The sequence below is a fragment of the Pseudoalteromonas sp. OOF1S-7 genome (assembly GCF_022347765.1).
In the GTDB taxonomy this organism is placed as follows: domain Bacteria; phylum Pseudomonadota; class Gammaproteobacteria; order Enterobacterales; family Alteromonadaceae; genus Pseudoalteromonas.
Genome location: NZ_JAKRFZ010000005.1, coordinates 229,290 through 333,246, shown reverse-complemented (window position 1 = coordinate 333,246; position 103,957 = coordinate 229,290). Strand labels below are relative to the sequence as shown.

The window sequence follows — 103,957 nt, the reverse complement described above, 5'->3', positions numbered from 1 at the left end:
ACTAGTTGTTTATACTCTTACTATACGAGTTTTGTACTTACAAAAGTAAGTGGCGTCCCCTAGGGGATTCGAACCCCTGTTACCGCCGTGAAAGGGCGGTGTCCTAGGCCTCTAGACGAAGGGGACAAAAAATTTGCTTATTGAAGCACCGCTTCAATAATTTTTTGTTAGCGTGAAAGTCGAGCCAGCGAGACCGAACTTCCTTTAACAAAATCTTTTGTCACTAGGACTGGTTATTTATACTCTTACCATACGAGCTTGGTACTTACTAAAAGTAAGTGGCGTCCCCTAGGGGATTCGAACCCCTGTTACCGCCGTGAAAGGGCGGTGTCCTAGGCCTCTAGACGAAGGGGACACTGAATGTGTCACTAGGACTAGTTGTTTATACTCTTACTATACGAGTTTTGTACTTACAAAAGTAAGTGGCGTCCCCTAGGGGATTCGAACCCCTGTTACCGCCGTGAAAGGGCGGTGTCCTAGGCCTCTAGACGAAGGGGACACTGAATGTGTCACTAGGACTAGTTGTTTATACTCTTACTATACGAGTTTGGTACTTACAAAAGTAAGTGGCGTCCCCTAGGGGATTCGAACCCCTGTTACCGCCGTGAAAGGGCGGTGTCCTAGGCCTCTAGACGAAGGGGACACAATCATTTAGAAACAGCATTCGAAGCCAGTTCCAAATATTATATCACTAGGACATTTATGCACTGAATTTGGTGGAGCTAGGCGGGATCGAACCGCCGACCTCTTGCATGCCATGCAAGCGCTCTCCCAGCTGAGCTATAGCCCCTCACCAGTAGCAATGAAACTGTAACGCTGCATCGCTGAGTGCGGGGCGCATTCTATGCATCACAGAAAACAAAGTCAACACCTTTTCTGCAAGTTTTTTCTAACTGCTGTAAAAACACCCCAAGAGCACAGAATATAAGCGAATTGAGCGGTTCAATCAATAGAAGTGCCTGTTTTTGCTTAATTTAAAACCAGCTATTCTAGATTAGGTATGTCCTTCTACTTGATCTCTCAGTATTTTGAACAAGGAGACACAAACTGCTACTCAATTGGACACAGATAAAAGGCCAGGACATCCATTGGGCAACTCATTTCATTTGCAAGCGGATTTCCATCTCGAAACAAATGCTGTTAACTCCCCCCGCCCAACCTTCCTGCCTAAAAACAGCACTCAACATCTTCACCACCCCGCCAGCCATGTTACCTGGCGGACAATATATTGCTTAGACATATAATGAAGAGAAATACCTAAAAAACGAACACCTGAACACAAAAGAAGCATACAGATAAAAAATCAGGATTTTGTGTTGACTCCTTTGAAAGGAAACATATAATAGCGCCCCACAACGACACGGCAATGTGTCGTATGTTTCGAATGTGGGTTGTTAGCTCAGTTGGGAGAGCATCGCCCTTACAAGGCGAGGGTCACTGGTTCAAGTCCAGTACAACCCACCATAATTTTGGTGACTTGGTCGATGCAGTATCGCTTTAGTTCTTTCCAAGATTTGGAGGAAAGTCGTATAGACATTCACATTTGAAACAGCGTATTGGGTTGTTAGCTCAGTTGGGAGAGCATCGCCCTTACAAGGCGAGGGTCACTGGTTCAAGTCCAGTACAACCCACCATAATTTGGTAAACTTGGTCGATGCAGCATCGCGCTCATTCTTACCAAGGCAAGGGTTCTGAATTAAAGTCAGTACAACCCACCATAATTCCATTGTCTATACAAAAGATTATGGCTCAATACGCAAAAGTCAGAATAGTTATGGGTTGTTAGCTCAGTTGGGAGAGCATCGCCCTTACAAGGCGAGGGTCACTGGTTCAAGTCCAGTACAACCCACCATAATTTGGTGAACTTGGTCGATGCAGCATCGCGCTCATTCTTACCAAGGCAAGGGATACTGAATTAAAGTCAGTACAGCCCACCATAACTAAAACTAAACTCTGACAGAATTTTAAGATGGGTTGTTAGCTCAGTTGGGAGAGCATCGCCCTTACAAGGCGAGGGTCACTGGTTCAAGTCCAGTACAACCCACCATAATTTGGTGGACTTGGTCGATGCAGCATCGCGCTCATTCTTACCAAGGCAAGGGATACTGAATTAAAGTCAGTACAACCCACCATTAATTTGGTGAACTTGGTCGATGCAGCATCGCGCTCATTCTTACCAAGGCAAGGGTTCTGAATTAAAGTCAGTACAACCCACCATCTTAAAAACTAATTGTCAAAAAATAATACTCTGGGTTGTTAGCTCAGTTGGGAGAGCATCGCCCTTACAAGGCGAGGGTCACTGGTTCAAGTCCAGTACAACCCACCATTAATTTGGTGAACAACTTGGTCGATGCAGCATCGCGCTCATTCTTACCAAGGCAAGGGTTCTGAATCAAAGTCAGTACAACCCACCATTTCTTCGGAAATACAGAGTATGTACCTGCATCTATGCATGGGTTGTTAGCTCAGTTGGGAGAGCATCGCCCTTACAAGGCGAGGGTCACTGGTTCAAGTCCAGTACAACCCACCATCATTTCAAAGATATAATTATTGGTCGATGCGGCATCGCGCTCATTCCTAATCAAGGCGAAGATTAATAGTTCAAGTCCAGTACAACCCACCATCACTTCAAAAAATAACTTTCTTTAATTTATTATCCATAATTTGGTCGATGCGGCATCTCGCTCATCCAAAATAATCCCTGGCCCCCTACTTTCTCTGTATTCTTACCAAGCTTTTTAATCCTTATGTTTCAAAAGAAAAGATAAACGACTAGACTAAAAGCATTCCGAGTTTATTCCTTTAGCTTTCACTTTATGCCTGTTCAACCCTTTGTTAATGCAAAAATTTTGATCGTGGAAGAACAGCAACTGGCGCTGAGTTATATTAAACAGTCGCTGGACCAGCTGGCTTATAAAAACGTCCAGTTTGCCGAAAATGCCCAACTGGCAAAGGAAAGCTGTATCCATCATAAATTCGATCTGATTATCTGCTCGTTTGACCTGAGCAAACGCCAGAATGGGTATCAGCTTTACGAAGAACTACTCAAAAAGCGTCTGATCCGCCAAAGCACCGGGTTTATTTTCACCTCAGCTGAAACCAGCCCCGAACTGGTGCACAGTATTGTTGAATTACAGCCTGATGACTTCCTGGTAAAACCTTTTAGTATTAAAGAACTCAAAGCACGCATTGAGCGCGTCTTAAAGCGTAAACGCAGCCTTAAAGCGCTCTACAACCTGATTGACGACGAAAACTACTCCAAGGCACTCAAACTAATTAACTCAGAGCTTGAGAGCGGTGAGCACGCTTACAGCCCGATATTGCTCAAGCTTAAAGGCGAGACCCTCTTTCAGCTCAAGCACTATGATGAAGCGAAACAGTTCTACCGTTCCATGCTTGAGCTGCAAAAATTTACCTGGGCCAAGCTCGGCCTGGTTGAAACCTTGATCGCCAATAACGAAGACATGATCGCGCAGAAGATGCTCAAATCCTTGATCGAAAAAAGCGAAACTCGCCTGGCTGCTTTGGATTTATTGTCTCGCCTGGCGCTAAAGCTGAATCAATTTGAAGAAGCACAGGTATCATTAGTGCAGGCTTCACAGATTGCGCCACGGAACATCGAAAGGCAGAAATCCCTGAGTACAGTGGCGCGTATTAACCATGATTATGAGTGCAGTTACAACGCACAAAAAGAAATCGCCAATTTTGCCCGTTTTTCGATGCACGACAGCCCTGAGGTCTACTTAAACGCCGCCCGTGCCGGGATTGATTTTGCACTGAGTACAGATCAACACGATCAAATCACCCGCCTCACCCGGCAAACTCAGCAATACCTGAGCGATCTCAAAAAACAATTTCCCAATGCGAATAACCAGACTCAAATTGATGTGCTGAACGCGCGGCTGCATTATCTTAAAGATGAGCACAGCAAAGCACGGCAACTGATGGAGCAACTGGAAGATGAACCTCAGATCCGCTCGGTTGATGCAGCGTTAGACAAAGCTAAGGCATTTCATGAATTAGGGTTTCAGCACAAGGCGGAAGCGCTATTTGGCCAGATAATCACCCACTGTGAACGTCATCAGCAACAAGATGATCCCGCCTTCATGCATCTGTTACAGCAACAGCAGGATGAACGCCGCCATATCACCATGGGGCCCAAAGAGCTTAATAACCATGCAGTGAAACAATTTCAAAAAGGGCAACTGGACGTCGCACTGGAAGCTTTCACACAGGCATTCAGAGTCATGCCAAAAAATGCCAGTATCGCACTCAATTTACTGCAGTGCCTTGCCGATGCAACAGGAAAGAAAGCCACCACATTTAATTCCAATCTGGCGGCCAAATGCTATAAAACACTCAGTGCTGCACAGCTAGAGCCAGAGCAGCTAGAGCGCTTTGATAAACTGCAGGCGCAGCTTGCAGAAATGAAGCTGGATTTTAAACCTTAGTCAGACAGAAAGCCCTGTATGGCCAACTTAATGGGTACCTTCTTCATGCTTGTTCAGCGCCAGTGCGTTCACACAATAACGCAAGCCACTCGGTTTAGGGCCATCCGGAAACACATGTCCCAGGTGGGCATCACACACATTGCAGACAATTTCAACTCTGTCCATGCCGTGGGAGCGGTCCAGGCGATAAGCGACAGAGTCTGCGCTATAAGGCTGAGTAAATGCGGGCCAACCAGATCCGCTATCAAATTTTTCCTCGGCATCAAACAGCAGTTGGTCACAGCAGGCACAGTGGTATTTACCCGGTGAAAATACACTACAGCTTTGCGAGCTGAACGGACGCTCAGTGCCCCGATTGCGTGTGATATGAAATACGGAAGGTTCAAGCAGCGCCTGCCACTGCATCAGGTTTTTTTCAACCCGCCTGGGTGGCTGTGGGTTGCCGTTGTCTGCGAACTGCAGAATATCTCGCCAAGTTAACATGTCTCTTTCTCCGGTTGATGTAAGGTTACTCCACATTGGCAAACACGAGCATCTTGTCTTATTGTTATAGCGTGTTTCAAGCCAGTCCGGATCAGACTAGCGTGATGTTTTTACGCCAATATGAAAACCACGATCGCCCTAATGTTTAGTTGTCTGTCTGTCACCGTCAAGTCAATTATTTTCAGGTTCAGGCCAATCCCCAAAAAAACACGTTAAGTATCGGCTTTTGAGCAAATACAAAATGACCCAGCAGACCAGTACAGCCTGAATGGCCAGATAGAAAGAGAATTGATAGTGTGCCTGAACAATTTGCATTCCCAGCCAGGCCAGATCCAGACAGGCGGCTATCAGCAATGGCCAGCGCATATGACGCCAGTAGCGGGCTAACTTAGGTGAGCTGGTTGGCCTGCGCAAAGAAAACAATACCGTCGGGATCAGGGCCAGACTGGCTATCATCACCGCCACAAAAAAATGCTGCTTTGAATGGAAAAACAAGGACATGAGATCAAGATCAGGACGCCAGGTCAGGGCTGAAACCAGCCACAGAAACAACGGCCTAAGCAACACCAGTAAGGTTAGGTTGAAGCCGACAGGCGTGCGGTACACCCCATATTTATCCCAATATTCGGGCCCGTATCCCGCCTGCAACTTACTCATATTACTTCTCTTAATTTAAGGACGGGCTAATCAGCCCGCCTGTTTTTTATACCAATTTGCTTAATTAAGTGTTCTATTTTGAGGCGAGAAAATAGAGTCGATAACTAGGCAAAAATTTCGTTATTTAGTTGTTCTAAATGAGAGATTTTTAACACCGTTAGCGCCCTATTTGCTCCTTCCAATTGAACAAATATTAAGTGAAATTGGTATTACCCCTGATGTGAGTCAAGCAATGCAATCAGTGCTGCTTCATCCAGGATATCGATCCCCAGCTCCTGCGCTTTGGTTAGCTTAGACCCCGCTTTTTCGCCTGCCACCAGTGCGTGTGTGTTCTTAGAGACACTGCCTGACACTTTAGCACCTAGTGCCTGTAAACGCGCTTTTGCATCGTTGCGGTTAAGCTGGCTCAGCGTACCCGTCAGCACGTAAGTCAGGCCAGCCAGAGGCTGTTCACTTTCTGCTTTTGCCTCAATTTCAGGCCAGTGCAACCCTTGCTCAAGCAAATCACTCACCACTTTTTGATTGTGTGGTTCACTGAAAAACGCGTGAATATGTTGAGCAACGATAACACCCACATCACTCACTTCCTGTAGACTCTCAATGGAGGCATTCATCACCTTTTCAAGCGTCAGATAGTGATTTGCCAGATTTTGTGCAGTGGCTTCACCCACTTCGCGGATCCCAAGGGCATATAAAAACTTGGCCAGCGTTGTTTGCTTGGCCTCTTCGAGCGCACCAACCAGATTCCTGGCCGATTTAGGGCCCATCCGTTCCAGTGACTCAAAATGACCCTGACGCAGGGTAAACAGTTCAGCAGGCGTCGTGATCAGTTCCCGCTCAACCAGTTGCTCAACAATCTTGTCGCCCAGGCCGTCGATGTCCAGCGCCTTACGCGAAGCAAAGTGCTTTATCGCTTCTTTGCGTTGTGCACGGCACACCAGACCACCGGTGCAACGCGCAACGGCTTCACCTTCAACACGCTCAACGTGGGAATCACATACCGGACAGGTATCCGGGAAAGTGATATCGCGGACATCTTCAGGCCTTTTTTCCAGCACCACCTGAGTGATCTGCGGGATCACGTCACCGGCGCGTCGGATGATCACAGTATCGCCCACTTTGACACCCAGACGGTCGATTTCGTCACGGTTGTGCAAAGTCGCATTTGAGACAGTCACGCCGCCAACAAACACTGGCTCCAGCCGCGCAACCGGCGTGATGGCGCCAGTGCGGCCCACCTGAAATTCCACATCAAGTAACTGCGTTAATTCTTCCTGAGCCGGAAATTTAAATGCAATGGCCCAGCGCGGTGCACGCGCTACAAAACCTAGCTGCTCCTGAAACGGTTTATTATCAACCTTGATGACCACGCCATCAATTTCATACGGCAGCGCGTCGCGCTCAGCCATAATGGCTTCGTAGTATTGATAAGCCGCACTCGCGCCTGTTACCCGCTTTGTTTGCGGGCACATAGGCAAGCCCCAGTCTTTTAACTGCTGTAATTGCGCATAATGGGTATCAGCCAGCTCAGCGCCCTGCACCACGCCCATTGAATAGGCGTAAAACATCAGCGGGCGTTTGGCGGTTATTTTAGGGTCCAGCTGACGCAGGCTTCCTGCCGCAGCATTGCGTGGGTTAGCAAAGGTTTTTTCATCACGCTTTGCTGCGGTTTCGTTCAGTCGTGTAAATCCGGCCTTGTCCATAAAGACTTCGCCACGTACTTCCAGCTCAGCCGGAATATTGTCACCACGCAAACGCAGCGGAATGTTACGTATGGTTTTCACGTTTTCGGTGATATTTTCACCTACCTGACCATCACCGCGGGTTGCGGCCTGAACCAGCACCCCATCACGGTAGAGAATCGACACGGCCAGACCATCCAGCTTTGGCTCACAACAAAAATCCAGCTCGTCGTTGTGTAGCAGGCGCTCTTTGATACGGCGATTAAAGGCATTGAATTCAGCCTCATCAAATGCATTGTCCAGAGACAACATAGGCACCTGATGCGTTACCTGCTCAAATTTGCTCAGCGCAGCACCACCCACTTTTTGTGAGGGGGAATCGGGGGTTAGATAGTCAGGATGCTGGGTTTCCAGCTCAATCAGAGCGCGCATTACCCGGTCATATTCGGCATCGGGTACCGTGGGCTGATCCAAGACATAATATTGGTAGTTATAACTTTCCAACTGTTGTCTTAATTCATTGATTTGTTTGCTGATAGTTTCTGACATTACAACCTCTTAATAACACAAAAAGCCACGGACCTAAATCCGTGGCTCTGTCGCGTCTATGCCCGCAGGCAGTATCAACGCTTAAACGGTATATTCGCGTACCTTTTCAACATAGGCACGGGTGGTATTCACAGTGAGTGGCTCACGACTGCTGTCCAGCACACTGGCACCAAATTCATCGGCAAGCTTTTTCGCGGCGCTGTGCAGCATATTGAACGCCGCCATGCTGTCGCCTTCGCACGGCAACGTCATAAACAGGCTGACGCCACCGGTGCTGAACTGTTCCATATTATCGATATCGAACGTGCCCGGGTTATACATATTCACTAACCGGAACAAGACCGGGCCATTGCCGGATGACTCTACATGACGGTTGAAAAAGCCTTCGTCCGAGTACTTAAAGCCGAGACTCAATACACATGGCAGCAGCTTAGAGCCTGCCATCGTCAGGCCTTCCGGCATCTCAATATGCAGAATAATAAAGTCCTGCGGCGCTGTCTCCTGTGAGGCAGTCTCCTGCGGTGCCTCTTCATGTTGCTGAGCAGAATCTGAAGGTGTTTCTGCCGCTTCGCTTTGGCTTTGGGCCAGTGCAGACTCTTTGTCTTCATCGACGGCAGAAAAGCTCATTTCATCCAGCTGTGGCTCTTCCTCGCGCTGCGGCTGAGGCGCGGCTGCGGGTTTCTTGTTGGCTGCGGGGTTATCGGTGTCCTGGTTCTCTTTTTTTCTCACCGACCATAAGCCATGTATCAATAATCCACCAATGATCAGTGCACTGATCACGATTAATGCCCATCTTAATTCTGTGGCCATTGCTCACCTTTACTTATTATGCATGCGCCATTTGCACTGCTTGTTCTATGTCTACGGCAACCATACGTGAAACCCCGGGTTCCGCCATGGTTACCCCCGTCAGCCGGCCCGCCATTTCCATTGCGACCTTGTTGTGGCTGATGTAAATAAACTGCACCGTTTGCGACATTTCTTCGACCAGCCGGCAGAAGCGTCCAACGTTCGCATCGTCCAGCGGTGCATCTACTTCATCCAGCATACAAAACGGGGCTGGATTTAGTCTAAATATTGAAAATACCAATGATAATGCGGTCAGGGCTTTTTCTCCACCACTTAACAGATGAATTGTCGAGTTTTTCTTACCCGGTGGTCTTGCCATGATGCTTACCCCACTCTCCAACAGGTCATCACTGGTCAGTTCCAGATAGGCGCTGCCGCCGCCAAATACTTTGGGAAACAGCTCTGCCAGCCCCTGATTAACCTGATCAAAGGTGCTTTTAAAGCGGCTGCGTGTTTCGCGGTCAATCTTACGAATGGCGCCTTCGAGCGTTTCCAGTGCTGCACTGAGGTCATCCAGCTGCTCATCAAGGTAACGCTTGCGCTGCTGCGCCTCATCAAATTCTTCAATCGCCGCCAGGTTAACTGCACCGAGCAAACTCAGCTGCTGTCCAATACGGGTCAGCTTGCCCTGATGACTGCTGGCCTGCGCATCTTCCGGTAACTGCGCTAATACGTCTTTAAGTGTCTGACGTAGCTCAACTAAAGGTTCAAGTGCGGCCTGCGCCTTCACCATCAGACTTTGCTCCTGAAGTGCGAGCTGCTGGCGTTGCTCTTTAAGCTGAGTGCTTTTTGCCTGGGCATCTTTGAGTGCCAGCTGTTTGTCGGCGAGCTGCTGTTTTGCGTCACTCAGCTTTGCAGCCGTTTCCTTTGCAGCCTGCTCCAGTTCAGTATGACGGATCAGTAGCTCGGTTTGCTGTTGTTCCAGCTCGACTCCGGGCTCATCGCAGCTGTTTAGTTGCTGCTGCACCTGAGCCTGCGCTTCAGTGCCCTGCTTCAAACTTTGCGCCAGATGGCTGAGTTTGGTCTGACCCAGCTGTGCATCGCTTTGCACCTGCTGGAGTTTCATTTTGGCCTGATGGTGCTGTTGCTGAATATCACGCTGCTGCTGTTGCTGCTGCTGATGTGCCCGCTTGAGTGCTTCAAGCGCCTCGCCCGCCTGGTTCATTTGCTGTTGCAACTGCTCTTGTGCTTCTTCTGCCTGCCAAAGGGCCTGCTCGCTTTCTTCAAGCTGCGCCACCAGCAATTCGCCCTGCTCGTCCAGCTCGTGCTGGCTGCGCTCAAGCTGGCTGCTTTGTTGCTGCCAGCTGGCTTGCTGAGCGAGCAACATATCGACCCGGGTCTGGCTGCTGGCCACCTGCTTGGCCGCCTCATGGATTGCTTGCTTATTCGCTTCGAGCTGTTGTGAGCACGTTGTCACAGCGCTCTCCAGAGGCGTCAGTGATGCTTCCAGCTCACTCAGCTGCGCTTCAATTTCCGGCAATGCAGCCTTGTGAGCCCGAAGCTCACTGTAATGGGCAAGCAGGCTCCCCGACTGTGTATCTTCCTCCTGCGCCTGCCAGTTGCCGCCATACAGGGTGCCTTCGTCGTCGATTGCTGCAAAAAACGCACCACGGGCGCTAAAATGGCGAGCCTGTCCCAGCCATTCAATCTGATTGAGAAAGTCCGGATAAATTTCGGACTGCACAAGCGTTGCCACGCTGCCCGGCGTTTTTTCGCCCTCAGGCGCTGGCCAGATACGGCTGGCGCAGTCTTGTTCAGTGATCCGCAATGACCCCAGCCCGAACATGGCACGCTCTACAATCGCTTCAAGCCCCGGTTCAGCTCTCAGTACACTAAGCAGTGGCTCGCCTGGCGCATCCTGGCTGTCTCCTTGCTGGGCACGGGTAAGTTTTTCCAGCGCCTGAACCTGAGCCTGCGCCTGCCCGAGCCTGACTTGTTGCGCCTGACGTTGATTCTGTAGTGCCGTTCTGGCTTCGTTCAGGCGTTGCAGTTCTGCGCCCAGTCGCTGGTTTTCTTGTTGTGAGATGGCCATTGCATGCACCAGCTCCTGGTGCGCCTTTTGTTGCTCGGCGAGCGTCTCAGCCGGGTTTTGCGCACTGTGCTGGGCTTGTTGCTGTACCAGTTGCGCCTGCCGCTGGCGCTGATGCTGTTGTTGTTGAGTCAGGCGCTGCAGCGCCAGCTGGCACTGCTGAGTATGCTGGCGTGCTTTCTCCAACGCCTGTTGCGCCGCCTGGCAGCTTGCTTCATGTGCTTGTAGCTGCTGCATTTTTTCATCTATGAGTAACTCAGCTTCAGCGAGCTTTTCAGCACTGATCTCAGAGGCCTCCTGATGCGCTTCACACTGCTCATCGAGCTCTGCACAATGCTGCTGTTGTTGTTCATAAAGCGCCTGAGCCTGCGCAATTTCTTCATTCAACTGGGTGTGTTTATCTGCCAGTTCACGACGTTTTTCACTCAGGTGGATCTTTTGTTGTTCAATGCGGGTTAACTGGGTTTGTGTACTGTGTAGCTGCTGTTGTAATGCTGCCTGCGCATCACTGAAGTGGGTCACCTGCTGCTCAAAGCTCGCCAGCACATCGTCGTGTCCGCCGTGCGCCTGCTCTAAAAAGGTCAGCTGCTCGTTCAGCTTAGTGATCTGAGTGGTTTTTTCCTGTTGTTTGGCATGTAATTCCTGCCACTTTAACACCGCCAGCTGGCCTTTCAGGGTACGCTCCTGCGCCTTGAGGTCTCGGTACTGGCGCGCGGCGTCGGCCTGTTTGGCCAGCCTGTCGAGCTGGTTTTGCAGCTCCTGACGCATATCCAGCAATCGTTCCAGGTTCTCCCGGGTGCTTTTGATCCGCGTCTGGGTTTCCCGGCGACGCTCTTTATACTTGGACACCCCCGCGGCTTCTTCCAAAAAAATACGCAGCTCCTGCGGTTTGCTCTCAATCAGTCGCGAGATCATCCCCTGCTCTATGATGGCATAACTGCGTGGGCCAAGACCGGTGCCAAGAAAAATATCGGTGATGTCACGTTTGCGGCATTTACTGCCGTTGAGAAAGTACAGCGACTGGCCATCCCGAGTCACCAGACGCTTAATTGCGACCTGGGTACGGTCGGCCATAGAGCCTGGCAAACGCCCCTCGGTGTTATCGAACAGCAGCTCAACGGAAGCCTGAGAGACAGGTTTACGGTGGGTTGACCCATTGAAGATCACGTCGGTCATGGCATCGCCACGGAGGTTTTTGGCGGAGCTTTCACCCAATACCCAGCGCACCGCATCAATCACGTTAGATTTGCCACACCCGTTGGGACCGACAACACAGGTCATCGGCTCCGGGAAAGGAATTTTGGTGGGCTCGACAAAAGATTTAAAGCCGGCCAGTTTAATGCTACTCAGGCGCATAGAAACAAAAGCTTAAGTGCAATCACACAGATTCAAAGCCACCACCTTAACCGTGGCGCTTGATGTTATCGAGGATGATCCCCGTGGCCATCGCCACATTCAGCGACTCCGCGCCACCAAATGCCGGAATGGTGACAGGCTGGTTGATATGCTGTGCCACCGCATCACTGATCCCATGCGATTCGCTGCCCATCACCAAAATACCTTGCGCTGTAAACGACGTAGTATGCACGCTTTGACCTTCCAGGAAAGCCCCATAAATCGGCCCATCATAGGTTTTTAGCAGCGCGCATAGATCGGTTCTGATCACATCAACCCGGGCAAAAGAGCCCATAGTTGCACTGATCACTTTGGGATTAAGGTGGTCGGCACAGTGTTCGCTAAGCACAATCTGGCGCAAACCATACCAATCCGCAACGCGAATAATGGTGCCCAGGTTGCCAGGATCGGATACGCCGTCCAGCGCCAGGACCAGCCCTTGTGTATTCAGCTCAGCTTGCGGCTCTGTCTCAGCAATGGCAATGGCCGCATTGTTGCTTACCAGAGTACTGACTTTACTCAGCTCGGCCTCATCACACGTCACTACTTCATGAGTATTCAACAGCAACTGATGGTCGGCAATAAACTCGGCAGTGGCAAAGATCTGTTTCACCGGCTTGCCCGCACTCAGCAGCTCCTGCACATTTTTGGCACCCTGTACCAGGTATTGGCCATATTGTTTACGATATTTTTTTTGCGCCAGCGCACGGAGCAGCTTTTGTTGATTTTTCGACAGCATACCTACCTCATTGGTTTACCTGCAAAGTATAACCGCAATGGCAGGGAAAAGGCAGCGCCAACCCCCCGCTTGCTTGCCAAAGTCCCTGTGCGGGCCGTAAAATAGCCACTCATTCGTATCTATAAGCTGTATTTATGTCCATTGAACTTAAGGTTACCCTGCTCAACGTCATTATTTTATGTTTGGCCTATTTTGTCATTTACCCGCGTTACGCTGGCAGTGACCTGAAAAAAGTATCCATTCAGGATCTGATCGCCACCTTAGTGTCACTCGCGATAGTTGGTTCGGTCTACTATGGTTCAGGATTGGCTTTTTCTTTGATCTTGTTTGAGGTTAACTGGGCCTGGTTTACGATCATTACCTTTACACTGATTGAGCTGCCCTTATGCTACTGGTATGCCAAGCGCCATGGCGTAAAATTTCCTGAATAATAGAGCGAGCCAGCTATAAAAAAGGCACCCTCAGGTGCCTTGGCGTTAATTTACATTAACTTTAGGAAATAAATTGGTTGGGCAGTACGCTCCCAATGGAGATCAGCGCTCTGCGTGGTGCAATACAGACACCACAATGTCGTTAAAATGCTCGGCGGGGCGCAGCTGATTTACCGGACGACCGCCTACTTTAATCAGCTCGACCAAATCAAAATACCCGCAGATCTGGTTGGTTTCCGGCTCAGTCACCAGCAGATAGTCCAGACCATGCGATTCCATGGTCACCAGCACATCCCCGGCGCTTGCATCACGTAATTTGTTCAGATTGACCTGCTTGAGGGTTTGCAACGGCAACATCACATCGCTCACCACCAGCTCATTACGCTGACATCCACGTAACTGTGCTTCTTTTAATATATGTCGGCTGCCAAGCCGGGCCTGAGAGATGATCCCCTGTAACTGCCCTTTTTGTGCCACAAACATAGACGCTACATGGGTTTTATTTAGCACCAGCGTGGCGTCGTCAATGCTGGTGTCCGGGTCCAGGTAAATGGCAGTCTGACCATCCAGATTATGCATATACTTTTGTGCTGAAACCGTCAGGCGATCAAGCCCGTCGTTATCACCAGTGATGGACAAGGGATTAGCCTGCACGGCCAGCTCGGTGGTTACATCCAGCGTATTCAGTCGGTTAAACGTATTCATATTGCACCTCTACTTCAGAGTCGCGTCAGTGGTTAGCCTGTATCAAGACTCGCCATGACTTTAAGCACACAACGCGCGCCGCCTTAAAATGACAGGCACACAAAAATATAGATTTAAGTTTTAAAGTGGACTTAAGACAAAGCAGGCGGGGCACGGATCCCCTGCTGGTAATAGGTAAGAGTGGGATAATGGATACAAGCTTCGGTGCGCAAACACAAAGGCAGCGCTGTGGCTTCATCGTGCACACTGTATAAAACAATGACCGGATCGCTGTCGAGTTTACCGTTATCATCGTCATCGTTGTCGATCAGAAATTGGCTCAATTGCGTGGTCTGTACTGACACATTGCCGCAGCTGGCGTTCACAGTCAGTGACACCATCAGGCACAATACTAAAACCCAGTAACGCGATTGCATGAACAAACTCCCGAAGTCGATATTTTCAATGTATAGGCAAGCTGGTGTGGTTTCAACCAACAAAGTGCAATAATCTGAAAATTAATTTTCCCTTGCTTTAGCCCATAACGGGTGTGTTATGCCCGCCAGTTAGGAAACCGTCGAAAACACAATAAGATGGCATGGTATGTACAATTTGTTACTGATTAGACTGCCCTTTTTGTGTTGCGCAGTTTTATAATGAGGACAGAACTTTCAGTACAGAGGTATTTCAATGCAACTGACCAAAGGTATGGAGTATTTTGTCGCTGGCTTTTCACTGTTAAGCCAGAAAGGACTAAAACGCTTTGTGTTTATTCCACTGCTTATCAATGTGTTGCTATTTGGCGGCTCGTTATTTTTCCTGTATGACTGGCTGACACAGGGCTTTGCCTACCTGAATGGCCTGCTGCCGGACTGGCTCAGCTGGCTGGAATGGTTAATGTGGCCCATTGCCATTTTAGTGATTTTATTCAGTTACAGCATGGTGTTTACGGTGATCACCAACTTTATTGCGGCACCATTCAATGGCTTGTTATCTGAAAAAGTTGAACTGCATCTGACCGGACAGCCAATTAACGACGATAGCTTTGCCGATTTGGTGAAAGATGTGCCCCGTATGCTGGGCCGCGAATGGAGCAAGCTGGTTTACTATCTGCCACGCGCCATAGGTTTTTTCATCCTGCTGTGGATGCTGCCTTTCATTGGCCAGATACTCTGGGTGTTGTTTTCATGCTGGATGTACAACGTGCAGTATAACGACTACCCCTTTGATAACCACAAAATCTCTTTTAAAGAGATGAAAGACACCTTAAAAGCACACCAGGGGCTGTCCTATGGCTTTGGATTTGCCGTCATGGTGCTGACCAGCATTCCGATTATAAATCTGATTGTGATGCCGGCGGCGGTATGTGGCGCGACCAAATTATGGGTAGAGAATTACCGCACGCAATTTCGCAGTTAAGCGCTGATGCCAGCCTGTCGGACGCAGAGGCTACCCGGCAGGCTAACTGGCTTTTTCTCCTAACGGCAGACTGACCGTGACCTCAGTGCCGCGCTGCTCGTCGGTATTAAAATCTATCTGTCCCTGCTGCGCTTCTGTGAGCAATTTGGCAGTGTAGGTACCAACACCAGCGCGCTCAGGCTTACCAAAAGTCACAAACTTATCGAAAAAACGGGTTCTGACACCGTCCGGCACCGGATCGGGGTTTTGAATGATCACCGTCAGCTGTTGCTCCGCAGGCTGCGCACTGATGGTCACCAGGGGCTTGGTCTTAACCGCTTCCAGCGCATTGCTGATAAGGTTATGGAATAAGGTGTAACACAAGGCCGGTTCACCAAAAAACAACAAATCTTTAGAGACCACAGTGCGCAGCTGAATTTTTGAGGCTTCAATCAGAGGGGCCAAATCTTCCAGCACGGCTTCTATGATTTTGTGTATCGGGTGGCTGACGGGATTTAGCTGATACTCATTCGCTTCGATTTTCGCCATGGCCGACATACTGTCCATGGCATGCTGAAGCCGCAAACAGCTGTGCTGGATAAAACTGAGATAACGCCGGGCCCGCTCCGGTTCTTTTATGTTCCGTGCCAGCAGCGCCGTTGAGCTGCGAATGTCCGACACCGGTTTTGCCAGGTTAGTCTGCGTAAGGCTGTCAAATTCGTCGCGTAATCTGGCATTGTCGATCATGGCATCTATCTGCGCACGCATCAGGCGATTCGATTCAATGTTGCGGCAATGCGCACGCACCCGCGATTTAACCACCGACGGGTTAGCAGGTTTAGTTATATAGTCGACCGCCCCAAGTTCTAACCCTCGCACTACGTGCTCCGTTTGCTCCAGCGCCGTTAAAAAAATCACCGTAATATGCTGGGTGTGGGGGTCATCTTTAAGGCGCCGGCAGACTTCCAGCCCGTCCATGCCTGGCATCATGATATCCAGCAGGACCAGATCGGGTTGCGGCTCTGCGGCGCAGATCTGCAATGCCTTGGCACCGCTTAGCGCCGCTTTCACCTTATATTCCTTGCGCAGCACATCACCGATGATCTTGATGTTGTCTGCCACATCATCGACCACCAGCACCTGAATAGGCTGCTCCACCACCGCTTCTTCTTCAGCCACTTCGCCGTGGTATGGCCTGACCGGTTTGTTGAGCGCACGGCGCAGGCGTTCCAGCATAATTTTGCTGGAAAACGGCTTAACCACATATTCAGACACACCACATTTAATGGCCTGCAGGACCTGAGATTGCTGTATGGACGTAGCGGTCATTACAAACGGGATAGCCGCCGTGCGCGGATTCTTTCGCACTTCTTTTAACAAGTCGATACCCGCCAGCTTGGGCAGCATCCAGTCGGCAATTATGAGGTGGATGTCCTGATATTGCAGCTTATCGAGGGCGTCGGCACCATTGGGGCTTTGCAACACATTAACTCGTCCAAGGCCGGTGACGATATTGGCCACCATGGAGCGTATGGTCTCGTGCGGTTCAACAACCAGGATAGTCATAGTGGTTACTGCACTGCCATTGTCCATTCTTATCTCCTAAAGCCAGCCGTCCCAAAATCGGACCTGGCACAGTTAAGGGGTTACAGCGCCGGAAAATTTATTTGCTGTTATTGTGCACAGGTTTCTAATATCTGTCTAACCTTTGTACAACGAATCAATAAACCCGCAACAGGCCAACGTTATGCCAGTTATCTCTGTCTCATGCACAACCCGACCACGGCGCCGGGGTTTAGCACTCACTGTTAGTTTAGCGGTGATATGGCTGTTATGTGCTGTATTGACACAAAAAGTGCTGGCCACCACGCTAAAAATTGAAAATATCGCCACCTATAACGGCCTGAATACCCCGCAAATCTATGCCGTCAGCAAAGATCAGCAGGGCTTTATGTGGTTTGGCAGTGCCGATGGCATAAAACGCTACGATGGCTATCAGTTTAGTAATTTCAGGCACATTCCAGGCGATCCCAGCTCGCTGTCTGCCGACAGTGTCAGTGTATTGCTGTTCGACACTCGTGGCCGGTTGTGGGCCGGTACCTGGGGCGGTGGCCTGAACCTGTTCTTGGGCGCTCAGCAAGGGTTTCAGCATTTTCGTCATGACCCGGCAAATGCGCAGTCGCTGGGGGCGGACAAAGTACAGGCGCTGTTCGAAAGCGAGGATGGCAGCCTCTGGGTTGGCACCAATGGCGGCGGGCTCAACCGTCTCAAAGCCGATGGCAGCGGATTCAAGCGTTTTACCCACGACCCGAGTAACCCCACCAGCCTGGGCAACAACCGGGTGTGGAGTATTGCCGAAGACCAAGCGGGCAATATCTGGTGTGCCACCTCAGATGGGCTCTACCGGCTTGACCGCCAAAATGGCCAGTTCAGTGCATTTAAGGTTGCGCCACAATCGCTCGACCACCCGGAAGTCCGGCAGGTCTCCGTTGCCGCCGATGGCCGACTCTGGGTGGCCACCCGCACCAGCTTTGGCCGATTTGATCCAGATACTCAGCGTTTTCATACCTATCAGCTCAATCAACAGAGCCTGCCCAGTGTATCCAGCCTGCTGCACCATCAGGGCGATATCCTGCTGTCGACCTTTGCCGGTATCTACCGCTTCTCTCCTTTGCAGGAGAAGTTTATTCCCACGGCACAGGACGGCAAGCTGGCGTTACTGCAAAACCGCGATGTTCGCCAGGTGCTGATTGATCAGACCGGGCTGATGTGGGCGGCAACGCGCTACTCCGGTGTTATTAAAGTCTTTCCCCACCCACCTGCCTTTAAAGCCTGGCACCACTTTTTAGAAGATCAGCAGCTCTCCGGGTTATTTAATCAGGTGCTGAGTATGGCAAGGGCCATTGAAGGTGGCGTGTGGCTTGGCACCGGTCGGGGCCTGGTGCATTTCGATGGTCACGGACAATTTATTCCGTTCGCTTCACCCGAGGAGCTAACCGGTGACTACCGGCTCAGAGTGCATCACCTAAACCGGGATGCCGATGGCCAGCTCTATGCAGGGACTAATTTTGGGCTGTTTAAGGTTGATGAGCTAAACCGCACTTTAACACCCTTTATGCCTGAAGGCGTGCGGGACGGCTCCCCCGTCGATTATGTTAATTTTGATGCACAGGGGTGGGTTTGGCTAATCGTTGCAGGTGAGCGCAGGGTCACACGCTGGCATCCGCCAAGCGGTGAAGTTCAGCACTTTGTGCCCAATACCGATCCGACTTTTATACTGCTCGACAGTGATAAGCAAGTCTGGATAGGCAGCGACGGGGACGGTCTGTTTCGTCTTAGCCCGGATTTAACCCAAACACAGCACTATCTGCCCGACAATACCGCCACCAGCCTGGATGGCCGTCATATCAATCAGGGTATTCAGAGCGGCCGCTACCTGTGGTTTGCCAGCAATAATGGCGTGACTCGCTATGCACTGGATGAGAAGCGCTTTGTGCGGTTTAATAACACCACCTCACAAGCCAACTTTGCCGTTAAATCCATCGTAGCCGACGAGCTGGGATTATTATGGCTGGCCACCTCGGGGGGCGTGTTTCAGCTCGACCCGCTCAGTGGTATTTTTCATCAGTTTACCACCCACGACGGACTGGGGAATAACCACTTTCTGGCACGCTCTTTTGTGACCTATGATGAACAGATTCTGTTTGGCAGCATAGATGGCATCACCGGGTTTAATCCGCTGACGGTTTACGTCAATATCTCTGCGCCGCCTCTGGTTTTCACCTATGCCGAGCGCGATGGGATGCGTATAGACAAGCTTGATAACGGCATTGAGTTTACCCACAGAGACAGAAACCTGGCAGTCTATTTTGCCGCCCTGGATTATCATGCCACGGAAGATAATCGCTATCGCTACAAGTTGCTGGGGCACGATGCCGACTGGAGTGCAATCACGGACACGCCCCGCGCCAGTTACCGCTCATTGCCACCGGGCGAGTATGTGCTGCAAGTACTGGGCAGCAATAACCATGGTGTGTGGAATGATACACCGATTGGCTTGCCGATCATTTCTCTGCCCGCCTGGTATGAAACCCTGTGGTTTAAGATTCTATTACCCGCGGCCCTTATCATTGCAATTGTTACCATTGTACATATCAGAGAGCGCAGGCTGCGTCTGGCCAGTTTAAAGCTGGAACAAAAAGTAGCGCAGCGTACTCAGGAGCTGGTGGTACTGGGCGAAGTGGGTAAAGAAGTGGCAGCCACCTACGATATGAAAGTTATTTGTGAAACCATTTATCAGCACCTCAAACAAACCCTGCCCTGCGAGTTTTGTGCGGTGGGTATTTATCATCGCGAGCAGCAGTACATAGACTACATCTATGCCGTACAGGATGATAAGCCGTTTGCAGCGCTGATCAGCAAACTGAGCACCAGCCGGGGTGCAGATGTGTACTGTGTCAAAGAAGCCACCCCCGTATATGCCGCCTGTCAGCAGGACTGGCAGAAACTGGCATTAGATGCCGCCGATAACCTGCACGGCGCGGCCACGCAAAGTGTGTTTTGTGCCCCGCTGGTGGTCGACGGCGAAGTGCTGGGCGTATTTACCCTGCAATTTAACCATGAGCACGCGCTGACCCGGGCTCAGCGCGCAATCTTACGGGTTGTCGCCAATCACTTGGCGGTGGCTTTGGCCAATACCTTGTCTTATGGTGAACTCAAGGAGGCGGAGCAACGGCTGGAGCTGGCCATGTCGGGGGCTAATGCCGGTACCTGGGAGTGGGATATCAGCAGTGGCCAGCTGATCACCAACGATGTATGGTCAGAAATGCTGGGCTATCAGTGCGACGAGCTGGAGCAAAGATACGGCCCGAGTATTGCCCGCTGGCATCAGCTCATTCACCCGGAAGACCTGAGTGCAACCGAAGATGCCTTACTGGCCCATGCGCGTGGTGACAGCGATACCTTTCGCCATGAAATGCGTATGAAATGTGCCGATGGCAGCTGGAAATGGATCCTCAGTATTGGCCGCAGCGTGGTTGCCAAACATGGTCCGGGAGGCAAGGAAGTGTTTGGTATTCATATGGATATCAGCGACGCCAAAGCGCTACAGGTGGCACTGCAAAAAGCCAAAGATAGAGCAGAAAGCGCCACCCAGGCCAAGTCCGATTTTTTATCCAATATGTCTCATGAAATTCGCACCCCCATGAACGCCATCATCGGCATGAGCTATTTGGCCCTGCAAACCGCCCTGAACCGTCAGCAGCGCAATTATGTGGAGAAAATCAATCGCAGTGCCGAGTCGCTCCTTGGGATCATCAATGACATTCTCGATTTTTCTAAAATTGAGGCGGGCCGGCTCGATATTGAAGCCATTGAGTTTGATCTGGAAGAAACCCTGACTCAGAGCATTGACCTGCTAACCATTAAAGCTCGGGAAAAAGACATAGAGCTGTGTGTGATGCTGGACCCGGGGATCCCGGCGCGCCTGACAGGCGATCCGCTGCGGATCTCACAGGTGCTACTAAACCTGGGCAGTAATGCGATTAAGTTTACGGACCAGGGCGGCGATGTGATCATTGATGTGTCACCACAGGCGGGCGACAAAGAGACGCTGGCGTTTGCGGTCATAGACACCGGCATTGGCATGACCGAGGAGCAGCAACAAAAGCTCTTTAAATCTTTCAGCCAGGCAGATACCTCAACAACCCGCAAGTACGGCGGTACCGGTCTGGGGCTGGCCATTTGCAAAAAACTGGTGGAGCTGATGGGTGGCCAGATCAGCTGCCAGAGTATTGCCGGTGAAGGCAGTACCTTTGCCTTTGATATTGTTGTGAAATTGTGTGACAACAGCGATACCTGTTTACCTGAACTATCGGTGCAACATGCGGTGATCCTCGATGACAACCAGTATGCCGCAAGCACGCTCAAACGCTACCTGCATGTTTTTGGAGTCAGCGCCGAGGTCATTGGCCGGGACGCCTTTGACCCGGATTCGCCAGCCATCAAAAGTGCCCAGTGTATTCTGGCAGACAGTCGCTGCCTGACTATCTTACCCGACTCACTGCGTGCAACGCTGCCCGTCGTGCTGCTAAACCATAGCGGCGACAGCGCAGAAGCCGATGTCAGCTATACCCTTAGTAAACCGGTTTTCCCCAAGCCACTTGCTGCCTGTCTGCTCAGCCTGTTTGGCGACCCAAATATCGGTGAACACAGCGAGACGAATACCGAGGAACCGTCTCACGCGGTCGCCGGTGCGCATTTACTGCTGGTTGAAGACAATGACCTGAACCAGGAGCTGGCCATTGCCTTACTGGAGAAAAACGGCATTCGGGTCGATGTAGCCGAACAGGGTCAGCAGGCACTGGAGATGCTGCAACAGCGCCACTACGATGGCGTACTGATGGACTGCCAGATGCCGGTGATGGACGGTTACAGCGCAACCGAAGCCATCCGCCAGCAACCCAGGTGGCAGGACCTGCCGGTCATCGCTATGACCGCCAGCGTGATGCTGGATAACCGTCAAAAAGCGCTGGAATGCGGCATGAATGACATTATTGAAAAACCCCTGAACCCGCGCAAAATGTTTGCTACGCTCGCTCGCTGGGTCGTCCCGAGTCAGCCAGCGGATCTGTCCGCCGCCAGCGAACGGCCATTGCCAGCATCAACGGATACATCAGAGGACTTAGCTGCGATAGCCGGGCTGGATATCCAGGCGGGGCTCGCCATCAGCGAAGGCGATACCGCCCTGTACAAAAAGCTGCTTAGGCGGTTTTGTGAGAAACAGGCGCAATTCGAGCAGGCCTTTGCCGAGGCCCAGGCACATACCGACACAGATCCACAGGGCCCAATGCGGTGTGCCCATACACTCAAAGGCAGCGCCGGTAATATCGGGGCTGTTTTGGTGGCCCAACAGGCTGGTGAGTTAGAATCAGCCTGTGCCAACAATGCACCGATACAGACCATAATGGACGAATTGCTAACCAGCCTGAATGCGCTGATTGATGCAATTTCGCTGGCACTGAATAAGCACGAAACCACTGAACATAGCAACGAAACAAGTCACTCAGCAAACGCACATAAGGACATTGATATAACGGCCCTACTTGCACAGCTCAAAGTCCTGATCAGTGATTCGGATATGGATGCCAGTGACCAGGCTGATACATTACTGGAGGCGCTAAGCGGTACACTCCAGCAGCCCCTCGCTGAGCAACTCTTTAACCAGATTGAGGATTTTGATTTTGATGGCGCAGGTGAGACTTTGACGACACTTGAGCAACAGCTGACATCCTCACTGGACGCCTGAGCCGCTGACGTCCGTTACCTGCACTAAAGTCAGGTTTTCACTTTCCTCAGGTGGCTCAAAATACTGGCTCACCTGATAAAAAACCGCCTCATTATCAAAGTGTGCCCGCGCAGGCTGTTCAACACGACGCTTTGCCAGCTGCGCCAGACATTGTGTATCACCGACATCCAGATAGTAAAGTTGATGTTTGGCCTGTACCGCTTCGCTCAGCTCCACAAACCAGACACGCTGTCGGCGGGTGTTAGCCGGAAAATCCATCACCACATTCAGCCCCAGCTGCAACAAGCTTTGCACATGCGCTTTAATAAAAGGTTTGATTAGCCGAGATTTCTCGATGTAATCATCGAAGGTTTGGATTTGGCCCGGGTAATGCGCTGCCAGCCAGTCATCCTCTGACAGCACCACCGCCTGATGTTCCTGAGCCAGCTTACGCGACAGAGTGGATTTGCCCGCCCCCATTTTGCCGCATAAATAATAGAGTGTGCCACGTGATGCCATCGATTCTCCCTAAAAATAAGCCTAAAACCTGAGTGTCTGTGCTTTAGCCTGCTTAGTCAATCTCTCACTGGAGCTTGCGTCAGCAGAGTCGGATTTTGCAGGTCATAGTGCCAGTCGTGCCATTTGCCATTCGGTTGCAATACGGATAGGACATAATTCCGCGTTTGTTCACCTGAGTCGTCAAGCGGACCTAACTCAAGAAGACCCAGGTTAAGGTGACCAGTCAGAAACCGCCCTTGCACGTTTGACGGTAGCAGATAATGAGAGTTCTTCCGTATAAAAGGGCGGTAACGTAGCGTAATGTAATGAAGACAGTTCAGAAGGATCGCAAGATTCCCTTTTGGCACATTCGACACTGAGCTGCTGGTCAGTTGCCAAAACTCGACGTTGTGCGCGTTGAGTGGATGAACTAACTGTTCACGACGACAATACCCGTAGTGCACATCGCCGGATAGAATGTAGCAATTATGAAGCTCGGGTAACTCAAGCAAAGTACGTCGAAACTTATTCATTTGCTCCGTATCGCTGATCCAACATTCAGCATCCGCACGCGTAGCACCCCAACACTTTAATGCCCTAGGGATACTCAATTGAAATTTTTCCACTTTTCTAAAACCATAAACCGGTGCTGGAGACACCACTATCAGCTCCCTGGGGGTAGGCTCCAGAGTGGCCAGCAGCGCCCGCATCTGCCTGAGTGCTTTGTTATTCATTAGTAAAGGAGTAAAAGTTTTTCCGGGCCGAAAGCCTCTCTGCGTGCGAGTATCGAGTAGTATTGCTGGCGGATTAGTGGCACTTAATGTCGTAAAATTCTGCCCATTCAGCTTGTCAAAAGTATCTTGGTACTGGCGAGCGTTATACACTGTCAGCCCGCCAATAAAGTTGGGCAACACGCATTTAATAAACTTAGTGTACTGCTCCGGTGCATTGCCCCAGGCCTGGCAAAGAGTAAATGCCGCCAGTGCGTTGGTTACCACCTGCTGACCCAAACTTCCCCTTTTGCTGAGCAGGGTCTGAATCTCTGCACTGAGATTCCAGTCATCGGTCACTTCATGATCGTCAAACATCATATAAGTGGGCACATGCGCCAATAAGCGCCTGATTCGCCAGCTTTGAGCTAAAAAATTTCTCGCCTTGTAATAGCTACGCCACATCGCACGGTACTTTTTGAGCTGCTTCTTACCGTTAAACCAAGTGAGCAATGGGCGCTCGGGCTTAGGCAGGTCATGGTACAGCCCGCCCCACGCCAGCAGATACATAGTCAGATACTCGCGAAAGCCGAGTAAGTGATATTCCCCTTCACTCGTGTAAAAACCACTGTACTCATTCAGCAAAGAGTGACGGTTACGCCAGCCAATCGAGTCCAGTGAGTGCCCGCTGTATGGATTGCCCGCCAACGCTTCATCTGGGAAGAGCTCGCTGGCATACTGATAGATCAGCTTTGCAACCTGCGGTTCCACATCGTCGGCGTAGATCTGATCGCCGGTAAGAAACAACACATCGGGAAGCTTATTCAAGGATCCAGACTGTTCGATTTTACGGTCATACGCCGCCAGCGCATCCTGCTTTGCGCCATGGGGCTTGCGGCAAGATGCACTCATTATTTTCGTGCTCTCCGGATAATATCGAAAGCTGGGATACGCTTCATCATGATACAGAGGTAAAGGCCCGTAAAAATAGACTGGCTGAAACAAGCTTTGCTGACCATAACACAGGTCATATCCCACGGATTTAGCCTCTGGCCAGCCGCTTGCTGGCGCTTTCAGGCACACCATCACGGCGTGTAGTGACTCTGCCAGCTTTATATCGATGCACTCGCTGTCACCAGATAGCTGTTCGCGCCCCAGCCAGGTTTGTGCACTGAGTAATGCAACGTCAAATTTCCCCTGGAATGCATCATCAAACTCCTCCTGGATCACCAGCCAGATATAAGCACAGTTAGACTCTAAACGCCTGAGCATAGGCCCGCTGAGTATCTTCATATTCCTTTTCTCCTGTCATTGGACGGATAAAGTATAGTCACGCTGTAGATAACCACACCATTTATAAACCCGACTGCAACGCTTCATACAGGTTGACTAACCGCCCCAAAGAACTCCTTTGAGTCGGTAATAGTAAGTTGAGTAAAAGGTCTTGGTTCTGACTTCTTATGGAACTAATATAGAAACACTTTTGCAGGGCACCGGTAATGGGCCTGCGTATCCAGTCAGGACTAATACGACATGTCAGTCAATATATCTGAAAACCAGTGGGATGAGGCAATTGGGCAAAGTGAAGCAGATCCTGATTTAATCTATGCCAAATCGGTGTTCTTTAACCAGTCAGAGCAAGAGATACTGAAGCGCTTTAAAATCAATTTTATTGAGCGTGCAGATGAACTCAGGTTTATGCCGGCCAATTTACTGATGGCCTGTTTTCCCTATTTTGTTCGCTTTATCGTTACGTGCAGGCACGACGAATTCGATAAATCGGCAATAGCCGATTGTTTTCTGTCCTTATTGGAAGGCAAGCTAAGTGACGAAACAGTCAACACAATAGAACTCTTACACCAAAGTAGAGAGGCGTTGCTTTTTATCTCGAACAGGCTGGACGAATTTAATACTGACCCCGATATTTACGGTGATTTACAACCACGACTGCACCATTTAATCACGCTGCTGCGATGAGGATATTCGAAATCAGTCGCCGTTTCTCTTTATTTTGAGTGGTAATCAAATTAAGGATGGAGCGAGCGGCAATCAACAAGACTGCCGCCTAATATCACTTAACTGTAGAGGTTTTGCGGCATTTTAAGTACTCAAAATAACTACAGTCACGATAGTACACAACAGGGTCAACCACTGTGACACCGAACCGCAACACGCTCGTTTTGACTACTGACGCTGATAAACCCGACCAGCCCATTCCAGGCTGACAGGTTTCCCTTCTTCATTCAGTTTAAATTCGACAGGCTGAGGTTGAGCAAACGGCACATCGTAGAGCGCAAACCGAGATTGAGTAGCTGGCTTGAGCGTAAAGCGATAGTCAAAACTGTGCCCGCTCAGGTGGTCCTTGTTTACTGTCAGTGTCAGATCCAGATAGGTATTGTCGCCGCGATAGTGCCCGGCATAGTTTGCTAGCTCTTTTTTTGAAGGCGTATAACGCCACTGCTGCCAGTGATCAGCTTGCTCGGCCTCATTCAGGCGTTGTTGACGTCGATTAAGCAGTTTGGCAACTTTGTCCTGATAGGTGCTCAGGTTTTCCCGCTCTGCGGTTTTATATTCAGGTGCATCCAGCAAATACAACAAATACTGCTTAATCGTCTGAATGGTATAACGGCCCGTCATATTGTCTGAGTTCGAAAAAGTCGCCAGCCCTATTTTTAGCTCTGGCACAATGGCCATCAAAGAACGTGAGCCGGTATAGCCACCCCCATGGATCAGCACAGAGTAACCTTTAAAGGTGCAGATATTCCATCCAAGTGAATAACCATGACAGGGGATCCGGTAAACATTACGCGCTTGTGGATCAAGCGCAACCGCCTGCTTGTGTGACAGCGCCAGATCAGCGGCAGAAATACTGCCCTGACCCGCAGACAAATTCAGTTGCAGCCATTTTGTTATGTCTGAGGTAGAAGTGACTATGCCACCTGCAGAGTGCATCATTGCATCGGTTTTTGGCGGAACCGGTGTCCACCCCGCTTCACTTCCCTGCCAGATATGGTTCCAGGCAACTTCGTCAGCCGCAAAGTCTGATGTACGGGCTGAACTGTGCGGCATGTTAAATGGCTTAAACAGTACCGTTGCGAGCCAGTCCTGCCAGCTGCGACCAGTTACCTGTTGTAAGATTGCCCCGTAAATATTGTAACCAAGGTTGTCATACTCAAATCCTTCATCGCGTTTTTTGCCATACCGTTTGACAAGCCACGGATAGTCATCGACCGCCACTTCCGTCATATAGGCTTCCATTTCAGTTACAAAATCCGCACTGACAGGTACCTGGTGAGAGAGCAAATCAATTAAACGCCACTGTTTGGCATCAACCCCTTCGGGAAAACTACTGGCAGGCCAAAACTGGCTAAGAGGTGCGTACAGGTCAAGCACCTTTTGATGATGCAGGTGAGCGGCAACCAGCCCCATATAGGCTTTTGTCTGAGAAGCGATGTAAAGCGGTGTCTGTGGCGTGACAGGCAAATTAGTACCTGCCCTGCGCTTACCCCATACTTTATTGAGCAACACCTTATTCTGATTAACCACCACCATGCCAAATCCCGGGCCAAGTTCCGGTGTACGCTCGATATAATCGGCAATATAATCTGCCGCCTGTTGCGGTGTGGATGCCAATGCAGAGAGAGGATTCAGCGTCAGTGCACAAGCCAAAGTGAGTAGTGCGTGTAATTTCATAATGATTTCCGGATGGTTATTATTGTGTGCATATCCTAGCTTGCTGATTTAGCACTGTATTGAACAGATTTAACCTGTTTTGCTGTGAAACAACCTTTGTAACTTCCCGGGCGACAGGCCTATCCGGCTCATCATGGTCCTGTTCATATGACTCTGATCGGAAAAACCGGCATGAAATGCGCAGTCACTCAGAGGCACACCTTGGGTCATCGAGCGCATTGCCTTGCTGAGCTGAAGCTGTTGCTGATAAGCACTGGCAGAGATATGAAAGTATTTTTTAAACGCACGGGAAAAATACACCGGATGGACCCCTTGCTGTGTTGCCAGCTCGCTGAGCGAAAGCGGCAGTTCGGCCTCATCCAGCAGCTTTTTAGCTCGCACCAGCCAGTCGGGCTTCTGTCGCTCCCTGACGGTATGTTGAGGGATACCACATTCGCTGAGTGTATCCCAGAAAAGATCATTCAACGTATCGCACTGACCTTGATACAACGCCTGTAAATAAGATGCCTGCCTTGCCCGGGGTCCTGCATTCAGGCGAGACTGCCACTGATACCGGGGTGCTGTCATTTTATCAAACTGGATCAACAGCTCAGGTGACAAGGTAAACGAGAAGATCAGCGCTCCCTGAGCACCGTACTGATCACTGTGTAAAATATGGCGCGGTTTAAAACATAATCCCGGCGTTGCTATATCAAAAGCCGCCTGTTCAGTTTGTTCGCGCAAACCACCACTGAGCAGCACGGATAACTGCGCATGATCATGTCGATGTGCAGGCATCATACTACCTGGCGCATAATAGCTTAGCGTTGCCTTTAGCTGAGGAGACAAAGTGTGCTGCAGTAGTCTTGTCATCAGTTACTCCTTTACTGTTGATTTTATTTAAATAACAGCAAAGTGTAAAAACAAGAGCGTAAGAAAATATTGCGGGAAATAAAACAAGGAAAGTGATGGCGGCTACCATACCAGGCAGCCGCCGGTACAAGGCTCAACTATAGAGGTTTTGTGGGACCTTTAGTACCTGAATATGCACGGTCACTTCTTCGCGGTCGTGATAGAGGTGTTTGGCCTGTAGCTCATAGCCTACGCCGTACTTTTTCAGCTCGTCGCGGATCAGCGTCAAACACTCATAGACGGTATCGAAGCGCTTTTTCATGGGCAGCTTGAGGTTGAAAATCAGCTCACGGACAAAACCGTTCACTATCCAGTCGACCATCAGCTCACTGACGCGGGTTGGTTTTTCAACCATGTCACATACCAGCCAGTCAATGTTGCGCTTTTCAGGGCGGTATTTAAAGCCATCTTCACGGAAGTGCTTTACCTGACCGGTTTCCATTAAATCGTCATTCATCGGACCGTTATCGATCGCTGCCACAAACAACCCGCGGCGCACCAGCTGATAGGTCCAGCCACCCGGGCAAGCGCCCAGATCCACGCCACGCATACCAGAGCGGACCCGCTCAGGCTCGTTCTCTTTGCCAACAAACACATTGAAGGCTTCATCCAGCTTAAGCGTTGAGCGACTCGGTGCATCGGCCGGCATTTTCAGCCTGGGGATCCCCATAAAGAACGGCGAGTTGTTATTGCTGAATGAGTAACCGACATAGGCGGTGTCGTTAGCCAGAAATAGCACATGCAGCACAGGCTTATGGGCTTTGTGGTCGCGGGTCAGCTTATTTTGCTTCTCAAGCGCTTTGGCAAGTGGCGTCGAAAATTTCTTACAGAACTTCGACAGCTCTTTGCCTTCATTGGTATCCGGGGTTTCTACCCGCAGATCGCCACACAAAGGGAAATCACCAACCACCTGTTTGATCTCAGACACCCTGTCTTCAACGGGCATTTTGCTTAACAGCACACCCGCAAACCACTGGCGGGCAAACACCAGGCTGGAAAAATCAACCTGCTTGAGTAGCAGCTCACTCTGAGCCGGGTCAAAGCACTCAAAGGTCACATAGCCCGTATTGGGCTTAGCTTTCACGTAACCGGCAACATGATGTAACGCGGCGTGATGCGTAATTTCAGCCGCCGCATCGCTTTCAAAGCCGCTTCGGCAATAAATAACCACACTAGACATAGTGATAAAAAGTCTCTAATCAATTAAAAGGGCTGGCGGGCAACCTGAAACAGCAGCCAGGCCCAGCCAAGAATAAAACACAGTCCGCCCAGTGGCGTAATCGGTCCCAGCCACTTGGCACCGGTCAGCGCCAGCAAATACAGGCTGCCACTGAACAGGACAATCCCGGTCGCAAATAAATAGCCCGAGAGCTGAACTTTCACGCCCCATTTCAGGAGCAGGGCTACGGCCAGCAGTGCCAGACCGTGGGTCATCTGATATTCAGCGCCGGTTTTAAATATGCCAATGGCATAGTCACTTAAACGGCTTTTCAGGCCATGGGCGGCAAACGCCCCCAACACGACCGACAGCATACAAAATGCCCCGCCCAGCAGTAAGAATAGCTTAGCCATTGAGTATCTCCGCAATTTTAGCAGCAATGGCCTCAGCGGCCAGCTGGCGGTTTTGCGCTTCTGTCAGGCCGCTGGCTTTGCGCGGCTTCAATGAATGGTCGCCATCTTTAAGCCATACCAGCTCTGGCCAGCTCTGCTCTTCAGCTTGCGCTGCCAAAGCCGTGACCTCGGCTTGATTACCAAACGTATCACGCTCTCCTTGCAGCACCACAAACGGGCAAGGGATATCGGCAAAGTGCTCGGTGCGCAGTTTCTCAGGTTTGCCCGGTGGATGAAACGGATAACCCAGCGCAAACACGCCTTGTACCTCAATATCGTCTTCACAGACCAGCATAGATGCCATACGCCCGCCCATAGACTTACCACCGATAAACACAGGTAGCCCGTTGAGTTGTGCCATCAACACATCACGATAATGGGCCAGCAGCTTAGGGGCTCGTTCCGGTGGGCGGCGCTTATCCAGCGCCTTTGCCATCTGCATATAACCAAAATCAAACAGCCCGACGGTGACCCCCAATGCACTCAGGCGGTTTGCCATGTCCTGCATAAAGTCGCTGTCGCGGCCCGCTCCCGCGCCATGAGCCAGGATCAGTTGCGCCTGAGGTGCGTCAGCCTGGTGCCACTCGATATCAATCTTTACTTCGCTCTGCGTCATTGTTGTTCCTGCTCTACCATTTCCAGCATCCAGTTTTTGAAGGACACAATTTTACCTAATTCAGCCTGAGATTCACGACACACCAGATAGTAAGCATTTTTACTTTCCAGGTGATGGCTGAATGGAATGATCAAACGGCCCGCATCCAGATCGGGTTTGGCCAATACGCTATTGCCCAGCGCGATCCCCTGACCATGCACCGCCGCCTGAGTCACCATAGACGAATGGCTAAAAATCGGTCCGGTATTGGCTGGCACGTTACGTACCCCGGCGGTTTTAAGCCAGGCTTTCCAGGCGCGGCGGGTGGTATCGTGCAACAGGGTGTGATTCGCCAGGTCACTGGGCTGATCCAGCGGCTTGGGTCCATTAAGCAGCAAAGGGCTACACATGGGCACCAGGTATTCAGTATGCAGCTTATGGGTTTGCACCCCGCTCCAGTTACCCCGACCATAGTAAATGGCCACATCCACATCGTCGGTTAATGAGTTCTCATCCAGATCCTGCGCCTTTATTCGCACATCAATGTCCGGATGCAATTCATTAAACAGGCTGAGCCTGGGCACCAGCCACTGAATCGCAAAACTGGGGGTCAGACTCACCGTGAGTGACCCTTTTGCCCCCCGTGCCAGCAGTTTTTCCGTGGCATCAATCAACTGAGAAAACAGCTCCTTAATATCCAGGAAATATCCCTGCCCCTCTTCCGTTAACAGCAAGGAGCGGTTTTTACGTAAAAAGAGTTTAACCCCGAGGTGCTCTTCCAGAATCTTAATCTGGTGACTTATGGCTGCCTGGGTCACAAACAGCTCTTCTGCGGCTTTGGTAAAACTCAGATGCCGGGCTGCGGCCTCAAAAGCTTTCAGTGCGTTTAATGGGGGTAATCGTCGTGACATGGCGGGAGTTCCAAACCAGGCTCATGAAAATGGCGGAGTCCCCTCCGCCAGCAAGTGTAATGTTACAGATCAGCGGCGCTGGTATCCAACGGTGCAAAACTCTTTACCAGATCGTCCACGGCTTTCATCTGGTGCAGGTAGCCTTCCAGTTTCGCCAGAGGCAAAGCACATGGACCATCGCATTTGGCTTCATTTGGATTCGGGTGAGCTTCAATAAATAAGCCCGCCAGACCCAATGCCATACCGCTGCGTGCCAGCTCTGCCGCCTGCGCACGACGACCATCGGCCGAATCACTGCGACCACCGGGACGTTGTAAAGCGTGTGTGGCATCAAAGATCACTGGCGCCATGTGCTTCATGTCATCCATGCCCAACATATCAACTACCAGGTTGTTATAACCAAAGCTGGTGCCGCGCTCACACAGGATCACTTGCTCGTTGCCCGCTTCGCTCATCTTTTTGATGATGTGACGCATCTCGTGTGGTGCCAGAAACTGAGGTTTCTTCACATTAATCACATTACCGGTCTTAGCCATGGCCACAACCAAATCAGTTTGACGCGCCAAAAAGGCTGGTAACTGGATCACATCAACCACTTCGGCAACCGGCGCCGCCTGATGAGGCTCATGAACGTCGGTGATCAGTGGAACGTTAAAGGTACTTTTGATTTCTTCAAAGATCTTAAGCCCCTCTTCCATACCCGGACCGCGGTATGAGTTGATAGAAGAGCGGTTGGCTTTATCGAACGATGCCTTAAACACATATGGGATGCCCAGTTTACTGGTCACTTCAACATAGTGCTCAGCAATGCGCATGGCCAGGTCACGTGATTCGAGCACATTCATGCCACCAAACAGCACGAAAGGTTTGTCGTTTGCAACCTCGATGTCGGCTACTTTGATAATCTGTGTATTCATTGTCTTTCCTAAAAATAGTCGCTAACTGACAGCACTAACTGCCAATCACACGTAAAAGTTGTCCGCACAGCCAGGCAGCGTAGGTGCCCAACGCATAGCCCAATACAGCTAACAGCACACCCACAGGTGCCAGCGCCGGGTGAAATGCCGACGCAACCACAGGCGCTGATGCCGCGCCACCTATGTTGGCTTTGCTGCCAACAGCCACGTAAAACACCGGCGCTTTAATGAGTTTAGCCACCAAAAATAATAATCCCACATGCACCGCCATCCAGATCAGGCCAATGACCACGTATTTAGGGGCTTCAACAATTTTAGTGATGTCCATGTGCAAGCCTATGGTTGCCACCAGGATATATAAGAAACTACTACCCACTTTGGAGGCGCCCACGGCCTCAAAGTTGCGCGCTTTTGTAAATGACAGAGCCAGGCCAATGGTAGTGACCAGTACGATGATCCAGAACAGTTTGGAATGCAGGGAGAACTTCTTCAGCTCCGGGAAATTACTGGCAAAGTAAGGCACCAACAGGTCGGCGGCGAAATGCGCCAACCCGGTTGCGCCAAAAGCAAAGGCGATCAGTAGCATTAAGTCTTTTAATTCAGGCCGTCTTGCGTGCTCGGCTTCAAAGGCCTGTACTTTGTCAATCAGTCGCTCAATAGAGGCCGTATCGGCGCCGGTGCGCGCGTCAATCTCTCGATGTCTGGCGGCCAAAAATAACAAACCCGCCATCCAGAGGTTGGCAACCACAATGTCCACCGTCACCATAATAGTAAAAATCTCGCCCCCGGCTCCGTAAATTTCTTTCATCGCTACCATGTTGGCACCACCGCCGATCCAGCTACCGGCCAGTGCCGCCATACCACGCCATACGGCTTCTGGACCGGTTACACCGAGTAATTCAGGCATAAAAGTGGCCGTGATCAACAGTGCAATCGGCCCGCCTAAGACTACGCCGACCGTACCAGTCAGAAACATAATGATGGCGCGTTTACCCAGCCCCATGATGGACTTAAGGTCGATGCTCAATGTCAGCAACACCAGACAGGCTGGCAGCAAAAAGTACTTAGCAACCGTATAAACATCGTTGCCGCTGCCATCAACAATCCCGAAGGTATTCAACAAAGAAGGCAGGAAGTAGCACATTAACAGGGCGGGTACATAGCGATAAAATTTGGCCCAGAACCCGGTCTTCAGATTGGAGGTATAGAACACAAACCCCAGAATGATGGCTAACAGACCGAGCACAACGGCGTTATTAGTAATGAGTACACTACTCTCTTGCATGGGATCTCTCTGTTTCCTTGATTATACAAAAACCGCTTGGGAAGCTCTGCTCGGTACACAGCTTAGCCGACCACCAGGACCCCCAAATGTAGTGCCTTCTGACCTTACTTAATGCAGGATATTATTGTGATCGGCCAGCTCTGCGATTTGATTTTGAATGAGCTCTATAGTCGGGTCATCCGGACATTCATCCACAAAGAACTGGAGGTCATCTTTGGCCATTTTAGGGCAGTTAAGTTGATTCAGTAGGTAGCCTCTGTCACGACGCTCATAAGGGTCGTCACCCAGTAATTCCATCAGCATCTCAACACAGCTCAGTGCGTGACCAAATTTTTCTGCAGCAATGAACGACCATTTTTGCTGGGCAAGATAAAGCTTGAAAGCCTCCTCACCAAATACCAGCTCCATAGGCTCCTGTTCTTTGTCATCACCATTTTCAGGGATCACATACCAGGACTGATGGCCAGAGCTTGGGTCAATGATGTAGCCTTCTTCGTCACTCAATGCGATATGCACCAGCACATCTCCCTGGTTAATGGCAAGGCTTGCCGTTAAGTGCGCGCGCTCCAATAAATGCACCAGGATCAGGGCCAACGCCATACTGGTACCACTGTGCATTTTAAGCACATAACACACATTATTTAGCAAATGCTCAGGCACTTTTTGATCCGTGCCGCTAAATAACCATTGAGTATAAAACGTATCGAGCAGTGCATCGACGCATTTGTGTTTGTCATCACTTTGATGACAAATGTCGTCGACAGCTTGCTCCAGCTCGGCCAGTAAACATAGCGTGTGTGAAGTATCTGCCTGAGCATCCCAATGTGGCTCAGCCCAAATACAACGTAACAAGGCAGGCGTCGAGAAATGATCCGTACTTGTGTCGTGTTCATCGAACCAGATATCAGTCATAAATAACGAACTATTTTCTACTGTCTATAGTCATAATGGGCTAGTGTAACATTTTTCAACACATTCCCAAGGGGATTTTTATGTAGGGGAACAGTGGTCGTGTTTTGCCGGGGTGAGCGGGCAGTGATACTGCCCACCTGATCATCACAATATCAGGGCATTTTTAGCAAAGGCGAGGTGGCCCACAGCCAGTAAAGTCAGCGTCGCCAGCATCAGTGCCGCGATTTGTTTTGCTTTGGTTGTCGATTTTGCGACCACAAAGCCCAGTGCAATATAGACGATAACCAAAACGATTTTTTCCATCAACCAGGGCTGCTGCGCCGGGTTGAGGCTGGCCATCACCGCCAGTGACACTGCTGAGATCAGCAGTAGTGTATCGATACTGTGACTAGCGATAAACACCCCTTTGTTGGCAGCCAGTTTGCCACTGGCCAGACGAGAAATAGCTCGGGTGTAAAACAAAATAATGCTCAAAACTGCAAACATCACATGTGTGTGTTTAAGTGCCATGTAGTCCAAAATTGCCCCTTTTTAAATAAACGATTAAATCAGTCTTCTAATTGAGTCAGGATCTGTTCCAGCTCATCAATTACATCATTAAATACATTAACCAGTTTCGGGTCAAAGTGCTTGCCTTTTTGGCTGTTAATTTCAGCTACGACTTCGTCCAGGCTGTATGCCGGACGATAGCAACGCTCATGACGCATAGAGTCATAGACATCCGCAATCGCAGCGATGCGACCAAAAATATGGATCTCTTCGCCCTTTTTACCACTTGGGTACCCACTGCCATCCCAGCGTTCATGATGGTCACGGGCGATCATAGCGCCGGCATTAACGATTTCACGGCGTGAGTCGCGCAGTATCTGGTAACCCTTTTGAGTATGGGACTTCATTACATCCCATTCTTCGGGCGCAAGCTTGTTGGGTTTATTCAAAATGGCGTCAGGAATGCCTACGTTGCCCACATCGTGCAGCGGCGAGGCCAGCCGTACCAGTTCAGCCTCACGATAACTCAGACCATAATGCTTAGCCAGCACATAACAGATATTGGCTACCCGCTTAACGTGATTGCCCGACTCGGTAGAGCGCTGCTCCAGCGCTTCACTCAGGCGATATACCAACTCCTGTTGAGTATCTTCAATTTCCGCCTGAAGCTGAACGTTTTCATAGGCCAGTTGTACGTTTTGCGAAAAGATTTTGATCAGGTGCTTTTGTGTATCGGTCAGGAACTCAGGGATCCCGGAAACAAACAACATCGATGCGTGATTATACTCACTAGAACAATATGCAAATAAATAATTGTCCTTGTAAACAATACCACGGTTTTGCAGTGCCTGACGACAGGCTTCCATTTGCTCAGGAGCCAGTACGTCCTCTATTGGCTTGCCTTCACTTCTGGCAAACTCACCCCGGCCAGTAAACACCACCAGTTTATCGCTGCTGTCACTGGGGTCGTTGCTGGCCACCAATGACGTAGCATAAATGGCTTCGTCTACAGTCCCCAGTAACGAGGTTAGCTGCTGGATCACGCCTTCAATAAACTGATCAATGGAGTGAGAGGCAAAGATGTTACGTGAGGCCGTGATGATTTTTTCCAGTCCCTGGCGAGACTGATCGATAGACAAGATGTCCCGGTAAGAACGCAGGCTTGACATCACCACAGTAAACAACTTTTGTGCTGTCAGTTCAGTCTTGGATTTATAATCATTGATATCATAATTTACGATGACCTGACGCTCTGGTGCTTGACCCGGCTGCCCTGTGCGCAAAATAATGCGAATGTTATTATTTTTTGCTGTTTCACGGATATATTGCGCAACCCGCAGACCCGCATCATCCGTTTCCATCACTACATCAAGCAGTACAATTGCGGCATCGGGGTGGTCCATGACCACCTTTTTTGCTTCCTCTCCGGAATAAGCACTGAGAAACTCCAGACGCTTTTTCTGAAACTCAAAGTCGCTGAGCGCGAGTTTGGTTACCGCATGCACTTCGGGTTCATCATCAACAATGATCACCTTCCAGGTGCCACTTTTTTCCTGTACTTCTACTTCACCCGGATCGTCTGAAAACAAAAAATCATCCATTGGAGAGTCCTTAACACTCTTATACACATATATCTCGCCAGCAACGCTCCGCTGGCGGACTTAAAGCAGGAACTGTATGCGATAACTGATCCTGAATAGGGATCCAGGCTGGCCTGCATACTGCTGCGATTTTACCAGGAGGGATTACTGCGGCTTTTGCGCCATCGTTACCCTATCACAGCCTGCCATATCTTTTATTGTAAGTATATTGCGATAGTTCATTTGTGCAAAAATCTGCTGAACGCCAGCCGCTTGCTGATAGCCATGCTCAAACATCAGGTAACCATGTGGTTCAAGATAGGTCTGTGCTTGCTCAATAATATGACGAATATCAGCATAGCCTTCATCCTGCGCCACCAAAGCGGATAAGGGTTCATAACGCACATCCCCCTGACTCAGGTGTTCATCGTTTTCACAAATATAAGGCGGATTGCTGACAATCAGATCAAAACGCTGATCCGCTAACGCTGAAAACCAGTCACTATGGCGGATTTCGACATGTTCAAACCCAAGGCGCTGACGATTTTTCTCTGCCAGTGCTACCGCATCATGTGAGAAGTCGACACCAATTAGCTGCCAGCCGGGTTGCTCCGATGCCAGTGCCAGCGCAATGGCCCCCGTCCCTGTGCCCAAATCAAGTACTTTGGCCTGCGCAGACAAAGGCAGAGCAAGCGCCTGCTCAACCAGGGTTTCGGTGTCCGGGCGTGGGATCAGTGTACTGTTATTCACGTATAAAGGCAGGCTCCAGAACTCCCGCTCTCCCGTGAGATGGGCGACCGGCTCACCCGCTTGTCGACGCGCAACCAGGGTTGCAAAACGCTGCTGTTGCCCGGCGTTTAGTTCGGCTTCGGGCCAGGCAAATAAATAGCTACGGTTCTTCTGAAGTATATGCAAAAGCAGCACTTCGGCATCGAGTTTCGCCGACTCTGAGCTGCTCTGCAGTAGCCCGCTCGCCCAGGCAATCGCCTGAGCCAGGGTTGAATGTTGCATCATTAGTCGTCGCCCATGGCTGCCAACAAGTCAGCCTGATACTCCAATACTAGCGGATCGATAACGGCGCCTAAATCACCGGCTACTACTTCATTCAGACGATAAAGCGTGAGGTTAATACGGTGGTCTGTGATACGGCCTTGTGGATAGTTGTAAGTCCGGATCCGCTCAGAGCGATCACCGCTACCTACCAGGTTGCGACGCTCACTTGCCTCTGCAGCCTGACGTTTTTCATCTTCCGCCTGCTGCAGGCGCGCACCCAATACAGACAAAGCCTTAGCACGGTTTTTATGCTGTGAACGTTCATCCTGACACTCCACCACAACACCGGTTGGAATATGGGTAATACGGATAGCAGAGTCAGTTTTGTTAACGTGCTGACCACCGGCACCCGAAGCACGGAAAGTGTCGACCTTCAGATCTGCCGGGTTAATTTCAATGGCTTCCGCTTCCGGGATCTCCGCCATCACAGCCACAGTACATGCTGAAGTGTGAACACGGCCCTGAGACTCAGTCTCTGGTACACGCTGTACACGGTGTGCGCCCGACTCAAATTTCAGCTTACCGTATACGCCGTCGCCTTTGATGTTAGCAATGATCTCTTTGTAGCCACCGTGCTCACCGTCGTTGGCACTGACAACCTCAACCTGCCACTTCTGGGTTTCGGCATAACGGCTGTACATGCGGAACAAGTCACCGGCGAAGATAGCCGCTTCGTCACCGCCCGTACCAGCACGTACTTCCAAAAATACATTGTTATCGTCTTTGGGATCTTTCGGTAGCATCAGGATCTGGAGCTGATCTTCAAGCTCACTGATTTGTTCTTTTGCTTCTTTATATTCTTCCTGCGCCATTTCGCGCATATCAGGATCTGAGTCCTTCAGCATTTCTTCAGCCGCAGCCACGTCTTCCTGCGCCTGCTGATAAGCCGTAAATGCCTTGACGACGTCTTCCAGCTCTGAATACTCTTTTGATAACGCGCGAAAACGATTTTGATCGCCAATAACTTCCGGATCCCCCAGCATGGCTTCCACTTCTTCGTGGCGCTCTACCAGCGTTTCCAACTTACGATAGACGGACTCTTTCATTTAACTTTTATTCCTGCTCAATACCTAATGCTTGTTTTAATACTGCAATGCGCTCTATATCACCCTCTTTTGCCGCCGCCTGAATGGCCCGGGTCGGTGCATGAGTGAGTCGATTGGTAAGCTTATTTGCCAGCTCTAACAAGACCTTTTCTGAATTCTTACCCGATTGTAGCTGATTTAACGCCTTTTCCACGAGCTCTAATTTAATCGTCTGGGCCGAATCACGATAGTCACGGATCACATCCACTGAGGTCAAAGAGCGCTGCCACTGTGCAAACTCGTGGGTTTTGTCATCAATGATGTGCTGGGCTTCACGTGCAGCCTGTTCCCTCGACGCCATGTTTTCATTCACGATCGCCTGCAGGTCGTCCACCGTATAAAGGTAGGCCGCATCTAAGTCATTAACCTGACTTTCGATATCACGTGGCACCGCAATATCCACGAACAGCATCGGCTTATGTTTGCGTTTTTTCAGGGCCTGCTCAACCACCCCTTTACCTATGATGGGCAGGGTGCTGGCGGTGGAACTGATCACTATGTCAGCCTGGTGCAATTGCTCGGGCAGCTGGGCCAAAGAAATAACACTGGCGTTTATTTCGTCTGCCAGCGTTTGTGCCCGTTCAATAGTGCGGTTAGCAACTGTAATGGTCTTAGGGTTATGTTGAGACAGGTGCTTGGCAACCAGCTCAATGGTTTCACCCGCACCGATTAATAACACATTGGTTTTTTCCAGCTGACCATAAATGTGCTTAGCCAGGTTAACAGCCGCATACGCCACAGAGACAGCACTGGCACCAATTTCAGTCTCGGTGCGCACCTGCTTGGCCACAGAAAACGTTTTCTGAAACAAGCGCTCAAACACCGGCTGAATGCCATTATGTGCCTTGGCACTATTATAGGCTTGCTTGATCTGACCCAAAATCTGCGGCTCACCCAGCACCAGCGAGTCTAACCCACAGGCTACGCGCATAAGATGATTGACCGCGTCCTGATTGTGGTGCACATAGACGTTTTCTGCCAGCTCTTGCTCTTCTATCTGATGAAATTCAGCCAGCCAGCCCAGAAGCGCTTGGGAATTTGAGTCCCCAAGGCTACAATAGATTTCGGTCCGATTGCAGGTAGAAACAATCACGGACTCGTTAAACTGCGGTAACTCAGACAGCTGCTGTAGCGCATCCGATAACTGTTGCGGAGAAAAAGCGACTTTTTCCCTCAATTCGACGGACGCGGTTTTGTGATTGATCCCAAGTGCGATGATGGTCATAACTGCCAGTATTGCTCAAGCCCTGCTTTAAAGCCGCTAATTTTACCAAAAATCAATCGAATATGGAAAGTAAGGAACTTAGTTTGAAACAGTTTCATTTGATTTTGCTCATGTTTTTATTGTTTCTGGGCGGGTGTGCGCAGCGTATTACGCCCCCTGACGAGCATGCACAGCAAAATCGTCCCGAAAGCTATAACAATTGGCGGGCAACAGGCAAGCTGGCGTTTATCTCTCCCGAAGAGCGTCAGTCTGCCAACTTTAACTGGCAGTATCGTGAACAAAAACAAACGCTGACGCTCAATACCTTTATCGGGACTCAGGTATTAAAATTACAAGAGTTTGACCAGCACAGCGAGCTGACGCTGGAGGATCAAACTTACACCGGCGAGGACAGCGGCGAACTGGTGTACCGTTTAAGCGGCTGGCAACTGCCCGTGTCACAGGCCCCTCAATGGTTAACCGGTAACATAGACGCCCCTGGCAATCAGTATAACGATAGACAACAATTAACTCTGGCCACCTGGCAAGACCAGCAAGGCCTGCGCTGGCAGGTGGCCTACCAAACTTACCAGCGTGTTAACGGGTTCGAGCTCCCGACCCGACTCACCCTGACACATAAAGACATCACCATTAAGATCCGTATCAGCAACTGGCACTTTGAGACCTTATGAAGACACTGACATTAACGGCTCCGGCCAAACTGAACCTGTTTTTGCACATCAATGGCCGTCGTGCGGATGGCTACCATGAACTCGAAACCCTGTTCACTATGCTGGAATACGGCGATAAACTGACTTTTTCGCTTATCGAGCAAGAGGGGCTGGAGATCGAGGGCGATGTCGCCGGCATTCCGTTGCAAGACAATTTGATTTACCGTGCCGCAGAAGCGCTCAGACCTTATAAACAATCACCATTTGGTGTCCATATTCAGCTCATTAAAAAGCTCCCTATGGGGGGCGGCGTGGGGGGCGGTTCATCAGACGCTGCAACCACATTGCTTGCCTTAAACACATTGTGGCAATGTGAATTGTCACTTGACCAGCTTGCGGATATCGGATTATCACTCGGCGCGGATGTACCCGTCTTTGTACGTGGGAAAACGGCGCTGGCGCAAGGGGTTGGAGAGAAGCTGAGCCCCTATACCTTGGCCGCAAAGCACTATCTGGTGGTGTTCCCCAATGTCCATGTTGGTACTGTGGAAGTATTCACACACCCAGAGCTGCCGCGAAATACCCCGAAATTATCTGAGGGCTGGACCATTGATCAGACACACAACGACTGTCAGGCATTAGTCAAAAAGCTCTACCCCGAGGTTGAAAAAACCCTGAGCTGGTTGCTAAAATATGCGCCGTCCAGAATGACGGGAACCGGAGGATGCTGCTTTGCAGAATTTGATTCAGCACAGGCGGCACAGCGTGTACTCGAACAACTCCCGTCTCACTGGACAGGCTTTGTTACCCAAAGCGCAAGCGAGTCAATTGCCCACCGGCAACTGGCTGCATGGCGTAAAGATGAAGTAAAATAGTTTAAGTTAGCCTGTTTTGACACTGTCACAGACGCCGTCATTGCAAAATATATATTACAGTGCCTGAGGAACCCTACCGTGCCCGACATGAAGCTCTTCGCTGGTAACGCAACACCTGAGCTAGCTCAAAAAGTTGCAAAACGTTTGTTTATCGAATTAGGTGATGCCGTTGTAGGCCGTTTTAGCGACGGCGAGATCAGCGTTCAAATCAATGAAAATGTTCGTGGTTCTGATGTATTCATCGTCCAATCCACTTGTGCACCAACCAATGACAACCTGATGGAACTCATTGTGATGGTGGATGCTTTACGTCGTGCTTCTGCAGGTCGTATTACCGCCGTTATTCCATACTTCGGCTATGCCCGTCAGGATCGTCGTGTACGTTCTGCGCGTGTGCCAATCACTGCAAAAGTTGTTGCGGACTTCTTATCAAGCGTTGGTGTTGACCGCGTTCTGACCGTAGACCTGCACGCTGAACAGATCCAGGGCTTCTTCGATGTGCCTGTAGACAATGTGTTTGGTAGCCCGGTGCTGCTTGAAGACATGAAAGAGCGCGATTTTGACGATGTTGTGGTCGTATCGCCAGATATTGGTGGTGTCGTACGTGCGCGTGCAATCGCCAAGCTCCTGGATGACAAAGACCTGGCTATCATCGACAAACGTCGCCCACAGGCTAACGTTTCTCAGGTCATGCACATCATTGGTGATGTGGAAGGCCGCGACTGTATCATCGTCGACGATATGATTGATACCGGTGGTACGCTGTGTAAAGCCGCTGCTGCACTGAAAGAGCACGGTGCTAAGCGCGTATTTGCTTATGCAACGCACCCGGTTCTGTCTGGCAATGCCGCAGAGAACCTGCGCAACTCAGTGATCGACGAAGTGATTGTCACTGACTCAATTACGCTGTCGGACGAGCTGAAGTCTGTTGATAAGATCAAAGTACTGACGCTGGCTGATATGCTGGCTGAAACCATTCGCCGCATCAGCAACGAAGAGTCTATCTCTGCGATGTTTGAACACTAATCCGTGTTCACTGGCAAAGAATAAGCACCTTAGGGTGCTTTTTTTATATCCAAAGGTTTGCAAGGCTGCTGGTTAGTGGTATATTAGCGCGCCTTTTTACTGGGCTTGCTTTGGATACAACCACGGCGAGTACAGTAATTTACCGAAGTGCTTGGTCGCGAGCCCTTCGAAGTATTAACTAAAATAATTGGAGACACTCATGTCACAATACGTATTAAACGCTGAAGTACGCGAAACTCTGGGTACTGGTGCGAGCCGCCGCCTACGTCGCGCTGATAAAGTTCCTGCTATCCTTTACGGTGCAGGCAAAGACGCTGTTTCGCTTACTCTGGACCACAACAAAGTTATCCAGATGCAAGAAGACGAAGGTTTCTACACGCACATCCTGACTCTGAACATCGGTGGTGAGTCTGTTGAAGCTATCCTGAAAGACATCCAACGTCACCCGTACAAGCCTAAGGTAACTCACCTTGACTTCCAACGCGTTGACGCTTCTCAAAAGCTTCACACTAAAGTGCCTGTTCACTTCCTGAACGAAGCAGCAGCAACTAAAGGCGGCAACACTGTTGCTCACCACGTAACTGAAATCGAAATCACGTGTCTGCCAGCTCAGCTTCCTGAGTTCGTAGAAGTTGACGTAGCAGCTATCGAAGTTGGCGCAACTGTACACCTTTCAGACATCACTCTTCCAGCTGGTGTAGTTTCTGTTGAGCTAGCTAAAGGTGCAGACCACGACCAAGCGGTTGTAACTGTAAACGCACCTAAAGGCGGCGCTGCTGAAGAAACAGCTGAAGAAGCTGCTGAATAATTTCTAAGGTGTTAGCACCTTGAATACTATTCAAATGCTAGTGGGCCTGGCTAATCCAGGCCCCGAATACGCAAACACTCGTCACAATGCCGGTGCCTGGTTTATCGAAGAACTGGCCAAGCGCTACAACGTCCCCCTCAAACCTGACTCAAAACACCATGGCCTTAGTGGCAAGCTTATCCTGAACAATCAGGAATTTAAGCTACTGATCCCAACCACCTTTATGAACCTAAGCGGTAAAGCCGTAGGTAGCCTGGCAAACTTCTATAAGATCCCGCCAGAGCAGATCCTGGTTGCGCATGATGAGATGGATATGGAACCTGGTGTCGCCAAAATCAAAAAAGGCGGCGGTCACGGTGGGCACAATGGTCTCAAAGACATAATCGCCAAGCTGGGCAATAACAAAGAGTTTATGCGCCTGCGCATTGGTATTGGCCACCCTGGACACAGAGACAAAGTAACAGGTTGGGTGCTGGGCAAAGCCCCTCAGGCAGATCAGGAAAAAATCGATGCAGTGGTAGATGAAGCCGTGCGTTGTATGGAAATTCTGGCCAAAGACGGTGTGTTAAAAGCACAAAATAGACTACATTCTTTTAAGCCGTAACACCGACTCTCCTGTCCCGTTACAGCTGTGATTGATGGCAAACTAAAGGTTTTAAACTATGGGTTTTAAATGTGGCATTGTTGGCCTGCCTAACGTAGGTAAGTCAACCCTATTCAATGCATTAACCAAAGCGGGCATCGAAGCCGCGAACTTCCCTTTTTGTACTATCGAGCCAAACACTGGTGTGGTTGCCGTTCCGGATCCGCGTCTGGACCAATTGGCTGCGATTGTTAATCCACAAAAAACCATCGCAACCACGATGGAGTTTGTTGATATCGCAGGCCTGGTAAAGGGCGCCTCTAAAGGTGAAGGTCTGGGTAACCAGTTCTTAGCAAACATTCGCGAAACAGATGCCATTGGTCATGTTGTTCGCTGCTTTGAAGATGAAAACATCGTCCACGTATCTGGTCAGGTAAACCCGGCAGACGATATTGATGTTATCAACACTGAGCTGGTTTTAGCAGATATGGAAGCGGCCGACCGCGCAGCACAACGTAACGCTAAAAAAGCCAAAGGTGGTGATAAAGACGCTAAATTCCAAAACGAAGTACTGGAAAAGGTCAAAGCACACCTGGATGAAGGGTTAACACTGCGTTCATTAGAGCTGACAAAAGAAGAGCTGGCTGCGATTAAGCCGCTTAACTTCTTAACGATTAAGCCGACCATGTACATCGCAAACGTGACTGAAGATGGTTTCGAAAATAACCCATTCTTAGACCAGGTACGTGAGATTGCCGCAGCGGAAGAAGCCGTTGTGATCCCGGTCTGTGCTGCAATTGAATCTGAACTGTCTGAACTTGAAGAAGAAGACAAGCTTGAATTCATGGCTGACCTTGGTCTGGAAGAGCCAGGGCTTAACCTGGTGATCCGTGGCGGTTACGAGCTACTGAAACTACAAACCTACTTTACAGCAGGTGTTAAAGAAGTGCGCGCATGGACTATTCCTGTTGGTGCCACTGCGCCGCAGGCAGCGGGTAAGATCCACACCGACTTTGAGCGTGGCTTTATTCGTGCACAAACCATTGGTTTTAATGACTACATTGAATACCAAGGTGAAAGCGGTGCGAAAGACGCAGGTAAAATGCGCCAGGAAGGTAAAGATTACATCGTTAAAGATGGCGATGTGATGAACTTCTTGTTCAATGTCTAAGTAAATGCATTCAATATTGACCAAGTATATTGGTCTGACAAAAAGCGCCTGATGGCGCTTTTTTTGTCTTTCTCTTACACTGTATGAAGAATTATTGGCTGAATTGCGCTAAAAACAGCCCGCTCCGCTTAATTTATCTGCAAACAAACTGTGTTAGGTATTTTTTTGCAAAAAAGGTGTTGACGACATACGGGCATATACGCATAATACGCCCCGCATCAGCGATGATGAGAAATTAAAGAGATGGCTATGTAGCTCAGCTGGTTAGAGCACATCACTCATAATGATGGGGTCCCCTGTTCAAATCAGGGCATAGCCACCATGCTTTAATTACTACCAAAACTCATCGAGCTAGCAAAACGCAGAAGTGGCGGAATTGGCCAGATGTCTAGAAATAGACGCTGGATTTAGGTTCCAATATAGAAGCAAAAGATGTGCGGAAGTGGCGGAATTGGTAGACGCGCTGGATTTAGGTTCCAGTATCTTCGGATGTGAGAGTTCAAGTCTCTCCTTCCGCACCATGTTCTCGATAAGAACTGAAATAATCGACTTTTCGTTGGAGTATCGCCAAGCGGTAAGGCAGCGGGTTTTGATCCCGCCATTCCCAGGTTCAAATCCTGGTACTCCAGCCATTGGCTATGTAGCTCAGCTGGTTAGAGCACATCACTCATAATGATGGGGTCCCCTGTTCAAATCAGGGCATAGCCACCACGTTGCGGAAGTGGCGGAATTGGTAGACGCGCTGGATTTAGGTTCCAGTATCTTCGGATGTGAGAGTTCAAGTCTCTCCTTCCGCACCATGTTCTCGATAAGAACTGAAATAATCAATTTTTCGTTGGAGTATCGCCAAGCGGTAAGGCAGCGGGTTTTGATCCCGCCATTCCCAGGTTCAAATCCTGGTACTCCAGCCATCTCTTCTGAGATAAATATGCGGAAGTGGCGGAAGTGGCCAGATGTCTTGAACTAGACGCTGGATTTAGGTTTCCAATATCAAAGCAAAAAATATGCGGAAGTGGCGGAATTGGTAGACGCGCTGGATTTAGGTTCCAGTATCTTCGGATGTGAGAGTTCAAGTCTCTCCTTCCGCACCATGTTCTTGAAGTTTGAACTGAAATAACTTTAAATACCTTTGTTGGAGTATCGCCAAGCGGTAAGGACAGAAGAGAGAGGTTTTGATCCCTCACTCGTTCACCCCCAGATTCAAATCCTGGGACCAGCATTTAGGTTTGAGTTTTCGTTGGAGTATCGCCAAGCGGTAAGGCAGCGGGTTTTGATCCCGCCATTCCCAGGTTCAAATCCTGGTACTCCAGCCATCTCTTTTTTGAGAGATACAATTTAATGCGGAAATGGCGGAATTGGCCAGATGTCTTGAACTAGACGCTGGATTTAGGTTCCAATATCAAAGCGAAAAATATGCGGAAGTGGCGGAATTGGTAGACGCGCTGGATTTAGGTTCCAGTATCTTCGGATGTGAGAGTTCAAGTCTCTCCTTCCGCACCATGTTCTTCAAGTTAGAACTAAAACTCTTGATTACGCTTTTTATTTCTGTAGTATCAAGCGTTAAGAAGAAGGATATTATCTCTTAGATTTATCTGGATTCAAGATTTGAATTATTGCTGGAGTATCGCCAAGCGGTAAGTGCAGTAGAGAGAGGTTTTGATCCCTCACTCATCCACACCCAGATTCAATTCTTGGAGAATGTATTTAGATTTGAATTATTGCTGGAGTATCGCCAAGCGGTAAGGCAGCGGGTTTTGATCCCGCCATTCCCAGGTTCAAATCCTGGTACTCCAGCCATCTCTTCACGAGATGGAAATACAGTTAAATATACGATGCGGAAGTGGCGGAATTGGTAGACGCGCAGGATTCAGGTTTCTGTAACTTCGGTTGTGAGAGTTCAAGTCTCTCTTTCCGCACCATTTAACTCTTATCTTGAAAACTTTCTTCTTTTTAAAAACTAAATACTCGATGCAAAAGTGACGGAATTGGCTGTTGTCGAATTAGACGCAGGATTCGGTTTTCTTTATCGTTGATGTACTAAATATACGATGCAAAAGTGTCAGAATTGGCTGTTGTCGAATGAGACGCAGGATTCAGGTTTCTTTTTCATTGATAAACTAAATATACGATGCGGAAGTGGCGGAATTGGTAGACGCGCAGGATTCAGGTTTCTGTAACTTCGGTTGTGAGAGTTCAAGTCTCTCCTTCCGCACCATTTAGTTCAAAGACAACTTCAACTACCTTATTACTCTTCCGATATATCTTAATTATTTTTCCATCGTCTTCGTAGTTTCCAGTTAATTTTGCTTCACTACTTTTCTATCTGTTATTCCTGTCATGAATGACGTCTAAACGACGCCACCCATTGCATGTTTCAATACTTCACGTTTAATTGGACCAGCATGATTAGCCACTTTTAACACCAAGTTGCGTAAATGCTTTAAAGGTGCAATTTCGTTAGAGAAGCCAAAGTAGCAGGCGTCCATCATGCTCATCATCATCAGATTATCGTTGCGACGGCTCTGCTCATAGCGGCGCAGCAAGGCGGCGTTACCAATGTCCTCAGCGCCTTCCAGTGCGCTTGCCAGCGCAGCTACATCTTTGAACCCTAAATTAACGCCCTGCCCTGCCAGCGGGTTAATGGTGTGTGCTGAGTCGCCAATCAGGACGACACGCCCCTGATGGTATTGATTGGCATGTTGTCTGGCCAGTGGAAATACCGCGCTTTGCAACACCTCGAACTCACCGGGTAAATCGAAGAAGTGATTTTGTATCTCCTGCTTTAACTGTGCATTCGATAACGTCTTCATCTGCGCCAGCTCATTACCATGGTGATACCAAATCAGATTGGCATACGGATATTGCATGGGCAAAAAGGCAATCGGTCCGGACGGCTTAAACTGCTGCCAGGTTTTTACCTGCTGCGGCGCATCCAGTTTGATTAGCACACCCATACAATGTTGCTGATATTGCCAACCGGTCACCCCAATGCCAGCCAGTTTGCGTACCACCGAGCGTCCGCCGTCAGCAGCTAACAGTAAATCGGCCTGATAACTTTGCTCCGGGTAAATCAACTCAACCGAATCAGTATTTTGCTTGATTGCCTGCGGCGTGCCAGAAACCTGTTCGATCTGAATACCAAGGCGTTCGAACTGTGCCCATAAACTGGCCTGAATAAGGCGGTTTTCAACAATGTGGCCTAAATGCGTTGCAGCCAGCTCCTCGCAATCAAATAGCAGGCTGTTATTTTCCTGCTCATACGCTTCGAGCTGCTGATACGGTGCCAGTCTGGCATTACGAAGCAACGGCATTGCCTGGAGTTCATCCAGCAAAGCTTCTGAAAAGCGATTAATGGCAGAGACCCGAATATCGATGCTCTCGTCCGTTAGTGCCTGCATGGCATCCAATGGATGCGTTTCGAGCACAGTGACTGTCAGGCCTTGCTGCGCGAGGTTGACGGCGGCGGCTGCACCAACCATGCCACCGCCTACTATCAGCACTTTGTTTTTCATACCCTTTTTCCTTAGTTCTGCTTGCTAAGTCATATCCTGCTATTGTAACCCAATTCGCTATGAAAGGTTCACAGCCCTGCATAGTGTAGCCGAGCAAATACAAGATGCCTTGATCTTGGTTTCTAAAGTTAAAAACTATACTTGGCTAGTGTCATTAGGTCATATAAAATACGCGTCCTTTAAACTAATTTCACGCAAGATTCTGGCAAAGATACAGGTTATGCTCTGTATTAGCACAGGTGATGAGCGGGTCGGCTTAGTGATATTAGTTGTTTTAGCGTCGCACACCGTGCTATTCACCGAGTTGAAAACGAGGCATTATTTCAATGAGTAAAAAGTTGCATATCAAAACCTGGGGCTGTCAGATGAACGAGTATGACTCCCAGAAAATGGCGGATCTGCTTGACTCCACCAACGGCTATCAGCTAACAGAAGAAGCTGAGCAAGCGGATGTGATCCTACTCAATACCTGTTCAATTCGTGAAAAAGCACAGGAAAAAGTATTCCACCAACTGGGTCGCTGGAAACTGCTCAAAGACGACAACCCGGATCTGGTCATTGGTGTCGGTGGCTGTGTGGCGTCTCAGGAAGGCGATACCATTCGTCAACGTGCACCCTTTGTTGATATCGTGTTTGGCCCGCAAACTTTGCACCGTCTGCCGGAAATGATCAAACAAGTGCAGAGCAAGCAAGGCTCTGTGGTCGATATTTCATTCCCGGAAATCGAGAAATTTGACCGCCTGCCAGAGCCAAAAGCAGAAGGTCCGAGTGCCTTTGTCTCTATTATGGAAGGCTGCTCTAAATACTGTACTTTCTGCGTTGTACCTTATACTCGTGGTGAAGAAGTAAGCCGTCCACTTGATGATGTTTTATTAGAAGTTGCCCAGCTGGCAGAGCAAGGTGTGCGTGAGGTGAACCTGTTGGGTCAGAACGTAAACGCCTATCGCGGCGAAATGCACGATGGCGAAATTTGCTATTTCTCTGATCTGTTGCGTTTTGTGGCGGCCATTGATGGCATCGACCGTATTCGTTACACCACCTCACACCCGGTTGAGTTCACACCAGACATCATCGACGCATACGCGGACGTGCCAGAGCTGGTTGATCACCTGCACTTACCGGTTCAAAGTGGCTCAGACCGCATTCTGAACCTGATGAAGCGTGGCCATACGGCGCTTGAGTACAAGTCGACTATCCGCAAGCTGCGCAAGGTCCGTCCGAACCTGAGCATGAGTTCTGACTTCATCATTGGCTTCCCGGGCGAAAGCAAAGCGGATTTCGAAGCGACTATGAATCTGATCAACGACATTGGCTTTGATATGAGTTTCAGCTTTATCTATTCAGCGCGTCCAGGCACGCCAGCGTCTGACTTGCCTGATGATGTTACCGAACAGGAAAAGAAAGAGCGTTTGTACTTGTTACAAAACCGCATTAATCAAATGGCGCAGGATATCAGCCGCAAAATGCATGGCACTGAGCAGCGTATTCTGGTCGAAGGTCCGTCGAAAAAGAACCCGATGGAATTGCGTGGCCGTACCGAGAATAACCGAGTGGTGAACTTTGAAGGTCCTCACTCAGTGATCGGTCAGTTTGTTGATGTACGTATCACAGAAGCGCTGCCAAACTCGCTACGTGGTGAGCTGATCAGGACCGAAGCTGAGATGGACTTACGCCGTGATGTGGCGCCATCTGATATCTTAAATCGTGCCCCGGCAGAACCTGAAGCCAACGAACTGGGTGTAGCGACCTTTACGCCTTAGTCTTGGAATTTCGACGCCAGCTGATGCTGGCGTCTTGTTATTAGGAAGTTGTTTTGAGTAACCAAGTCAAGAATATCGAATTTTATCTGGAACCCTCCGACAATCACCGCCTATCTTCTTTATGCGGGCCTTTTGATGACAACCTGAAGCAAATCGAACGTCGTCTGGGCATAGAGATTACCCACAGAGATAACTGGTTTAAAGTCACCGGCCAGCCAGTTGTGGCAAAAGCCGCCGTCGACATCTTGAAATCTCTGTATGTCGAAACCCAGCCCGTACGCGGCAAGTTTGCAGATATAGAACCGGATCAGGTTCATCTGGCTATCACCGAAGCGAACTGCCTGGAGCAGGAAGCCCCGGATGTGTGGGAAAAAGAAGTGTTTATCAAAACACGTCGTGGTGTGGTTAAGCCTCGCAACCCTAACCAGAGCCTGTATGTGGCGAATATTCTGACTCATGACATCTGTTTTGGTATCGGTCCGGCGGGCACAGGTAAAACTTACCTGGCGGTAGCAGCGGCGGTAGATGCCCTGGAACGTCAGGAAATTCGTCGTATTCTGCTGACTCGTCCGGCCGTTGAAGCCGGCGAAAAACTCGGTTTCTTGCCCGGCGACCTGACGCAAAAGATAGACCCATATTTGCGCCCGCTGTACGACGCCCTGTTCGAAATGCTGGGCTTTGAAAAGGTCGAGCGCCTGATCGAAAAGAACGTGATAGAAGTGGCACCTCTGGCATACATGCGAGGCCGGACACTGAACGACGCCTTTATTATTCTGGATGAAAGCCAGAACACCACCACAGAGCAGATGAAAATGTTCCTGACCCGGATTGGCTTTAATTCCAAAGCGGTGATCACCGGTGATATCACTCAGGTGGATTTACCACGCGGTGCGCGTTCTGGCTTGCGCCACGCCATTGATGTGCTGGGTGAGGTAGACGAGATTTCGTTTAACTTCTTTAAGTCGCATGATGTGGTGCGTCACCCAGTGGTGGCACGCATTGTTGAAGCCTATGAGAAAAAAGAAGAAGCCGAGCGAAAGGAAAAGTTTAACAAACAGCAGGCAAGATTACAGGCACAGGCCAATACCGCGCCAGCTGATACACAGCCGAATGCCAATGACGAGGAGCGCTCATAATGTCGCTTGAGGTAGATCTACAGATTGCCAGTGACTTCGCCAACCTGCCCTCTGCTGAACAATTTCAGTTGTGGGCCGAAAAAGCACTCCTTGCGTATAAGGAAGAGGCTGAGGTCACAATACGAATTGCAGACGAAGCGGAAAGCCAGGAACTGAACAGCCAGTACCGTGGCAAAGACAAGCCAACCAATGTGCTGTCTTTTCCTTTTGAAGCGCCGCCTGGAATTGAGCTGCCTTTAGTTGGCGACCTAATTATTTGTCCTCAGGTAGTTTTTCGTGAGGCCGAAGAACAGGAAAAAACTTTCCACGACCATTTTGCCCACATGGTGGTACACGGGTGCTTGCATTTGTTGGGCTTTGACCATATAAATGAACAGGACGCCGATGAAATGGAAAGTCTTGAAAAAGAATTCTTAGCCGATCTGGGCATTGCTGACCCATATCGAGATGACGTTTAACCGACTGGAGTAACACACCGCAATGAGCGACGAAAACTCGCAAAGTAGTCAGGGTTCTTCGAGCAAGACCTGGCTGGGACGCATCACTCAGATGCTGCAAGGGGAACCCCAAAATAAAGAAGAGTTGGTAGAAGTAATTGCCGACGCGCAGGAACGAGCCCTGATCGACCCTGAAACCAAAGACATGATGGAAGGCGTACTCAGTGTTTCTGAACTGAAAGTCCGTGACATCATGATCCCGCGCTCACAAATGGTGACGCTGGATATTGATCAGGACCTGGAGTCGCAGTTACCCGCTATGGTTGAATCCAGCCATTCGCGCTTTCCAGTCATTTGCGAAGACAAAGATCATGTCGAAGGCATTTTACTGGCCAAAGATCTGCTACCGCTGATTGTTCAGCGCGACAGTGAACTGCCAACCATCCGTGAATACTTGCGACCTGCCGTTGTGGTACCAGAAAGTAAACGTGTTGATGCGCTGCTCAATGAGTTCCGTCAAAAACGCTATCACATGGCCATTGTTATTGATGAGTATGGTGGTGTTTCGGGCCTGGTGACCATCGAAGATATTCTGGAAACCATCGTAGGTGAAATTGAAGATGAGCACGACAATGAAGACGAACAGCAGGCCATTCGCCAGCTCTCTAAACACGTGTTCAACGTTCAGGCTCTTACCCCATTAGATGAATTCAACGACTTCTTTAAAACGGAATATGACACGCAAGAAGCCGACACCATAGGCGGGATCATCTTGCATGCTTTTGGCCATATGCCAAGCCGGGGCGAAACCATTGATATTGCACCTTTGCAGTTCAAGGTTACCAACTCGGACAATCGCCGTATTTTGCAGTTACAGGTGACCATGCCAAAAGCTGAACATGTTGAAGACGTTTTCGAATAAACTCACCACCTTACTGAAAGACAAGTTTGCGTGGCTGGCACTGCTTAGCGGTGCCTCACTGACCTTTAGTTATGCCCCGTTTGGCCTCTGGCCCCTGACTTTTGTAGCGCTCGCAGTAGCGTGTTTTGTCACCGATCAGCCCACAACCCGACACGCCGCGAAATATGGCTTTTTATTTGGCTTTGGCTGGTTTGCAGCCGGAATAAGCTGGGTACATGTTTCCATCGCCCAGTTCGGGGGGCTGCCCTTACCGGCTTCATTATTGTTAATGGGCCTGCTCTGTGCCTATCTGGCGATTTACCCTGCGCTGGCGTTTGCCCTGGCAACACGTTTTTCGGATAAACCCTGGCAACGCATTGCGCTGCTGCTAAGTGGGTTCGCGATATTTGAATACCTGCGTGGCACCTTACTGACTGGGTTCCCGTGGCTGAGCTTTGGCTATAGCCAGACCGACGCACCACTTAACATGCTTGCTCCCTGGATTGGCGAGTTTGGCCTGACCCTGGTTTGTGTGTTACTTGGCGCGCTGCTGTACTACCTGCTTTGGCAAAGGCGCTATCAGCTGACCATAATTGCCCTGCTGCCTGTGCTGGCACTCACCCTGTTTACACGCCTAGCGGATAATCCGGTGCACTATAACGGCGAGCAAACCCGAACCTTGCTGGTTCAGGGCAATATTCAGCAAAGCCTGCGCTGGGAGCCTGAGCAGTTCTGGCCGACTATGTCTAAATATCAGGACATGACCCGCCCATTGTGGCAGCAGGCCGACTTAGTTGTCTGGCCGGAAGCTGCCATTCCTGAGCTGGAAGACTTAGCGTTCGACTTTTTACACAATCTGGATAAAGCCGCCGCGTTTAATCAAAGCGCACTCATTACCGGCATTCCGGATTATCAATTTGATACCCGCAATGTCTATAACACTTTGATTGTGGTTGGTAAACAGCATGCAGAGGATGAGCAAGGTCACTATCGCTATTTGCACCCTAACCGTTACCAGAAACACCAGCTATTGCCGATCGGAGAATTTGTCCCGTTCGAAACCTGGTTGCGACCCATTGCGCCGTTATTCAACCTGGCCATGTCATCCTTCTCGCGAGGCGAAGCGCAGCAGCCGAACCTGATAGCCAACGGGCTGCATATTTTACCTGCTATCTGCTACGAAATTGCCTTCAGCGAACTGGTGAGAAACAATTACACCAGTGAGTCGGATATGCTCTTTACCGTGAGCAACGACGCCTGGTTTGGTGACTCGCACGGCCCGCATCAGCATATGCAAATAGCCCGCATGCGTGCGCTGGAGCTACAACGCCCTCTGATCAGAGTAACCAATAATGGGATCAGTGGAATTTACGATCCGCTCAGCCAGACTCAGCATACGCTCCCTCAGTTTGTTGAGGAAACGATGTTACTGGACGTAAAACTGATTCATGGAGACAGCTTTTATAGTCAGCACGGGAATAAGTGGGTTTGGGTATTGTTGGTGTTTCTGGCTGGGTTCATTGTGTTAGAGAAAGGCTTGACCAGATTGAAGTGCCGGGTTGAACGAGACTACTTGTAAAAGTAGGCTCGTTTTTAATGCAGCATTTAGTTGCTGATCCTAAAGTGCTTAAAGCCATGAGTTTGATAACTCGTCCAGCCGCTTTTATACACTTCCTGAAGTTGAGCACACGTTTCTGTTGTTTCAAACCACAGTGTAATAGTTGACTGTGCCATAACCGCTGCGAGCATTTGACTGTACATCACTTTACATGTTTCTGTAGTGATATAGCCAAGTTGCTGAGACACGTTACAGACGGGCTTAGACGTGCCAAATGAGGAAGTATTAAACTGTACCTCACCATACCGGTTTATCTCAACACCCGTGGCCGTCGTCTTACATATAGACGTTCGTGCATAAGACGAAGTGGACATCAGAACCAATGCTGTTGCCGCGATCACTTTTTTCATTATTGCTCCCATAATTATGCTTTTCAAAAATAGCTCCACGGGGAGTTTATCAAAAAGGGACGAATACAAACATCCAATGTGCACCAAGATAGTCACTGTATTGCATCAATATTGTGCATATATAAGATTGTCGCCACCTTAAAATCTTCACCAACCATTTGTAATATATATCTTTTTAATTTTTGGCATGAATATTCCTTGGCAGCGTGTATTGACTAATAGGAGCGAACAACATGACCCCTGTACTTACCGACATACAGAGTCCTATCTGGCACACAGTGTGTCGAGGATGGCCACCCGGCAACGATATTTACTGTATTAGTCCGGAGCATTAACATGGCCGCCAAACTCTCTTCCACTCACCCCAGTGTGCTGCGTGCGGTGCATATGGTACAAAGCCAGCAACTGACCATTCATGAAGCAGCCAGTCAGTTTGCCTTATCACAGCGCACACTTTATGCGGCGCTGCGGCGCAAGCAGCCGCAATCTCGCTATTCGCTGCTTGTACAACAAAAACAGAGACTGGAATCTCAGCTACGCCAGATCCGTGAAGAATTAGCAGGGATGAAGGAGCCTGATTATGTCACTCATAATTGAGCCCCTTGCCGAGATCACCCCGATGTTGCAGCAAGCACTTGCCTGGCAATTGCAAGCCTGTGTCGCTCAGGGTGCTTCCTTGGGGTTCTACCACCCAATCTCAGGTTCTCAGATGGTCAACTACTGGTCTCAGGTGAACACTGAGCTGTTAGGCAACACACGAGTCTTGCTGGGCGCATTGATAGATCAACAGTTAGTTGCCTCGGTACAACTGGTACCCTGTCAGAAACAAAACGGACAGCATCGTGCAGAAGTGGAAAAGTTACTGGTACATCCGGACTATCAACGCCAGGGCATCGCCCAAATACTGATGCATCACCTTGAAGCCTATGCCAGTCAGCTGGGAATTAGACTCTTAGTGTTGGATACGCAAAGTGGTGATAAGTCGGAACAGTTTTATCAGGCCGTTGGCTTTACCAAAAGTGGAGAGATCCCCCATTTTGTGAGTGATCAACAAGGAAATCTGTATGCCACCAGCTATTATTTTAAACAGCTTCAGTAAGCTAAATCAGGCGTCATCATTCATATTAAAGTGGAAACTAAGCCAGATACGGCTTGAAGAAACATACTAAAAACGCTCAAGAATACAGCCAAGAAAAGAGTTTTAAGTGACACCCACCAGTAAATTCACACATCTATTGTGGGCAGGTTCAAAGTCACAATGCAAGGCTATAAAAGAGTTTTAAGTGACACCCACCAGTAAATTCACACATCTATTGTGGGCAGGCTCAAAGTCGCAATGCAAGGCTATTGAATGTTACGCTTTCTATAAGCTTCCGATAGTGGAACTTGTAAGTTTAACTATGAAATACTGAAGAATAATCAGATTCGGACAATACGAGTTCGCACCCAAGCCTGAGCCTGGAAAAATCGAAATGTCAGGTCTGGTCGGAACTAATTCATGTTAGCCCAGCAACCGCTCGCACTGAGTCAAGTTGGCTCGTCGCCTTTTATGAAGATGTTCACAGTAATCTGTCATCGCTTGCTTTCGCCCCACTGCACCATGAAAGACCTTTGTAAACTGCGTAGTCAGTTTGAGCCAGTTGTCTGGCTCTATTTGCAATCGTGTCAGCAGTGGCTGACTATCGCTGATATAACCCTGCTTATCTGCACGCATGCTTCGGCCTGTTAACTCAACCAGTTGAATATAATAAGTCAGCTCAAACGGCAGTCCTTTGGGCTTGTGCTGTCCTGGATTACCAGCAAAACGCAGTAAGCTTTTGGGTTGCTTACCTTGCTGTGCATGCTCAATACGCTTTTTAATGCTGGTGTAGTCTGACGTTTCCGGTGTATCTGCCATTTGGGCTCTGACTGGGTTCAGGTCAACATAAGCCAGGCATGCTGCCAGTGCCGCTTCATCCAATAAAGCCTGTGACTTGAATCTTCCTTCCCAAAATCGACCTGTGCAACCATCTTCTTTATTGGCTCTGCGAGCAATGTCTTCATTAAGCACCCGCATAAACCAGCTGATGCTCGCAAGACGGGATCTGAATTCAGCTATATCAGCTGCCAGCATACTATGCTCGGATGCGCTCAGCTCATCACCACTAATGAATTTGTGCGTCAACCAGTTGCCCTTAAACAACTTATGCCAGCGAAGAACTATTGCTCTGTCTGATATCCTTTGTGCTTTTTTATCATCCACATACAGCACAATGTGCGTATGATTGCTCATAACCGCGTAGCCACACACATCGATGCAAAACACCTTCGCAAGGGTCAGCAATTTTTCCTCAACCCAATCTCGACGATGTTCATAAGACTTGCCCGTTACACGGTCTTTGCCGCACAGAAATGCCCGGCGAACACACCGGGATATGCAGTGGTAGTACTTAGTGTCTGATAAGCTGACCTGTCTCTTCCTTGCCATTGGCATAATTTGTCACCCTCAATCCATTGAGTATTACCTAAAGGTAGACGGCGTACCTTACGTACGCCACTTTAGGTGGCTGTCCATGTAACTTGCTCAACCCAGACATAGTCCCACCAACAGCACCCGCAATCACCGTTCTTCTCACTGCATCAGCAAAAGCTCCTGTTTGCGGTTTCATAAACCCTTTCATGCTGGCTGTCACCATAGAGCTGACAAAACCATGACCAAATTTACCCCCTTGCAGAACAGAGGTGATCCCGCCAACCATGGCATGAGAAGCCACATTGGCCACATTGACCAGTGATAACCCGCTCGCCGAATCAAATGGCAATGCACCGCCAATTGCTATGGAGAAGCCTATGGTCACAGCCGAAATACTTGCGGATTTTAACGCGGCCCCAAAGCTACCTGTGACTGCGTAGGTTTTTAACCCCTGATATAAGACTAATGCCCAGGGGGCGAAAGAACCAATGGCAATACTAACGGCCGCATCCAGGATCGGGATCTTGGCAATGGCTTTAAGCAGTGAGGTCAGTCCCGTAACCTCCATTAACTTCTTCAGGAAGTAACCGCTGGGATCGTTGTAGGTCAACGGGTTATTCAGCACATAGCTGTAGCGGTTATGGCTTTGCGTTATATCCGGGAACTGAACAAACGGATCGGCCTGTAAGAAGCGACCCAAATTAGCATCATAAATGCGCCCGTTCATATGTATGATGTCGAGCTGATCTACCTGCTCGTGCCCGGTAAAGGCGCGCATCTGTGTCAGTGGTAACAGGCTGCTGCCCATTTCAGAAGCCGTATACACGCGCTGCTGTTTACCCCAGGGGTCGTAAATGTACTGTGCAATCGCACTGCCGCTGCCACTGGTTACCAGTACCGTTGAGCCCAGCATATCGCTGTGTGCTACCTGAGTTTTTTGTGCCAGCCCTTCAACCTGGCTGATAAAGTTGCGAAGACGCCCACCCCAAACTGTCCAGCCCTATCATTCAAGCGCCAATTTAGGGTGGATGTCTTCAATGTTTTTTACCTAAAGGTAGACGGCGTACCTTACGTACGCCACTTTAGGTGGCTGTCCATGTAACTTTATGTAACTTTTCACTCTGTGCGCCAGTTTTCAATGCATATCACCTTAAATTTGCTCAAGCCTAAATGTAGCTGGCGTACCAAAAGCACGCCAGATTTGGAGTGGATATTCTATTTGACTCCCTGAAAAAGCACCTAGACATCTAAATAGCTAGAAACCCAAATTAGGTGAATGTCTCACAAAAAATGCCCTTTGAATGGATGCCTCTCCAAACTCCTTACAAGCTACTGCCTCCCAAGCTCAAACCAAACATTGGCGGAGTAAGGCACAACGATATCACTCTGATTGTCGAAGCTTTCAATGTGACTTGAAGCCAGCCCTACCAAAATACCCTCTACAGTCTTAACTGACAAGCTATAACCCATTGCACATAATACACTCACTAACTCTTTAAATACCAAACCATCATTTAAAATATCTCTAACTTCAGGAATATTTTTAGGAAATGCTTTTCCCTTGCTATCTTTAATTCGTGTTAACCAAATAGGTGATTCTATTGAACTCCTTGCGAGCCTTTCTTGCAGTTCGGTAGATTGAATTGCCCCCCAAGAAATAGAATCTATCCCATTAAGTTTATTCTCAACTTTCATCTCGGAAAATACTATCGCTAACAGCCCAGATTCAATAGAAACTCCTAGATCACACCTTCTTTTAATACGTAAAGTATTTTCATTAATACCACCTTTATCAAATGCAATGACAGCCACCATGCATTGTTCAGTTTCAATACTATAATTAGTTTGCCCTAGAGCCGGATTATAAGTTTTCTTTAAAATATCATTTGCATTGACAATACTGGAACCTGACAATACACATAGAAACAAAAAAAATTTCTTTAATTTTATCAATCTAATAATACTCATAGATTTATCTCGCATTAATCAGGCAAAGTCCAAAGTAACACTCTAGAAGAACTATTAAAATAATTTGTTCCATCAACTGTGCTATTTCCATTCCACAAAGTTGCATGCCCAGAAGCATCTGACCATGTTCCCGTTGTATCAAATATTAGTATTCCTTTTTGACCTGAAAAATCAGCTGCGTTTGTACTAAGTACATCAGGGGGCCCCCAATTGTTTGTCAAGTAACGTTCTAGCGTTCTAACCCTAAACATGTGCCACTTTCCATTTGAACCGGAGCTGGTTTCACCTGACATGAACGGAATATCTGCTCCGCTGGCATTCAAACATACAGATATTCGAACAGTACATGAGTTTGCCCACCCGCCTTCCTCGACAGGAATACTGCCATTTACTGCAACTTTACCACCAACAGATTCAAAAACCTCTTGAGCCGAGCCATGGGGGTAATTTTTTTCCATCTCTGAGTAACTTGGTCGCTTTTCAACAAACTCCCCACCCTCCTCTGCATTATACCACCACTGCATGGCAGATGTGACCGCACCATTGGCAAACTTGCCACCTGTCAGTTCAGACATAGTCCCACCAACAGCACCCGCAATCACCGTTCTTCTCACTGCATCAGCAAAAGTACCCGTTTTAGGGTTCATAAACCCTTTCATGCTCGCCGTCACCATAGAGCTGACAAAACCATGACCAAATTTACCCCCTTGCAGAACGGATGTTATCCCGCCAACCATGGCATGAGAAGCCACATTGGCCACATTGACCAGTGATAACCCGCTCGCCGAATCAAATGGCAATGCACCGCCAATTGCTATGGAGAAGCCTATGGTCACAGCCGAAATACTTGCGGATTTTAACGCAGCCCCAAAGCTACCTGTGACTGCGTAGGTTTTTAACCCCTGATATAAGACTAATGCCCAGGGGGCGAAAGAACCAATGGCAATACTAACGGCCGCATCCAGGATCGGGATCTTGGCAATGGCTTTAAGCAGTGAGGTCAGTCCCGTAACCTCCATTAACTTCTTCAGGAAGTAACCGCTGGGATCGTTGTAGGTCAACGGGTTATTCAGCACATAGCTGTAGCGGTTATGGCTTTGCGTTATATCCGGGAACTGAACAAACGGATCGGCCTGTAAAAAGCGACCCAAATTAGCATCATAAATGCGCCCGTTCATATGTATGATGTCGAGCTGATCTACCTGCTCGTGCCCGGTAAAGGCGCGCATCTGTGTCAGTGGTAACAGGCTGCTGCCCATTTCAGAAGCCGCATACACGCGCTGCTGTTTACCCCAGGGGTCGTAAATGTACTGTGCAATCGCACTGCCGCTGCCACTGGTTACCAGTACCGTTGAGCCCAGCATATCGCTGTGTGCTACCTGAGTTTTTTGTGCCTGGCCTTCAATCTGGCTGATCACCACACCACCGGCATACCAGCGATGTTCAATTTGTGACGGCAAAGCACTGCCACTGCTGTCTTTGCCGCCTGACTGCTTGATCAACTCATACACCTTACCAACGTAGTACACCTGTTTCGTTTGTGAACTGCCATTCACCAGCTGTACGTCTTTGCGGTAATAGCGGCGACCAGCTTCGTCGTATCTGAACTCAGTGTAGGTGTTACTGTCTTTGGTAATCTTATAGGGCTTATCAAACTGCGTGTAATAAAAACGACGCTGGCCATCATTCGTGATATTGCCATGGTTATCATACGTCATACTATAGTTGCGCTTACCGCTTGCACCTGAGACGGATGTCAACTGATACGGATTGCTGGCATTCGTATAGTGGTATGTCCCTACATTGGTATTGGTCTTGATATTGCCATATGCATCGTAGCCAAAGGTTTGGTTTGCCAGCCGTAACGACACACCATACCGGGTGCTGGCATGGCTGACCGTACGGGTTTCCAGGCGCTGCAGGCCATTATTTTCGTAGCCAAACCCTTCTGTAAACGTGAAAGAATCATTGCCGACGCCCGGTTCATAGTATTGACTGATACGATGACGCGTTGTGCCACGGATATCATGCTTGTAATTTACGGTATACAGCGTCTGGGTGGCATTGGATATAGAAATTGAGTCAATAAAGCCACTGTCTTTTTCAAATGACTGAGTCCGGGAAACTCCGCCTGCAAAGGTCTGCTGCGTCACCCGCCCCTGTGCATCAACGCTTTCTATTTTACTCAGCAGCTTATTGGTGGCCGCATCATAGTTGCTGCGCAGCTGACCATTGGTGTAATACGACTTCACAAACATGCCATTAGGCAGCGCCATCTGACTTAACTGGCCCAGGCTGTTATAGCTGGAAACCGTCTTAAACTCTCCACCGGCATGTTTAGTCACACTGGTTTCAGGGCGACCAAGCTCATCAAAAGTGTAGTGCTTACTGATACTCGCCGTGTTATTGGCAATTAAGTGTTCGCAACGTGCCGCTGAGCCTGTCACGCGGAACTGATAAGAATCCGTCAGTTTCCCTATATTATGCGCAGATTTGCTGTTGCCATAGACATTACAACTGATCAAAGAACGGTCTGATGCTGTTTTATCCAGCTGAACCGTGCGTGCCACCTGACCAAGCGATGTATAGTCGATCTCTTTGATTTCAGAGCGACCGTTCACCTCTTTAACGACATCTCCAAAGCCGTTGTAATACAACTGCCAAGTCCCTCGACTGGGGTCCTCCACTTTGATTTTTCTGCCATAGCGGTCGTAGTGTGTTGTGGTTGTGGTGTTTGTAAACCCTCTGGTAGCAGTGTTGTAAACTGCATTTGTCGTACTAACGATATCGCCAAAAGCGTTATAGTCAAATCTGACACGGTTCACAATACCTGGATTAGAACCCGTATAAGGGTCTGTCTTATACAGCGTTCTGCCCAGCACATCCTGCACCTCATCGCGTTTGTAGCTGGTCGCGCTGTAGCCATCATTACTGCCACCAATGTCAGTAGTACGGGTTAACTGACCCAGATAACGCACGCTTGTTGCTTTGCCACTCGGCAGCGTCGTTTTTTTCAGGCGGTTGTAACCGTCATACTCAAAACGTGTCGTATACTTGGTCTCTCCGAGCTTGTACGGTAGCGTTTTAGTGATCGGGTTGTTGTGCTTATCGTAGGTGATATCTTCATACGCCACACTGCCATCGACCAGTGCTTTGGTATTGCGCACATTACGGCCATATCTATCAAATACCTGATACTGCGCAACCACGCCAGACTGAGTTGATTTAGTATAGTAGTGCCCATTCACAGATGAACACAGCGAGCTGCTGCCACAGGATAAGGTTTCACTTCTTTTATAAGTGTCATCTGCAAAGCGCGTCTCTACCGCTTCTCCCCATTGGTTCAGCAACTGTGTTTTTGATACACCATTAGGGCTTGTCTCCGTTACAGACACAATGCGTCCATCCGGGTTGCTGACGCCGTTGTACAAATATGTGACAGCCTGGTTCAGTGCATTGGCTTTTCTGATAACCAACTCGCCTGTACTGTCATACTGAGTGTAGCTGGAGCGGGTCTCTGAACCTGCTGTGATATCGGTTTGTATGACATTACCAAAGGCATCGTAATGCAAGGTTTTAGTGTACTTGTTGCTAGCATCACAGTGATTAACATCGTTGCGGCTAGTAGAGCTGCCCGAGCACTCATGTGCAACAGTTTCACTTTCCAGCATTAAGTTATCGTAGTAAGTAAACTCGGTTTGACGCGTTAATAAGGAATATGAAAGACCCTGCTTAGCAACCTGAGTTTGCCTTACAGAACTTGATTTTAAGCGTCCATATCTGAGGTAGTCGGCACCAGTGTAATAGGTATTGACTGTATGGGTAATATGGGCTGGCGTCCAGTTATCTTCACCCTGCTCTGGCATATGTGTTGTTGTAGTGCTGGCGGTCAGATTCCCCCACTTATCACTCAGTCCAACGTCATAACTGTTATATGTCACAATGCGTTTGATGGGGCGGCGGCTGCCATCAGTGCCTAGCTGCCAGCCTTTTTCTTCACTATGACCCAGATAGACAAACAACGCTCCAAGCTTATCGGTAGCGCTCCACCAACTAGAAGTGGCGTGGGTGATCAACTGATCGCCGGCATAAGATTTGGTGAACTGAGGTTTACCCGTTAATGGCCAGCTCTGATGATAGCGCGTCGTGGTTTTGATGTTGGTCTGCGGATCGGTGGTTTCTATTTCATAAAACCCTTGCGGACCCCGACCCAGCTTATCAATCTTAAACCCTGAATATTTGTAGTTAACACCCACTTGCTGAGTCGATGAACCACTGCCATTGGAATCTGAATAAACACTGCTGACCAGCCACATACCAAATTGTGGCGAAAAGAAATTCGCATTCACTTTACCTAAGGTATTAAACGCCGGTAAATGGGTGTATACCGCATCGTCGGATATTTTCTTGTAATTAATATCTGTTGCTACATCAAAGCCTGTGGAGACTTTGGTCAGCTTATGAGAGGCAACACTGGCACTCAGCATGGTATTGCGATAATGCACGAAGGTTGCATTGGCCGTCGCTCGAGAACTACTTCGCAACACGTCTGTCAAACCATCGCCGTCTATATCGCCAATTTTCAGCGTATGCGCGGTTCCTTTTAAACCGTCACCCAGTTTGGTTTCGGTATATGCAATACTGGTAGCTGCCGTTGTTTGCCCTGTCCAGACCGTTGCCTGCATACCATCGATATAAGTCGCGGGTATCCATGTATAACCTGTGTCGCAATACCCCTGGGAGGTGGTGCCGATTTCCTCTGCCAGAACCTGTGTTTTAGGCTCTGTTCCATGGGGTTCACCCTCTCCATCCCAGCGACAATATCCCTCACGGTCTACAACCCGGGTATGATTTAGCGCTATGATATCCGCAATGTTATCCTGGTTTACATCGGCAAAATGGACATTGCCCCGGTAACTCTCGGTGCCCATTTCCTCAGAGAGTATCGACAAGCTTTTTGCCGCCTGTAATGGCGCGGCTGCATTGCCGGTAACCAGGCGGTATTGCCAGCCAGTGTTTTTGGCAAAAACCAGATCAGACAGGCCATCACCATTTAAGTCAGCAAACCGTATATCTTCAACGCCACTGAAGCCGTAGTCAAACTTACTGTATTCGTTGGTGCCTGTACTCAGCAGCAGCTTGTGCTTATAGGCGGTTGTAGAGCACCCAGGTACTCCGGGATACATTGGACTATAGTCGGTTTTCAGTCTGACAATAAAGTCTGACACACCATCGGCATTAATATCCGCGCTCTTAGTGAACTTATGCTCTATTGAATGGGTAGAACTACATCCCTGATTGGTACGATCCGGCGAAAAGTCTGCACTGCTAAACTCATAAAGACGATTACCACTGCCATAGTCACGACCCAAGATATTGTTAGACTCAATGTTCTTACGATAGAACAGCTTTTTACCAGAGCTGTACAACCAGTCAGACAAACCATCACCGTTAATATCAACGAGCATACTGGAAGTTGAATACCCAGGGGCAAGTACCACAGCAGAACTGAAAGAGAGATTTTCCACGTACTCATTCGGATAACAAATACCTCTGCCGCGTGTTTGTTCGCGACTCAGGCTGTCAGGCTGCGAGAGCACTTCAGAACCTGCTGACTGCACCTCGTTATGATCAGCATGCATAATCTCTGTAGCATGAGGCTGAATACCATCGTCACAGATCATATCCGAAACGTTTTGGGTAGCAGGCTGATAGGCCTTTGCATACCACTTAGTCGTAGAGCCCGAAGATTGCGCATAGATAATATCGGTATAACCATCACCATTTACATCCGCCAGTTTAAAATCTTCAACTGATTTCAAATCCGTGGTGATCACATCCGTATCATGGCCTGTGATCCTGACACTCAGCGTTTTGCCCGTGCTATTTGTATATAAGAAGTCTGAGCGGCCATCACCGTTAAAATCGGTCAGCAGGGTCGTGGTTCTGATCCCGGAGCTCTGGCTTGCTGCCACAGCGAAACCAACACTACTGGTATCTTCTTTGTTGTAGTTAAATGTAAGCGAATGCTTACAAGACTTGTCTGCACTGAAGGAGGTACATTCCTGAATACTGTCTATGTAGTCATGCTGACTCCCATCCCCGTTGATATTGTAGTAACGAAATGCATCTCCACCACGTGTAACCTCAATACCCGAAATACGTTTTACGTTAGCAACCTTCCCCCCATAGGCGTAACCATATTGGCGGGTATTACGGTCAGTGTAATCAAAATTCACTTTTACCTTGCCATACGCGATGCGCTCTAGCAGATGATAGCCAAGACTCGTATTGCTGGTGTAATGATAGGTAATTTTGTTGCCAAAAATATCACTAACCTGCTTCAGTGCCCAGGTATGTGCGCCTCTCGCTGTGCTACCAACAGGCTTAACAAAGGCATCGCTATCGTTACTTATCGACGTATCACCATAACGTTTTGTATCACCATCTTTGGATTCGACAATAAAGCCTTTAGGACCGGTACTACTGGCATCCGTACCGACAGCTTTTATTGTCATAAAGTTGGAAAGCTCGGTGCGATAGGTGCTGTTTGCTGCGCCATAAGTGCCACTGACCAGAATAAGGCGGCTCCCATCTAAACAATAGCCATCGCTCTTTTGCATTCGGACCGCTTGCTGTTTGCCGTCTGTTGCAATGTTTTTTGTACAACGTGTGATGGCTGAACCTGCTGCAACATTCCAGCCATAGCCGGCGTTTCCAACCCCCGCAGCAGAGCTGTATGCGATAGACACAGCGGGTTTTATGCCGCCCGGTCCAGCAGGTAAAGCAACCGGCACTGTGTAAGTTGCCTGGCCGGTTTCATCAACTCTGAACTCGCCAGCCGTGGTATCCACTTTACTGGCAGGCTCAACAGCCCCCTGACCGGCATACAGGAACTGACCATTTGCTGATGCCAGAAACACGTCTGAGCCAGACTTTACATCCAGCCGGCCGTCACCATTGACATCCGTAAGCTGATAGTTGTTGGCCAGGTTTGTGCCCGACGGTAACTTGAGGGCGCGAATTGTTCCGGATCTGGTACTAACCGAGATCAGGCTTGCGTTATGGTAGGAAGAAGCATCGGTGAAAAGCACATAATCGTTGACACCATCCCCGTCTATATCGCGCCAGCGCAGGCGCTCCGTTAGCTGTGCGCTGAATTGTAGCTGAGACGCGACAGCATTAAACTGCGCTTCAGATAAGACATCACGGTACCATTGCCCGTTGCTGTAGCTCAGCTTTACCAATCCCATTGGAGGGTAGACGTGAAGAGGAATATTAATCTTGCCCGCAATCAAAACAAACTGCTTAGGTGACTGAATATAGATATTTCCCGAGCCATCCTCATAAACACTCGGCGACTGTGCAACACTCGCCTGTGCCAGTGAGGAAAACAGAAATAATAGGCTTATTATCTGTACTATTGTTTTCATATTTTCCAAAATCCCTGACTGATGTCATCTGCGTTAACGCAGTAAAAGTAGTTTCTCTGAACAAAATTCAGTCAATTATTATACCTAAACCAGGAAAGTGAACAACAACTTAACAATGATAACAAACAACCTCACAACCAAGCTTTTTGACACATAAAGCAAACACCAGTATCACTTGGGTAACAAAAACCCCACTTTTCCCCTGTCAAATCGATAAAAGTGCCGGTGGCATAGCTTGCCTGTGCGCTCAACAACCAAACGATGGCGCTGGCAACTTCTTCGGGTTTGCCACCTCTTTTTAGCGGCAGCAGGGATGCCAGCCGGGCGACTCTGCCAGGCTCCCCCCATCGGCATGAAATTCGGTGTAGATACAAGCCGGGCAAACACATTTGATCCGGATCCCCTCTGCTGCCAGATCCAGAAGCTGGCGACGCGTAAAGCTGTCGCTGGCACCTTGTGGCGCAGCACTGCATATCCCGGTGTGTTCACCGCGCATTCTTATACAGCCATGACCGTTTAAAGGTACATGATTAAAAGGCAGTTGACTTTAGATTAACCCCCTGATTCAATTCCCTTTTTACTTATAAAAAGGAGCCTGCATGAGGGCAATACTTGGAATCGTTGCAATACTCATTACCATCATAATGCACAGTGCGCACGCATTTACATTAATTGAAGATGTTGCAGTTAGCAGTGAAAAACAAACCATTACATTTAACGGTTACACTGATCCCGTTATTATTTCATCGGTGCCAACACTTAATGACAGTGAACCAGGCGTTATTTCCATTTCGAATGTAACCCCGACAAGTTTTGATGTGCAATTTAAAGAGTGGCCATATCTTGATGGCATGCATGAAGAAGAACGAGTGTCGTTTTTAGTTGTTGAAAATGGCCGCCACCAGCTTGACGATGGCAGCATATGGGAAGCCGGCAAATTTAACCTTAAAAGTGGCAATACTCAGCTATTTTTTAAAGAAAGCTTTGCACATGCACCTAGTGTACTATTGAGTGGCCAAACTCAAAACCGCAGTGATGCCTATACATTACGTGCCTCTAGCGTTTCAAAACTGACTTTAGGTGCAGACTTAGAAGTGCAGGAGATTGGCAGCGCACATGCAGAAGAAACCATCGGTTATCTTGCTATCTATAAAGAGACTAATAATGGGTTTACGAACGAAAACCTGGCTTATAACCTAACGCATCAAGCAACCAATCAAACTGGTTTTCAAACCCTAAACGGCAAGCTTTTTATACAAGAAGAGCAATCTAAAGACTCCGAGACAAGCCATGTACTGGAAGTGGTGAATATTCTAAATTTGAAAAACCAACTCTTTGCACAAGACATCACCCACTACGGTAAAGATACCATGTCGCTTCGCTTACAAACCTCCAGCACATTCACGATTGAGCCTGGTGAAAAAACAGGCCAATACGGGAACATCGCTTTAATTGGTTCAAATGGCTTAACCGAATCATCGTACACGACTAGCCAAAGTTACTCTGCGGATAGTGCCTCTGGTGCATTCGACGGCTATAACTATTCAACACTGGTAAATAATGACGCCACTGAAGGAAAGATTAAACGAGGCATATGGCTAACGACTGTGGTTCAGGAACACTGGCTTCAAGTTGCCTTTGAGAAACAGGCTTACATTACGTCATTTAGAGTTATGGTGCATACCAGTGCAGCTAGCCATGGTATGGATGTAAAAGATATCACGTTACAGGTGTCTGATGATAATACCAACTTTATTGATCATGAGTCATTTACCCTAACCAAAAGCTATGATCAAACCGTAGAACTTACACAGCCAGCAATCGGAAAATACGTCAGATTGAAGATCCACTCTACATACGGGCATAACTATCGTGTGATTTCAGAATTAGAATACTATGGCGGATTTGTAGGCAATGGCACACCTGAAGTACCAACAGAAGAGCCAAACCCAGCAAATGGCATTACCTGTGCCACCATTAAGCAGCAAAACCCGACTGCCAGCTCTGGTTTCTACGAAATTGACCCTGATGGCGACAATGGCATCGCACCGTTTAATGCATACTGTGAAATGACACAAAATGGCGGTGGCTGGGCGTTAGTTGCACATCATACCGATGGACTTGAAAGTATCGTACACACCTCTCCTGTTACCTTAGACACGGTCGGTGTACTTGCTAATGATCAATGGCAGGCCATTCGTGACACTATGACAACGGGTATGATGTTTGTTGATGAACACAGCAAGGTTTCACAAATAAGCAAAAGTAAACTCGTTAACGCTAGCTGCATTTCTGTGAAACAAAATAATGACTTAACTGAGCCTCAAGTCCCCTACGATATTGCCGTTTTATGGCATAACGAAAACACTGGGTGTAGCATGTCAGGATTAGATTACTCATTTATTGCTTTGAGCATAAAATCTACCAGCCGAGGCGATGGCTACCTGCGCGCAGGCGCGTCGTTATACCAACACAGCGTTAAATTCGATGTATGGCCTTATAGCCATGGAACTTACAGTGGCGCAGAGCAAAATACTCTGTATTACTACGTAAAATAAAAAAGGTCGCAATTGCAATACAAGGAGTTTATGAGGATCCAATGAATAGGTACTTACAACTTTTTGCAGTCGCTGGTTGTGCTTTTCTGGTGAAGTCAATATTTGTTGACTTACTCACATTAAACACAGAAAACTTATATAACTATGCACTAAGTGTCACCATAGCAGTGACAGTTCTTTTGGTTATATCCTTTCGAAATAAAGGCTAATATTAAAAGCACGTAAGCAGAAGAAAAAAGAAGTTTTGGGGACACCCATTCATGCTGGCGCACAGGAAGTGCGCCGTCTACCTTTTAGTTAATACTCAATGGACTGAGGATGGCAGACTATGCCAATGGCGAGGAAGAGTCAGATTAGCTTATAGGGTACCAAGTACCAGCACTCAACAAGGTGTCCTATCATGCCATCAGCTATTATTTCAAATTGCTTGGTCGAGTTACCTCAACAAGTAGCTCGCCTTCGCCAGGTCAATAAAAGCACCGGTTGTATACAAACCAATGGCACCTATGCCTTATTCAGGCTTCACTTAATTACAAGAGTTGTAATTAGATCGGTCATTCAGTTTCAAGGAGAGCGCTGTTATTCAAATAATATCAGTACGAGTGTACTTTGCTCTGGTAACAGTTATTTATGATCAACACGTAGCAGAGTTAATCCTCGAACCTGAAGATCGTCCCAAGTATGTTTTTCACATGATTTGTAAATACCATTCTCAAACCAAAGCGTCACTGACTTTCCTGCCATCATTGCAGATAGCAATTGGCTATGCATTGCTTTACAGGCATCGGGCTCTACACCTCGAGAGGTTCTCACTAAGTTGCACACATAGTTAGCTTCACCCAAATCACCAATCGTCGCTCTTAACTTCCCACTTGGCGAAACATCTACGTTATAAACTTTTCCGCTACAGGTAAATGCACTTGCCTGAAAGATGCTAAATGCTGCAAGCATTCCAAAGGTCAAAACTCTCTTTTTCATTTTTAAACTCCTATGCATATCGATATTTCTATCCGAACAACGTAATTATCCCCACTTTTGATACAACAGTGAAATTTTTAAACAAGTTGCACAAATCAACTTAGCATCAAGCCAAAAGAGGTCTACAAAAGCAGGGTTAATCGACCAGAGCTGTCCGCTACACACAACAGTCGAAAGCTACTTCCCACCCGCTAAATCAATAAAAGTGCCAGTGGCATAGCTTGCCTGTTCACTGAGCAACCAGGCGATGGCGCTGGCGACTTCTTCGGGTTTGCCACCTCTTTTTAGCGGTAGCAGGGATGCCAGCCGATCGACTCTGCCAGGCTCACCGCCATCGGCATGAATATCGGTGTAGATACAGCCCGGGCGAACACAATTGACCCGGATCCCTTCTGCCGCCAGCTCCAGAGACAGACCACGCGTAAAGCTGTCAATAGCCCCTTTTGCCGCAGCATAGTCAACGTATTCATTGGCACCGCCCAGATAAGACGCCGCCGATGAAACATTCACTATGGCACATTGGTCCGGCTGATGATGGGCACGGATCTGCTTCAGTACTTCTCTGGCACAGATAAAATACGGAGTCACGTTGGTACATAACATCTGATTGATGCGCTCTGCGGTCATCTCTTCCACGCGCATTTGCGTGGCCAGCACACCGGCATTATTGACCAGATGTGAAATCGGCCCCAGCTGCGTTTTGATGTCTTTGCACAGCCGGACTGCCTGCGCCTCGTCGCTAATATCCGCAGCAAAGCACTGCGCAATGCCACCTTGCGCGCGGATCTGTGCAACCACCTGCTCAGCCGCCTGATGGTTCGATTTATAGTTGATTGCCACTTCATAGCCCTGCTCGGCAAGCAAAATAGCTGTTGCTGCGCCAATCCCCCGGCTGGATCCAGTGATTAAGACTACTTTTTTCATTGTTATACTGTTCCATTTAAAAAGGGGTGCAGAGCACCCCTTTTGACTATTTTAAAGGGTCTGGACAATTGACCAGACCCGGCTTAGTGCAGCCATTACTGACCAAATTCAGTTGGCGCTGGTGGTACAGTGAGTGGCTTTTTCGGATTTGCTTTCATTTCTTTAAGCAGTTCCTCAACAGCGCGCTCGACTGACGGATCTTTACCTGCGTGAATAAGCTCCGGACGGTCAATGACTTCGATGTCCGGACTGACCCCCTCATCTTCAATGATCCAGTTGCCATCATTGTCCAGAATGCGGAAAGTCGCAGCAATCACCTGACCACCATCAACTAAGCGTGGATTGCCAGAAATGCCGATCAGACCACCCCAGGTACGGGTACCAATGAGTTTACCTAATCCTGCCTGACGGAAGTAATAAGGTAGTGCGTCGCCACCAGAGCTGGAGTAACCATTGATCAACATAGCCTTAGGACCATCGTGAGCAAACTGCGGTGTTTTCGTCGGCTCAACACCACGACGCTTCCAGTAGTTCAGTGGCTTACGTGCCAGCCAGGTGATCATGTGTTCAGGGATAAAGCCACCGCCATTGTAACGGTCGTCGATGATCAGGGCATCTTTGGTTGTTTGTGGCATAAAGTGCTTGAACATCGCACGGTTCCCTTCAAACAGGGTATTGGGCAGGTGAACGTAACCGATGCGACCGTCCGACAGCTTATCAACATACGCCATGCGGGCGTGGACCCACTCAAGATAGCGCAGACCGCCCTCACTGGCACTGGGTTTCACCGTAACCTGCCAGGCACCATCCAGACTCGGGGTGTTGTTAAGACGCAATTCAACCTGAGTGCCCTGAGTATTTTCCAGCAATTCATAGAAGTTACTCACCGTGTTTACCGCGCGGCCATTGACCGACACAATGTAATCGCCCACGCTGGCGTTCACGCCCGGCTCATCTAACGGTGAGCGGAACTCTTCATGCCAGTTCTCACCCTGGTAGATTTTTTCAATACGCACAAAGCCTGAGCTGTGTGCACTGATCTGAGCGCCCAACAGACCGTGTTTCTTGCGCTTGGCTTTGGGCTCATCACCCGACTGAACATAAATATGACCGGCATTGATTTCACCGGCAATTTCACTCAGCACATAGTCCAGATCGTTGCGGTGTGCTACGGCATCGGCCATTGGCTGATAGCGTTTTAGTATGGCATCCCAGTCCTGACCATGATGGTTTTCGTCATAGAACCAGTCTCTGAGCGTGCGCCAGCCTTCCACATACATTTGTTGCCACTCAACTTTCGGGTCGATCTTCAGCATCATGTTGCCAAGATCAAGTTGTGTTGCTTTCAGATCTTGTTTGGCCTGGGGTTTGATCACACTGTACTTGCCACCAGCACGAACAATCAGGTGCGCGCCACCTGCCGCCAGCTTGTAGGCCTGTACGCCCTTGGCGACCGTTTGCACTTTACCGTCTTGTTTATTCGGGAGCAGCTGCAACGCACCGTCGGACAATGCCAGCACACCATCTTTAACGCCACGTAAATCGCCATAGCTTCCCGCTTTCGCCGGCAATGCCACAACCCGAGACATAAAGCCCTCAACCTGGAGCTGGTTATCGGCTTTACTGTCATCGGTTTTTTCATCTTTGTCTTCACTGACAATAGCCGCTTCGTCGCTGCTAAACTGCGTCAGTGAGGCAACCTTATCATTCACTGCAACCGCGTATACGCGCGTTGCATCGTTATATAAATAAGCGAACTCATAGGCGCTGAAAGTCAGGTTAAAGTCGCGCTCTGAAGTGAAATACAGGTACTGACCGTCCGGCGAAAATGTCGGATTCTGCTCACTGGTCATGTCATCTGTCAAACGGCTCAGCTTCTTGCTCTGCGTATTGTAATGCCACAGGGAGGCGTACCGGTTGGCATTGTTTTTCACAAAGATCAGGTCTTCACTGTTTGGCGACCAGGTGTACTGGGTAATGCCATCGTCATCATACTTACCGGTATCGATTTTATGCGATTCACCTGATTTAACATCCAGCCACCACATCGTATGATTCTTATCGGCAAACAACAGCTTTGAACTGTCGGCCGACCAGACAGGGTCAAATCGCCAGATAGTCCCGTTGCTGGTGAGCTGTTTAACTGCATTGTTGTTGGCGCGGTCTTTGAGGTAGATCTCATACTCGCCCGTGGCATCGCTCATATATGCAATATAGCGACCGTTCGGTGACCAGCTGGCCGCAATTTCGCGCCCTTTTGCCGTCATACTCAGGTTACGTGTCGTGCCCTGCTCAACCGGTACTGAGAAGACCTCACCCCGTGCAGTAAATAACGCCCGCTTACCATCGTGCGAAACATCCATTGAATCGATGAATTTACTGACATTTTTTGTATAAGGCATGGCATATTTGCGCACCCCGGGTATGTTAATCGTCAGCTTGTCGGTGGCTTTGGTGGCTTCATCAAAGCGATACAGGTAGCCGCCGTTTTCATACACAATGGCGTCCGGCCCGGCTGATGGCCACAGTACGTCATAGTCACTGTGGTTGGTCATTTTTACCGGCGCTTTGCCTTCACGGTATTTGTATAAGTTCAGGGTATAATCTCTGTCAGACACAAAATAGATGCTGTCATTCACCCAGGTCGGCTGCTGATCCGTTGCTCTGTGCTCAGTCAGTTGTTTTGAGGTGTTGTTTTCCAGGTCATACACCCAGACATCCTGGGCACGACCGCCCCGGCTGCGTTTCCAGGTTCTGAATTCACGGTCTATGGGCGTATACACAAACTGTTTGCCATCAGGCGACAGCATACCGCCACCGCTTTCAGGGATCGCCAGTGGCTGCTCCAGTCCGCCATCTGCGGGGATCATGTAGGGGCGACCCATGCGCTTACCCCAGGGGGTACGGTTGGCACGAAACACAATGTGCTTACCATCCGGTGTCCAGTCAAACACCCGGTAATCATAGCCACCGCGTGGTGGCATGGGGCCCACATCATTATAATAAGTCAGCTGCTTGAGGTCAGAACCATCGGCATTGATCACATAAATCTGGCGGCTGCCATTGTACTCGGCAGCAAAGGCAATGCGCTTTCCGTCAGGAGAAAATTTAGGGAAAGTCTCAAAGCCAACATGGTCAGTCAGACGGGTGCTGTTGCCCGATTTGGTATCGGCAATGTAAATATCACCACCATATACAAAGGTGACCTTGTCCTGGTGAATATCCGGAAAACGCAGCAGGCGCGTATCCTCAGTTTGGTAAGCAGCGGCCAGCGGCGCTGCCACAGCCGCAATGGCGGCAACTAGATGCTTGAGTTTCATAAGCCTCACAAGTTTATTTTGTTATTTTATCTCATAATAACAAGTCTGTTCCTAATTACAGCTAACTTGCGGCCAAAAGCTTGTTACAAAATATGAAACCCCGATATTTTTATCTAAATTTGCTGCATCTGGGTCTGGATCACTGAAAGTTGAGCACTTCCACACCCATATCTTCTTTGATGTGTTCAATCACCATATAGGTATGATTGGTGCCAACCCCCGGTATTTCAACAATCTGCCCCAGCACCTCACGATACTGGCGCATATCCTGTACCCGGATCTTCAATAGATAGTCGAACCCGCCTGCCACCATGTCGCAGGCCACCACATTGGGGATCTCCAGCACATGCTGTTTAAACGTCTCGAATACCGACTCGGTTGAGCTTTTCAGCGTGATCTCGACATGGGCCACCAAGTGCTGACCCAGCTTTGCGGCATTTAAGCGGGCTGCGTAGCCCTCAATATAGCCTTCAGCTTCGAGCTTCTTCACCCGGTCCAGACAGGGACTGGGGCTCAGATTAACAGCTTTAGCCAGATTAACATTGGAGATACGGGCATTCTTTTGCAGGATATCCAGGATCGCCATATCAATCCTGTCGAGTACCCGCGTTTTAATTGAAGTGGTCATTCAGCATAAAATTCTGCACAGCTTCACAATTACCCGCAAATTTACCGTAATCAAAAAAAATAAGACAGCATATTCTGCTGTCTTTTCGATAGAATGTCCCCGAAATTTGACGTAACCGCCACATCGTACACTAATCCGTGGTGCTAGATTTTATTGAACGCGAGACTGGCTAAAAGTTGAACACACACAGAGGTGTGTTAAGGTTAGCATTATGACCGCATCATATTGTCGTAATTGATACTTCTTGTAGGTACTCTGTAACGTTTAAAAGTTACAACCCGCTAGCAAGCACTTACAAACCTTGCTCGCACCGCTGCATTAAGTCGTTCAATTTACAATCATTTTTGACTCTTATTTTATGAGGCTGAGTTATGCTTTATAACGGCGATTTGACAACCACTTGTCCTATCAGACAGAAGATCCGCGATTTTTACCGCATCGATGAAAACGAAGTTATTGACCATATTCTGCCGCTGGCCGAAGTGGGCGTTACCGCACGTAGCCGCGCCTGGGAAAGAGCCCGTCAGATGGTGCTAAATATTCGTCGCGATCAGGATGGTCAGAATGGGGTAGACGCGCTGCTAAACGAATTCTCTCTGTCGTCAGAAGAAGGCGTTGTATTGATGTGTCTGGCAGAAGCCCTACTTCGCGTACCAGATAAAGAGACTCAGGACCAACTTATCCGTGACAAGCTGGCCAAAGGTGACTGGAGTTCACACTTGGGCAGCAGCGACTCATTGTTCGTAAACGCCTCAAGCTGGGGCCTGCTGGTCACCGGTAAAATGGTAAATTACAGCGACAAAAATCAGGAAGAGCAATTTGGTGTACTGAAGCGCACCATTGGCCGCTTAGGTGAGCCTGTGATCCGTAAATCTGTGAACTTCGCGATGAAGATCATGGGTAAGCAGTTCGTAATGGGTGAAACCATCCAGGATGCGATCACCCGCGCCGCAGAAAAAGAACAAAAAGGCTATGTGTACTCGTACGATATGCTGGGCGAAGGCGCCCGCACCATGGCCGATGCAGAGCGCTACTATCAAAGTTATATGAATGCGATCCACGCTATCGGCAAAGCCGCAGCAGGACGTGGCCCAATTAAAAGCCCGGGCATCTCTGTTAAACTCTCTGCAATCCACCCTCGCTATGAGTTCTCGCACAGCGACCGCGTAATGGACGAGCTGGTGCCAAAGCTGAAAGAGCTGGCAATTGCTGCGAAGCAGTACGATATTGGCTTTACCGTCGATGCCGAAGAAGCGGACCGACTGGATATTTCTCTGGACGTGATTGAAGCGGTATTCTCTGATCCTGAGCTGGATGGCTGGAATGGCTTTGGCCTGGCCGTACAGGCTTATCAGAAGCGTGCTATTTTTGTTGTTGAATGGGTTGCCGATCTGGCACGCCGCGTTGGCCGCAAACTGATGGTTCGTCTGGTTAAAGGCGCTTACTGGGATACTGAAATTAAAACCACACAACAAGATGGTTTAGAGCATTTCCCGGTATTTACCCGTAAAGCAACCACGGATGTATCTTACAAAGCCTGTGCAATCAAACTTCTGGAAGCGCGTGATGTGTTGTTCCCACAGTTTGCTACACACAATGCTTATACAGCAGCAACCATCCTTGAAGTCGCTAAAGGCGACAACACCGGATTCGAATTCCAGCGCCTGCATGGCATGGGTGAATCGCTGTTTGACCAAATCGTTAACAATGAAGGCATTCAGTGTCGAGTTTACGCCCCGGTTGGCCATCACGAAGACTTGCTTGCTTATCTGGTACGTCGTCTGCTTGAAAATGGCGCAAACTCCTCTTTCGTAAATGCCATTGTAGACACCACTAAGCCTGTTGAGTCACTGTTACCAGATCCCGTAGAGTCCCTGCAGGGCTTGCGCAATAAGTATAACAAGCAGATCAGTTTACCAATTGAGTTGTATGGTGATGAGCGTGCGAATTCAAAAGGCATGGATCTGACTGATATCAATGTACTGACGCCATTCAAAGAGAACCTGGATAACTGGTTCAACGAGCACCGTATTGAACAAAGCGATGTACCAGAAGGCCGTATGGCCGTGCGTAACCCGGCCAACCACACAGAAATTGTCGGCCATGTTCCAATGCACGATGACGCCTACATGCAGAGCATTCTGAGCAATGCCGAAAATGCCTTTGCCGAGTGGTCACAAACGCCTGTAAAAGAGCGTGCGGATCTGCTGCGCCGCGTTGGCGATATTCTTGAACGTCACCACGATGAGCTGGTTGCTATCTGTATTAAAGAAGCTGGTAAAATCACTCAGGATGGTATAGATGAGGTCCGTGAAGCCGTCGACTTCTGTCGCTACTATGCTGCGCGTGCCGAAGAGCTGTCGAAAGATGAGCGTTTTGAAGCCCGTGGCGTGATTTTATGTATCAGCCCGTGGAACTTCCCGCTGGCGATTTTCCTTGGTCAAGTTGCCGCAGCCATTGTGACGGGTAATACAGTTATTGCTAAGCCAGCTGAGCAGACGAGTATGATTGCCCTGCGTTGTATCGAATTGATGCGCACTGTGGGCTTGCCAGAGCACGTTGTACAGCCGGTGATTGCCCGTGGTAGCGAAGTCGGTAAACACATAGTACCGGATGAGCGCATTCAGGCCGTGATGTTCACAGGCTCTACTGAAACCGGTACTTTGATCTCGCAAATTCTGGCTGAACGTAACGACATTCAGGTGCCGCTGATTGCTGAAACAGGTGGTCAGAACTGTATGGTGGTTGACTCTACGGCGCTGCCCGAGCAAGTGGTCGATGATGTGATTTCATCAGGTTTCCAAAGTGCCGGTCAGCGCTGTTCTGCACTGCGCGTATTGTTCCTGCAAGACGATGTGGCTGATGGTATCATCAAGATGCTGCAAGGCGCATTGCAGGAGCTGCATGTTGGCGACCCGGCCATGTTGTCGACAGACGTTGGCCCGGTGATCGACGAGAAAGCCCTGAACACACTGACCAAGCATGTTGACTATATGAAGAGCAATGGCAAGCTGTTGTTCGAAGCCAAGATCCCGGATAACAGCGAGAACGGTGCGTATTTCTTTGCGCCACGCTTGTATGAAATTGCCGATCTGTCTGTGCTGAAACGCGAAGTCTTTGGTCCGGTTGTACATATCATCCGCTTCAGGGGCGAAGATCTGGACAAGGTGATTGACCAAATCAATGGCACGGGTTACGGACTGACCATGGGGGTTCACTCACGTATTGAAGCGCGTTGTGAGTACCTGGCGAAAATGTCTCGCGCAGGCAATGTCTATGTTAACCGCAACATGATCGGTGCCATCGTGGGTGTTCAGCCATTTGGTGGTCGTGGTCTGTCTGGGACAGGTCCTAAAGCGGGTGGTCCAAACTACCTGCTGCGCCTGGTCAAAGAGAAAGCTTCTCCGGATAACGTACAGATGACCAATCTGACACCGGATGAGCTGGAAACACACCACTTCCCAGGTGCCGTTGAGCAGGTTGAAGCGTTGATGCAAAACTCACTGCGCGATGAGAAGATCTGGCGTGCGACGCCACTGAATGACCGTGTGTCTGCGGTACGTCAGCTGCTTGCTAAAGTTGCCACAGTTGAAATCATCGACGAGCTGGCGGACGACTTAGCGTTGACACTGGCAGATGCCCGTGCACAGCTTAACCGCCTTGAAAAGCGTATGCGTTCACACATCGTGTTGCCTGGACCAACGGGTGAGTCTAACACCCTGCACCTTGAGCCGCGTGGTTGTGTAGTGTGTTATGCCGACAAGAGTACCTCGTTTAACTTCTGGGCACTGTCGATTATCACCGCACTGGCGGCGGGTAACACAGTGATCACCGTTGCCTCTGAGCTGTTCTACGAGGAAGCGCAGGCGTTTCGCGATAAGTTTATCGCCACCGGCGTTGCCGAAGGGGTATTCCAGGTTGCTAAGCCAAATCAGCTACAAGCGATCCTGGCGCATCCTCACCTGGCAGGTGCCGTGGTTGCCGCGCGCTCTTCGCGCCTGGGCTACTTCAGTCAGCAGCTTGCTGCGCGTAAAGGTGCTATCCTGCCGGTGATCAGCGCAGAATACTACGACACCCTGATCAGCCGTCTGGTTACAGAGAAAACGATCAGTATCGATACCACAGCATCGGGCGGTAATACCTCCTTGATGACACTGGTCGAAGATGACGAATAACATTAGTCATTAAATCATATTCAGTCTAAGCCGGCATTCGCCGGCTTTTTTTATGTATAGTTTCCATAGCCTTAAACAGATATGTAATGCACAAATTACATACCTGTACCTTGATTTGTAGCAAAACTATTTCATTTTTTAGTTAACCGTTATATTGTGCCAGCTTCTCTCACTAAGTTAGGGGCTATGTGTGCAAAAAAACAAAACTATCGGCAGCATGTTAATCGTCGCCGGCACCACCATTGGCGCAGGTATGCTGGCATTACCCATCGCCTCTGCAGGGCTGGGATTCACTACTGCATTACTTTTGATTCTGGCAACCTGGGCCTTAATGACCTACACCGCCTTACTCATGCTTGAATTGCATCAATACGCCAATAAAGAAGCCACATTGAACACCCTGGCAAAGCGTATTTTAGGTAAGAAAGGCCAGTATGTTGCCAACTTCTCCATGGTATTTTTGTTTTATGCATTATGTGCGGCCTATATTGCGGGCGGTGGGGCCCAGCTACAGGAAAAGCTGACCACACTCACCAGCATGAATATCGCACCACAGGCAGGTTCTGTACTACTGGCCGTCATGGTTGCGACCATAGTGACTCTAGGTACCAGTGCTGTGGATAAGCTCAATCGGGTATTATTCACCATCAAGCTGGTCGTTTTAGCCAGTTTATTTTTCGTCCTGACCCCCTATGTACGCGGCCAGCACCTGCTGGATATGCCGGTAGAACAGGGGCTGATCATCTCTGCATTGCCTGTGATTTTTACCTCCTTTGGTTTTCATGGCTCCATCCCTTCTATCGTGAAATACGTCGGCTTAGATATCCGTACACTGAGAAAAGTGATGATAGTGGGTGCTTCCTTACCTCTGTTTATATACATTGGCTGGCAGTTACTCAGTCAGGGGGTCATGGCACAAAGTGCTTTATTAAACAGCGAGGGCCTGCCTGGGTTTGTCGCCAGCATCTCGAATATCGCACATAGCCCACGGGTAAGTACCTTTGTCACCCTGTTTGCTGACCTGGCACTGGCCACCTCTTTTTTGGGTGTCAGCCTGGGCTTATTTGACTTTTTTGCCGATGCGTTTAAAAAGCGCAATACCTTGTCAGAACGCATGATCACGGCACTCATAACTTTCTTACCACCACTGGGCTTTGCCCTGTTTTACCCACAAGGATTTATTATGGCACTGGGCTATGCCGCTATTGCGCTTGTGGTTTTGGCTATTTTTCTGCCCGTTACTATGGTCTGGCAACAGCGCAAAACGCACCAGACTAGTGGTGGCAATCAAGCAACTGATGGCTATCAGGTGGTCGGGGGTAACCTCGGCTTGATCTGTGCGGGTCTGTGTGGTGTTCTGATCATTTCTGCCCAGTGCCTGCAAATGCTGGGAATGATCCCGGCGCTTTAACAAATAACCACATTTTTTGTCTCGATTTAACGACGGCTGGCGATATAATGTCCCACTAAGACATGTCAGCCATAGTTAAGAAGGACCCTATGAAGCACCTTATTCCCCTCATTCTTCCAGCCGTTTTACTTGCTGCCTGTGGCGGAGAAAATAGCGAGCCATTAAAAGCCAATCCAGATCCCAGCGACTCCTCAACAAATAACAATAGTCAGGACACCACTAATCAGGTACAAAGCTGCGGTAACGATTTCAACGCACAACGCTCCCTCAATAAGTTCGAAAGCACCGCCGTATTCTGGCAGATTGAGGGAGACCGGCTGCAGTCTAAACCCCAGTTAATGATTTTAGCTGATAAGTTTTCTCTAAATGCATCTCATGAACTTAGCTCAGATGACACCTTGTGCTTACTGGCCGCGAATATATTTGGTTCCAGCAGTGCTCAAACCTGGACGGGGGATGACAATGGTTCGGTGAAACAGGGTGAACTCTACTATTACAGCCCGGCAATCACTTTTACGGGGGCTTTACCTGAATTCACTTCACTGGATAACTGGCGCAGCCAGGGTGCCCCGGCACAAACCCCGATTGCGACTCCGAGCAGTGAAATCGCAATCTGGTATCGTACCCGAGATGAAAACCGCTTTACTTTAGGATCGCCACAGAGTAATCAAAATCCGGTCATTCTGGATTGTGACCAAGGTGGGTTTGCACTGTCCTATTCCCTGTCTCAGGTCGCACAAAATCAGCGTGATACATTAAATCCCAGTTTCTGTGAAACTCAGGGCGTCGGTGATAGCGCTGTGACCCAATGCCTGAGTGTCGCACTGACCACCACGGATAAGCTGGCGTCATGCCAGTTTGGTACCACCAGCGTCGCCCTGCCGGATAGCTCTGGAAATAAAACAGCGGTTAAAGTATCTGGTGCTTTAGATATTGCGGTAAACGAAGCCGAGCTGAATATCACTCAGATAGATATTCGTTAATCATAATGGCAATGAGTGCGGGTTCTCGTGATCTTTTAACGATACGGCAACTCGCTAACTGGCATCTTGTGACGATGGCGATGACCGATTACGCTTTGTATTCCTGCCAATCAGGTAAATTAAAGGCGCAAAACATAAGAAGACGGTTGCATAATTAACCAAAGGTAATACCGTCATGTACAGGTAACCTGAATAGCTGAGATCCATCAGATGGCGATCAACGAGCCTGAAAAGTTGTAATAAGGGGGCGGGGATAACCACAAGCTGACAGACGATACTCTGCCACATGTACATTTTGTCTTTAAGTGCCCAGTAAGCAACTATGGCGATAAAGAGTACATCCATCGCTGCCCAGTAAATGTAACGGTAAACTTTCCCACCATCGACACTCAAAATTAGGTCGTAGGTTAAATAACCATTGATAAAGAAAGCGAGGCAAAGCAACGAGTATCTTAACGCTTGTCTGTCCTTTAAAAAATAAAACAAGACAACGGCGATCGACACCAAAATCATCTGGCTATCAATGATCGCTATCAGTGTATTGTGAATAACCGGGACGTGGGGCCCAAGAATATCGATACTCGTCATTATCAGGTTATAACCTTACTGCCATTACTTTGGCTGCTCATCACCTTCGTCAGCACCACCACCATTGGAACCTGGCATATACGCGTATTTATTTAGCATTGTTTTCTCCATTAACATTATTAGATTAAAGTCCGCTGAATAGCCTAGCCCAAGAATCGGTACCACGCAATACTTCTAGTTGTTTCCACGCACATTTATTGGGTCGGATTCTTTGGCTTTGCCTTGCATAATCGATATTTCTACCCGGCGATTACGTCGTCGATCTACATCCGTTTCGTTGGGGACCAGTGGCCGGGTGTCTGCGTGACCAACCACCACCATACGATTCTTGTCAAACCCGGGAACCGTTTGCATTTCAGTTGCAACCGCAACCGCGCGGGTCGCCGACAGATCCCAGTTATTGCTGTAAAGTTCGTTTGAAAACTGAAAATCGTCTGTGTGCCCGGATACCGTTATTTCCCCGGGTACATCTTTGAGTAACTGAGCAATGTCCTGGATCACAGGCTTGAATTTAGGTTGTAAGAATGCACTGCCCGACGGAAAAGAGCCGTTTTCCTGAATACGTATGATGATCTGCTGACCAAGTGATTCAAGCTCAATAGCACCATCCATAATTTGTTTTTCAAGCTGTTGGGCGATTTTTTTCACCAGCTCATTTACCTGCTCCTGCTCTGCCGCCGCGATCGCCTGAGTCATGGACTGCTCTTGTGCTGTGCTAGACGACTCACCACCACGTTTGTTACCCCGCTGCTCCTGACGCCCACCTGCTGAGCTTTCATCACCCGCCTGAAACTCCAGCATCTGCTGTGTCATTTCAACAGTCTGCTGCTGAATGGTTTCAATCGGTGTTGGTTCGGGTTTACCCGGCGTAAACTCCATCGCAATGACACTGGTGCCTTTGGGAATGTCTTTTACTTCAATCTTGTTTTGTACGCCAAATGCGAACTTCATCGATCCCGCAATTTGCTTAAACTTCAGTACATCCATTTCTGAAAACGCCAGCAGCAGAACGAAGAAGCACATCAGCAGCGACATCAGATCGGCAAAGGTCCCCATCCAGGCAGGTAATCCCGGAGGAGGGCATTTGCATTCGTTCTCGTCCGACATAACTACTCCTCGGCCTCACCACCCCGTTTAGACTCAGGCAGATAGTTTTTCAAAATACCTTCTATCACTTTCGGGTTCTGGCCATCCTGTATTCCCAAAATAGCATCCAGGATCAATCGTTGATTACGCTCTTCTTCATCTTTGCGCAGCTCCAGCTTGACCTGGATCGGAATGGCCACTACGTTAGCCAGGAATGCTCCATAAAGCGTTGTCAGTAGCGCCACGGCCATTGCAGGTCCAATTGCTTTTGGATCATCCATATTAGATAACATGGCCACCAGGCCGATTAAGGTACCTATCATGCCCATTGCAGGCGCGATATCGGCCAGGGATTTAAATAACCCGGCGCCCATTTCATGGCGTGTTGAGGTCAGCGCAATGTCTTTTTGCAGTGTCGCCCTGACCACATCCGCATCGTGACCATCCACCAGCATATCGACGCCTTTACGCATAAACGAATTAGGAATTTCAGCTTCTTCCAGTGCCAAAAAGCCACCTTTGCGCGCAGAATCCGCCAGTTCAACCGCTTTTTCAATCAATTCTTCCGGGGTTTCCAGCTTAAACATAAAGGCCTTACCGGCCACCTTACCAATACCGAAAAACTGGCTCATGGTAAAATTAGAAAGCACGATAAAGATCGAGCCTCCAAACACAATAACCACTGATGGAGTGTTGTAAAACATGGCGACCTGGCCATCACTACTAAGTACCATGGACATCACTATCAAGCCTATGGCCCCTAAGATCCCAATCACGGTTGCTAAATCCACACACCCTCCAAAGGAAATTACCCGCTATCTATCACGCAGTTATTATTATCGACAGAGTTATCGGCCAGTTTTGCAATAACTTAACTCAATTATATTAAATTGCTTTGAAATTGCGAATTCATAAACCATTGACAGGCCGTCCGAACTGTATAACGCAAAAAGTCTGAGAGATCTTTGACCTCAATCTTGAATACTCATAAAATTAAGCGTTTTTTAATTTAGCTCAAAGTGAATATTGCACATGGCGACAAAAAAACCGGAAAACATGAGCTTTGAAGAAGCGGTTGACGAGCTTGAAAGCATTGTACAGGGCATGGAACGGGGCGAGTTGACCCTGGAACAATCGCTCAAACAATTTGAACGAGGAATAAAACTGGCTAACGCCTCCTCACACAAGCTGCAACAGGCAGAACAGAAAGTGGCGATTTTACTCGGTAATGACGAGCAAAGCCCGCTGAATGAATTTACGGACGAGCTGGAATAAACGGTGGATTTACAAGCACAACTTGCCCATGCCAGAGCGCAGGTCGAACAAACAGTGGCGGCGTATTTCGCCCAGACACTGGACAGTGACGAGACAGCCATCGCTGCAGCGCGCTATAGCATCAGTAATGGTGGCAAACGGTTACGCCCATTTTTAGTTTACGCCACGGGGCAAATTTTTGGCGCCTCACCGCGCGATCTGGATATCGCTGCCGCGGCGGTTGAGTGCATTCACAGCTACTCGTTAGTGCATGACGATCTGCCCGCCATGGACGATGATGACTTGCGCAGGGGGAAACCCACCTGTCATATTGCCTTTGATGAAGCACAGGCCATTTTGGCAGGCGACGCGTTGCAAACATTGGCATTTGAACTGTTGTCTGCACACACATTTTCTGTATCGGCGACGAATCAAATTGCGATGATAAAAGCACTCGCTACAGCATCCGGACTGCAAGGCATGGTAGGTGGTCAGGCGCTGGATTTAGCCGCAACAGACAAGACTGTCAGCCTGGCTGAATTGGAGCGGATCCATCGTTTAAAAACTGGTGCTCTGCTGACCTGTGCCATTGAGCTGGGTGCGTTGTGTGCCCCCGACGTATCACCGCATACGCTTGCCCGATTACGAGACTATGGCCAAAGTATTGGTCTGGCATTTCAGGTTCAGGATGACATCCTCGACATCGAAGGCAACACCGAAGTCCTGGGTAAACCTCAGGGGTCTGATCTGGAACATAATAAATCTACGTATCCTGCACTGCTGGGATTGTCAGGCGCCAAGCAAAAAGCACAGTCGCTCGTAGAAGAAGCCAAACGGGCACTACAAGACATAGATGCGGACACTCAAACCCTGGCTTTGCTGGCAGATTATATCATCGCCAGAGACCATTAATGATGGTGCGCGGACTAGCAATCGACTGATAAGTCGCTAAATTAATAACTAGTTAAGTTATACTGTGGTGCATTGCACTGAGCACGCTGAACTACGCGCCTAAAAAGTGGCGTGTAAGCAAGCTGAGCACCAGCAACAGAATTCATAAATTTAATGGCGGATAAAGATGACAACCAAGTCAGCAAACTCTGCCCAGGATAACGTAATCAATATGAGTCTTGATAACAGCAAGTATCCCCTTTTGGCATTGATAGAACAGCCTGAGCAGCTGCGCTCTTTGCCACAACACAAACTGACTGAGTTCAGCAATGAGCTGCGTGACTATCTGCTCAACTCGGTCTCACAAAGCAGCGGCCACCTGGCCTCAGGCCTTGGGACCGTTGAACTGACAGTCGCACTGCACTACGTCTACAATACCCCTGTCGATCGCCTGGTGTGGGATGTGGGTCATCAAGCCTACCCGCACAAAATTCTGACCGGCCGTCGTGATAAAATGCACACCATACGGCAAAAAGATGGCCTGCACCCCTTCCCGTTTCGTGAAGAGAGTGAGTACGATACCTTCAGTGTTGGCCACTCCAGTACGTCTATTTCGGCAGCACTGGCCATGGCCATTGCCGCAGAGAAAGAACAGCAGGGCCGTAAAGTGGTTGCCGTGATCGGTGATGGTGCAATGACGGCGGGCATGGCCTTTGAGGCAATGAACCATGCCGGTGATGTGAATTCAGACATGCTGGTGATCCTTAACGACAATGAAATGTCGATCTCTGAAAACGTCGGCGCGCTGAACAACCACTTTGCGCGCATCTTATCCGGCAGTTTTTATACTAATATCCGTGAAGGCGGTAAAAAACTACTCTCCGGCGTACCACCGGTCAAAGAGCTGGCCAGCAAGGTTGAAGAGCATCTCAAGGGCATGGTGATACCGGGTACCTTTTTCGAGGAATTGGGCTTCAACTACATAGGTCCAATCGATGGCCACGATGTTAATATGTTGGTGGATACGCTCAGAAACATGCGTAACCTTAAAGGTCCGCAGTTGCTGCACGTTAAGACCCAAAAAGGTAAAGGCTATCAACCTGCGGAAGCCGACCCGATTGGCTACCACGCCGTCCCCAAATTTGACCCTAGCGTTCATAGTAAGCCTAAGTCAAAACCTGGTGCACCAACATTTTCAAAAGTATTTGGTGACTGGCTGTGTGATATGGCAGAGCTGGACAGCAAGCTGATGGCCATTACCCCGGCCATGCGTGAAGGCTCTGGCATGGTGCGCTTTTCAAAAGAGCACCCTAACCAGTACTTTGATGTGGCGATTGCCGAACAGCATGCGGTAACCTTAGGTGCCGGTTTTGCCTGTGAAGGTCTTAACCCCGTTGTTGCTATCTACTCGAGCTTTTTACAACGTGGTTACGATCAACTGATCCACGATGTGGCATTACAAAACCTGCCGGTGATGTTTGCCATAGACCGCGCCGGGATTGTGGGTGCCGACGGCGAGACGCACCAGGGCGCCTACGACTTAAGCTTTATGCGCTGTATTCCCAACATGGTGATTATGACCCCGAGTGACCTGAACGAATGCCGTCAGATGCTCTACACTGGCCATCGCCTGCAACAGCCCGCCGCAGTGCGCTACCCGCGAGGCTCCGCTGGTGAGGCAGAGATAGAGGCGCAGATGACAGAACTGGAAGTCGGTAAGGCCAAGCAACTGCGTACAGGTAAAAAGGTCGCTATTCTTAACTTTGGTACCTTGTTACACAACGCAAAACCGGTCGCAGACGCGCTGGATGCCACGTTGGTTGATATGCGCTTTGTGAAGCCGCTTGATGGCACTATGCTCGAAAAGCTGGCAGCCGAGCATGACTTACTTGTCACACTGGAAGATAATGCCATCGCAGGCGGCGCCGGTAGTGCCGTCAGTGAGTATCTGGCCGCTAAGCACATACTCAAACCCATTCTGCATTTGGGCATTCCCGATGAGTTCATTAAGCATGGTACTCAAGAGCAAATGCACGCCGAAATGGGCCTGGATGCCGACGGGATCCAGAAACGGATCGAAGCGGTACTCTAAAACGCCGCCACCATGGATTTTTAAAGCCACTGTCTTCACAGTGGCTTTTTTATTTCACCATTACTTGCTGGACAAACCCCGTTTTCAATACAACACTTTAACCAGCAACCCAAAGGCCAGCACGCCCTCATGACTGACGACTTTCGGGCTGGTAATACCAACTTCACTTAATACTTGTTCAATTTGAAGGAGCAAATATGACGCGAACTGATTTACAAGTTTCTCATTTAGAACAACTCGTTTGCTTTTTCATTAGGACTTACCATGGCTGATAGCTCAGCGCTTTTTGACTGGCAAAGTAGTGCACATCTCGGTTTTGAGCAGCTGCAAAGTTACTTTTTTAGCCTAATTCCCCAGCTATTCGTCGCTGCAATCATTCTGTTGCTAGGCTGGGGCTGTGCCTGGTTACTCAGCAAACTGGCACTGACGCTGCTGCGGGTACTTAATAAAGCGCTTGCCAGTATCCAGCAAAAGACACAGCAACCCAGACAGGTTCAACTTTCTCCCCAACATATCAAAGTCATTTGCCGTAGTGTTTTTTGGCTGACATTGCTGTTTTTCGCGACCGCTGCCGCCTCCAGCCTGGGCTTGAGTTTGTTTACTGACTCTGCTGCCGCACTCTTTGCCTACTTGCCGAACCTGATCACCGGTATCCTGATCATGGTTGCCGGTTATTTGCTGGCCGGACTGATCAGCTCCATGATTAAAGCCAGTGCACACTCCATCGGCTTTGCCCACACTGAGGCTGCCACCCGCATTGCACACTTTGTCATTCTTTTTACCGCCATGGTGATAGGCGTAGAGCAACTGGGGATCAATGTGCACTTTGTCACCAACCTGGTTATCGTCGTTACAGGCATGTTGTGTTTTGGTGTCGCGCTGGCATTCGGCCTCGGCAGTCAGGAGGTTATTGCAAATACGGTAGCAGCCAGGCAGGCGCAGCGCCATTGCCGGATTAATGATGATATCGACATTGCCGGTGTGCGTGGCAGATTAACGGAGATCACAGCGACTATGTTGGTCATCGAGTCCGATCAGGGACGTGTGCTGATCCCTGCCAGTGTGTTTCTAAAACACCATAGCCACATCAGTACCACAGACACGACCGGACACAGGCAATAAGGCAGAGTATGTCCACTTTACATCTCAAACTCGCCCAACACTTTATGCAGCAAGAACCGCGCGCAGCAGCCCGGCGGCTTGAGCTGCAAGCGCCTGAGGTGGTCACCAGTATTCTGTGCACACTGGCAGACCACGAAGTGGGCGGCGTACTCAAGGCCATGCACCCAAGTTATACCGCTCAGTTGCTACCCAATCTGGCACAAGTCCAACAGGCCCGTTGGTTACAGCTGCTTAACCTGGCCGACATTGCAGCCATCCTGCGCCATGTACCAAAGCACTCAACGGATACCTATCTGGCATTGCTGCCACTAAAAAAACAAACCCTGTGCCGGATGCTGATTAGCTACCCTGACTACACCGTGGGTGCCTGGGTCGAAACCGATGTGCTCACCCTGGATGACAAAATGTCGGTGGAAGACACCATCCTGCGACTTAAAAAGCGCGCCTATCGGGGCCCTTCAAGGCTGTATGTGGTTGATCACCAGCGTCAGGTTGTCGGCCAGATATCAATATACGATCTGCTCTGCCGCTCTGGCGGGCAACTGCTTGCCGACTTTATGGATAAAAAGGTGCCCTCTCTGAGCGGCTACACTGAGCTGGGTAGCGCGCTGGCTGCCAGCGTCTGGGACAGACAGGATCAGGTCGCTGTCGTCAATCGCAAGCAAGGGTTTATCGGCACTTTGCAACACTATCGCGTACGCCACGCCCTTAAACACCATGAGGTGGAGCAAATCGCCCCACTGGTGAGCAGTGACTTGTTCGATGCCTATGCCAGCTCATTTGCCAATGTGCTCGATTTATTGATCCCAGAAAAACCCTGAAGGAGGGCTTTATGCATGCCAGTAATGAGCAATTCGACGCCGCCATCGAGAAACTGGGTACCGCCTTTTTAAATACCTACCCGCGCAAAGGCGCTCAGTTGATAAGCCAGCTCCCCTGTGAGGAAGCTGCCCGGCTGCTGCATGAGCAACCTTTGTATATTGTGGTTAAACTCTGGAAGTATATCCCTCCAGGCAGCGCCAATGCGTTATTTAAGGCCATGGCGCACCCACTGAGTATTGACTTGCTGCGCCAGCTTGATGCCAATGTTGCAGTCAGTCTGCTTGCAACACTTGACGAAACCAGTCAGTCAGCGCTGTTTGGCGAGCTCAAAGCACAACACCCGGAGTTGGCCTGCGAACTCGAAGAACTGCTACTCTTTCCCCCGGACACCGCTGCCAGAATGATGGACCGCTCTATTCAGGCGTTTTATGCCGAAACCAGCGTACATGAAACCCTGAGCCAACTGAAAAAGCTCAAAACCAAAATTGCCGATGTGCTCTATGTGCTCGGCCCGGATCAGGCATTGATTGGTGAGTTGACGCTCAACCAGCTACTTGCCAGCGCAGGAAAACAAACACTTGGCACGCTGGCAGCCCCCGTAAAAGGCAAGCTGGACGTCATGGACCATAAAGACACAGTCGTCGAAATGTTTGAAGGCCTGCGGGCCCGGGCATTGCCCGTATTGGATGCACAAAAACAACTGGTAGGACAGATCCGCTTTTTTGATGTGTACCAGTCTACCAAAGAAGAGCTCGCCAGCGATATGCAAACCATGGTGGGGGCCAGTAAAGATGAAAAAGCCTTATCCAGCAGCTGGTTTGCAGTCAAAAAACGCCTTCCCTGGTTACAAATCAACTTACTCACTGCTTTCGCTGCCGCGGCGGTGGTTGGCGCATTTGAAGGGCTTATCGCCCAGGTAACCGCGCTGGCGATTTTGCTGCCTGTGGCAGCCGGGCAATCGGGCAATGCCGGCGCCCAGGCGCTGGCTGTCACTATGCGCGGTTTAACCCTCAGGGAGATCTCTACCCGACACTGGTATCAGGTGATGCTCAAGGAGATGCTGGCCGGCTTTCTCAATGGCCTCGCAATTGCCCTGACCTGCGCCATTGGCGTGTATATCTGGAGTCAGTCTGTGGGCTTAGCCCTGGTGATTGCGCTGGCCTTGATCTGCTCTTTGGTGATTGCAGGCAGTGCCGGTGCCATAGTGCCCATTGCCCTGAAGAAGTTTGGCCTCGACCCAGCACAGTCATCTTCCATCGTACTGACTACCATCACCGACATTGCCGGCTTCATGTCGTTTCTGGGTATCGCCCTGCTACTGTCGGATATGCTGCCCGTTGGTTAACAACCTTGCGCCATATCAATAGATAGTCTCTTAGTACTGGAAAATGGTTCTCAACCAGCAGACAATACGCCGGTGATTAAATGGAATTAGCGTGTCCCGACGGGACGAGTCTTCACGGAACCAAGTCCACTAGAGTCCCCAAAATGCGAGTGAGCGACACCCAACCTGTGCCCCCTCCTTGTATTGTCGGGTAAGTGGTTCTTTGCTGCCTGACCACACCTTACAGGCAGTACATCAGGAGTTTCCCTATGTCATCAGTAGCACACAAACAGGCCGCTCAGCAGGCACTCAATTGTATGGATCTAACCAGCCTGACCGGCACAGAAAGTGACGACGATATTATTCAGCTGTGCCAGCAGGCCAGCTCACAGGCAGGCTCCGTGGCCGCAGTCTGTATTTTCCCGCAACATATCCCACTGGCCAGACAGCATCTGGCTGTGGGGATCCGGATTGCCACTGTCACTAACTTCCCCCATGGCCCAGAGGATATCGCCAGTGCAGTCGAGCAAACCCGTGCGGCGGTTGCGCTCGGTGCCGATGAAGTCGATGTGGTGTTTCCGTACAGTGCATTGATGGCTGGCAAGCCTGAGGTTGGTGCGCAACTGGTGGCGCAATGTAAAGCGGCATGTGGTACTCAGCTGCTGCTCAAAGTCATCATTGAATCCGGTGAGCTAAAGACCGCTCAATACATTGAACAGGCGTCGCGTATTGCCATTGAAGCGGGTGCCGACTTTATCAAAACCAGCACCGGCAAAGTGACGGTGAATGCCACACTGGACGCCGCACACGTGATACTCAATACCATCAAAAGCAGTGGAAAAGCCGTCGGCTTTAAAGCAGCCGGTGGCGTGCGCACTGTAGGTGATGCCCATGCTTATCTGGAGAAGGCCAGGCAAATCATGGGACCTGACTGGGTGAATCCGCAGCACTTTAGGTTTGGCGCTTCGGGCTTACTCAGCGATGTGCTTACCACTTTGACAGGCTGTGCCAGTAAATCTGCGGGAGACTACTGATGATGCAACCCCACCAGAGCGTGCACATTAATGCACCTGCCGATGCGTTTGCCGACACCGTGTTACTGCCGGGCGATCCGCTGCGTGCCAAATTCATTGCTGAGCACTTTCTCACGGATGTGACTGAAGTGAACACCGTGCGCAATATGCTTGGTTACACCGGTTTATTTCAGGGCTACAGGGTGTCGGTGATGGGCACAGGCATGGGGATCCCGAGTTGCTCTATTTATGCCAAAGAATTGATCACTGAGTATAAAGTGAAAAACCTGATCCGGGTAGGTAGCTGTGGCGCAGTCTCCCGGCAGATACAACTGCGCGATATTATTATCGCCATGGGAGCCTGTACTGACTCCAAAGTAAATCGAATCCGCTTTAAAGATCATGACTTTGCCGCCATTGCTAACTTCAATCTGTTAAACACCTGCGTCAATACCGCAGCAAAGCTGGCGTTAAAAGTACACGTTGGCAATGTATTTTCATCCGACCTGTTTTATACTCCTCAGCCAGATATGTTTGACCTGATGGACAACATGGGGATCCTGGGTGTGGAAATGGAAGCAGCCGGTTTATATGGCGTGGCAGCACAATACGGTGCCAAGGCTCTGGCTATTTTAACCGTTGCTGACCATATCACCCTCAATACGCACCTGAGCAGTGATGCCAGACAATCTTCTTTCGAAGAGATGATCCAACTGGCACTGATGACAGCCAAGGCACTGTAACCGGATTGTACTTGTGCGCCAGTTAAGGCGCACACTGCCCATCAGACAAACCTGATAACATTGCCTTAAAAAATACTCAGAATTATGACCAAAACCCGACAGATCATTTATGCGGTTGTACTCAACCGGGGATTTTTACTGTTTCCACTGATACTGATCAGCCTACTGGTTGGCAGCATTACTGCAGAAGATATACGCTTTTTATTGGGTCATATGGACCAGCATGGCTATCAAAAAGTCATTGATAACGAATCGACCATCACCATTTTGCTGATTGGATTCGGGGCTATCATGGATGGCCGAAAAATCTTCTCAAGGCGTTTACTGGAAAGTAGAAACGACCCAACGCTTGAACCACACAGTGCGCTCAATGCCACGTCTGAATATTATGGTTTTATGCTCATTGTGATCGGTATTGCCATCGAAATTGTTGATCAAATTACTCGCTATTTGCGCACCTTCAATATCGATATCATTGCATTTGAAGCCATCTTTAGTTTGGTTTTCAATGTCATTGCACTCATTGTAATGCTCAAAGCAGCCTACAGAATTGCCGCCATTGACGTAGAAAAGCACCAGCTTTAGCCCTCTTAACCATAATGGTACTACTTTATTTCAGGCCCCTTTTGGCGTTGCACTCTGTTGCCAGTTTCCCCGCAGACAGAACTTCCGATTTATTCGGCCGACCTGCGCGGCCGAAGCCCCATCAGATATGTTCAGAGACCAGAATTAACAAACCACCTTCCCGGCATGATGGTGGGTATTGAAATAATCCAACTCATTCAACATCAATTACCTGCACACACGCAAATGGCAACGGCCCAGGAGGATGTGCAGAGCGAAGCAGCAGCCAAGCTGGTTGATATCAATGGCCCCACCGTTCAGGTACTCAGCGCCGGTTCAAGCTCTGAGTCGACATTCGTAGTCCTGTCCAGGCTATTCGCTTGCAGGTGTCTTTTCGGTACCTACCCGTCACGCGCCGACTGTTCCAGTTATCGCTGGAGGCCTGACCTCCGGCGATAAAAGCCTTGCTATACAAGTATACTTCGCCACCAAAGCGCAAGATGGCCTGTAACACTCACACGTGAATGAGCCATGTTGCTTACCACAATGATTTTTACCCTTTCCTGTGCATCTTTTTCTGCATCTCAAAAGTGCCCGCTGATGAATGATTTCATAACCTGAAAAAAGACTCACATTATTATTTTTTTCATTGCAATCTGAGTTACAAATTACCCATTGCAGGAAATAGCAATAGGCGTCCGGGAAAGTGACTGTCAGATAATGCGTCAAAGTGTATCGAACAAACCCGGCTTTACCTTTACAACAATAAACAAAGGAATTACCACTATGGACTTTTTTTCCCGATACATTACCGGTGATGATCTCAGGAAGTTAAGAAAGAACAAAGGCGTGACAACACAGGCAATGGCGACTCAGCTTGGTGTATGTCGTAAAACCTATGAAAACTGGGAACGCGATGTAGGCCAACCTAAACTCAACCAATTCTTTGCAATGGTGACCTTTTGCTCCGTAGATATCTCTGATTTTCTGACCAAGATACGTCAGCACGGTCAGGCCTAATTCTCTTCCCTCAGAGCGTGCGACATGGTGTCGCTCTGAGGGTTATACTAAAATAATTAAAATCCCTTCAGGCTTCAGCCAGTGCTTCGGGAAGTTCATGCACCCAACGCATTTCCCTCATCCAGCTTGTCATTGTAGGGAAACCCTTCTCCGGGCAGGTCATATTCCAAGCCGTCAACAGCGGATCGCCAAATATTCCCCCATTTTGGAATGTTTCCTTCAGAGACTGACTCATGCCCCGATAACTATCTTCCGGGAACACCAGATCAATCGATAATCCAAGGTGCCAAACCGCAGCAACAGACCAGGCTGTTGCCGCCATTTCTTCTCCGTCCATGGCTTGTTTTTCACGCCCATTTTTGAGCCCGTTTTTGTAAACGTCTTTGTGCAGCTGTGGCCTGAATATCGGCTCACATACCGCTATATGGCCCGCTTCATGGAGTATGTCTCCCGGGCAAACCAACTGTTCAACATCTATATGTAGTATGCCATGGACGATTTGAAGTCCCGGCAAAAACATTTCCCCCTTAACCGGACAAAGCGCATAGGGCAAATTAATATCGCTCAGAAAGTTACATATGATTCGAGTATCTTGATCCATTATTGGCTCCTTGCACTGGGTACAGACACGCCCAGTCTAGTCTTATTTGGTTATTTGCGAGTGTAGCGTTTTTAAAACATCTTAGATATTACATAAGATTACTGCATGAGTGCCCATTACGCCGCCGTACTGGGTCACATTTTTAGATAAAAATCACAACACAGATCAGCAAATGCCGCACTATACTCCCCCACTTTATTTCTCACACACAGACTTTGTAGTTCCTGCGTGGTGTCGTTACGGTGAAACTCCAGCATAAGCCTGCTAACAGGCTTGTCGGGCGTCATCGATACATCACAACGACGTGCCAGATGTAGACCTCGAAGCTCTGCCAGTGCAACAAACTCATGGCCTTCCTGAGTCGGTAAAATCACCGCCAACCGGCCCGCTTCGTCGCTGTGTCTGAAAAACGCCTCGATAAGCTGCACAAAACTCAGGCTGTCGGTGTGCCGTGCAGTATTGCGGGCAGTATCCGGCCCTTTTAAGCTGTAGTTAAAGTACGGCGGATTACTGATCACCAAATCATAAGGCTGGTCCGAGACGAATGTCTGAATGGGACTCTGATGTATACAAATACCCTGCCAGGGGCTGGCATGAATATTGTCTTTAGCATCCAGGCAAGCCTGCGCATCAATTTCAACCGCATCGATAGTCAGCGCTGGGGCGCGCTGTTTGCACATCAAACTCAGTAACCCCGTACCTGTGCCAATGTCGAGCATGCGCTGCACACCCGCCACATCCACCCAGGCGCCGAATAACACTCCATCGGTCGACACCTTCATTGCACTGCGCGATTGCGCCACCGTAAATTGCTTAAATGCAAAGCCTGCCATTTTGCTCCTTTGAGAAACCCGGATTGCCAAGTATAATTCCGCTATTGTCCTTTATTTGTGATGCACTATGCAATTTACTGAATTCGATCTCGACGGCACGCTACTGACTGCCATAAAAAAAATGGGCTTTGAGCAAGCCACCAGCATTCAACAGCTGGCCATTCCGGAGGCCCTGATGGGCCGCGATATCCTTGCTTCCGCGCCAACGGGCACAGGTAAAACAGCCGCGTTCCTGATCCCGGCAATTCAGTATTTGATGGATTTTCCGCGTCGCGACCCAGGGTTTGCCCGTGTGCTGATCATGACGCCGACCCGCGAGCTGGCCTATCAGGTGTTTGAGCAATGCGAAGCGTTAGCAGCAGGCACGCACCTGAAAATTGGCGTGGTGACCGGAGGGATTAACTACGGCAGTCACAAAGAAATCTTTGAAAAGAACAACGACATTCTGATCGCCACGCCCGGGCGTTTGATGGAATACCTCGAAACTGAGAACTTCCACGCTGATAACGTTGAGCTGTTGATCCTTGATGAAGCCGATCGCATGCTGGACCTGGGCTTTAAAAAAGAAATGCTCAAGATCTGTAACGAAGCGAAAAACCGCCGTCAGTGTTTCCTGTTTTCAGCGACCCTGGAAGGCGACAGTGTCGAGCTGTTTGCCGAACGTATCTTAAAAGATCCTGCGCTGCTTGAAGCCGAATCATCGCGCAAAGAAAAAGGCAAAATTCATCAGTGGATCCATCTGGCTGATGATTACGAGCATAAACTGGCGATGCTGGCCAACCTGCTGCAAAGCGAAGATGTCACTAAGGCCATTGTATTCGTGAAGACCCGTGAGCGTCTCGAAAAACTGGTTGGCGAGTTGTACACTCAGGACATCAAAACCACCTGGCTGCGTGGTGAAATGCCCCAGGATAAACGCATGGCTGCCATGGCCAGCTTCCACAGTGGTCGCACCCGCATTCTGATCGCCACCGATGTGGCGGCGCGCGGTATCGACGTCGCGGATATCAGCCATGTGATTAACTTTGATATGCCGCGCACTGCCGACATTTATGTACACCGCATTGGCCGTACCGGTCGTGCCGGTAAAAAAGGCACCGCCATTTCACTGGTTGAGGCCCATGATGCTGAGATCCTCGGCAAGGTCGAGCGCTACACAGAGCAGAAGCTAAAACGCCGTGTCATTGAAGGCCTGGAGCCAAAACACAAAGAAGCCAAGCTGCCGAAAAAGAAAAAAGATCCGGCAAAAATTAAGGCCAAGAAAAAGGCCGCCAAAGTCAAAGCGAAAAAGAAAAAGTAGCCTGACCTGAGCCATATCAGGACGCTGCCCGGCGTCCTGCATTTTTCCTTCCTCCCCTTATTACTCCCTTTATTTTTTATCCTGACGATAAAAATAACTCGCGAGCTAAGCACGGTTTTTGTCGTTATAGTCGCCAAAAATAAGCCTGATTAAGTGATCTATTCCGACAGTGAAAATTTGTTTTATTATGTACCCGTGGGAGCGGGTTGACGCCGAGAACGACAGTACCCTGCGCCTGATCCACGAAGCAGTATCGCGCAATCACATTGTTGCCATTACCACAGTCAACGCCCTGACCATCCGCGACAGCGTTGCCAGCGCGTTTTGCGATGTGTTCGTCAAGCAGGACAAGGTCTCCGACAACTTCGTCAGTTTTTACAACAAGGCCCAGTTTAAGCGCACTCAGTTACCGCTGGCCGGGTTTGATGTGATTTTTATGCGCGCCAATCCGCCGCTCGATACCCTGGCTATGAACTTTCTTGACTCTGTGCGCGACGATACCTTTATCGTGAACGACATCGACGGGCTGCGTATTGCTAACAACAAGCTGTATACCGCGTCCTTTCAGGGCACTGCGAGTGAGTTTATTCCGGCCACCCATGTGTCAAAAAACAAAGAGTACCTGGAGCGGATCTTCGCCGAGTCCAGCTGCGACAAAATGATCCTCAAGCCGCTCGATGGCTACGGTGGCCGCGGTGTCATTGTGCTGGAAAAAAGCGCCAAGCAGAGCTTCAGCTCCCTGCTGGAATTTTATATTGGTGGCGATGAGTCTGGCAAAGGCAGCAATTATGTGATCTTGCAGGAATATGTGCCCGGTGCCGCAGAGGGCGATGTGCGGATCCTGATGCTCAATGGCGAGCCCATCGGGGCGATGAAACGCATTCCGGCCAGCAATGAAGTGCGTGCCAACGTGCATGCCGGTGGCAAAGTGGTTAAGCACAAACTGACTGCTCAGGAGCAGGCGTTGTGCAAACACATAGGCCCCAAATTGGTGCGCGATGGCCTGTACTTTGTTGGCATTGATGTGATTGGTGGCAAGCTGATTGAGGTGAATGTGCTCAGTCCGGGCGGGATCTCTCGCATCAACCGTCTGAACCGCACCCGTTTGCAGGTACAAGTGATCGACTTTGTTGAAAGTGTGGTACATGCCAAAGAGCTGGTAAACCATCGTAAAAATGCATTTCGTCAGGTAATTGAAGATGCCCATGCAGTCTGAACAAGCGCTGGTCGCGGCCCTTGCCGCCCAGCAACCCTTTGAAGGGGAAGTGGCCGGCGGTGCCGTGTATTTACACATCCGCGAATATGTGCCTTATGTGGCGACAGCCGTCCATGCCGGGAGCCGCTTGCGGACATCCTTACACGGCAATATGGCGCTGAGTGAGCAGGCCCGTTTTGAGGAGGAAGATCCCCACACCGGCGAGCTGATTGATGCCATGCCGATTGTGTTGATTGCCCGTGACTCTCGTTACGAGTACGACCTCAACCGTGCCCCGCAGCAGGCCATTTATACCCAGGCCTGGGGCAAAGAAGTCTGGCAACAGCAGCCCGATGGCACCGAGCGCGATCTCAGCCTGTCTAAACATGCGGCCTACTATCAGGTGCTCAGGCTGGTACTGGATACACTGGAGAAAAAGTTCGGCGCCTGTCTGGTATTCGACATCCACAGCTACAACTGGCAGGTTCGCCAGTACGACTTTGCGCCCGACTTTAACCTCGGCACTGCCCAGCTCGATGCACTGCGCTGGCGTCCGGTGTTTAATACCCTCAGGCAGCAGCTGTGCCGTAAAAAATTTCAGGGCGCACCGCTGAGCTTTGCCGAAAACAGCGTGTTTCAGGGTGACGGCTATCAGGCCACGTTTGTGACTAAAACATACAAAAACACCCTGATCCTGCCGCTGGAAGTGCGTAAGTTCTTTATGGACGAGCTGACCGGGGAGCTCTACCCGCTGGTATTCGAAAAGCTCAAGCGCAATCTGCATATTGCCCTCACTCAGACCGCGCGGTTTTTTATTAAACGCTATTGCTCCAAAGCCATGGTGCAGTTTAACCATGTTCAGCAACATATTGACCCGGCCATCAAGGCGGTCGATCTGGCGCTGTATAAACTGGCCCGTAACCTGGATACCCTGCATTATGTGAACCCGACCAACATCGCTCAGGAAAAGCGTCGATTCTTTAACAAAAGCCATTACCGGCCCCAGTTTAAGTATCGCCCGCTGCGCATGGACCCGTATGAATTTAAAGAGCAGCTCTATCGCTTGCCTGTGGCGGACATCGGCGATCCGCTGATCAAAGACATCTATCGCAAGCTCATTGATAACTTTGCCACGAAAATTGACGTTATCACTCAGGTCGGCAAAGAGCAGTTCTTGTATAACTCATTGCGCTACTATGGTGAACCGAGCGTCGATGACATCGCCAACGCGCGCTTTATCATTCATGCCACTGAGCCACAGCCGGCGGCACCAAAAACCATCAATGCCGAGCAGGCGCTGGGCCGCTTTGAGCTGGCCATTGCACAGATGCAGCTGCCCTGTAAGGTGAGCCTGTCGACTAAGCTGGTGGCCAAGGCCATGGTGGATAACGGCAAGAAAACCCTGCTGGTTAACAGCACGGCGATGTTCTCTGAGCTGGATGTTCGGGCGCTGATAGAGCATGAAATTGGTGTACACCTGCTCACCACGCTCAATGCCGAACAACAGCCGCTGCATCTGCTGCGGCTGGGGCTGCCGGGCAATACGTATACCCAGGAAGGGCTGGCGATTTTCCGTGAGTTCCAGTCGGGGAATATCAACCTGATGCGTCTGAAAACGCTGGCGCTGCGGGTGCTGGCCGTGGATAAAATGGTCAAAGGTGAGCAGTTTTATCAGGTGTATGAGTTTTTGCGTGATACCGGTTATCTGGGCAGCGCCGAGGCATTTGGCCTGACCACCCGGGTATTTCGCGGTGGCGGTTTTACTAAAGATCATCTCTATCTGAAAGGCTTCAGAGACGTGGTGAAACTGTCGCAGCAGCGCTCGCTCGATAACCTCTATCTGGGCAAAACCGGGCTGGCACAGCTGGATGCCATAGACATGCTGGTTGAACGTCAGTTACTGGATAAACCGGCCTACCTGCCGGATTATAGCCGCGATCCGGATCATCCGGATGCTATCCTCAGCTATCTGATCAGCTGTATAAAATAAGCTGACGGCTTTTATCTTGTCAGACACGGGGTTACACTGCATAGAGTACTCACTGATGCAGGAACCCCGATGCTCACAGCACAACAAGTCACCGCTCTGGAAGTTTATCTGGCCCATTTACGCCTTAAGATTGACCCCGCACTGGCACAAAAATATCCCACCTTTGCTGGCAAACCTTATCCGCTCGGGCGCTGCAAAGAAGTCCGTAATGCCATCCAGGATCTGCTCAAAGCGGAGCTGGCAAAGCAGCCCGTTGCCGCACCATTGCAACCACTCAAAGCGCTGCTGGACAGCGGCCTGACGCTCGAGCCGGTATGGGGGTCACTGCGTGATGAGTACTTTCAGAATGCACTGGTGGCCGGACCCTGGTACATAGATGCTGCCAATGATACCGTCAATCCCAATAAACCCCGAGTCGAGATCCGCTTACTTGCGGAGTCTGGGTTTGCTGCCATCACCAGCTTTGAGCAGTTTGTAAACATCGCTCGCAGCTACTGGGAAGTCGACGTCTATCGCAATGAGATTTTCCCGGCACTGGCCCCGTTTATGCCTTTAGTATGTGTGAGTCATAGCGGTGTCAGCTGGCTTGCCGCCGCCAACGACGACATGCTGCTACTGGCTCGGGACAGTGCCTTTGAGCTGGTCGAGCGGGTGCTGCCCACTTTACCTGCACCGCCACCGGCACTCACCGACAAATGGCACAGCGCCGCGACCAGCGTAGAGATGCCAAGCCAGCTGTTAAAAGCGCAAACACGCAGTGCCCAGGCTATGTGTCAGCACTACCGCAGCGAGGGCAAACACCAGGATATCCTGTTTCGCGATGAAGTGGTGCTTGCCTACCTCAGCCTGCCGGTAAACGTACAGGTGTGACACTGCCCCTGGACAGCACTATGGTGGCTATTAAAGCAGTCACCACTACGGGCATACTCCACAGGTTGAGCGTCTGCCAGCCCACCGTGGCTTCCAAAAAGCCTGCACTCAGCGACGATGCCACCACCATGCTGAAGACTAAAAACTCATTACAGGCCTGTGCCTTGGCCCGCTCTTGTGGCGCATACGTCTGACTGACCAGTTGCGTGGCGCTGATAAACATAAAGTTCCAGCCCACGCCAAGGGCAAATAAGGCCAGTAAAAAATGCCAGTGGCTCACGCCCAGCAGGTTAATACCAGCACTAATCAGATACAGCACACAGCCCGACAGGATCATCAACTGCGCCCCGAAGCGCTCAATCAGTTTGCCGGTGAAAAATGACGGCAGAAACATGCCCAGCACATGCCACTCAATCACCAGTGCGGAATCTGCCAGATCAAACCCATGACGATGCATGGCCAGCGGCGTCGCAGTCATCAGAAAGTTCATCACGGAATAGCTGATCATGGCCACCAGCACCGCCAGCTGAAACTGCTTCTGTGCCGCGATTTCTTTCAGAGTCCGGGCGGGTGCCGGGGTGGTCTGTGGATCCACTTCCGTAAAGCGTACGCCCTGTAGCAGCAGTAAGGCAAGAACATACAAGCCGCTGAGCGCAATAAAAGAGTTGGCATAATTGAGCGCCGGATACACCTCATTGACCCAGACGGCCAGGTTCGGTCCCAAAATCGCTGCCACCACACCACTGGCCATAATGGTCGAAATGGCCGTAGCGGGCTTGTCACTGGCCTCTATGGCCGCAAACCGATACAAGGTGGCAAAGCCAATACCGATACCAATCAAAGTGGTCGCCACACAAAACAGGGCAAAATCGCTTTCTCTGAGCGCCCAGACACCCAGCAAGGTGCCGCTGATCCCGACCAGATTACCCAGTGAGAAGCCCAGTCTGCGGCCGGTTTTAGCCATGATCAGCGAGGCCGGAATCGTCGCCATCAATAGCCCAGCCATCTGCATAGCTACCGGCAAGGTGGTCAGCGCTGCCGATGGACTGAGCAACTGACCGACCAACGCGGAGATGGTTACCAGCAGAATATTTCCTGTGGTGATCAGGCCCTGGCAGCAGGCCAGCAGCAAGACATTTTTATTCATCGCTTATTCTGAGACACCTTCGTTGTCTGCTACTGTGCTCTCGGCCTTCTTTAGACCCTCAAGATAACTGGCAACAAATTCTTCGTACTGTTTTTGCATTTGTGAGATATTGATGTCCACTTCACTGTGCCAGCTTTGACCCAAGTCTGTCGTACTCACAATCTGCCCCTGATCGCACAAAAAGTAAAGGGTGTTTTGCGACGTTAGCTCGGGTAATAAAATGTGACAGTTTACTTTAAGCGGGCCCTGCTGTTGCCAGTCACTTGCCTGGTCAGCACCTTGATTCAGCGTGATAATTTTGTGAGTACGCTTGGACTGAGTGGCCGACTTCTGCAAACTGGTACTTACCAAAGTACCATCAGATAACACAGCAGCTAAGCTCGTGTCATGTTTATTGTTACTAAACAGAGAACTGCCACGTTGAATTTTATGCCAGCTCAGGCCGTAATCGAAGCTCACCAAGGGATCGCCATAACCATCCCATTGACTCACTTCTACGCCCAACAAAACGCCACTCTTCAGTTGGGTAAAGCGCTTGAATGACCTGTATTTTTTAGCTTGCCATTGTTGTAATGCAACATCATACCAATGAAGTTTATTGTCGTTGATAATATTCAGATTACCGGCTTGGTTAAAAAACGCGAATAGTCCACCGTTTTGCACCCAAAATGTTTGACCTTGCTTCTTTTTGAATTGCCCAATTTGCTGCCACTGTTCAGCCGAACTTCCAAACTTGTAGATTGTATGTAGCTTGTCTGAGCTTGTTAGAGCATATCCAACCTGCGAATGAGTCCCCATCCAAACAATCGCCTCTTTGGCACTGACGGGCGCATGGTTCGTCCAGCCTTCTGCTGTTTTTTCAAATAATTGACCACGTTCGCTTCCCACCAATAATTGACCGTTTAGCTCCATCGCTGACAGAAGCTCGCTGTCTGTCGGCAAATCATACTGTTGCCACCTTCTATCAGAAACGAGCCTAAGCTGACCAAACTTTGCAAGTACTGCGTTATAATCAGCCCCCTTGATCGAGACCGCCTTATTTCCGTATGCATTATCTCGCGAAAGTGCTCCCAATGAATCTCTGATGGGATCGAGGATGTCCCGCTGCCACCCTAGCGGATCAGAGAAATCAACCGACATACTCAAATTAGCATAATGCTCGCGAACAAACATCCCTAGCTCTGCCGAGGTTTTAAGCCGCGTGACATACGCTTTTTGTTTTGATGATTGACTCCAGAAGCTATCATTTTTAATGTTCAGTAGTGGTTGAAACACCACAGAGCCCAGATCGGTAAAGCGACCTTTTTCCACCTTAAACTCCCCTGCAGAGGAAAAAACCGGCATACTGATCCACGACACCACATTACCGTCATTATAGTAGCTATACAGCTGCACGATGGCATAGTTCCCCTCTGGAACTGCACCGACAAAAACCTGACTGGACTCGGTGCCATGTGCCCTTGCACTCAGTGTATAAACATCGGGATCCCAGTCGACCTTATCTTCATCGATTGGCTTACCCTTTGCCTTAGATTTCGCTTTTGCAATGGCTGCCTGCTTGAGAGCTTGTTGGTTATCCAGACGTGCAACTATCACTTCCCCCCACTCTCGGTGCCATTGCCCTAGGCGCTCAGCGTTATTGATCACTTGCACTGCAATTACTCCCTGGTCCATAGCCAGAGGTTGATCCACATTGATACGTGTTTGCTTTATCGGCGTTGTATTACAGGCACTCAGTAATAAAACGCTCAGGATGGT

General features: G+C 49.4%; 80 protein-coding genes and 23 tRNA genes (1 of these 103 running past the window's edge). 54 read left to right on the top strand and 49 right to left on the bottom strand.

Annotated elements, in window-relative coordinates; all coding sequences use genetic code 11:
* Nucleotides 1-50 precede the first annotated feature (50 nt).
* The 5 genes from MHN33_RS10630 to MHN33_RS10610 form a co-directional block, all read right to left on the bottom strand.
* Nucleotides 51-126: transfer RNA gene (locus tag MHN33_RS10630), tRNA-Glu, on the bottom strand.
* Between the two features lie 153 nt (nt 127-279).
* A tRNA-Glu gene (locus MHN33_RS10625) sits at nt 280-355 on the bottom strand.
* 68 nt (nt 356-423) lie between these two features.
* A tRNA-Glu gene (locus tag MHN33_RS10620) sits at nt 424-499 on the bottom strand.
* A gap of 68 nt (nt 500-567) precedes the next feature.
* Nucleotides 568-643: transfer RNA gene (locus MHN33_RS10615), tRNA-Glu, on the bottom strand.
* 71 nt (nt 644-714) lie between these two features.
* Nucleotides 715-790: transfer RNA gene (locus tag MHN33_RS10610), tRNA-Ala, on the bottom strand.
* A gap of 598 nt (nt 791-1,388) precedes the next feature.
* Between MHN33_RS10610 and MHN33_RS10605 the strand changes: the two genes are divergently transcribed.
* The 7 genes from MHN33_RS10605 (at nt 1,389) to MHN33_RS10575 (ending at nt 4,451) form a co-directional block, all read left to right on the top strand.
* Nucleotides 1,389-1,464 (top strand) — tRNA-Val (locus MHN33_RS10605).
* Nucleotides 1,465-1,558: 94 nt separating this feature from the next.
* Nucleotides 1,559-1,634 (top strand) — tRNA-Val (locus tag MHN33_RS10600).
* Between the two features lie 142 nt (nt 1,635-1,776).
* Nucleotides 1,777-1,852: transfer RNA gene (locus MHN33_RS10595), tRNA-Val, on the top strand.
* Nucleotides 1,853-1,971: 119 nt separating this feature from the next.
* Nucleotides 1,972-2,047: transfer RNA gene (locus MHN33_RS10590), tRNA-Val, on the top strand.
* 203 nt (nt 2,048-2,250) lie between these two features.
* Nucleotides 2,251-2,326: transfer RNA gene (locus MHN33_RS10585), tRNA-Val, on the top strand.
* A 128-nt stretch (nt 2,327-2,454) separates the two neighbouring features.
* Nucleotides 2,455-2,530: transfer RNA gene (locus MHN33_RS10580), tRNA-Val, on the top strand.
* Between the two features lie 286 nt (nt 2,531-2,816).
* The gene (locus MHN33_RS10575; protein WP_239397900.1) at nt 2,817-4,451 is read left to right on the top strand and encodes a response regulator; all 1,635 of its coding nucleotides are present in this window, start codon (nt 2,817-2,819) and stop codon (nt 4,449-4,451) included.
* 27 nt (nt 4,452-4,478) lie between these two features.
* Here the strand turns inward: MHN33_RS10575 and msrB are convergent, their stop codons facing one another.
* The 6 genes from msrB to MHN33_RS10545 all read right to left on the bottom strand — a co-directional run bounded on the left by msrB (nt 4,479) and on the right by MHN33_RS10545 (nt 12,834).
* A complete protein-coding gene (gene msrB / locus MHN33_RS10570) occupies nt 4,479-4,934 on the bottom strand; it encodes a peptide-methionine (R)-S-oxide reductase MsrB (protein ID WP_239397899.1) in 456 nt (151 codons plus the stop codon).
* 171 nt (nt 4,935-5,105) lie between these two features.
* Nucleotides 5,106-5,591 carry a DUF2919 family protein gene (locus MHN33_RS10565; RefSeq protein ID WP_138552880.1) on the bottom strand — a complete coding sequence of 162 codons (486 nt, stop codon included), beginning with the start codon at nt 5,589-5,591 and terminating at the stop codon, nt 5,106-5,108.
* Between the two features lie 209 nt (nt 5,592-5,800).
* Nucleotides 5,801-7,822 carry an NAD-dependent DNA ligase LigA gene (gene ligA / locus MHN33_RS10560; RefSeq protein ID WP_239397898.1) on the bottom strand — a complete coding sequence of 674 codons (2,022 nt, stop codon included), beginning with the start codon at nt 7,820-7,822 and terminating at the stop codon, nt 5,801-5,803.
* A gap of 81 nt (nt 7,823-7,903) precedes the next feature.
* Nucleotides 7,904-8,632 carry a cell division protein ZipA gene (zipA, locus tag MHN33_RS10555; protein ID WP_239397897.1) on the bottom strand — a complete coding sequence of 243 codons (729 nt, stop codon included), beginning with the start codon at nt 8,630-8,632 and terminating at the stop codon, nt 7,904-7,906.
* 16 nt (nt 8,633-8,648) lie between these two features.
* Nucleotides 8,649-12,056 carry an AAA family ATPase gene (locus tag MHN33_RS10550; protein WP_239397896.1) on the bottom strand — a complete coding sequence of 1,136 codons (3,408 nt, stop codon included), beginning with the start codon at nt 12,054-12,056 and terminating at the stop codon, nt 8,649-8,651.
* A gap of 46 nt (nt 12,057-12,102) precedes the next feature.
* A complete protein-coding gene (locus MHN33_RS10545; RefSeq protein ID WP_239397895.1) occupies nt 12,103-12,834 on the bottom strand; it encodes an RNA methyltransferase in 732 nt (243 codons plus the stop codon).
* Nucleotides 12,835-12,968: 134 nt separating this feature from the next.
* On the opposite strand from MHN33_RS10545, the gene MHN33_RS10540 reads away from it, so the two are divergent.
* A complete protein-coding gene (locus MHN33_RS10540; protein ID WP_239397894.1) occupies nt 12,969-13,265 on the top strand; it encodes a hypothetical protein in 297 nt (98 codons plus the stop codon).
* 102 nt (nt 13,266-13,367) lie between these two features.
* Here MHN33_RS10540 and MHN33_RS10535 read toward each other — a convergent pair whose 3' ends face one another.
* Entirely contained in the window at nt 13,368-13,970 is a 603-nt protein-coding gene (locus MHN33_RS10535) for a CBS domain-containing protein (protein WP_239397893.1), read from the bottom strand.
* Between the two features lie 131 nt (nt 13,971-14,101).
* Complete coding sequence (locus MHN33_RS10530) at nt 14,102-14,386, bottom strand: hypothetical protein (protein ID WP_239397892.1); 285 nt, start codon at nt 14,384-14,386, stop codon at nt 14,102-14,104.
* 253 nt (nt 14,387-14,639) lie between these two features.
* Between MHN33_RS10530 and cysZ the strand changes: the two genes are divergently transcribed.
* The gene (gene cysZ / locus MHN33_RS10525; RefSeq protein ID WP_239397891.1) at nt 14,640-15,368 is read left to right on the top strand and encodes a sulfate transporter CysZ; all 729 of its coding nucleotides are present in this window, start codon (nt 14,640-14,642) and stop codon (nt 15,366-15,368) included.
* 42 nt (nt 15,369-15,410) lie between these two features.
* Here the strand turns inward: cysZ and MHN33_RS10520 are convergent, their stop codons facing one another.
* Nucleotides 15,411-16,940 (bottom strand): response regulator, encoded by a 1,530-nt coding sequence (locus MHN33_RS10520; protein WP_239397890.1) that lies wholly within the window; start codon nt 16,938-16,940, stop codon nt 15,411-15,413.
* A gap of 250 nt (nt 16,941-17,190) precedes the next feature.
* Here MHN33_RS10520 and MHN33_RS10515 point away from each other — a divergent pair, with 250 nt between their 5' ends.
* Nucleotides 17,191-22,653 carry a response regulator gene (locus MHN33_RS10515; protein WP_239397889.1) on the top strand — a complete coding sequence of 1,821 codons (5,463 nt, stop codon included), beginning with the start codon at nt 17,191-17,193 and terminating at the stop codon, nt 22,651-22,653.
* Here the strand turns inward: MHN33_RS10515 and MHN33_RS10510 are convergent.
* Together MHN33_RS10510 and MHN33_RS10505 are read right to left on the bottom strand one after the other, a co-directional pair.
* Entirely contained in the window at nt 22,639-23,151 is a 513-nt protein-coding gene (locus tag MHN33_RS10510; RefSeq protein ID WP_239397888.1) for an ATP-binding protein, read from the bottom strand. The two genes, MHN33_RS10515 and MHN33_RS10510, sit on opposite strands and share 15 nt — an antisense overlap.
* Before the next feature lie 56 nt (nt 23,152-23,207).
* Nucleotides 23,208-25,133, bottom strand: a complete 1,926-nt coding sequence (locus MHN33_RS10505) for an alkaline phosphatase D family protein (protein ID WP_239397887.1) — start codon at nt 25,131-25,133, stop codon at nt 23,208-23,210.
* 240 nt (nt 25,134-25,373) lie between these two features.
* Here MHN33_RS10505 and MHN33_RS10500 point away from each other — a divergent pair, with 240 nt between their 5' ends.
* Nucleotides 25,374-25,817: a hypothetical protein gene (locus MHN33_RS10500; RefSeq protein ID WP_239397886.1), complete on the top strand. Its 444-nt coding sequence runs from the start codon at nt 25,374-25,376 to the stop codon at nt 25,815-25,817.
* Nucleotides 25,818-26,024: 207 nt separating this feature from the next.
* Here the strand turns inward: MHN33_RS10500 and MHN33_RS10495 are convergent, their stop codons facing one another.
* The 14 genes from MHN33_RS10495 to hemA all read right to left on the bottom strand — a co-directional run bounded on the left by MHN33_RS10495 (nt 26,025) and on the right by hemA (nt 40,087).
* The gene (locus MHN33_RS10495) at nt 26,025-27,533 is read right to left on the bottom strand and encodes a serine hydrolase (protein ID WP_239397885.1); all 1,509 of its coding nucleotides are present in this window, start codon (nt 27,531-27,533) and stop codon (nt 26,025-26,027) included.
* A 69-nt stretch (nt 27,534-27,602) separates the two neighbouring features.
* A complete protein-coding gene (locus MHN33_RS10490; protein ID WP_239397884.1) occupies nt 27,603-28,385 on the bottom strand; it encodes a helix-turn-helix domain-containing protein in 783 nt (260 codons plus the stop codon).
* 133 nt (nt 28,386-28,518) lie between these two features.
* The gene (gene rlmM / locus MHN33_RS10485; RefSeq protein WP_239397883.1) at nt 28,519-29,604 is read right to left on the bottom strand and encodes a 23S rRNA (cytidine(2498)-2'-O)-methyltransferase RlmM; all 1,086 of its coding nucleotides are present in this window, start codon (nt 29,602-29,604) and stop codon (nt 28,519-28,521) included.
* A gap of 23 nt (nt 29,605-29,627) precedes the next feature.
* Complete coding sequence (locus MHN33_RS10480) at nt 29,628-29,996, bottom strand: DUF423 domain-containing protein (protein WP_239397882.1); 369 nt, start codon at nt 29,994-29,996, stop codon at nt 29,628-29,630.
* Nucleotides 29,989-30,651, bottom strand: coding sequence for an alpha/beta family hydrolase (locus tag MHN33_RS10475; protein WP_239397881.1), 663 nt, complete (start codon nt 30,649-30,651; stop codon nt 29,989-29,991). Before MHN33_RS10475 ends, MHN33_RS10480 begins: the two co-directional genes overlap by 8 nt.
* Nucleotides 30,648-31,541 (bottom strand): transcriptional regulator GcvA, encoded by an 894-nt coding sequence (locus tag MHN33_RS10470; protein WP_054017247.1) that lies wholly within the window; start codon nt 31,539-31,541, stop codon nt 30,648-30,650. Before MHN33_RS10470 ends, MHN33_RS10475 begins: the two co-directional genes overlap by 4 nt.
* A gap of 62 nt (nt 31,542-31,603) precedes the next feature.
* Entirely contained in the window at nt 31,604-32,458 is an 855-nt protein-coding gene (gene kdsA / locus MHN33_RS10465; protein WP_239397880.1) for a 3-deoxy-8-phosphooctulonate synthase, read from the bottom strand.
* A gap of 34 nt (nt 32,459-32,492) precedes the next feature.
* Nucleotides 32,493-33,743: a DUF819 family protein gene (locus MHN33_RS10460; protein ID WP_239397879.1), complete on the bottom strand. Its 1,251-nt coding sequence runs from the start codon at nt 33,741-33,743 to the stop codon at nt 32,493-32,495.
* A gap of 108 nt (nt 33,744-33,851) precedes the next feature.
* On the bottom strand, nt 33,852-34,655 hold the full coding sequence (locus MHN33_RS10455; RefSeq protein ID WP_239397878.1) for a tetratricopeptide repeat protein: 804 nt from the start codon (nt 34,653-34,655) through the stop codon (nt 33,852-33,854).
* A gap of 144 nt (nt 34,656-34,799) precedes the next feature.
* The gene (locus tag MHN33_RS10450; RefSeq protein WP_239397877.1) at nt 34,800-35,174 is read right to left on the bottom strand and encodes a SirB2 family protein; all 375 of its coding nucleotides are present in this window, start codon (nt 35,172-35,174) and stop codon (nt 34,800-34,802) included.
* Between the two features lie 29 nt (nt 35,175-35,203).
* Nucleotides 35,204-36,745 carry a DUF3369 domain-containing protein gene (locus tag MHN33_RS10445; RefSeq protein ID WP_239397876.1) on the bottom strand — a complete coding sequence of 514 codons (1,542 nt, stop codon included), beginning with the start codon at nt 36,743-36,745 and terminating at the stop codon, nt 35,204-35,206.
* Nucleotides 36,746-36,889: 144 nt separating this feature from the next.
* Nucleotides 36,890-37,735, bottom strand: a complete 846-nt coding sequence (gene prmC / locus MHN33_RS10440; protein ID WP_239397912.1) for a peptide chain release factor N(5)-glutamine methyltransferase — start codon at nt 37,733-37,735, stop codon at nt 36,890-36,892.
* A gap of 2 nt (nt 37,736-37,737) precedes the next feature.
* The gene (gene prfA, locus MHN33_RS10435) at nt 37,738-38,823 is read right to left on the bottom strand and encodes a peptide chain release factor 1 (RefSeq protein ID WP_239397875.1); all 1,086 of its coding nucleotides are present in this window, start codon (nt 38,821-38,823) and stop codon (nt 37,738-37,740) included.
* A 7-nt stretch (nt 38,824-38,830) separates the two neighbouring features.
* Nucleotides 38,831-40,087, bottom strand: a complete 1,257-nt coding sequence (gene hemA, locus MHN33_RS10430; RefSeq protein ID WP_239397874.1) for a glutamyl-tRNA reductase — start codon at nt 40,085-40,087, stop codon at nt 38,831-38,833.
* 83 nt (nt 40,088-40,170) lie between these two features.
* On the opposite strand from hemA, the gene lolB reads away from it, so the two are divergent.
* The 18 genes from lolB to MHN33_RS10340 all read left to right on the top strand — a co-directional run bounded on the left by lolB (nt 40,171) and on the right by MHN33_RS10340 (nt 47,415).
* Entirely contained in the window at nt 40,171-40,758 is a 588-nt protein-coding gene (gene lolB / locus MHN33_RS10425; RefSeq protein ID WP_239397873.1) for a lipoprotein insertase outer membrane protein LolB, read from the top strand.
* Nucleotides 40,755-41,612 (top strand): 4-(cytidine 5'-diphospho)-2-C-methyl-D-erythritol kinase, encoded by an 858-nt coding sequence (gene ispE, locus MHN33_RS10420; RefSeq protein WP_239397872.1) that lies wholly within the window; start codon nt 40,755-40,757, stop codon nt 41,610-41,612. Before lolB ends, ispE begins: the two co-directional genes overlap by 4 nt.
* A gap of 78 nt (nt 41,613-41,690) precedes the next feature.
* Complete coding sequence (locus MHN33_RS10415) at nt 41,691-42,638, top strand: ribose-phosphate pyrophosphokinase (protein ID WP_010386544.1); 948 nt, start codon at nt 41,691-41,693, stop codon at nt 42,636-42,638.
* Between the two features lie 199 nt (nt 42,639-42,837).
* Nucleotides 42,838-43,446 (top strand): 50S ribosomal protein L25/general stress protein Ctc, encoded by a 609-nt coding sequence (locus tag MHN33_RS10410; protein ID WP_125716521.1) that lies wholly within the window; start codon nt 42,838-42,840, stop codon nt 43,444-43,446.
* Nucleotides 43,447-43,465: 19 nt separating this feature from the next.
* On the top strand, nt 43,466-44,050 hold the full coding sequence (gene pth / locus MHN33_RS10405; protein WP_046006617.1) for an aminoacyl-tRNA hydrolase: 585 nt from the start codon (nt 43,466-43,468) through the stop codon (nt 44,048-44,050).
* A 58-nt stretch (nt 44,051-44,108) separates the two neighbouring features.
* Nucleotides 44,109-45,200 (top strand): redox-regulated ATPase YchF, encoded by a 1,092-nt coding sequence (gene ychF, locus MHN33_RS10400; RefSeq protein WP_054017260.1) that lies wholly within the window; start codon nt 44,109-44,111, stop codon nt 45,198-45,200.
* Between the two features lie 245 nt (nt 45,201-45,445).
* Nucleotides 45,446-45,522, top strand: a tRNA-Met gene (locus MHN33_RS10395).
* Nucleotides 45,523-45,636: 114 nt separating this feature from the next.
* Nucleotides 45,637-45,721: transfer RNA gene (locus tag MHN33_RS10390), tRNA-Leu, on the top strand.
* 36 nt (nt 45,722-45,757) lie between these two features.
* A tRNA-Gln gene (locus tag MHN33_RS10385) sits at nt 45,758-45,832 on the top strand.
* A 2-nt stretch (nt 45,833-45,834) separates the two neighbouring features.
* A tRNA-Met gene (locus MHN33_RS10380) sits at nt 45,835-45,911 on the top strand.
* A gap of 4 nt (nt 45,912-45,915) precedes the next feature.
* Nucleotides 45,916-46,000: transfer RNA gene (locus MHN33_RS10375), tRNA-Leu, on the top strand.
* A gap of 36 nt (nt 46,001-46,036) precedes the next feature.
* Nucleotides 46,037-46,111 (top strand) — tRNA-Gln (locus MHN33_RS10370).
* Nucleotides 46,112-46,206: 95 nt separating this feature from the next.
* Nucleotides 46,207-46,291 (top strand) — tRNA-Leu (locus MHN33_RS10365).
* A gap of 147 nt (nt 46,292-46,438) precedes the next feature.
* Nucleotides 46,439-46,513, top strand: a tRNA-Gln gene (locus MHN33_RS10360).
* A 102-nt stretch (nt 46,514-46,615) separates the two neighbouring features.
* A tRNA-Leu gene (locus MHN33_RS10355) sits at nt 46,616-46,700 on the top strand.
* A 222-nt stretch (nt 46,701-46,922) separates the two neighbouring features.
* Nucleotides 46,923-46,997 (top strand) — tRNA-Gln (locus MHN33_RS10350).
* A 37-nt stretch (nt 46,998-47,034) separates the two neighbouring features.
* Nucleotides 47,035-47,119: transfer RNA gene (locus MHN33_RS10345), tRNA-Leu, on the top strand.
* A 211-nt stretch (nt 47,120-47,330) separates the two neighbouring features.
* A tRNA-Leu gene (locus MHN33_RS10340) sits at nt 47,331-47,415 on the top strand.
* A gap of 133 nt (nt 47,416-47,548) precedes the next feature.
* On the opposite strand, the gene MHN33_RS10335 is transcribed toward MHN33_RS10340, so the two are convergent.
* Nucleotides 47,549-48,712 (bottom strand): FAD-dependent oxidoreductase, encoded by a 1,164-nt coding sequence (locus MHN33_RS10335; protein ID WP_239397871.1) that lies wholly within the window; start codon nt 48,710-48,712, stop codon nt 47,549-47,551.
* 326 nt (nt 48,713-49,038) lie between these two features.
* Between MHN33_RS10335 and miaB the strand changes: the two genes are divergently transcribed.
* From miaB to lnt, 5 genes are read left to right on the top strand one after another with little or no spacing between them, the layout of a single operon-like run.
* Nucleotides 49,039-50,472 carry a tRNA (N6-isopentenyl adenosine(37)-C2)-methylthiotransferase MiaB gene (gene miaB, locus MHN33_RS10330; protein WP_239397870.1) on the top strand — a complete coding sequence of 478 codons (1,434 nt, stop codon included), beginning with the start codon at nt 49,039-49,041 and terminating at the stop codon, nt 50,470-50,472.
* Between the two features lie 53 nt (nt 50,473-50,525).
* Entirely contained in the window at nt 50,526-51,608 is a 1,083-nt protein-coding gene (locus tag MHN33_RS10325) for a PhoH family protein (protein WP_239397869.1), read from the top strand.
* Nucleotides 51,608-52,066, top strand: a complete 459-nt coding sequence (gene ybeY, locus MHN33_RS10320) for an rRNA maturation RNase YbeY (protein WP_046002926.1) — start codon at nt 51,608-51,610, stop codon at nt 52,064-52,066. The genes MHN33_RS10325 and ybeY overlap by 1 nt, the downstream gene beginning before the upstream one ends.
* Before the next feature lie 22 nt (nt 52,067-52,088).
* Entirely contained in the window at nt 52,089-52,967 is an 879-nt protein-coding gene (corC, locus tag MHN33_RS10315) for a CNNM family magnesium/cobalt transport protein CorC (RefSeq protein WP_054017264.1), read from the top strand.
* On the top strand, nt 52,945-54,525 hold the full coding sequence (lnt, locus tag MHN33_RS10310) for an apolipoprotein N-acyltransferase (RefSeq protein ID WP_239397868.1): 1,581 nt from the start codon (nt 52,945-52,947) through the stop codon (nt 54,523-54,525). The genes corC and lnt overlap by 23 nt, the downstream gene beginning before the upstream one ends.
* A 26-nt stretch (nt 54,526-54,551) precedes the next feature.
* Here lnt and MHN33_RS10305 read toward each other — a convergent pair whose 3' ends face one another.
* Nucleotides 54,552-54,914 (bottom strand): hypothetical protein, encoded by a 363-nt coding sequence (locus MHN33_RS10305; RefSeq protein ID WP_209051012.1) that lies wholly within the window; start codon nt 54,912-54,914, stop codon nt 54,552-54,554.
* A 336-nt stretch (nt 54,915-55,250) separates the two neighbouring features.
* On the opposite strand from MHN33_RS10305, the gene MHN33_RS10300 reads away from it, so the two are divergent.
* Both MHN33_RS10300 and MHN33_RS10295 read left to right on the top strand, forming a co-directional pair.
* A complete protein-coding gene (locus tag MHN33_RS10300; protein WP_239397867.1) occupies nt 55,251-55,511 on the top strand; it encodes a helix-turn-helix domain-containing protein in 261 nt (86 codons plus the stop codon).
* A complete protein-coding gene (locus MHN33_RS10295) occupies nt 55,495-56,013 on the top strand; it encodes a GNAT family N-acetyltransferase (RefSeq protein WP_239397866.1) in 519 nt (172 codons plus the stop codon). The genes MHN33_RS10300 and MHN33_RS10295 overlap by 17 nt, the downstream gene beginning before the upstream one ends.
* A gap of 402 nt (nt 56,014-56,415) precedes the next feature.
* On the opposite strand, the gene MHN33_RS10290 is transcribed toward MHN33_RS10295, so the two are convergent.
* The 6 genes from MHN33_RS10290 to MHN33_RS10265 form a co-directional block, all read right to left on the bottom strand.
* Nucleotides 56,416-57,387, bottom strand: coding sequence for a transposase (locus MHN33_RS10290; protein WP_239397865.1), 972 nt, complete (start codon nt 57,385-57,387; stop codon nt 56,416-56,418).
* 31 nt (nt 57,388-57,418) lie between these two features.
* Nucleotides 57,419-58,279, bottom strand: a complete 861-nt coding sequence (locus MHN33_RS10285; protein ID WP_239397864.1) for an RHS repeat-associated core domain-containing protein — start codon at nt 58,277-58,279, stop codon at nt 57,419-57,421.
* Between the two features lie 416 nt (nt 58,280-58,695).
* Nucleotides 58,696-59,334: a hypothetical protein gene (locus MHN33_RS10280; RefSeq protein WP_239397863.1), complete on the bottom strand. Its 639-nt coding sequence runs from the start codon at nt 59,332-59,334 to the stop codon at nt 58,696-58,698.
* A 14-nt stretch (nt 59,335-59,348) separates the two neighbouring features.
* A complete protein-coding gene (locus MHN33_RS10275; protein ID WP_239397862.1) occupies nt 59,349-66,767 on the bottom strand; it encodes a T6SS effector amidase Tae4 family protein in 7,419 nt (2,472 codons plus the stop codon).
* Between the two features lie 131 nt (nt 66,768-66,898).
* Nucleotides 66,899-67,156 carry an SDR family oxidoreductase gene (locus MHN33_RS10270; protein WP_239397861.1) on the bottom strand — a complete coding sequence of 86 codons (258 nt, stop codon included), beginning with the start codon at nt 67,154-67,156 and terminating at the stop codon, nt 66,899-66,901.
* Nucleotides 67,066-67,263, bottom strand: coding sequence for a hypothetical protein (locus MHN33_RS10265; protein WP_239397913.1), 198 nt, complete (start codon nt 67,261-67,263; stop codon nt 67,066-67,068). The genes MHN33_RS10270 and MHN33_RS10265 overlap by 91 nt, the downstream gene beginning before the upstream one ends.
* A gap of 103 nt (nt 67,264-67,366) precedes the next feature.
* On the opposite strand from MHN33_RS10265, the gene MHN33_RS10260 reads away from it, so the two are divergent.
* Entirely contained in the window at nt 67,367-69,325 is a 1,959-nt protein-coding gene (locus tag MHN33_RS10260; RefSeq protein WP_239397860.1) for a fibrinogen-like YCDxxxxGGGW domain-containing protein, read from the top strand.
* 624 nt (nt 69,326-69,949) lie between these two features.
* Here the strand turns inward: MHN33_RS10260 and MHN33_RS10255 are convergent.
* From MHN33_RS10255 to MHN33_RS10240, 4 genes are all read right to left on the bottom strand, one after another.
* A complete protein-coding gene (locus MHN33_RS10255; RefSeq protein WP_239397859.1) occupies nt 69,950-70,303 on the bottom strand; it encodes a hypothetical protein in 354 nt (117 codons plus the stop codon).
* A gap of 177 nt (nt 70,304-70,480) precedes the next feature.
* Nucleotides 70,481-71,227, bottom strand: coding sequence for an SDR family oxidoreductase (locus tag MHN33_RS10250; protein WP_239397858.1), 747 nt, complete (start codon nt 71,225-71,227; stop codon nt 70,481-70,483).
* Between the two features lie 95 nt (nt 71,228-71,322).
* The gene (locus tag MHN33_RS10245; protein WP_239397857.1) at nt 71,323-74,547 is read right to left on the bottom strand and encodes a S41 family peptidase; all 3,225 of its coding nucleotides are present in this window, start codon (nt 74,545-74,547) and stop codon (nt 71,323-71,325) included.
* A gap of 139 nt (nt 74,548-74,686) precedes the next feature.
* Complete coding sequence (locus tag MHN33_RS10240) at nt 74,687-75,175, bottom strand: winged helix-turn-helix transcriptional regulator (RefSeq protein WP_046002933.1); 489 nt, start codon at nt 75,173-75,175, stop codon at nt 74,687-74,689.
* Between the two features lie 371 nt (nt 75,176-75,546).
* On the opposite strand from MHN33_RS10240, the gene putA reads away from it, so the two are divergent.
* The 3 genes from putA (at nt 75,547) to MHN33_RS10225 (ending at nt 81,744) form a co-directional block, all read left to right on the top strand.
* Nucleotides 75,547-79,350: a bifunctional proline dehydrogenase/L-glutamate gamma-semialdehyde dehydrogenase PutA gene (putA, locus tag MHN33_RS10235; RefSeq protein ID WP_239397856.1), complete on the top strand. Its 3,804-nt coding sequence runs from the start codon at nt 75,547-75,549 to the stop codon at nt 79,348-79,350.
* A gap of 190 nt (nt 79,351-79,540) precedes the next feature.
* On the top strand, nt 79,541-80,761 hold the full coding sequence (locus MHN33_RS10230) for an aromatic amino acid transport family protein (protein ID WP_239397855.1): 1,221 nt from the start codon (nt 79,541-79,543) through the stop codon (nt 80,759-80,761).
* A gap of 89 nt (nt 80,762-80,850) precedes the next feature.
* Nucleotides 80,851-81,744, top strand: coding sequence for a hypothetical protein (locus MHN33_RS10225; RefSeq protein WP_239397854.1), 894 nt, complete (start codon nt 80,851-80,853; stop codon nt 81,742-81,744).
* Nucleotides 81,745-81,798: 54 nt separating this feature from the next.
* Here the strand turns inward: MHN33_RS10225 and MHN33_RS10220 are convergent, their stop codons facing one another.
* The 3 genes from MHN33_RS10220 to pomA form a co-directional block, all read right to left on the bottom strand.
* Nucleotides 81,799-82,332 (bottom strand): hypothetical protein, encoded by a 534-nt coding sequence (locus MHN33_RS10220; RefSeq protein WP_239397853.1) that lies wholly within the window; start codon nt 82,330-82,332, stop codon nt 81,799-81,801.
* Between the two features lie 174 nt (nt 82,333-82,506).
* A complete protein-coding gene (locus MHN33_RS10215; RefSeq protein ID WP_054017278.1) occupies nt 82,507-83,439 on the bottom strand; it encodes a flagellar motor protein MotB in 933 nt (310 codons plus the stop codon).
* 2 nt (nt 83,440-83,441) lie between these two features.
* Nucleotides 83,442-84,209, bottom strand: coding sequence for a flagellar motor protein PomA (gene pomA, locus MHN33_RS10210; RefSeq protein WP_010382858.1), 768 nt, complete (start codon nt 84,207-84,209; stop codon nt 83,442-83,444).
* Nucleotides 84,210-84,450: 241 nt separating this feature from the next.
* Between pomA and xseB the strand changes: the two genes are divergently transcribed.
* The 10 genes from xseB to MHN33_RS10160 all read left to right on the top strand — a co-directional run bounded on the left by xseB (nt 84,451) and on the right by MHN33_RS10160 (nt 94,263).
* On the top strand, nt 84,451-84,693 hold the full coding sequence (gene xseB / locus MHN33_RS10205; protein WP_125716536.1) for an exodeoxyribonuclease VII small subunit: 243 nt from the start codon (nt 84,451-84,453) through the stop codon (nt 84,691-84,693).
* A gap of 3 nt (nt 84,694-84,696) precedes the next feature.
* A complete protein-coding gene (gene ispA / locus MHN33_RS10200) occupies nt 84,697-85,584 on the top strand; it encodes a (2E,6E)-farnesyl diphosphate synthase (RefSeq protein WP_343224841.1) in 888 nt (295 codons plus the stop codon).
* 211 nt (nt 85,585-85,795) lie between these two features.
* Complete coding sequence (gene dxs / locus MHN33_RS10195; protein ID WP_239397910.1) at nt 85,796-87,655, top strand: 1-deoxy-D-xylulose-5-phosphate synthase; 1,860 nt, start codon at nt 85,796-85,798, stop codon at nt 87,653-87,655.
* A gap of 264 nt (nt 87,656-87,919) precedes the next feature.
* Nucleotides 87,920-88,777, top strand: coding sequence for a mechanosensitive ion channel domain-containing protein (locus MHN33_RS10190; protein ID WP_239397852.1), 858 nt, complete (start codon nt 87,920-87,922; stop codon nt 88,775-88,777).
* 8 nt (nt 88,778-88,785) lie between these two features.
* Nucleotides 88,786-89,598 carry a CBS domain-containing protein gene (locus tag MHN33_RS10185; protein WP_239397851.1) on the top strand — a complete coding sequence of 271 codons (813 nt, stop codon included), beginning with the start codon at nt 88,786-88,788 and terminating at the stop codon, nt 89,596-89,598.
* 11 nt (nt 89,599-89,609) lie between these two features.
* Nucleotides 89,610-90,944 (top strand): magnesium transporter, encoded by a 1,335-nt coding sequence (locus tag MHN33_RS10180; RefSeq protein ID WP_239397850.1) that lies wholly within the window; start codon nt 89,610-89,612, stop codon nt 90,942-90,944.
* Nucleotides 90,945-91,192: 248 nt separating this feature from the next.
* Nucleotides 91,193-91,957 (top strand): deoxyribose-phosphate aldolase, encoded by a 765-nt coding sequence (deoC, locus tag MHN33_RS10175; protein ID WP_239397849.1) that lies wholly within the window; start codon nt 91,193-91,195, stop codon nt 91,955-91,957.
* Nucleotides 91,958-91,959: 2 nt separating this feature from the next.
* Nucleotides 91,960-92,679, top strand: a complete 720-nt coding sequence (gene deoD, locus MHN33_RS10170) for a purine-nucleoside phosphorylase (protein ID WP_239397909.1) — start codon at nt 91,960-91,962, stop codon at nt 92,677-92,679.
* 84 nt (nt 92,680-92,763) lie between these two features.
* Entirely contained in the window at nt 92,764-93,264 is a 501-nt protein-coding gene (locus MHN33_RS10165; RefSeq protein ID WP_239397848.1) for a hypothetical protein, read from the top strand.
* 765 nt (nt 93,265-94,029) lie between these two features.
* Nucleotides 94,030-94,263 carry a helix-turn-helix transcriptional regulator gene (locus tag MHN33_RS10160; RefSeq protein WP_046002947.1) on the top strand — a complete coding sequence of 78 codons (234 nt, stop codon included), beginning with the start codon at nt 94,030-94,032 and terminating at the stop codon, nt 94,261-94,263.
* 67 nt (nt 94,264-94,330) lie between these two features.
* Here the strand turns inward: MHN33_RS10160 and MHN33_RS10155 are convergent, their stop codons facing one another.
* Nucleotides 94,331-94,864: a hypothetical protein gene (locus tag MHN33_RS10155; protein WP_239397847.1), complete on the bottom strand. Its 534-nt coding sequence runs from the start codon at nt 94,862-94,864 to the stop codon at nt 94,331-94,333.
* Nucleotides 94,865-94,998: 134 nt separating this feature from the next.
* Nucleotides 94,999-95,697, bottom strand: a complete 699-nt coding sequence (locus tag MHN33_RS10150) for a methyltransferase (protein ID WP_239397846.1) — start codon at nt 95,695-95,697, stop codon at nt 94,999-95,001.
* Nucleotides 95,698-95,764: 67 nt separating this feature from the next.
* On the opposite strand from MHN33_RS10150, the gene srmB reads away from it, so the two are divergent.
* The 4 genes from srmB to MHN33_RS10130 all read left to right on the top strand — a co-directional run bounded on the left by srmB (nt 95,765) and on the right by MHN33_RS10130 (nt 101,052).
* Complete coding sequence (gene srmB, locus MHN33_RS10145; protein WP_054014621.1) at nt 95,765-96,997, top strand: ATP-dependent RNA helicase SrmB; 1,233 nt, start codon at nt 95,765-95,767, stop codon at nt 96,995-96,997.
* A gap of 169 nt (nt 96,998-97,166) precedes the next feature.
* On the top strand, nt 97,167-98,213 hold the full coding sequence (gene gshB, locus MHN33_RS10140) for a glutathione synthase (protein ID WP_125778864.1): 1,047 nt from the start codon (nt 97,167-97,169) through the stop codon (nt 98,211-98,213).
* Nucleotides 98,203-100,182: a flavohemoglobin expression-modulating QEGLA motif protein gene (locus tag MHN33_RS10135; RefSeq protein WP_239397844.1), complete on the top strand. Its 1,980-nt coding sequence runs from the start codon at nt 98,203-98,205 to the stop codon at nt 100,180-100,182. The genes gshB and MHN33_RS10135 overlap by 11 nt, the downstream gene beginning before the upstream one ends.
* Before the next feature lie 69 nt (nt 100,183-100,251).
* Entirely contained in the window at nt 100,252-101,052 is an 801-nt protein-coding gene (locus tag MHN33_RS10130; protein ID WP_239397843.1) for a hypothetical protein, read from the top strand.
* On the opposite strand, the gene MHN33_RS10125 is transcribed toward MHN33_RS10130, so the two are convergent.
* Both MHN33_RS10125 and MHN33_RS10120 read right to left on the bottom strand, forming a co-directional pair.
* Complete coding sequence (locus tag MHN33_RS10125) at nt 101,024-102,199, bottom strand: MFS transporter (protein WP_239397842.1); 1,176 nt, start codon at nt 102,197-102,199, stop codon at nt 101,024-101,026. The two genes, MHN33_RS10130 and MHN33_RS10125, sit on opposite strands and share 29 nt — an antisense overlap.
* Nucleotides 102,200-102,202: 3 nt before the next feature.
* Nucleotides 102,203-103,957 carry the 3' portion of a hypothetical protein gene (locus tag MHN33_RS10120; RefSeq protein ID WP_239397841.1) on the bottom strand. It continues 24 nt past the right edge of the window, so the window shows 1,755 of its 1,779 coding nt (coding positions 25-1,779); its start codon lies beyond the right edge, outside the window; it ends in the stop codon at nt 102,203-102,205.

What these genes read in the sequence shown, in the direction of transcription:
- MHN33_RS10305 (WP_209051012.1), bottom strand. Translation starts at nt 54,914, where the DNA reads ATGAAAAAAGTGATCGCGGCAACAGCATTGGTTCTGATGTCCACTTCG.
- MHN33_RS10190 (WP_239397852.1), top strand. Translation starts at nt 87,920, where the DNA reads ATGGCTGATAGCTCAGCGCTTTTTGACTGGCAAAGTAGTGCACATCTC.
- MHN33_RS10480 (WP_239397882.1), bottom strand. Translation starts at nt 29,996, where the DNA reads ATGGCTAAGCTATTCTTACTGCTGGGCGGGGCATTTTGTATGCTGTCG.
- deoD (WP_239397909.1), top strand. Translation starts at nt 91,960, where the DNA reads ATGCAACCCCACCAGAGCGTGCACATTAATGCACCTGCCGATGCGTTT.
- kdsA (WP_239397880.1), bottom strand. Translation starts at nt 32,458, where the DNA reads ATGAATACACAGATTATCAAAGTAGCCGACATCGAGGTTGCAAACGAC.
- MHN33_RS10265 (WP_239397913.1), bottom strand. Translation starts at nt 67,263, where the DNA reads ATGCGCGGTGAACACACCGGGATATGCAGTGCTGCGCCACAAGGTGCC.
- MHN33_RS10185 (WP_239397851.1), top strand. Translation starts at nt 88,786, where the DNA reads ATGTCCACTTTACATCTCAAACTCGCCCAACACTTTATGCAGCAAGAA.
- ychF (WP_054017260.1), top strand. Translation starts at nt 44,109, where the DNA reads ATGGGTTTTAAATGTGGCATTGTTGGCCTGCCTAACGTAGGTAAGTCA.
- putA (WP_239397856.1), top strand. Translation starts at nt 75,547, where the DNA reads ATGCTTTATAACGGCGATTTGACAACCACTTGTCCTATCAGACAGAAG.
- MHN33_RS10445 (WP_239397876.1), bottom strand. Translation starts at nt 36,745, where the DNA reads ATGGATGATTTTTTGTTTTCAGACGATCCGGGTGAAGTAGAAGTACAG.
- MHN33_RS10240 (WP_046002933.1), bottom strand. Translation starts at nt 75,175, where the DNA reads ATGACCACTTCAATTAAAACGCGGGTACTCGACAGGATTGATATGGCG.
- MHN33_RS10155 (WP_239397847.1), bottom strand. Translation starts at nt 94,864, where the DNA reads ATGGATCAAGATACTCGAATCATATGTAACTTTCTGAGCGATATTAAT.
- MHN33_RS10285 (WP_239397864.1), bottom strand. Translation starts at nt 58,279, where the DNA reads ATGCTGGGCTCAACGGTACTGGTAACCAGTGGCAGCGGCAGTGCGATT.
- MHN33_RS10495 (WP_239397885.1), bottom strand. Translation starts at nt 27,533, where the DNA reads ATGAAATTACACGCACTACTCACTTTGGCTTGTGCACTGACGCTGAAT.
- MHN33_RS10290 (WP_239397865.1), bottom strand. Translation starts at nt 57,387, where the DNA reads ATGCCAATGGCAAGGAAGAGACAGGTCAGCTTATCAGACACTAAGTAC.
- MHN33_RS10250 (WP_239397858.1), bottom strand. Translation starts at nt 71,227, where the DNA reads ATGAAAAAAGTAGTCTTAATCACTGGATCCAGCCGGGGGATTGGCGCA.
- MHN33_RS10215 (WP_054017278.1), bottom strand. Translation starts at nt 83,439, where the DNA reads ATGTCGGACGAGAACGAATGCAAATGCCCTCCTCCGGGATTACCTGCC.
- dxs (WP_239397910.1), top strand. Translation starts at nt 85,796, where the DNA reads ATGAGTCTTGATAACAGCAAGTATCCCCTTTTGGCATTGATAGAACAG.
- MHN33_RS10295 (WP_239397866.1), top strand. Translation starts at nt 55,495, where the DNA reads ATGTCACTCATAATTGAGCCCCTTGCCGAGATCACCCCGATGTTGCAG.
- MHN33_RS10245 (WP_239397857.1), bottom strand. Translation starts at nt 74,547, where the DNA reads ATGAAACTCAAGCATCTAGTTGCCGCCATTGCGGCTGTGGCAGCGCCG.
- MHN33_RS10165 (WP_239397848.1), top strand. Translation starts at nt 92,764, where the DNA reads ATGACCAAAACCCGACAGATCATTTATGCGGTTGTACTCAACCGGGGA.
- msrB (WP_239397899.1), bottom strand. Translation starts at nt 4,934, where the DNA reads ATGTTAACTTGGCGAGATATTCTGCAGTTCGCAGACAACGGCAACCCA.
- hemA (WP_239397874.1), bottom strand. Translation starts at nt 40,087, where the DNA reads ATGACCATCATCGCACTTGGGATCAATCACAAAACCGCGTCCGTCGAA.
- corC (WP_054017264.1), top strand. Translation starts at nt 52,089, where the DNA reads ATGAGCGACGAAAACTCGCAAAGTAGTCAGGGTTCTTCGAGCAAGACC.
- MHN33_RS10470 (WP_054017247.1), bottom strand. Translation starts at nt 31,541, where the DNA reads ATGTCACGACGATTACCCCCATTAAACGCACTGAAAGCTTTTGAGGCC.
- MHN33_RS10510 (WP_239397888.1), bottom strand. Translation starts at nt 23,151, where the DNA reads ATGGCATCACGTGGCACACTCTATTATTTATGCGGCAAAATGGGGGCG.
- MHN33_RS10180 (WP_239397850.1), top strand. Translation starts at nt 89,610, where the DNA reads ATGCATGCCAGTAATGAGCAATTCGACGCCGCCATCGAGAAACTGGGT.
- cysZ (WP_239397891.1), top strand. Translation starts at nt 14,640, where the DNA reads ATGCAACTGACCAAAGGTATGGAGTATTTTGTCGCTGGCTTTTCACTG.
- MHN33_RS10270 (WP_239397861.1), bottom strand. Translation starts at nt 67,156, where the DNA reads ATGTGTTTGCCCGGCTTGTATCTACACCGAATTTCATGCCGATGGGGG.
- MHN33_RS10535 (WP_239397893.1), bottom strand. Translation starts at nt 13,970, where the DNA reads ATGAATACGTTTAACCGACTGAATACGCTGGATGTAACCACCGAGCTG.
- ispE (WP_239397872.1), top strand. Translation starts at nt 40,755, where the DNA reads ATGAAGACACTGACATTAACGGCTCCGGCCAAACTGAACCTGTTTTTG.
- MHN33_RS10410 (WP_125716521.1), top strand. Translation starts at nt 42,838, where the DNA reads ATGTCACAATACGTATTAAACGCTGAAGTACGCGAAACTCTGGGTACT.
- MHN33_RS10550 (WP_239397896.1), bottom strand. Translation starts at nt 12,056, where the DNA reads ATGCGCCTGAGTAGCATTAAACTGGCCGGCTTTAAATCTTTTGTCGAG.
- MHN33_RS10130 (WP_239397843.1), top strand. Translation starts at nt 100,252, where the DNA reads ATGCTCACAGCACAACAAGTCACCGCTCTGGAAGTTTATCTGGCCCAT.
- MHN33_RS10135 (WP_239397844.1), top strand. Translation starts at nt 98,203, where the DNA reads ATGCAGTCTGAACAAGCGCTGGTCGCGGCCCTTGCCGCCCAGCAACCC.
- xseB (WP_125716536.1), top strand. Translation starts at nt 84,451, where the DNA reads ATGGCGACAAAAAAACCGGAAAACATGAGCTTTGAAGAAGCGGTTGAC.
- MHN33_RS10530 (WP_239397892.1), bottom strand. Translation starts at nt 14,386, where the DNA reads ATGCAATCGCGTTACTGGGTTTTAGTATTGTGCCTGATGGTGTCACTG.
- MHN33_RS10225 (WP_239397854.1), top strand. Translation starts at nt 80,851, where the DNA reads ATGAAGCACCTTATTCCCCTCATTCTTCCAGCCGTTTTACTTGCTGCC.
- MHN33_RS10540 (WP_239397894.1), top strand. Translation starts at nt 12,969, where the DNA reads ATGTCCATTGAACTTAAGGTTACCCTGCTCAACGTCATTATTTTATGT.
- MHN33_RS10160 (WP_046002947.1), top strand. Translation starts at nt 94,030, where the DNA reads ATGGACTTTTTTTCCCGATACATTACCGGTGATGATCTCAGGAAGTTA.
- zipA (WP_239397897.1), bottom strand. Translation starts at nt 8,632, where the DNA reads ATGGCCACAGAATTAAGATGGGCATTAATCGTGATCAGTGCACTGATC.
- MHN33_RS10335 (WP_239397871.1), bottom strand. Translation starts at nt 48,712, where the DNA reads ATGAAAAACAAAGTGCTGATAGTAGGCGGTGGCATGGTTGGTGCAGCC.
- MHN33_RS10260 (WP_239397860.1), top strand. Translation starts at nt 67,367, where the DNA reads ATGAGGGCAATACTTGGAATCGTTGCAATACTCATTACCATCATAATG.
- MHN33_RS10475 (WP_239397881.1), bottom strand. Translation starts at nt 30,651, where the DNA reads ATGACGCAGAGCGAAGTAAAGATTGATATCGAGTGGCACCAGGCTGAC.
- lnt (WP_239397868.1), top strand. Translation starts at nt 52,945, where the DNA reads ATGTTGAAGACGTTTTCGAATAAACTCACCACCTTACTGAAAGACAAG.
- deoC (WP_239397849.1), top strand. Translation starts at nt 91,193, where the DNA reads ATGTCATCAGTAGCACACAAACAGGCCGCTCAGCAGGCACTCAATTGT.
- MHN33_RS10255 (WP_239397859.1), bottom strand. Translation starts at nt 70,303, where the DNA reads ATGAAAAAGAGAGTTTTGACCTTTGGAATGCTTGCAGCATTTAGCATC.
- MHN33_RS10280 (WP_239397863.1), bottom strand. Translation starts at nt 59,334, where the DNA reads ATGAGTATTATTAGATTGATAAAATTAAAGAAATTTTTTTTGTTTCTA.
- MHN33_RS10150 (WP_239397846.1), bottom strand. Translation starts at nt 95,697, where the DNA reads ATGGCAGGCTTTGCATTTAAGCAATTTACGGTGGCGCAATCGCGCAGT.
- MHN33_RS10460 (WP_239397879.1), bottom strand. Translation starts at nt 33,743, where the DNA reads ATGCAAGAGAGTAGTGTACTCATTACTAATAACGCCGTTGTGCTCGGT.
- MHN33_RS10275 (WP_239397862.1), bottom strand. Translation starts at nt 66,767, where the DNA reads ATGAAAACAATAGTACAGATAATAAGCCTATTATTTCTGTTTTCCTCA.
- miaB (WP_239397870.1), top strand. Translation starts at nt 49,039, where the DNA reads ATGAGTAAAAAGTTGCATATCAAAACCTGGGGCTGTCAGATGAACGAG.
- srmB (WP_054014621.1), top strand. Translation starts at nt 95,765, where the DNA reads ATGCAATTTACTGAATTCGATCTCGACGGCACGCTACTGACTGCCATA.
- prmC (WP_239397912.1), bottom strand. Translation starts at nt 37,735, where the DNA reads ATGCAACATTCAACCCTGGCTCAGGCGATTGCCTGGGCGAGCGGGCTA.
- prfA (WP_239397875.1), bottom strand. Translation starts at nt 38,823, where the DNA reads ATGAAAGAGTCCGTCTATCGTAAGTTGGAAACGCTGGTAGAGCGCCAC.
- MHN33_RS10565 (WP_138552880.1), bottom strand. Translation starts at nt 5,591, where the DNA reads ATGAGTAAGTTGCAGGCGGGATACGGGCCCGAATATTGGGATAAATAT.
- MHN33_RS10545 (WP_239397895.1), bottom strand. Translation starts at nt 12,834, where the DNA reads ATGCTGTCGAAAAATCAACAAAAGCTGCTCCGTGCGCTGGCGCAAAAA.
- MHN33_RS10575 (WP_239397900.1), top strand. Translation starts at nt 2,817, where the DNA reads ATGCCTGTTCAACCCTTTGTTAATGCAAAAATTTTGATCGTGGAAGAA.
- MHN33_RS10300 (WP_239397867.1), top strand. Translation starts at nt 55,251, where the DNA reads ATGGCCGCCAAACTCTCTTCCACTCACCCCAGTGTGCTGCGTGCGGTG.
- MHN33_RS10125 (WP_239397842.1), bottom strand. Translation starts at nt 102,199, where the DNA reads ATGAATAAAAATGTCTTGCTGCTGGCCTGCTGCCAGGGCCTGATCACC.
- ybeY (WP_046002926.1), top strand. Translation starts at nt 51,608, where the DNA reads ATGTCGCTTGAGGTAGATCTACAGATTGCCAGTGACTTCGCCAACCTG.
- MHN33_RS10520 (WP_239397890.1), bottom strand. Translation starts at nt 16,940, where the DNA reads ATGGACAATGGCAGTGCAGTAACCACTATGACTATCCTGGTTGTTGAA.
- ligA (WP_239397898.1), bottom strand. Translation starts at nt 7,822, where the DNA reads ATGTCAGAAACTATCAGCAAACAAATCAATGAATTAAGACAACAGTTG.
- MHN33_RS10505 (WP_239397887.1), bottom strand. Translation starts at nt 25,133, where the DNA reads ATGAAGATACTCAGCGGGCCTATGCTCAGGCGTTTAGAGTCTAACTGT.
- MHN33_RS10455 (WP_239397878.1), bottom strand. Translation starts at nt 34,655, where the DNA reads ATGACTGATATCTGGTTCGATGAACACGACACAAGTACGGATCATTTC.
- MHN33_RS10500 (WP_239397886.1), top strand. Translation starts at nt 25,374, where the DNA reads ATGTCAGTCAATATATCTGAAAACCAGTGGGATGAGGCAATTGGGCAA.
- rlmM (WP_239397883.1), bottom strand. Translation starts at nt 29,604, where the DNA reads ATGTCTAGTGTGGTTATTTATTGCCGAAGCGGCTTTGAAAGCGATGCG.
- MHN33_RS10220 (WP_239397853.1), bottom strand. Translation starts at nt 82,332, where the DNA reads ATGACGAGTATCGATATTCTTGGGCCCCACGTCCCGGTTATTCACAAT.
- MHN33_RS10490 (WP_239397884.1), bottom strand. Translation starts at nt 28,385, where the DNA reads ATGACAAGACTACTGCAGCACACTTTGTCTCCTCAGCTAAAGGCAACG.